The 115,343-nt window shown below is 47.3% G+C and carries 93 protein-coding genes, 2 tRNA genes and 2 riboswitches (1 of these 97 running past the window's edge); of the genes, 31 read left to right on the top strand and 64 right to left on the bottom strand.

The window, feature by feature from the left end; genetic code table 11:
• Position 1: 1 nt before the first annotated feature.
• The 5 genes from yfcE to ABD014_RS00415 all read right to left on the bottom strand — a co-directional run bounded on the left by yfcE (position 2) and on the right by ABD014_RS00415 (position 6,419).
• On the bottom strand, positions 2 to 550 hold the full coding sequence (gene yfcE, locus ABD014_RS00395; RefSeq protein WP_343855940.1) for a phosphodiesterase: 549 nt from the start codon (positions 548 to 550) through the stop codon (positions 2 to 4).
• A gap of 154 nt (positions 551 to 704) precedes the next feature.
• Positions 705 to 2,639 carry a PTS fructose transporter subunit IIABC gene (locus ABD014_RS00400; protein WP_343855944.1) on the bottom strand — a complete coding sequence of 645 codons (1,935 nt, stop codon included), beginning with the start codon at positions 2,637 to 2,639 and terminating at the stop codon, positions 705 to 707.
• Between the two features lie 45 nt (positions 2,640 to 2,684).
• On the bottom strand, positions 2,685 to 3,596 hold the full coding sequence (gene pfkB, locus ABD014_RS00405) for a 1-phosphofructokinase (protein ID WP_343855947.1): 912 nt from the start codon (positions 3,594 to 3,596) through the stop codon (positions 2,685 to 2,687).
• A complete protein-coding gene (locus ABD014_RS00410; RefSeq protein WP_343855948.1) occupies positions 3,593 to 4,348 on the bottom strand; it encodes a DeoR/GlpR family DNA-binding transcription regulator in 756 nt (251 codons plus the stop codon). The genes pfkB and ABD014_RS00410 overlap by 4 nt, the downstream gene beginning before the upstream one ends.
• A gap of 673 nt (positions 4,349 to 5,021) precedes the next feature.
• Positions 5,022 to 6,419, bottom strand: coding sequence for an MATE family efflux transporter (locus tag ABD014_RS00415; protein ID WP_343855949.1), 1,398 nt, complete (start codon positions 6,417 to 6,419; stop codon positions 5,022 to 5,024).
• A 163-nt stretch (positions 6,420 to 6,582) separates the two neighbouring features.
• Here ABD014_RS00415 and ABD014_RS00420 point away from each other — a divergent pair, with 163 nt between their 5' ends.
• Together ABD014_RS00420 and ABD014_RS00425 are read left to right on the top strand one after the other, a co-directional pair.
• Positions 6,583 to 7,488, top strand: a complete 906-nt coding sequence (locus ABD014_RS00420; protein WP_343855950.1) for an AraC family transcriptional regulator — start codon at positions 6,583 to 6,585, stop codon at positions 7,486 to 7,488.
• Positions 7,489 to 7,609: 121 nt separating this feature from the next.
• Positions 7,610 to 8,461 carry a DegV family protein gene (locus tag ABD014_RS00425; protein WP_343856323.1) on the top strand — a complete coding sequence of 284 codons (852 nt, stop codon included), beginning with the start codon at positions 7,610 to 7,612 and terminating at the stop codon, positions 8,459 to 8,461.
• 97 nt (positions 8,462 to 8,558) lie between these two features.
• On the opposite strand, the gene ABD014_RS00430 is transcribed toward ABD014_RS00425, so the two are convergent.
• Positions 8,559 to 9,743 (bottom strand): phosphodiester glycosidase family protein, encoded by a 1,185-nt coding sequence (locus ABD014_RS00430; protein ID WP_343855952.1) that lies wholly within the window; start codon positions 9,741 to 9,743, stop codon positions 8,559 to 8,561.
• A 159-nt stretch (positions 9,744 to 9,902) separates the two neighbouring features.
• Entirely contained in the window at positions 9,903 to 10,388 is a 486-nt protein-coding gene (locus ABD014_RS00435; RefSeq protein ID WP_343855953.1) for a low molecular weight protein-tyrosine-phosphatase, read from the bottom strand.
• Between the two features lie 547 nt (positions 10,389 to 10,935).
• Between ABD014_RS00435 and ABD014_RS00440 the strand changes: the two genes are divergently transcribed.
• Entirely contained in the window at positions 10,936 to 11,103 is a 168-nt protein-coding gene (locus ABD014_RS00440; RefSeq protein ID WP_343855954.1) for a hypothetical protein, read from the top strand.
• A gap of 45 nt (positions 11,104 to 11,148) precedes the next feature.
• Positions 11,149 to 16,017, top strand: a complete 4,869-nt coding sequence (locus tag ABD014_RS00445) for a DUF7948 domain-containing protein (protein ID WP_343855955.1) — start codon at positions 11,149 to 11,151, stop codon at positions 16,015 to 16,017.
• 237 nt (positions 16,018 to 16,254) lie between these two features.
• Here ABD014_RS00445 and ABD014_RS00450 read toward each other — a convergent pair whose 3' ends face one another.
• The gene (locus tag ABD014_RS00450; RefSeq protein ID WP_343855956.1) at positions 16,255 to 17,931 is read right to left on the bottom strand and encodes a DUF4091 domain-containing protein; all 1,677 of its coding nucleotides are present in this window, start codon (positions 17,929 to 17,931) and stop codon (positions 16,255 to 16,257) included.
• Positions 17,932 to 18,362: 431 nt separating this feature from the next.
• Between ABD014_RS00450 and ABD014_RS00455 the strand changes: the two genes are divergently transcribed.
• A complete protein-coding gene (locus ABD014_RS00455; protein ID WP_343855957.1) occupies positions 18,363 to 19,703 on the top strand; it encodes a sugar phosphate nucleotidyltransferase in 1,341 nt (446 codons plus the stop codon).
• 31 nt (positions 19,704 to 19,734) lie between these two features.
• Here ABD014_RS00455 and ABD014_RS00460 read toward each other — a convergent pair whose 3' ends face one another.
• Positions 19,735 to 22,419: an alpha-mannosidase gene (locus tag ABD014_RS00460; RefSeq protein ID WP_343855959.1), complete on the bottom strand. Its 2,685-nt coding sequence runs from the start codon at positions 22,417 to 22,419 to the stop codon at positions 19,735 to 19,737.
• 155 nt (positions 22,420 to 22,574) lie between these two features.
• Between ABD014_RS00460 and ABD014_RS00465 the strand changes: the two genes are divergently transcribed.
• Genes ABD014_RS00465 through ABD014_RS00475 form a run of 3 tightly spaced genes read left to right on the top strand, consistent with a single transcriptional unit; the run spans position 22,575 to position 25,610 of the window.
• Entirely contained in the window at positions 22,575 to 23,306 is a 732-nt protein-coding gene (locus tag ABD014_RS00465; RefSeq protein WP_343855961.1) for a glycosyltransferase, read from the top strand.
• 11 nt (positions 23,307 to 23,317) lie between these two features.
• Positions 23,318 to 24,487 carry a glycosyltransferase family 4 protein gene (locus ABD014_RS00470; RefSeq protein ID WP_343855964.1) on the top strand — a complete coding sequence of 390 codons (1,170 nt, stop codon included), beginning with the start codon at positions 23,318 to 23,320 and terminating at the stop codon, positions 24,485 to 24,487.
• Between the two features lie 16 nt (positions 24,488 to 24,503).
• Positions 24,504 to 25,610, top strand: coding sequence for a glycosyltransferase family 4 protein (locus tag ABD014_RS00475; RefSeq protein ID WP_343855967.1), 1,107 nt, complete (start codon positions 24,504 to 24,506; stop codon positions 25,608 to 25,610).
• On the opposite strand, the gene ABD014_RS00480 is transcribed toward ABD014_RS00475, so the two are convergent.
• Entirely contained in the window at positions 25,605 to 26,786 is a 1,182-nt protein-coding gene (locus ABD014_RS00480; RefSeq protein ID WP_343855970.1) for a glycosyltransferase, read from the bottom strand. The two genes, ABD014_RS00475 and ABD014_RS00480, sit on opposite strands and share 6 nt — an antisense overlap.
• A 123-nt stretch (positions 26,787 to 26,909) precedes the next feature.
• On the opposite strand from ABD014_RS00480, the gene ABD014_RS00485 reads away from it, so the two are divergent.
• Genes ABD014_RS00485 through ABD014_RS00500 form a run of 4 tightly spaced genes read left to right on the top strand, consistent with a single transcriptional unit; the run spans position 26,910 to position 29,871 of the window.
• Positions 26,910 to 28,652 carry an HAD-IIIC family phosphatase gene (locus tag ABD014_RS00485; RefSeq protein ID WP_343855972.1) on the top strand — a complete coding sequence of 581 codons (1,743 nt, stop codon included), beginning with the start codon at positions 26,910 to 26,912 and terminating at the stop codon, positions 28,650 to 28,652.
• Positions 28,649 to 28,879: an acyl carrier protein gene (locus ABD014_RS00490; RefSeq protein ID WP_343855974.1), complete on the top strand. Its 231-nt coding sequence runs from the start codon at positions 28,649 to 28,651 to the stop codon at positions 28,877 to 28,879. Before ABD014_RS00485 ends, ABD014_RS00490 begins: the two co-directional genes overlap by 4 nt.
• Entirely contained in the window at positions 28,879 to 29,463 is a 585-nt protein-coding gene (locus ABD014_RS00495) for a GNAT family N-acetyltransferase (protein ID WP_343855977.1), read from the top strand. The genes ABD014_RS00490 and ABD014_RS00495 overlap by 1 nt, the downstream gene beginning before the upstream one ends.
• The gene (locus tag ABD014_RS00500) at positions 29,464 to 29,871 is read left to right on the top strand and encodes a VOC family protein (RefSeq protein ID WP_343855980.1); all 408 of its coding nucleotides are present in this window, start codon (positions 29,464 to 29,466) and stop codon (positions 29,869 to 29,871) included.
• Positions 29,872 to 29,953: 82 nt separating this feature from the next.
• Here the strand turns inward: ABD014_RS00500 and ABD014_RS00505 are convergent, their stop codons facing one another.
• From ABD014_RS00505 to ABD014_RS00565, 13 genes are all read right to left on the bottom strand, one after another.
• The gene (locus ABD014_RS00505; protein WP_343855984.1) at positions 29,954 to 31,024 is read right to left on the bottom strand and encodes an aminoglycoside phosphotransferase family protein; all 1,071 of its coding nucleotides are present in this window, start codon (positions 31,022 to 31,024) and stop codon (positions 29,954 to 29,956) included.
• A 68-nt stretch (positions 31,025 to 31,092) separates the two neighbouring features.
• Positions 31,093 to 32,376, bottom strand: coding sequence for a glycosyltransferase family protein (locus tag ABD014_RS00510; protein WP_343855988.1), 1,284 nt, complete (start codon positions 32,374 to 32,376; stop codon positions 31,093 to 31,095).
• 51 nt (positions 32,377 to 32,427) lie between these two features.
• Positions 32,428 to 33,561 (bottom strand): DegT/DnrJ/EryC1/StrS family aminotransferase, encoded by a 1,134-nt coding sequence (locus ABD014_RS00515; protein ID WP_343855992.1) that lies wholly within the window; start codon positions 33,559 to 33,561, stop codon positions 32,428 to 32,430.
• A 249-nt stretch (positions 33,562 to 33,810) separates the two neighbouring features.
• Positions 33,811 to 34,968, bottom strand: a complete 1,158-nt coding sequence (locus ABD014_RS00520) for a glycosyltransferase family protein (protein WP_343855996.1) — start codon at positions 34,966 to 34,968, stop codon at positions 33,811 to 33,813.
• 571 nt (positions 34,969 to 35,539) lie between these two features.
• A complete protein-coding gene (locus ABD014_RS00525; RefSeq protein ID WP_379337113.1) occupies positions 35,540 to 35,680 on the bottom strand; it encodes a hypothetical protein in 141 nt (46 codons plus the stop codon).
• 169 nt (positions 35,681 to 35,849) lie between these two features.
• Positions 35,850 to 36,878: a DUF3829 domain-containing protein gene (locus ABD014_RS00530; protein WP_343855999.1), complete on the bottom strand. Its 1,029-nt coding sequence runs from the start codon at positions 36,876 to 36,878 to the stop codon at positions 35,850 to 35,852.
• A 4-nt stretch (positions 36,879 to 36,882) separates the two neighbouring features.
• On the bottom strand, positions 36,883 to 37,893 hold the full coding sequence (locus ABD014_RS00535; protein WP_343856006.1) for a DUF3829 domain-containing protein: 1,011 nt from the start codon (positions 37,891 to 37,893) through the stop codon (positions 36,883 to 36,885).
• A gap of 274 nt (positions 37,894 to 38,167) precedes the next feature.
• A complete protein-coding gene (locus ABD014_RS00540; RefSeq protein ID WP_343856008.1) occupies positions 38,168 to 39,385 on the bottom strand; it encodes a TraB/GumN family protein in 1,218 nt (405 codons plus the stop codon).
• Positions 39,386 to 39,446: 61 nt separating this feature from the next.
• A complete protein-coding gene (locus ABD014_RS00545) occupies positions 39,447 to 40,733 on the bottom strand; it encodes an ABC transporter permease (RefSeq protein WP_343856012.1) in 1,287 nt (428 codons plus the stop codon).
• Positions 40,726 to 41,631 (bottom strand): ABC transporter ATP-binding protein, encoded by a 906-nt coding sequence (locus ABD014_RS00550; RefSeq protein ID WP_343856017.1) that lies wholly within the window; start codon positions 41,629 to 41,631, stop codon positions 40,726 to 40,728. Before ABD014_RS00550 ends, ABD014_RS00545 begins: the two co-directional genes overlap by 8 nt.
• A 57-nt stretch (positions 41,632 to 41,688) precedes the next feature.
• A complete protein-coding gene (locus tag ABD014_RS00555; protein WP_343856022.1) occupies positions 41,689 to 42,594 on the bottom strand; it encodes an ATP-binding cassette domain-containing protein in 906 nt (301 codons plus the stop codon).
• Positions 42,591 to 43,001, bottom strand: a complete 411-nt coding sequence (locus ABD014_RS00560) for a GntR family transcriptional regulator (protein WP_343856028.1) — start codon at positions 42,999 to 43,001, stop codon at positions 42,591 to 42,593. The genes ABD014_RS00555 and ABD014_RS00560 overlap by 4 nt, the downstream gene beginning before the upstream one ends.
• A gap of 43 nt (positions 43,002 to 43,044) precedes the next feature.
• The gene (locus tag ABD014_RS00565) at positions 43,045 to 43,779 is read right to left on the bottom strand and encodes a hypothetical protein (protein WP_343856033.1); all 735 of its coding nucleotides are present in this window, start codon (positions 43,777 to 43,779) and stop codon (positions 43,045 to 43,047) included.
• 210 nt (positions 43,780 to 43,989) lie between these two features.
• Between ABD014_RS00565 and ABD014_RS00570 the strand changes: the two genes are divergently transcribed.
• Positions 43,990 to 44,313 (top strand): antibiotic biosynthesis monooxygenase family protein, encoded by a 324-nt coding sequence (locus ABD014_RS00570; RefSeq protein WP_343856037.1) that lies wholly within the window; start codon positions 43,990 to 43,992, stop codon positions 44,311 to 44,313.
• A gap of 93 nt (positions 44,314 to 44,406) precedes the next feature.
• Here ABD014_RS00570 and ABD014_RS00575 read toward each other — a convergent pair whose 3' ends face one another.
• From ABD014_RS00575 to ABD014_RS00610, 8 genes are all read right to left on the bottom strand, one after another.
• Positions 44,407 to 44,871: a DUF420 domain-containing protein gene (locus ABD014_RS00575; RefSeq protein WP_343856042.1), complete on the bottom strand. Its 465-nt coding sequence runs from the start codon at positions 44,869 to 44,871 to the stop codon at positions 44,407 to 44,409.
• Positions 44,872 to 44,888: 17 nt separating this feature from the next.
• Positions 44,889 to 45,824, bottom strand: a complete 936-nt coding sequence (gene ctaG / locus ABD014_RS00580) for a cytochrome c oxidase assembly factor CtaG (RefSeq protein WP_343856047.1) — start codon at positions 45,822 to 45,824, stop codon at positions 44,889 to 44,891.
• Between the two features lie 217 nt (positions 45,825 to 46,041).
• On the bottom strand, positions 46,042 to 46,362 hold the full coding sequence (locus ABD014_RS00585; protein ID WP_068779595.1) for a cytochrome C oxidase subunit IV family protein: 321 nt from the start codon (positions 46,360 to 46,362) through the stop codon (positions 46,042 to 46,044).
• A gap of 1 nt (position 46,363) precedes the next feature.
• Positions 46,364 to 46,990, bottom strand: a complete 627-nt coding sequence (locus ABD014_RS00590) for a cytochrome (ubi)quinol oxidase subunit III (protein ID WP_126995461.1) — start codon at positions 46,988 to 46,990, stop codon at positions 46,364 to 46,366.
• The gene (gene ctaD, locus ABD014_RS00595; protein WP_343856328.1) at positions 46,987 to 48,837 is read right to left on the bottom strand and encodes a cytochrome c oxidase subunit I; all 1,851 of its coding nucleotides are present in this window, start codon (positions 48,835 to 48,837) and stop codon (positions 46,987 to 46,989) included. Before ctaD ends, ABD014_RS00590 begins: the two co-directional genes overlap by 4 nt.
• A 103-nt stretch (positions 48,838 to 48,940) precedes the next feature.
• Entirely contained in the window at positions 48,941 to 49,996 is a 1,056-nt protein-coding gene (gene coxB, locus ABD014_RS00600; RefSeq protein WP_343856061.1) for a cytochrome c oxidase subunit II, read from the bottom strand.
• A 381-nt stretch (positions 49,997 to 50,377) separates the two neighbouring features.
• On the bottom strand, positions 50,378 to 51,127 hold the full coding sequence (gene map / locus ABD014_RS00605) for a type I methionyl aminopeptidase (protein WP_343856067.1): 750 nt from the start codon (positions 51,125 to 51,127) through the stop codon (positions 50,378 to 50,380).
• Positions 51,128 to 51,313: 186 nt separating this feature from the next.
• Positions 51,314 to 51,502, bottom strand: a complete 189-nt coding sequence (locus tag ABD014_RS00610; RefSeq protein WP_068779591.1) for a hypothetical protein — start codon at positions 51,500 to 51,502, stop codon at positions 51,314 to 51,316.
• A 554-nt stretch (positions 51,503 to 52,056) separates the two neighbouring features.
• Here ABD014_RS00610 and ABD014_RS00615 point away from each other — a divergent pair.
• On the top strand, positions 52,057 to 53,238 hold the full coding sequence (locus ABD014_RS00615) for an MGDG synthase family glycosyltransferase (protein WP_343856077.1): 1,182 nt from the start codon (positions 52,057 to 52,059) through the stop codon (positions 53,236 to 53,238).
• 147 nt (positions 53,239 to 53,385) lie between these two features.
• Positions 53,386 to 53,724, top strand: coding sequence for a DUF4870 domain-containing protein (locus ABD014_RS00620; RefSeq protein ID WP_251417162.1), 339 nt, complete (start codon positions 53,386 to 53,388; stop codon positions 53,722 to 53,724).
• Positions 53,725 to 53,774: 50 nt separating this feature from the next.
• Here the strand turns inward: ABD014_RS00620 and ABD014_RS00625 are convergent, their stop codons facing one another.
• From ABD014_RS00625 to ABD014_RS00640, 4 genes are all read right to left on the bottom strand, one after another.
• Entirely contained in the window at positions 53,775 to 55,124 is a 1,350-nt protein-coding gene (locus ABD014_RS00625) for a nucleobase:cation symporter-2 family protein (protein WP_343856089.1), read from the bottom strand.
• A gap of 137 nt (positions 55,125 to 55,261) precedes the next feature.
• Positions 55,262 to 55,831 (bottom strand): xanthine phosphoribosyltransferase, encoded by a 570-nt coding sequence (locus ABD014_RS00630; protein ID WP_309157382.1) that lies wholly within the window; start codon positions 55,829 to 55,831, stop codon positions 55,262 to 55,264.
• 187 nt (positions 55,832 to 56,018) lie between these two features.
• Positions 56,019 to 56,119: riboswitch (purine riboswitch) on the bottom strand.
• Between the two features lie 224 nt (positions 56,120 to 56,343).
• Complete coding sequence (locus ABD014_RS00635; RefSeq protein WP_343856096.1) at positions 56,344 to 56,652, bottom strand: hypothetical protein; 309 nt, start codon at positions 56,650 to 56,652, stop codon at positions 56,344 to 56,346.
• 214 nt (positions 56,653 to 56,866) lie between these two features.
• Positions 56,867 to 57,661: a zinc ribbon domain-containing protein gene (locus ABD014_RS00640; RefSeq protein ID WP_343856098.1), complete on the bottom strand. Its 795-nt coding sequence runs from the start codon at positions 57,659 to 57,661 to the stop codon at positions 56,867 to 56,869.
• A 327-nt stretch (positions 57,662 to 57,988) separates the two neighbouring features.
• Here ABD014_RS00640 and ABD014_RS00645 point away from each other — a divergent pair, with 327 nt between their 5' ends.
• Complete coding sequence (locus ABD014_RS00645) at positions 57,989 to 58,666, top strand: GTP pyrophosphokinase (RefSeq protein WP_343856100.1); 678 nt, start codon at positions 57,989 to 57,991, stop codon at positions 58,664 to 58,666.
• Between the two features lie 101 nt (positions 58,667 to 58,767).
• Here ABD014_RS00645 and ABD014_RS00650 read toward each other — a convergent pair whose 3' ends face one another.
• The 3 genes from ABD014_RS00650 to ABD014_RS00660 all read right to left on the bottom strand — a co-directional run bounded on the left by ABD014_RS00650 (position 58,768) and on the right by ABD014_RS00660 (position 63,277).
• The gene (locus ABD014_RS00650; RefSeq protein ID WP_343856102.1) at positions 58,768 to 59,556 is read right to left on the bottom strand and encodes a hypothetical protein; all 789 of its coding nucleotides are present in this window, start codon (positions 59,554 to 59,556) and stop codon (positions 58,768 to 58,770) included.
• Between the two features lie 14 nt (positions 59,557 to 59,570).
• Entirely contained in the window at positions 59,571 to 62,699 is a 3,129-nt protein-coding gene (locus ABD014_RS00655) for a DEAD/DEAH box helicase (RefSeq protein WP_343856105.1), read from the bottom strand.
• Between the two features lie 200 nt (positions 62,700 to 62,899).
• Positions 62,900 to 63,277, bottom strand: a complete 378-nt coding sequence (locus ABD014_RS00660) for a RidA family protein (RefSeq protein ID WP_343856108.1) — start codon at positions 63,275 to 63,277, stop codon at positions 62,900 to 62,902.
• 366 nt (positions 63,278 to 63,643) lie between these two features.
• Here ABD014_RS00660 and ABD014_RS00665 point away from each other — a divergent pair, with 366 nt between their 5' ends.
• Positions 63,644 to 64,333 (top strand): phosphatase PAP2 family protein, encoded by a 690-nt coding sequence (locus ABD014_RS00665; protein ID WP_343856112.1) that lies wholly within the window; start codon positions 63,644 to 63,646, stop codon positions 64,331 to 64,333.
• Positions 64,334 to 64,364: 31 nt separating this feature from the next.
• Here ABD014_RS00665 and ABD014_RS00670 read toward each other — a convergent pair whose 3' ends face one another.
• Positions 64,365 to 65,912 carry an HD-GYP domain-containing protein gene (locus ABD014_RS00670; protein WP_343856116.1) on the bottom strand — a complete coding sequence of 516 codons (1,548 nt, stop codon included), beginning with the start codon at positions 65,910 to 65,912 and terminating at the stop codon, positions 64,365 to 64,367.
• 127 nt (positions 65,913 to 66,039) lie between these two features.
• Here ABD014_RS00670 and ABD014_RS00675 point away from each other — a divergent pair, with 127 nt between their 5' ends.
• From ABD014_RS00675 to ABD014_RS00695, 5 genes are all read left to right on the top strand, one after another.
• On the top strand, positions 66,040 to 67,482 hold the full coding sequence (locus ABD014_RS00675; RefSeq protein ID WP_343856122.1) for a potassium/proton antiporter: 1,443 nt from the start codon (positions 66,040 to 66,042) through the stop codon (positions 67,480 to 67,482).
• A gap of 367 nt (positions 67,483 to 67,849) precedes the next feature.
• A complete protein-coding gene (locus ABD014_RS00680; protein WP_343856128.1) occupies positions 67,850 to 68,743 on the top strand; it encodes an FMN-binding protein in 894 nt (297 codons plus the stop codon).
• 55 nt (positions 68,744 to 68,798) lie between these two features.
• Positions 68,799 to 70,676 carry an FAD-dependent oxidoreductase gene (locus ABD014_RS00685; protein ID WP_343856133.1) on the top strand — a complete coding sequence of 626 codons (1,878 nt, stop codon included), beginning with the start codon at positions 68,799 to 68,801 and terminating at the stop codon, positions 70,674 to 70,676.
• Positions 70,677 to 71,036: 360 nt separating this feature from the next.
• Positions 71,037 to 71,486, top strand: a complete 450-nt coding sequence (locus tag ABD014_RS00690; protein ID WP_343856138.1) for a hypothetical protein — start codon at positions 71,037 to 71,039, stop codon at positions 71,484 to 71,486.
• 57 nt (positions 71,487 to 71,543) lie between these two features.
• Positions 71,544 to 72,524 carry a polyprenyl synthetase family protein gene (locus tag ABD014_RS00695; protein ID WP_343856143.1) on the top strand — a complete coding sequence of 327 codons (981 nt, stop codon included), beginning with the start codon at positions 71,544 to 71,546 and terminating at the stop codon, positions 72,522 to 72,524.
• A 114-nt stretch (positions 72,525 to 72,638) separates the two neighbouring features.
• Here the strand turns inward: ABD014_RS00695 and ABD014_RS00700 are convergent, their stop codons facing one another.
• From ABD014_RS00700 to ABD014_RS00735, 8 genes are all read right to left on the bottom strand, one after another.
• A complete protein-coding gene (locus tag ABD014_RS00700) occupies positions 72,639 to 73,511 on the bottom strand; it encodes a UbiA-like polyprenyltransferase (protein WP_343856148.1) in 873 nt (290 codons plus the stop codon).
• A gap of 75 nt (positions 73,512 to 73,586) precedes the next feature.
• Positions 73,587 to 74,876: an aspartate aminotransferase family protein gene (locus tag ABD014_RS00705; protein ID WP_343856153.1), complete on the bottom strand. Its 1,290-nt coding sequence runs from the start codon at positions 74,874 to 74,876 to the stop codon at positions 73,587 to 73,589.
• 183 nt (positions 74,877 to 75,059) lie between these two features.
• Positions 75,060 to 77,057, bottom strand: a complete 1,998-nt coding sequence (locus ABD014_RS00710) for a peptidase U32 family protein (protein WP_343856159.1) — start codon at positions 77,055 to 77,057, stop codon at positions 75,060 to 75,062.
• Positions 77,058 to 77,101: 44 nt separating this feature from the next.
• Positions 77,102 to 77,902 (bottom strand): energy-coupling factor transporter transmembrane component T family protein, encoded by an 801-nt coding sequence (locus tag ABD014_RS00715; RefSeq protein ID WP_343856163.1) that lies wholly within the window; start codon positions 77,900 to 77,902, stop codon positions 77,102 to 77,104.
• Entirely contained in the window at positions 77,892 to 78,782 is an 891-nt protein-coding gene (locus ABD014_RS00720; protein WP_343856169.1) for an energy-coupling factor transporter ATPase, read from the bottom strand. Before ABD014_RS00720 ends, ABD014_RS00715 begins: the two co-directional genes overlap by 11 nt.
• Positions 78,758 to 79,597: an energy-coupling factor transporter ATPase gene (locus tag ABD014_RS00725; protein WP_343856175.1), complete on the bottom strand. Its 840-nt coding sequence runs from the start codon at positions 79,595 to 79,597 to the stop codon at positions 78,758 to 78,760. Before ABD014_RS00725 ends, ABD014_RS00720 begins: the two co-directional genes overlap by 25 nt.
• 65 nt (positions 79,598 to 79,662) lie before the next feature.
• Complete coding sequence (locus tag ABD014_RS00730) at positions 79,663 to 80,208, bottom strand: Gx transporter family protein (RefSeq protein WP_343856181.1); 546 nt, start codon at positions 80,206 to 80,208, stop codon at positions 79,663 to 79,665.
• Positions 80,192 to 80,581, bottom strand: coding sequence for a NusG domain II-containing protein (locus tag ABD014_RS00735; protein ID WP_343856187.1), 390 nt, complete (start codon positions 80,579 to 80,581; stop codon positions 80,192 to 80,194). The genes ABD014_RS00730 and ABD014_RS00735 overlap by 17 nt, the downstream gene beginning before the upstream one ends.
• 229 nt (positions 80,582 to 80,810) lie before the next feature.
• Between ABD014_RS00735 and ABD014_RS00740 the strand changes: the two genes are divergently transcribed.
• Positions 80,811 to 81,893, top strand: coding sequence for an FAD:protein FMN transferase (locus ABD014_RS00740; RefSeq protein ID WP_343856193.1), 1,083 nt, complete (start codon positions 80,811 to 80,813; stop codon positions 81,891 to 81,893).
• A 318-nt stretch (positions 81,894 to 82,211) separates the two neighbouring features.
• Here the strand turns inward: ABD014_RS00740 and ABD014_RS00745 are convergent, their stop codons facing one another.
• The 5 genes from ABD014_RS00745 to ABD014_RS00765 form a co-directional block, all read right to left on the bottom strand.
• The gene (locus ABD014_RS00745; protein ID WP_343856197.1) at positions 82,212 to 82,835 is read right to left on the bottom strand and encodes a DJ-1/PfpI family protein; all 624 of its coding nucleotides are present in this window, start codon (positions 82,833 to 82,835) and stop codon (positions 82,212 to 82,214) included.
• Between the two features lie 198 nt (positions 82,836 to 83,033).
• A complete protein-coding gene (locus ABD014_RS00750; protein WP_343856204.1) occupies positions 83,034 to 83,594 on the bottom strand; it encodes a hypothetical protein in 561 nt (186 codons plus the stop codon).
• A 766-nt stretch (positions 83,595 to 84,360) separates the two neighbouring features.
• Positions 84,361 to 86,832 carry a WD40 repeat domain-containing protein gene (locus tag ABD014_RS00755; RefSeq protein ID WP_343856208.1) on the bottom strand — a complete coding sequence of 824 codons (2,472 nt, stop codon included), beginning with the start codon at positions 86,830 to 86,832 and terminating at the stop codon, positions 84,361 to 84,363.
• A gap of 316 nt (positions 86,833 to 87,148) precedes the next feature.
• Positions 87,149 to 87,221: transfer RNA gene (locus ABD014_RS00760), tRNA-Thr, on the bottom strand.
• Between the two features lie 79 nt (positions 87,222 to 87,300).
• A complete protein-coding gene (locus tag ABD014_RS00765; protein WP_343856333.1) occupies positions 87,301 to 87,600 on the bottom strand; it encodes an MTH1187 family thiamine-binding protein in 300 nt (99 codons plus the stop codon).
• Positions 87,601 to 88,095: 495 nt separating this feature from the next.
• A riboswitch (cobalamin riboswitch) is annotated at positions 88,096 to 88,400 on the top strand.
• Positions 88,401 to 88,586: 186 nt separating this feature from the next.
• On the opposite strand from ABD014_RS00765, the gene ABD014_RS00770 reads away from it, so the two are divergent.
• From ABD014_RS00770 to ABD014_RS00785, 4 genes are all read left to right on the top strand, one after another.
• The gene (locus ABD014_RS00770) at positions 88,587 to 90,563 is read left to right on the top strand and encodes an anaerobic ribonucleoside triphosphate reductase (RefSeq protein WP_343856210.1); all 1,977 of its coding nucleotides are present in this window, start codon (positions 88,587 to 88,589) and stop codon (positions 90,561 to 90,563) included.
• Positions 90,560 to 91,078 carry an anaerobic ribonucleoside-triphosphate reductase activating protein gene (nrdG, locus tag ABD014_RS00775; RefSeq protein WP_343856212.1) on the top strand — a complete coding sequence of 173 codons (519 nt, stop codon included), beginning with the start codon at positions 90,560 to 90,562 and terminating at the stop codon, positions 91,076 to 91,078. The genes ABD014_RS00770 and nrdG overlap by 4 nt, the downstream gene beginning before the upstream one ends.
• A gap of 200 nt (positions 91,079 to 91,278) precedes the next feature.
• Complete coding sequence (locus ABD014_RS00780; protein ID WP_343856214.1) at positions 91,279 to 93,612, top strand: ribonucleoside-diphosphate reductase subunit alpha; 2,334 nt, start codon at positions 91,279 to 91,281, stop codon at positions 93,610 to 93,612.
• Between the two features lie 63 nt (positions 93,613 to 93,675).
• Entirely contained in the window at positions 93,676 to 94,707 is a 1,032-nt protein-coding gene (locus tag ABD014_RS00785) for a ribonucleotide-diphosphate reductase subunit beta (RefSeq protein WP_343856335.1), read from the top strand.
• Positions 94,708 to 94,795: 88 nt separating this feature from the next.
• On the opposite strand, the gene ABD014_RS00790 is transcribed toward ABD014_RS00785, so the two are convergent.
• Positions 94,796 to 95,671: an SDR family oxidoreductase gene (locus tag ABD014_RS00790; RefSeq protein ID WP_343856216.1), complete on the bottom strand. Its 876-nt coding sequence runs from the start codon at positions 95,669 to 95,671 to the stop codon at positions 94,796 to 94,798.
• 113 nt (positions 95,672 to 95,784) lie between these two features.
• Between ABD014_RS00790 and ABD014_RS00795 the strand changes: the two genes are divergently transcribed.
• A tRNA-Arg gene (locus tag ABD014_RS00795) sits at positions 95,785 to 95,862 on the top strand.
• A gap of 17 nt (positions 95,863 to 95,879) precedes the next feature.
• On the opposite strand, the gene ABD014_RS00800 is transcribed toward ABD014_RS00795, so the two are convergent.
• The gene (locus tag ABD014_RS00800) at positions 95,880 to 96,602 is read right to left on the bottom strand and encodes a Dph6-related ATP pyrophosphatase (protein WP_343856218.1); all 723 of its coding nucleotides are present in this window, start codon (positions 96,600 to 96,602) and stop codon (positions 95,880 to 95,882) included.
• A gap of 439 nt (positions 96,603 to 97,041) precedes the next feature.
• Positions 97,042 to 98,082 carry a YeiH family protein gene (locus ABD014_RS00805; protein WP_343856220.1) on the bottom strand — a complete coding sequence of 347 codons (1,041 nt, stop codon included), beginning with the start codon at positions 98,080 to 98,082 and terminating at the stop codon, positions 97,042 to 97,044.
• 207 nt (positions 98,083 to 98,289) lie between these two features.
• Here ABD014_RS00805 and ABD014_RS00810 point away from each other — a divergent pair, with 207 nt between their 5' ends.
• Positions 98,290 to 99,198: a LysR family transcriptional regulator gene (locus ABD014_RS00810; protein WP_343856222.1), complete on the top strand. Its 909-nt coding sequence runs from the start codon at positions 98,290 to 98,292 to the stop codon at positions 99,196 to 99,198.
• A gap of 3 nt (positions 99,199 to 99,201) precedes the next feature.
• Here the strand turns inward: ABD014_RS00810 and ABD014_RS00815 are convergent, their stop codons facing one another.
• The 3 genes from ABD014_RS00815 to ABD014_RS00825 are packed head-to-tail and all read right to left on the bottom strand — an operon-like array spanning position 99,202 to position 103,536.
• Positions 99,202 to 99,963 carry an AAA family ATPase gene (locus ABD014_RS00815; RefSeq protein WP_343856225.1) on the bottom strand — a complete coding sequence of 254 codons (762 nt, stop codon included), beginning with the start codon at positions 99,961 to 99,963 and terminating at the stop codon, positions 99,202 to 99,204.
• An 8-nt stretch (positions 99,964 to 99,971) separates the two neighbouring features.
• Complete coding sequence (locus ABD014_RS00820) at positions 99,972 to 101,819, bottom strand: ABC transporter ATP-binding protein (RefSeq protein WP_343856229.1); 1,848 nt, start codon at positions 101,817 to 101,819, stop codon at positions 99,972 to 99,974.
• Positions 101,800 to 103,536, bottom strand: coding sequence for an ABC transporter ATP-binding protein (locus ABD014_RS00825; RefSeq protein ID WP_343856232.1), 1,737 nt, complete (start codon positions 103,534 to 103,536; stop codon positions 101,800 to 101,802). Before ABD014_RS00825 ends, ABD014_RS00820 begins: the two co-directional genes overlap by 20 nt.
• A gap of 492 nt (positions 103,537 to 104,028) precedes the next feature.
• Here ABD014_RS00825 and ABD014_RS00830 point away from each other — a divergent pair, with 492 nt between their 5' ends.
• Positions 104,029 to 105,372, top strand: a complete 1,344-nt coding sequence (locus ABD014_RS00830; RefSeq protein WP_343856235.1) for an ABC transporter substrate-binding protein — start codon at positions 104,029 to 104,031, stop codon at positions 105,370 to 105,372.
• Positions 105,373 to 105,483: 111 nt separating this feature from the next.
• Here the strand turns inward: ABD014_RS00830 and ABD014_RS00835 are convergent, their stop codons facing one another.
• From ABD014_RS00835 to ABD014_RS00845, 3 genes are all read right to left on the bottom strand, one after another.
• Positions 105,484 to 106,302, bottom strand: a complete 819-nt coding sequence (locus tag ABD014_RS00835; RefSeq protein WP_343856242.1) for a carbohydrate ABC transporter permease — start codon at positions 106,300 to 106,302, stop codon at positions 105,484 to 105,486.
• Complete coding sequence (locus ABD014_RS00840; protein WP_343856247.1) at positions 106,302 to 107,180, bottom strand: carbohydrate ABC transporter permease; 879 nt, start codon at positions 107,178 to 107,180, stop codon at positions 106,302 to 106,304. The genes ABD014_RS00835 and ABD014_RS00840 overlap by 1 nt, the downstream gene beginning before the upstream one ends.
• 74 nt (positions 107,181 to 107,254) lie before the next feature.
• Positions 107,255 to 108,553, bottom strand: a complete 1,299-nt coding sequence (locus ABD014_RS00845; RefSeq protein WP_343856253.1) for an ABC transporter substrate-binding protein — start codon at positions 108,551 to 108,553, stop codon at positions 107,255 to 107,257.
• A 229-nt stretch (positions 108,554 to 108,782) separates the two neighbouring features.
• Here ABD014_RS00845 and ABD014_RS00850 point away from each other — a divergent pair, with 229 nt between their 5' ends.
• Positions 108,783 to 110,564, top strand: coding sequence for a cache domain-containing sensor histidine kinase (locus tag ABD014_RS00850; RefSeq protein WP_343856261.1), 1,782 nt, complete (start codon positions 108,783 to 108,785; stop codon positions 110,562 to 110,564).
• On the opposite strand, the gene ABD014_RS00855 is transcribed toward ABD014_RS00850, so the two are convergent.
• The 3 genes from ABD014_RS00855 to ABD014_RS00865 all read right to left on the bottom strand — a co-directional run.
• Positions 110,488 to 111,693: a response regulator gene (locus tag ABD014_RS00855; RefSeq protein WP_343856266.1), complete on the bottom strand. Its 1,206-nt coding sequence runs from the start codon at positions 111,691 to 111,693 to the stop codon at positions 110,488 to 110,490. The two genes, ABD014_RS00850 and ABD014_RS00855, sit on opposite strands and share 77 nt — an antisense overlap.
• Before the next feature lie 336 nt (positions 111,694 to 112,029).
• On the bottom strand, positions 112,030 to 112,626 hold the full coding sequence (locus tag ABD014_RS00860; protein WP_343856270.1) for a P-loop nucleotide/nucleoside kinase family protein: 597 nt from the start codon (positions 112,624 to 112,626) through the stop codon (positions 112,030 to 112,032).
• Between the two features lie 313 nt (positions 112,627 to 112,939).
• Positions 112,940 to 115,343: the 3' portion of a GAP1-N2 domain-containing protein gene (locus ABD014_RS00865; RefSeq protein ID WP_343856272.1), read on the bottom strand. It continues 920 nt past the right edge of the window; the window shows 2,404 of its 3,324 coding nt (coding positions 921-3,324); the start codon falls outside the window, past its right edge; its stop codon occupies positions 112,940 to 112,942.

Below are 115,343 nucleotides of genomic sequence, written 5' to 3' on the forward strand. Positions count from 1 at the left end.
CTTATGATGCAAAGGTTATCGATTTGATAATGCCACCCTCGAAATCTTTGACGAGGAAGCTGCTGTTTTCAATAATACCGTAGGAGTTCGGATAGTTCTCTTTTGGGAGTGCGATCGATCCAGGATTGAGCACATATATCCCGTCCTTCTTATTGGCTACAGGTACATGAGTATGGCCCTGAATGAAAATATCGTTCTCCAATAGCGGCGGCAATTCCTCTATATTGAATCCATGTCCATGCGTCACATATATGCGACGTCCCTCATGAAGGATTACCGTATAGTCCGCCATCATCGGGAATTCGAGCAGCATTTGATCCACTTCTGCATCGCAATTCCCACGCACAGCAACAATATGCTGCTTGTACTGATTCAGCGTCTCTGCGACCTGTGCCGGGTTATAGCCTTCAGGCAGCGGATTTCTAGGCCCATGATACATGAAATCGCCAAGCATGACGATCTGGTCGGGCGCCTCCTCCTTCACCTTTTCGATTGCCTTGTCCAGCCAGTATGCAGACCCATGAATATCAGAAATAAACATCAGTTTCATAATCCATCTTCTCCTTATTAATAACGCTCTGTTAAATGTAACATAATCCTTCCACCTGGATCGACCTCATTATGCCCAAAAGCCGCCCGCGCTGGCAAATGACACTACCGCGCGAACGGCTTCTAAATAAAGTTCATGCATCTGCTAATTAAGCTTACGCTCTGTCCACCATCGGCTTCTTCCAAATACCGAGCACCAGGGCTGAGATGACCGAGCCAATTGCTACTGCAAGCAGGAACAACAGAGCATGATTGGCCAGTGCGGCGACGAATATTCCGCCGTGCGGAGCCGGGATATTAATGTTCCATAGCTGGGTAAGACCACCGGCCACCGCCGAACCGAGGATACAGGAAGTAAGGACGCGAAGCGGATCGGCCGCCGCGAACGGAATCGCTCCCTCGGTAATAAAGGATAAACCCAGCACGTAGTTGGTCAAACCGGACTTCCGCTCTTCTTCTGTGAATTTGTGCTTGAAGAAGGTGCTTGCCAACGCAATCGCCAGTGGAGGAACCATTCCTCCGGCCATGACAGCAGCCATCATCAGTCCGTTTGTGTTACCGCTCGATGTGAACACGCCGATAGCGAAAGTGTATGCGGCTTTGTTGAACGGGCCGCCCATATCTATCGCCATCATACCGCCAAGTACAAGCCCCAGCAGAACCGCGTTGGCCGTTCCCAGATTATTCAATCCTGTTACCAGCCATGTATTAATCGTGCTGAAGACTGGATCAAAGATAAAGTACATAATAGCGCCAGCGATCAGCAGCCCAAATACCGGATAAAGCAAAATTGGTTTAAGTCCTTCCAGCGATTTCGGTAACCCGGCGAATAGCTTCCGCAGCCCGATCACGATATATCCGGCCATGAAACCGGCGGCCAGACCACCTAGGAAGCCCGCGTTCGAATTCACCGCCATCAAGCCGCCAACCATCCCTGGCATGAGCGCTGGACGATCTCCAATGCTCATGGCGATGAATCCAGCCAGAATCGGAATCAGGAAGTGGAACGCTCCATCCCCACCGATAGTCATTAGCAATTTGTACAGTGGATGATCCGGTCCGCCTACCTGTTCGAACAGGAAGGAGATGGCGATCAGAATCCCGCCGCCTACGACAAAAGGCAGCATATGAGAAATACCGTTCATTAAGTCCTTATAAATTTTGCTGCCGACGCTTTTCTTCTCTTCATTCTCTGGTTCTTCAACTGTTTTGTTACCACCATGGTAAATCGGAGCATCACCTTGAAGCGCCTTTTGAATCAACTCCTGAGGTTTGCGGATACCGTCGCTAACAGGTCTTATGAGTACTGGTTTCCCGTCAAATCTGGCCATCTCGACATTTTTATCCGCAGCGACAATCACACCGCTTGCCCGGCGGATTTCATCCGGAGTTAATACGTTCTTGGCTCCTTCCGAACCGTTCGTCTCCACCCGGATAGTTACGCCCATCTCCATGGCCATCTTCTTCAAAGCATCCTCAGCCATATACGTGTGTGCGATCCCCGTAGGGCAAGCGGTTACAGCTATAACCAAAGCTTCAGATTCCGCTCCTTCGGAAGAGGCCTCCTTCGTAACCGGATGGGTCTCCCGATCGGAGCTATGCCCCTTGCCTCCGCATTGCGCCTCTTCATCACCCTCAGCCTGCTTAGCGTCGAACAATGCCGTCACTTCATCAGGTGTTCTAGTGTTCATCAATTGGTCGATGAATTCGCTATCAATTAACAGCTTAGACAACGTAGCCAGCGTGCGAAGATGCATATTGCCCGCTCCTTCCGGAACGGCAATCATAAAGAAGATTCTGGCTGGCTCTCCATCGATAGAATCGAATTCTACACCTTTGGAGCTTTTGGCAAATACGACAGTCGCTTCGTTAACCACATTTGTCTTCGCATGGGGCATGGCAATCCCCCCGCCGATCCCCGTACTTGCCTCTGCTTCACGTTTCAGAATCTTCTCCTTGAACAGCACCGGGTCCGAGATTCGACCATGATTATACAGGCTCGCAATTAATTCATCGATCGCTGCATCCTTAGTCTGCGCCTGTAAATCCATAATCATCGTCTCTTTGATCAACAAATCGGTTATTTTCATGGTTAACACCCCTTTAGTTATTCATTTACCCAGCCAGCCCGGATTCTATCGATTAGAAATAACGACCTTCGGCAGCAGTTGATTGATCTGATCTCTGGTTGCAAGATCATCCGCGAATGCAGTAGCGCTGCCTGCAGCGACCCCGGTTCGGAATGCTGCGAGGGGATCGCCAGTTTGCACCAGCGTACCTACGAAGCCTGCGATCATAGAATCACCGGCTCCCACCGAGTTCTTGACTTGTCCCGCCGGCACATTCGCATGATACACAGCGGACTCGGTTATTAACAGAGCCCCTTCAGAGGCCATAGAGACGAGGACATTCTTGGCTCCAGCCCCCAGCAGTTTACTCCCGTACATTACGACATCCTCTATGGAATTCAGCTCAGTGTCATACAACTCAGCGAGTTCATGGTGATTCGGCTTGACGAGCAACGGGCGATGCTTGAGTGCCTTGAGCAGTGCTTCGCCAGTCGTATCGATCACAAACTCAGCGCCTCTTTGCTTACTAACCCGAATCAAGCGTTCATAGAAATCTTCACCGAGCGATGGCGGAATGCTGCCCGACAAGATCACGATGTCATCCTTCTGCAATGCGGATAACTTCTGCAGCAACTGCTCCGCCTCCGCTTCACTGATGTCCGGCCCGAGGCCGTTGATCTCCGTCTCTTCGCCGTGCTTCAGCTTGATATTAATCCGCGTATCGCTTGCTATCGTTACGAAGTCGGTTGACATGCGCTCTTCCTGCAATCTATCGTTCACGTACCGTCCAGTGAACCCTCCAAGGAAGCCGAGCGCTGTGTTCTCGGCACCAAGTTGGTTTAACACGCGAGACACGTTAATCCCCTTACCTCCCGGAAGCTTCAAGTCCCGCTTCATCCGGCTAAGACCGCCGATGTTAAGCTCTTCAACCTCTACGATGTAGTCCACAGACGGGTTAAGCGTTATCGTATATATCATGATGCTGATCCCTCGATTATCTTTGTTTTATGAGCGATAGCCTTCCGCAAATGGGGAGGAACACTATCTGTAATCAGGGTCGCCTCGTTCAGATCCAGCAGCTTGGCGAAGGTAACCTCGCCGATCTTGCTCGAATCAGCCAGAACATAGGTTTGACCCGATAATTGATGAGCGCGCCGCTTAATTAGCGCTTCCTCAGGGTCTGGGGTGGTGTATCCCAGCTCCAGATCGACTCCGTTCGTCCCAAGAAAGCATCGGTCGAACCGGAAATTATCCATGTTCTGCAAGGCAATGCTACCAATGACGGCCTTGGTATGAATCTTCATCATCCCTCCAAGCAGATAACTGCGGATTCGTTGGTTAACCAGAGCTTCGACATGGGACAGTCCATTAGTCACAACAGTCACATTCTCCGCTTCAATATATGAGATCATCGCTAGAGTAGTAGTTCCCGCATCCAAATAAATGCATTCTTTATCCCGAATTTCCCGAGCGGCAAGACGAGCGATAACATCCTTTTCTTGAATGTTTTTGGATGTTTTCTCATCCATCCCCGGCTCCTGGCTCCTCTGATTCAGTAAGCTGGCACCGCCGTGGATTCGCTTCAGTAGATGGCGGCTCTCAAGATCGACCAGATCCCGCCGGATCGTCGATTCCGAAGCTCCGATAGCTTCAACAAGCTCCTGCAGCTTAACAACACCTTGGCTTTGCAAGCGCTCTAATATTAGGTTATATCGTTCTTCTGTCAACATATCCATCCCTCCATCTGTTCTTATCATATCACATGACGCTCATAAATCAATCATTTTCTATCACAAACATCCATAATCATTCAACAACTGTCACACTTACTCTTTACACCGAACTATGCCGGCCACGGTAAGTCAAAACTGCAAATATGCTTATTATTCAGATCCCCACAGTGTAACGAAACGAAACTAGATAGCGCTATCTACGCCAAAAAGGACGAATTAAAAATCTAACGAAACTGGATATCGCTATTAACATCAAAAAGGGCAAATCAAAACTTTAACGAAACTGGGTATCGCTATTGTGGGAAAACGGGGCTAAATAGTGGTTTTTTACCCGAATAGCGTTATGGTGTTTCGTTAGATTCCTATTCCCCTCATTTTTGCGTAAATAACGATATGGTGTTTCGTTAGAGTTTTGCGGGAGCTCCCCCGGAGTTTCGTAAGACTTGCTTGCCCTCTTTCAACAGTCTGATTATCGCAGGAATTTACCCGCTCAGGTCGGTATGTTGGCGAAATTCCAGCATTATTGCAGACTTTTCCCGGAGAAGTATAGGAACTATACACCATCCAAAAAAAGAAAACCCTAGTCTATAAAGACAGGGTCCCAGTAGTTACTCAATCTATATTTCACACGTATCGCACACAACCGAATTCCTTGCAGGTTCCCTGTCAACTACAGCGCCAAGCGAACCTCAGCCGCGCATTGCTCCTGTTCTTTCTGTATCTCTTCCTCTTTCTTGCGCAAATATTTACGCCCTCTCCAGCGGAAGTATGAGAGCACTCCGCGGATGTACTCATCCGCAATCATACATGAATAGATAGCGACGATCCCCCAGCCAAGCGATACCCCCAGCAAGTAGGAGCAGCCGGTCGCTACAACCCACATGAAGATCAGGGAGATCTTCATCGTATAACGCGTATCCCCTACGGCGTTAAGCGAGTTGCCGAGCGCCATATTGACCATTTTCCCCGGTTGGAGCATCAGATTCATCCATAGCAATACGACGCAAAGCGCCAATATATCGGCATCCTGTGTGAACAGACGAAGCACATGCGTACCGAAGACTACGAGAATAAATGCATTCACTGCAACCAGCGGCAGCCCAACGGCAAGCACTTTATAGGCAGCCCGGTATGCTTCTCTCGTCTTCCCGGCCCCATACAAATGAGCGATCTGGATCTGTGCAGCCAGTGCGAGAGAGAAGCCAAGCAGGAAGCAGAACGATTCCAACGTATTCATATAGGTTCTGGCCGCCAGCTCTGTGGAGCCTAGCATCGCCAGGAAGGAGAAGATCGCCAATTGCGAGAATACCCAGTTCGCCGAATTGATTCCTAGTGGCCAACCGATCTGAAGCACTTCCTTGAACAACTTGCGGTCAAAGATGCGGAAGTCACTGAACTTTATCTTGCGCTCGAACGCGCCAAGGAAGATGACGAACAGGACAACTGTAGCGATCAAGCGGCTGGTTACCGTTGAGATAGCTACTCCAGCAAGCCCCAATTGCGGGAAGCCATACGCGCCAAAAATAAAGCCGTAATTCATCACAATATGAATCACATTCATACCGACGGCAATAATCATCGGTCCCTTCGTATTCCCTGTATTGCGAATCGCCGTACCTAACACAGCAATAGCAGCGATAAGAATCATGCCCCCGCCAACGATAGGGATGTAGGTATCCGCCAAAGGCAGCAATTCATCCGGAAGCTGCAGCATTTTAGCAATCGGACGTGAAAAGGCAATTAACAATACGCTTAAGGCCAACCCGATCGCGATGGTTACTTTAAAACAGATGATCCCAACCGTTCGGGCATCCTCCTGCAGACGGGAGCCAATCTTCTGAGCGATCACAATCCCCGCCCCGCTGGCTACCGTTGCGAACAACGTCGTAAGCGCGTTAAATAGCTGATTGGAGAAACCGACAACGGCTACCGCATTATCAGATATCCGGCTCACCATCAGGGTATCGACGGAGCCGAGCAAAAATTGCAGAAACTGTTCAATAAATATAGGCCAAGCGAGCAGCCAGAGGTTAAATTTATTGCTCTCGTTGGTCTTGGATTTCTTCATTATTACAACCTCCTGAAGAACGGAGACGGCGCTACGCTCCTGCTCTTATCAAACTTATTGACATGAATCACATTATAGATGCATTATTAGAAATAATGTATCAAATAATCAACTCAATCTTTCACAATTCAAACTTATATTCAGCGTTCCTGGAGGTGGACATATGTCTCAAATTATCGAAATAACCGCTCCCCCGCTGCCGCAATATATTATTAGCGGATCAACGCATATGTCATATGGCGGCAAACACCTCAGCCGCAAAAATATCGGCGTATTTGATCTGCTTGTCGTCTCCCAAGGCTGCCTCTACGTTGGCGAAGAGAAGCGAAATTATGAAGTCTCAGCAGGCCACGCCCTCATCCTTCGTCCGGATTGCTACCATTACGGCTTCTCTGGCTGCAAGGAAGAGACGGTTCATCATTGGCTTCATTTCCAAGTTTCGGGGAACTGGCGTGTCATCGAGCAGTCGGAATACTGCAAGCAGCATTCGGCTCAGGAAGGTGAAGAGGGGGCGTATATGTCGCTTCATCCCTTCACCACAACACCCTTCGCGCTGGCTGTGCCGCAGTTCACCTATCTTCCCCAGTTACAGAAGATGATCGATACAATAGATGAATTAACAGAAATGAACCGGACATCTCATCATAGCAGTGTGCGTCTGAAGCAGCAGGCCTTGTTCCAGGATATTGTCGGTCTGCTTGCCGCATCTCTGGAGACCGCTGCTCCCTCCCCAGGTTCTGTCTGTGCTGAGAAAGCAGCTGCTTATTTGCGTGAGCATTACCGTGAACCGTTCTCCGCCAAAAGACTCGGTGAGAACATCAATTTTCACCCCGTCTATATTGCTAGGTGCATGCAGAAGGTGTTCGGATGCTCGCCAGCAGCATATATGTTGCTAATCCGAATCGAGCACTCCAAGCTGCTGCTCGTTCAGACCGATATGCCCATTGAACGGATCGCAGAGGAAGTTGGCTTCAACCATGCGGCATATTTCACCGCTTGCTTCACCAAGCAGGAGGGGTTGTCCCCGCGCAGGTTCCGCCAGCATTTTGCCTGGAACAGGGAATCCTGATTAATACAATTACCGTAGGAGTAATTACCAGCGATATCCTTTTTGCTTATGTCCTACTTCTCCTCTATAATGCAGATAACGAACCAAATACACCAACACTGGAGGAAATGCATTGACACAAGTGAAAATTTTCGCGGACAGTATCTCCGATATCCCACAATCCTGGATCGACCAATATGACATCGGGATCGTACCGCTGTATGTAGTGTTTGGCGAGACTGCCTATAAAGACAGACTTGAGATCACTACCAACGACATCTACAGCAGAGTCGAGGCGACTGGAGAATTGCCACGTACTTCTGCTCCATCTCCTGCGGATTTCATAGCGGCCTTCTCTCCATGGATCGAGCAACAGAATCAGATTGTGTTCATCAGTATGTCATCCAAGATCTCGTCAACCTATCAGAGCGCTATGATCGCCGCCGCCGAGCTGCCGGAAGGCAGTGTACATGTCGTTGATTCACTGAACGTGTCAGGAGGCATCGCTCTACTGGTTATGCGAGCTGTCATGGCAGCCAAGGCAGGCATGAATGCAGAGGAGATCGCCTCCATGCTCCATGCAGAACGGGATCAGATAGAAATTGAAGTGCTTGTCGATACGCTGGACTACCTGCACAAAGGAGGCCGTGTCTCCAATCTGCAGCATATGATCGGGAGCCTGCTCAGGATTCGTCCTATTTTGCGTATTAAAGAAGGCGTCGTCATCTCGGCGGATAAATACCGCGGCAAGACAGAGAAAGCCGTCGAGCGCATGTTGCATCGCATCACGGAGAACTTCCACAAGATCGACCGTGATCTGATCATCGTGGCACAGACGCTTGCCGACAAGACCGCGGAATATATCAAGACAGCATTGCTGGAGCGGACAGACGTCAAAGAAGTTGAAATAATTGAAGGCGGCTGCGCTATTTCCTGTCATTGCGGACCACGCACGGTAGCTATTATGTATAAGAAAAAACAGCTATCCTACTAATTCATAACTATTGCGGATTACAGCTCATCATAGAACAATAAATGGCCATTTTCCAAGCGCTGATTGCTTAGAGATGGCCATTTTGATGGTAATGTTATTATTTCTTACCCGGATCGATATCCTGCGGACGCAGACCCTCCCATATATTCGGGATATCCACTTGCTCCGGATGCTCAAATACGAGGAATGCGGTTGGTAAATAACGTTCTCCATACTCGGATGAAGGCTTGTTAACGATCTCGCCACCCTTAGTAACGAGTACGGTTGAAGAGCCGCCATCTAAGTTCGCAGCGAGCACTGCGCCGTGATCCAGCATGATCTGCTGTACATCGTAAAGACTGGCGCCTATACTGTAACCAGGCTGGCGCCCATCGATGACGACGAACAGAATTGTGCCGTCTTCACGCTGCCCCATTGCCGTACGAGGCGCGATACCCCAGCCTTCCTTCTGGCTCTTGATCTGACCTTTGCCGTTCACGATAATTCTCGGCTGGAAGGTAACGGCCTCCTGGATCCCCATATCCTTCAGTTCATCCAATGAATATTTACCGGCAACCATCTTCCCTTGTTTATCGATCCCAACAATTTGGGTAGAAGACTTCTTGGAATCCAGTCCGTTATAGTATAGCTTGCCTTGCGAGATGACGACGCCGATTGGCTTGAAGCCATTTCCTTTCCAGTTTGGGTCGGCGAAGCCTCCCCCATTAATTCCCGCGATCGCACCGGTCCGTTCAACCATACTCGATACTTTCTCGCCCTTACCCCGTTTGGCCGGAACACCAAGCCTGATCTTCGTCGGATCGTTGACCGTCACAACATAACCTCGGTATCCCGTCCCCGATACTTCCTCAATCTCAATCAACGGCTTTGGCTTCTCCGCTTCTTTATCCCCAACCTCTGCGGTTCCTGGCTGCGGCTTGATTGTATGTGTATCCTTCTCTTCTCCCATTTCATCAAATTGCCTCTGATATGCGGCTACTCTTCGATCTAGCTCCGCTTGTCCAATTAAATATTTAGCCCAGTGGCGATGCTGGGTTGTAATCAATGTATCTGCCATCAAATAGAGCATTTTGTTGCCGGATGGGGTTAAGTATAACCACACCTCGCATATCGCAACCAGCAAGATCAATACCATCAGAAATCTTCCGACCGTATGGAAGAAGCCCCTCTTTTTACGTTTCCGCTTCTTGGAAGGTTTACGAGCCGCTGTAGAATGGCCTTTCTTCCCTGCCCCTCCCTGTCTCGCCGAAGAACGGCTAGGCAATGATGATACCGGATCCATAACATTTCCCCTAACTATCCAGATTTGCATGCTATTCTAGAGGTCTTTTTGAACACTCACTTCTAGTAAACGCTTGGGAGATAGATAAAGTTTCGTTCTCATAATAATGTAAAGCGCCCCCATCCGTTTAATGAACGGATGAGGGCGAATTTGACGTCCTTAATCTAGCTGCGCTTCCTGACGAATACGGTCCAGCAAAGCTTGGCAGCCCCTGCCGACCAATCCGTATACCTCTTCAAAGTTGCCGGTATAGTACGGGTCCGGCACCTCTTTGTTCATCATATCTGGTACGAGATCAAGCAATTTGACAATCTGTGCGTGCTCGTTCTGCGATAACCGTCTCAGATCCTTCTCATTCTGGACATCCATAGCGACAATATAATCGAATTCCGAAAAATCCTCAGCCGATACTTGTCTTGCCTTCAAGCCTTCATAAGAAATTCCATACTGATCAAGTATACCTCTTGTGCCATGATGCGGCGGCTTGCCGATATGCCAATTGCCTGTGCCCGCGGAATCAATCAGAAAGTGATCTGCCAATCCCTCGGCTGCCACCATATGACGGAACACAGCCTCAGCCATTGGCGAACGACATATGTTGCCAAGACATACAAATAGAACTCCTATTCTCTGTTTTCGCTCCACCTAATCCTCACCTCAACCCGATACTACATGATTGAAGCTGCCATGACAAGCAGAATAACAAGCAGGTGAAGCATGAACGATATCTGAAAAAAAGCTGAATATAAACAGTTATTCAATGAATATTCTCCGATGTACTGGACGAAGCATACAGAGACGACACTAACGACGCTAGTTAGTAATGAATTTCTATTTTTGCCAAAAAATAGGGTCGGTGCAGGATGAAGATAGCAGGATAAATATCGATTTCAGGGTGCTTCGCATGGATTTTTTTACTTCTCTTCATTTAGGAAGGGCTATGAAGATTTTGAATTAGCCCTTCTTAGACATTCCCAATTAAATGTTGCCTCTCAGATCATGTACCAATTACTCGTCATAAAAGAAGACCTTCCCGCTGAACGGTCCCGTTTCCTGCGAATAAACAGACCGGCTGCCCCTATTTAAAGGGCTGCCGGTCTGTTTATTATTCATAAGGTTCACGGCTCAGTAGAGCCTCGGATATTTGGTCATTCGTCTATTCCAAAACGAAGGGTTAGGCGCATACATTGTAATGAATATACCTAAAAACCCAATACGACTGAAGGAGACGAAAGCCGAAATCGTCGTGCGGTCGGTGCCAGGCGCCGATACAACGCTTCAGGTGGTGAAGCTTCCTGACCGCAGCGAGGTGGCCCCGGGCGAGACCGTCCATTATACGGCTGCAAACAGATGCCCATAGGCAAATTTCTTTATGGCATGAATTATACGGATAGGAGGATCATTGATGTCATTAACTGAGGCTCCAAAGAAAGTCATTGGTCGATACGACAAGCTGCCTCTCCTGTTCGCCCCTAATATAGGTCAGTTTGGTCGGAAGGATCTATATAAGGCGAACGCTCCCGGATTCAGATGCACTCTCGGAGCAGACCGGATTACGATGACGTTCTACGCTGCGGAAACGGCAGATGTTACAAGCGATCGGGAAATGAAAGGGGTTGTGCTGGCATGGCGATTTGCAGATGCCAACCAGGCTTCGAGGCTAGAGGGCGTCACACAGTCCGAAAGCTTGTTCAACTATTTTCGCGGCAACGACCCCAAGCGGCATTACACGAACGTTCCAAGCTATAAGGAGGTGTCGTATCGTGAACTGTGGCCGGGGATTGACGTCTTCATTCAAGGCAGCAATGGGAAGCTTAAATATGACTGGGTGCTGCAGCCTGGTGCCCGGGTCGAGGACATTCGGCTCGTGTGTGAAGGAGCAGATGAGATCCGTCTGGATGAGGAAGGAAACCTGCTGATCTGCACTCCGTACGGAACCGTAGTGGACCTTAAGCCGATAGCATACCAAGTGACTGGCGATGTCCGGACAACAGTCGACTGTCGGTATGTGATCGATGCTTCATCAGGCAGGAACTGGACGGTTGGATTTGAAATGACGGAAGCCTACAATTCGGGCCTTCCCTTGATCATAGATCCGGTCATTTTCTACTCCACCTATCTGGGCGGCACTGAAGGGGGAGATACTGAAGCGATTGCGGTGGATGCGTCCGGGCACGCCTATGTAACTGGTGCCTTTGGTGTTGGTTTCCCTGTTACGCCAGGGGCCTTTCAAACTACTTTTGCCGGAGAAACAGATGTAGTTGTGTCCAAACTTGATCCGACCGGCTCATTTCTTATCTACTCCACATATATCGGAGGAAGCAATACTGATAACGGCCTCGGGATTGCAGTAGATCCATTCGGCAACGCCATTATTACGGGGATTACAACTTCCCCCAATTTTCCAACGACGGCCGGAGCTTTGCGCACCGTCATTTCGGAGCTGAGTCCTGATGCCTTTATTGCAAAGCTGAATGCTAACGGCAGCGCTCTGATCTACTCTACCTTTCTTGGTGGAGTGGCCGGTTTTAATTTTGGTTTTAGCATCGCTGCGGACGATTCCGGCAACGCCTATGTGACAGGGCAGACCGTCGCCACTGATTTTCCGACAACACCAGGTGCTTTTGACACCGTATTAACCGCTGGTTCTAAGGCTTTCATCTCAAAACTGAACTCCTCCGGAACGGCTTTCATCTACTCTACCTTGCTAGGAGGCCCCTTTGATAACACCGGATTCGCCATTGCCGTGGATGGGTCAGGCAGCGCTTATGTGACAGGGGAGACGCTATCGGCCAATTTTCCAACAACCCCCGGCGCGTTCCAAGTTGTTCTTCGAGGAGAGAGAAATGCATTCGTGACGAAGCTGAGTCCAGATGGCACCTTCCTCGTCTATTCCACGTATCTCGGTGGAGCGTTGTTTGACTCCGGTACAGGGATCGCCGTAGACGGAGGCGGTCATGCCTATGTGACAGGGCTGACGGACTCCCCCAATTTCCCAACGACCCCCGGGGTATTTCAACCGAATCTCAGGGGCCTCGATAATGCCTTTGTAACGAAACTGAGCCCTAATGGAACAACCCTGGTCTACTCCACCTATCTCGGAGGCAGCGAATCCGAGTTCCAGGCTAAGATAGCAGTTGACTCATCCGGAACGGCTTTTTTAACAGGGGCTACGAATTCGCCCGATTTCCCGACAACTCCCGACGCTATTCAGCCAAATATTCTCGGCGGTACCGCCGCATTCGTAACTTTTCTGAATTCGACCGGATCCGATTTGCTATTCTCCACTTACCTGGGTGGAAGCTTCGGTGAATCCGGCCTGGGGATCGCCATCGATCCATCCAGCAACGCTTATGTAACGGGACTAACATTCTCTGAAGATTTTCCAACGACGCCTGGGGCCTTCCAGACCGTAAAACCCAGTCCGCCCGGCTTCTCAAGCGGCTTCGTCACGAAGATCGGAACGAATGCAGTATTGTCCCTGCTGAAATTTTCGGACCGGTTCGAAGTCCGGCCGGGAGAGACAGTCACCTTCTTTATCGAAATAACAAACCCAGGCATAGTAACGCTCACGAATGTGAGGATTGAAGATCCGCTGCTCGGCTTCTTCACGGTAATCCCTGAGCTTCCTCCTTTTGCGGTGCAAATTTTCGCGGTCCTCTTCGTTGTTCCACCGGAGGCGCCTCCAGGATTTATTACGAATGTCGTTACTGTATTCTCCGATCAAATTCCTGAGCCGGAATTCGCCAAGTCGGATATCTTCGTGACGGAGACGCCATCGCTGCTGGCGACCAAGACCGTAAATCCGCCTGCTGCGGCGCCGGGAGAAACGGTCGTGTTCACGATCACGCTCCAGAACATCGGCAATGTCGACTTGATCAACATGCGGCTGACCGATCCGCTGATCGGGCTGGATGAATCGGTCGGCGACTTGCACGTCGGGGAAACCATCACCATCGACTGGCCGTTCGTCATTCCGCCTGAGGCGCTGGCTGGGGTGACGATTGCCAATACGGTGATCATTACCGCCAACAACCTGCCTGAACCAGAAGAGGTCGGAACGGTTGTCGATGTGCTCGCCGTTCCGAGACTCACTCTGACCAAGATCGCTGACCGGACCGTCGTTCCTCCGGGAGAAACGGTTACGTTCACGATTACACTATCCAACAGCGGTAATACTGCGCTAACGAACATATCCGTGATCGACGACCTGACCGGGTTCAGCACGATCATTCCACTGCTTGAAGTCGGGCAGACCGAATTGCTGCAGATTCCGTTCCTCGTCCCGCTGGAGACGCCGCCGCTGACGTTCATCAATACGGTAACGGCGGTCAGCAATCAGACGGAGCCCGTGTCCGCCAGCGCTGAGGTCACCGTGTCCGGCCGTCCGATGCTCGGGGTCAGCAAAGTCCCGTCTTCGACTACTGTTACGCCAGGGGAGACGTTCACCTATACAATCACGCTCTCGAATATCGGCAATGTACCGCTGACCGACATTCACCTTACTGACTCGCTGCTAGGGCTTAACGAGACAATCGCCTCGCTTGGGGTCGGGGAGACCCTGGAGCTTGTGGTCCCTTTTACTGTACCGCAGGGAACGCCGATCGGGTCGGATATCGTCAATCATCTTACCGTCACCTCGGCGGAGGCTGGGACTCAGCAAGTCGAATCAACTGTTACGGTCGTAGGCATAGGGCTTACGCTAAGCAAGCAGCCAGACCGGACGTTCGCCGCCCCGAGCGAGACGATCACGTATACGCTGACGGTGACGAATTTGCTGGTCACCGCCCAGACCAACGTCGTGCTGAGCGATCCGCTGCTCGGTTTCAGCGAGACGGTTCCAGTTCTACCGGCGAACGGGACAATTACCCGGTTCGTCTCCTTCACGGTGCCGGCTGGAGCGGCGAACGGCAGCGTCATTACGAACACGTTCACCGCCTCGTCTGACCAGACTCCGCTGCAGGAGACAACAGCCGAAATCGTCGTGCGGTCGGTGCCAGGCGCCGAGACGACGCTTCAGGTGGTGAAGCTTCCTGACCGCAGCGAGGTGGCCCCGGGCGAGACCGTCCATTATACAGTCCAGGTGACGAACATCGGCAGCAATCCGGCGACGGATGTGATCGTCCGCGATTCGCTCACCGGCACGGTAGAGACGATAACGGTCATCGCCCCGGGCGAGACAGCTCTGGTCGAGTTCTCGTTCACCATTCCTGCTACGACCCTGAACGGGACCGTTATCGCCAACCGCGTGTCCGTCACATGGGCGGAGCAGCCGCCGGGATCGCTTCCGGTGCAAAGCGAGGCGCGCGTTACGGTAGCCGTGCCCGTCGTCCCGCCGGAATTGGAGGTCGAGGTAACTCCGCCAACAGCGGAGCCGGGTGAGACGGTCATCAAGACGATCACGGTTACGAATGCCTCAACCGAGACGCTTACGGATGTCCATGTTTCCGATCCACTCGTCGGCTTCCGCACCGTGATCCCGTCGCTTGCACCCGGGGAGAGCCGGGAGTTTACACTGCCCTTCACGATTCCGGCCGGAACGGCTGGCGGTACGGTGCTCCGTAACATTGTCACTATCTTCTCCGACCAGACTCCGCAACAGCAGGAAACGGTCCCCATCCAGGTGCTGCCGCTGCCGGATGCCGTACTGACTGAAACGGTCGACCGGCCGGAAGGGCGGCCCGGTGAAACGGTCATTTTCACGATTCAGGTGACCAACACAGGGAATGTCGCGCTCTTGAATGCTGTACTGGACGCCCCGCTGCTGGGCATCCATCTGCATATCGCCCGGTTCGAGGTCGGTGCGACTGAAATCATTCGCGTGCCGTTCGTCCTTCCGAACGTAGAGAAAACGACAGTCATCACAAGTCCGGTCACGTTCACCTCTGACAACGGACCGACCCGGCAGGCAAGCGCATCCGTAACGGTCATCGTAGAGATCGTACCCCCACCCCAGATAGCGGATGCCCAGCTCACTGAGACGGTGGACCGGCCGGAAGGGCGGCCGGGTGAAACGGTTATTTTCACGATTCAGGTCATTAATACAGGAACAGTGGCGCTGATTAACGGGAAATTAATCGCACCGCTGCTGAACATTCAATTGCCGATCAGCAGGCTGGAGCCCGGCGCGAGCGAAACGCTGAGTGTTCCGTTCGTCCTCCCTAACGTCAAGGAGAATACCGTCATAACGAGTCCGGTCACGTTCACCTCTGACAACGGACCGACCCGACAGGCGAGCGCGTCTGTGCTTGTGCTTGTGGAGGAGGAAGAGTAAGAGGTTGGTTTAAAGTTCCTTAACGGCAATAGCCGGCATCCGTGGGGTTGGCCTCTCCTGTGATTTACAACTAAAGAGATAACTGAAGAAGTCCCTGTTGAGTAACAAACAGGGACTTCTTACTATGCAAGTGCGATAATTATTGAAGTTTATCGCTTACTGTCAGGAATATCACCAAGACAATGGTATCCATAGGGATGTCATCAAAATTCCAGGTACCTCTCACCTCTACCCGATCTACTTGATTGAAGCTGCCGTGGCAAGTCTCTCCTGAATCTCTCGATTAATCCGGTTGCGCAAATTGATAATATACTGCTCATTGCGAGGATATTCAGAGAAGGTAATTGGCTCTGCCGAAGCCTCCTCAATAATGCTCATCACGAATTCCTTAGAACTTAGGCTCTCCAGAAGCTTCATCGCCCGAAGGTCATACAGCGCTTCGCGGAATACTTTGAGCCGGATAGAAGTGACCGGAGTTCCATCTACTCCCGGATACACCAGAAAGGCATCGCCGGAAGGGAACCCACAGCCAGCATCAGTTACTGCATAGGGATTGATCGCATGAATGGAGAACTGTGTATACCAGAAGTTGTAGCCCCAATGCAAGAAACCGGCGATATCGTATTTATAGAGCTGGGTAGCGATGATCCGATTACGACGGCTCGGCATGGCCATGAAGCGATTGCTTACCTTGTTATGCTGGGCGCAGCAGTAATAGGTCCACAGATTCGGCACCTTCGCCTCGATAAACGCATCAATATGATCATTTGCCGGAATAGGAGTCTTGATCAAGCCTTTCTCGTAGAACTCGTAATCAGATAGCGCATCGATCATCTTATAACCCTGCAAATACGGTTCCATGATTTCACAAGCCTGGCGGTAGCTGTCCAGCTGCTCCAAGTTCGGTTCATCTGATATATGAAAATAACAGCGCTCCTGAATTCCCCACTTCTCTAGAACCGAGGTCAACTGTGGCAAGAAAGCATCCAGGAATTTACGGTACTCTGCCCCCCCGGCATCTGTATCCCAACCGAATATAGCCCGCTTTTCCCCGCCGATACTGGCGATAATCTTTGGAGCGGATACCGCTCCCCACTGCGTGAATAAATGGGACATCTCGAAATATTCCATACCTGTTCGTAGAGCCATATCTACGAACCTTTTTAATCTCTGAAAATCGAATGAATAATTTCCTTCTTCATCTACATGGACCTTAATGAGTTGGACGGTAGGACGCTCACCCCCGATCTTTGTATCGAGCGGTGGTGTGAACAACGGAGTCAGAATCATATTCATACCGTGCTCGGTCGCTGTCTTCATGTAGTCTTCTATCAGTGTCCAATGTGGCTCGCTTAATTCCTCTACCCCGTAATGCGTGCTTAGGCAATCATAATGGAACCAGCCTGTATGAATTAACGTCTGCTTAGGAAGCACAGCATCGATCAAGGAGATGGTATGACTGACCTCAGCCAGCTCTGTTCCGTCTTCATAGAGGAAGCGAATGATTACCGTTGCATCCTGTAGTTCGACGTCTTTTGCGAACTCCGCTTCCACCCAAATACTCCGCCATTGTCCCGGCAGCACCTTAATATTGCCATCTATTAGCTCCAGCAACGGATCAGGGAATAACCCCGGCTGCTTCGTCAAATAATCCTCATCCGTCTTCGGATAAACCGGCATCTCGGAAGGGACTACTCCTACCATACTAAGCTTCACATTTATCCCCGGATTTGCTGCCGCTTCGACACGAAGATACTGCGCCACGGCAGCCTCCTCCGGATCTATGTAATAAGCAAGCTGGTACGAATACTTCTCGCCACGCAATACAGATTCGACCAAACTACAAGCTGCGTTCGGTTCTTCATGAAGAAACACTTTTTCCAGAGAGGATAGTTTCTTGACCTTGAGGTTCATAGATTCGAACAGCCTCCAGTATGAAGTATTTTCCTATATCTATCGTTAATCCTAATGGTACTCTCCGGAAATCACAATGTAAACGTTCTATATTGACTTTTCAGGTCTATCCTGCTTCATCCTCGCGAACTACAATGAAGGACAGGCGACTCATCGACTGCCCTTATCTGTAATCTCACTATCGTCGTATTTATACTGGTATTGTAAGCATCTACCTTACGATCGAACACTGATAAAATTGCATTACGGCCTCCTGCCGCTTAGCAATGACTCTAGTTAACCAATTTTTCGCTATAGGCCGGCCCCCTTGCTTTTGTGTGTTTTTCACCCCTCCTTTACCCACTCCGTTTCATTCTTCCGACATATGATAATCCATATATATCGGGTATTTAAGATAAGCAGGGATGTTTCCTAAGGAAGGAGGTTGTAACTTGCGAATTATACTCTTGTGCGGGGGATCTGGTAAAAGGCTGTGGCCTTTATCCAATGAGATTCGCTCCAAGGTGTTCCTTAAGCTATTGAAATCCGAAGATGGGATCAGAGAATCGATGATAGAACGGATATGCCGACAATTGGATAAGGTGGGGCTGCTTCAATCCACATGTATCGTTACTCATCACAGTCAAGTAGAAATTACGCGTAACTATGTTGGCGATCACATCCCTATCCTGGCCGAACCTTATAAAAAAGGAACCTTCACAGCCATCGCTTATGCCGTATGTTATCTTCATGAGAAGCTGCAAGCAGATCCGAGTGAAACGATATGTGTAATCCCGGTAGATACTTATGCAGATACCGCGTTTTTCCGGATGCTTCTTCGCTTTCCGGATGTTCTTTTGCATTCTAGAGCAGATCTCGCTCTCCTCGGTACAAAACCTACTTATCCTTCCAATCAGTTCGGCTATATCGTTCCTGTTCTGCCCAAGGGGAATGACGAATATTTTTTTATCCACCAATTCATAGAAAAGCCTAACGAGCAAACGGCCCGTCGCTTAATCGAACATCACGCGATGTGGAACTGCGGCGTATTTGCATTCCCCTTGAAGTTCATGCTGAAGTATTTGGAAGACAAGGGGCATCCGACCCAAGTTGAGAATTGGCTGGCTAATTATGAACAACTTGCAAATGCCAGTTTCGACCGGGAAGTCGTGGAGCACACACTGCCTGCTGTTGTCATGGGATATGACGGCTATTGGAATGATCTTGGGACTTGGATGACGCTAAGCGGTCATTTCGAGGATCATGTGATCGGGTCAGGGCGAATATCTGACGACTCCTCTAATACCCATCTCATTAACGAACTTCCTTATCCCATCGAAATTATCGGCGTCTCTGATCTCATTGTTGCGGCAAGTTCTGATGGAATTTTGGTCGCGAACAAGGAAAAATCCAATCAAATCAAGGAAATACTCACACAAGTTCGGCAGATTCCAATGTATGAAGAGAAAAGATGGGGCTCTTATCAGGTACTGAAATGCTGGAAAGATGAAGCGGGAATTGAAGTCATGATCAAGAAGGTACGCTTCGCCCAAGGGAAATATACGAGCTATCACCGGCATCTCGGGCGACAAGAAATCGTGACAATTATAACAGGTAGTGCGGATATCCTAATGGAAGGTAAACAGTATAAGCTACAGGCGGGTGATGTTTTACAAATTCCGGCCGGCATCAACCATGGAATAAAGGCAGTTACTAATCTTGAGCTGATGGAAGTTCTGTTGGGAAAAGAACTTGCTCTGGAGGATATTGTTCATATTGCGATGGAGTGGTAGGGGGTTCTAGCACATCACCCCTACAGTAATGTTACTTGCTCCAGCAATAGCTGATGATCTCGGCAGGCTTGATCGTCTTAGCTACCTCAGCCGCTACCGGCTCTTCCAGCAAGTTGCAGCGATGAGGAGTGAGACCGGCGATTGAGAGGCTAACCGGCTGTTCTGTTCCCGTCATGTTGAAGCCTCTGGTCACGAGCTCATCTGAATGCTCTTTACGTTTGAATGCAGTCAGTGCGAAAGCATCTCCTTCGATCTTCATAAATTGATGCTCGGCCGGATAATGTCCCGCATGTTTGGATGATGTTTGGTAGCAGCTGAAAGGAATCTGGAAGTTCATCGCTTCATGGAAGGTCCTCAGCTTATCTGTTTCATCACCATGAAAGGATAGCGCGAATCTGACTCTGTTCTCTCCAAGACACTGTGCTTCAGGCGTCGGGAAATAACCCCAGTCGCCAAGCTCGCCTACCGAGCGAAGCAGCGTCAGCGCAATTGTCCCTTGCTGCAATACTTCATATTCATTCAGTCCGAAGTTCGCTACCGTCACACCGTGCTCATCGTTATGCACATTAATGAACGAGTGCTGATGCTGCGGATTCGTCGGATTTTTCCAAGCCCGGTCCACCTTGTTAGGACGTTGCACCACCTCATAGATGCTCTCTGCCTCATGATAAGACGTTTCGATTCCGGTAGGGAACAGCACCCGTAGACGGTGATCCTTCATCTGATTGTTAAAGTTGGTTTCAAATTGAAGCTGCCTGCTCCCCTTTAACAGCGTGATCTTGGTCGCAAGCTTCAGGATCGCCGTCTCTTTGGAACGCTGAGCCTTGCGATGACGGAATTCGATGACAGCCTTCTTTTCCTCTTCCAGGCGTTCATCCGCGGAAATCGGAATTTCCAGTTCCTGCTCAACTAACACTTCCCCGACAAAGGCGTTTGCCGTTTGGATGGAGACAGTAGCTTTTTTACATAAAGAGAGGATCGCTTTGTCGCCTTCAGGCTGTTTGAAAATATACTCATTTCCGATATCGCCTGTATCTTCAAATACCATCAGACCTTTATATCTCTTTCCGGTCTCTTTGTTCAGAACTTTCAGAGAGCCGTCTTCCTGAATGCTTACCTTAAGGAACTCGTTCTTAAGTACATACCCCTGCTTCCTGACAATCGGATTACCCGATTGCAGATCCATGGATGCACCCTCCATTAATGCGAACGACTTCCAGCCCATGGCTGGCATTTGTTCCATGAATATGCGGACCTTCACATACCGTCCCATGTAAGGCTGGCGGAATTTATCCTTAGGCAGGTCATATCCGAAAGCAACGCCTTCATCGATAATCTCGGCCGCTATCTTCTCCCCTCTGATATTCACTACCCTTAACTCCGGGAGTTTCGTCTCCTTGAGCTTATAGTACAGCCTGGACGGAACCCCTTCGGTGAAAGGCTTCCTCATCCACTCAAGCGTTATCTCGGCCACTCCCGTCTTGGCGGAGCCTGCCGTATTAAAAATAACAAAAGGCTTCGATCCTTCAGGGAACGCGCTGGTATCGATTTGGGCCAGAAGCGCCTCTGCCGCTTTATCGGCTACAAATTTCCCGAGCTCTTTCGCTTTCTTGAAGCGGGTAACCATCTCCCGATGCACCTCATCTACGCTGCAGCCGCAAATGCTGTCATGCGGATGATTCTGCATCAACGTCTTCCACGCATATCGCAGCATATCATGCGGATACTGCCCGGCAGACGGGTAAGCCATTGTTGCTAGCGGCTCCGCGATATTCTCCAGTTGACGCTGCACCTCGGTGTTCATCTGCTTCAAATAGATCCGAGCCGAAGCCGTATTAGCCAACGTATACCAGCCGCTGGTCTCCTGACTGGTTAATTCGCCAGTTACCGTGCTCAGGTTCTGCGGCAAATCCGCTCTCAGTGCGTCGATATATTCCTCGAAATTGCTATGGATAAACTCGACATCCGGATACAGCTCATTCGCAACCCGGATCGCGGCGGACAGATCCTTCTGTACCGGCTGATGATCGCAGCCGTTCATCATAAGCAGATGATCCGTAGAGGCATATCGAACAGCTTCGTCCAGCTTCCGATCCCAGAAGAGCTTGGCCTCCTTCCTGTTCACCGGAATCTCATTCCCATTGCTGTACCAGTTGGCAAACAGCAGACCGAGAATCTTTGAGCCGTCTGGCCCTTCCCACCACATCTCGGAATATTGCGATGCATATTTCTCATCGTTAATAACGACATTGTTGAAACCCGTCGGCTTTACTCCGCGTCCAAAAGCAGCAACATCCAGTCCGGCTTCCCGCATCATTTGCGGCGTCTGCCCCATATTCCCGAATGTATCCGGGAAGTAGCCCAGCTTGACTGGAGTCCCCCACTTCTTACTCTCCTCGAATCCGATCAGCATATTGCGGGTATTCGCTTCGCTGCTAATAAGGAAATCATCCTGCAAAATGTAGAACGGGCCGATTTTCAGGCGTCCTTCACGAATGTATTTCTCCAGCAGCGGTTTCTTCTCAGGGCGAACCTGAACATAATCGTCGAGAATAATCGTCTGTCCATCGAGATGGAAGCTCTTGAATTCCGGATCGTTCTCACACAGCTCCAGCAGGTCATCGACGAGCTGGATCAAACGCATATGATGCTGCTCGTATGGCAAATACCATTCACGATCCCAGTGGCTGTGTGATATGATGTATACTTTTTTCATTCTTTCTTCCCCCTATTTATCATCCGGATGTCGAAAGCCGGGATTAAATTTCATCGGCAGGACAGTTGCCGTTTCCATTTATACCGATAATTTGTATCATATCGAAACAGTAATTATAGGGTGTTTAAACCATTTCTTCTTACGGAGGTAAGCTAATGCAGAGGACAATAGCTGATGAGGGAATATCCATTATCACCTGCACCAAACGCCAGCAGTATATAGAAAATGCGTTTGGAAATTATGATGCGCAAACATGGAAAGCAAAGGAACTCATTATTATTTTAAATAATGATGGGATGAATATTGAGAAATATAGAAGAAGAGCACGGAAACGTGAAAATGTATCGGTTTATCAACTGCCGGAAAATACATCTTTAGGTGAATGTTTGAATTTTGGCGTGGATAAGTCCATGTTTAATTACGTGGCAAAGTTTGATGATGACGATTATTACGCGCCTGATTACTTGACAGATGCTATGCATGCATTTCAAAAATCCAATGCAGATATCGTCGGTAAGCGTACGCATTATGTGTATCTTGAAGCTTCTAATCTATTGGTGCTCCGCTATCCTAAAAACGAAAACAGTTTTGTTTCCTCTCTTTCCGGCGCAACGTTGGTGATCAGAAAAGCAGTCTTTGATAAAGTGCGGTTTCCGGATCGAGATTTGGGCGAGGACAGCAGGTTTTGCAGGGAATGTGACAAATTGGGTTTAAAAATGTTCTCGGATTACAAATATAATTTTGTTGCCATTCGCAGAGAGAATGCCGAAGATCATACATGGCCAATTACTGAACAAAAGCTGATATCTTTATCTAATGTTCTGATTATACCTTTTTCAAGAAAATTCCAGGAATATGTAACAAAGTCTGCAGAGATTAATGGATAGAAGGAGACAACATGAAGAAAATACTGGTTCTCAATCATTTTCCTACTGTCTATCCGCCACGGAGCGGGGGTACGTTGCGATACTACCATATTTATAATCAACTTAGCGCATATTACGATATTACTTTATTATCGCAATCGCTCAGCCATTCAGGAGATATGGTACAATTTTCGCCGACCTTTAGAGAATATAGGGTTCAGAAAGACCCTCTTTACAAACAGATTAGTACAAGGATTCAAAATAGGGAAATAAACTATGAACTTTCTTTGATCGTCAATATGAAACTTTCCCGAAGAGCGACAATATATAAACAATATTACGATGACTTATATGAAGAGAGCGACATCATCATTCATGAATCTCCTTACTTGCTTCGTTATGACCGTTATATGGGGGCAGATCATAAGCCAAGAATCTATAACAGTCATAATCACGAATATTTGTTGGCCGAGCAGATTTGGAAACACGAAACGGCAAGAATACACCTTCAAGCCGTCTATAGACGGGAGAAGAAATTAGTTCAAGAAGCGGATCTCGTATTTGCCATTTCAGAGATGGAAAGAAACAGCTTTCTTTCATTGTATAACCCCGATCCTCAAAAAATAAAATTAGCGCCGAACGGTGTAAATCCTGGGGAGTGGTACCAAAGAAAACCCGGATCCGGCACTGAGATTAAAGCTTTATTCATTGGAGCGAACTATCCCCCTAATATTGAAACCGTCCGTTATATCATCGATCATCTGGCGGATCAGTGCCCTGAAATACAGTTTATTATTGCGGGAACCTGCTGCAAAGCCTTCGGAATATCCACAAAATCTAATGTCCAATTATTAGGCAAAGTCAGACATGAGCAAAAACTGGAACTATTCGCTCATGTCGATATAGCGATCAATCCTGTGTTTGTAGGGGCGGGAGTTAATATTAAAACTATAGAATTTTTATCAGCCGGCATCCCTTTACTATCTACCCCGTTCGGAGCCAGAGGACTGAATCTTGTCGATTCAAAGCATTATTTCAGAGCGGAAAAAGAAGATTTCGCAGACAAGCTTAAATTAGTTTGCCGGGATGAACAACAGCTGCAGAAGGTCGCTGCACAAGGGCAAAAATACATTAATGATAACTATTCATGGTTCGAATCCGCAAAAAATCTAAAGAAAGAAATCGATCAGTTAAAAATATGAGGATCGGAGCAAACAAATGAAAATTGGTATAAACTTGTTGCATTTTTCGAGAGAGAGATTCGGCGGAGCGGAGCAGTACTTGAAAAATTTAATCCGGGAGCTGGCAGACCAGGACGGGTTAACGTTATTCCTCTTTCTTAAGCGGGACCGAAATATTTTCCCTGATCATCCCAGAATAGAGAAAGTTGTATTACGCGACTACCGAAATAGTTCCCTCATTTATGAAGCTATACAGCAGCGCCGGTTAGATTTATGGTTCTGCCCCCTGCACAGTTCGTATGTTCCGGACATTCCGGTTCCGACCGTCGTAACCATTCACGATGTGCTCCATACTTTCTATCCTGAATTCGTTCCCGGAGGATTGGAGGAGAATAACCGGTATTATCAAAAATTTCAGGCATCCTTCAATGCAGTAATTACCGTTTCCCAATTTTCCAGGACAGCCATTATCGAACGCCTACACATTCCACAGGAGAAGGTACATGCCATTTATCTGGATGCGCCAGAGCCGTTTCATGCCTCTCTGGACGAGAAAATGAGAGCGGAAATCAAAGCCAAATACCAATTGCCCGATCATTATGCGCTCTATCCCGCAAGCTTTAGTCAGCACAAAAATCACCTTACTCTAATGAAGGCGCTCCTCATTCTCAGGGACAGGTACCACGAACGAATCCCGCTTGTCTTATCGGGTTACTGGGAAGAGAGCAATCCTGCTTACCAGGCTGTTATCCATTTCATTAAAGATCATGCTCTGGAAGAGCAAGTAAAAATCGTAGGATATATACCAGAGAAGGAAATGCCTTATCTTTATCTCAATTGTACTTTTTTAGTATTTCCTTCCCTTCATGAAGGGTTCGGGATCCCTTTAGTAGAAGCGATGAACACCTCAACCCCGATTGTTTGCTCCTACGCTGGAAGCATTCCCGAGGTCGCAGAAGACGCGGCTCTGTTGTTTAACCCTCAGAATCCCGAAGAAATCGCACTGAAAATGCTTAAAGGATTAGACCCGAAGACGAGAATAGAATTAATCAAAAAAGGTACCGAGCGGGCGAGAGCATTCTCCTGGGAAAAGTGTGCGCAGGAAACGTTGCATGTTTTTCGGAGCGTTCTGCCTGGTTCATGATTTCCCAGTGCCCATTACCTTTTCAATAGTTTGTATTAATGCCATTCCGGCTTCATCCCAGGAAAGCGGCAGCATATTTTCCCTGCCTATTCTTCCTTTTTCCTGGCAAAGATTCGGGTTTTCGTATGCGTATCTCATGGTCTTCTTCAAATCTCGAATATCTGGTTCCGCCCATAGCTGTCCTTCTTCTTCAAACCATTCGCGGTATATCAACGCTATCGCCTGTTCACTGTTCATGCTTATCCCTGGATATTTCAGCTTATAATCGATCAGGAACGAATTTTTTTCATTCAAAAAATCCATTTGTCCGCCCCATCTGGTAGCGATCACGGGAATGCCGCTCGCTAATGCTTCCATGAATGGCATCCCCACGCCTTCTCCTCTCGTAGGAAGAACGAATGCATTACCGAGCGTATAAACACCTGTAAGATCATTGTCTTCAAGTACACCTGCGAGAACAATCAGAGGGGCTGTTTCATCACCGAAACCGAGCTTTTTCTTATATTCAGATATTTTGTGCTCTACCGATTGTCTTTTATTTCCGTCCCAATATTTTTTAGCTGTTTTGATCACCAATGCTACACGATCTTCTGACGTAAACTCTTCCCAATAAGCCCTTAATAAAGTTTCAGGATTTTTTCGGTGATTAAAATCGAATACCGAGACAAAAGTAAATTTCCCTTCCGCTTCTTTTATGGCCAGCTTCCTGTTTTCGGGTTGAAACTTATTCGTATCCGTCCCATGCGGAACGAGAAAAACCGGGGTGTGAACACCGCTATTGTTCATGATCTCCAGATTATGATGGCTTGGGACGCAAGTCGCATCAAACTGATCGATCGTTGATAACCATGAATTGGGTATTTTCGCTGCCTCCCAGACGGTATTCAGAATCAGATGATCGAACCGTTTTCTTTCTCTTCTAGGATTTATTTTCCACGGCGGGGAGTGATAAATTAGAATTTTTCGTTTATCTGTTGCATCAGGTTTTTCAAAGAGATGGTCTAATTTTTCTTTCATATGTCCGTCCATTTCTGTGAATGGAGGGCCCCATTTATAGGTTTCAATTTTCACGTCAATACCTTGCCTATCCAGTGCAAAAACGTATTCCCTGCTTGCCGCTCCATATCCAGTAGCATCGTATACCGGACCTCTCCATACAACTTGATAATCTACCAAGTCCATTCCTCCCTTATGAATTAATGACTTCTTCGACGGCCACCGGATGTTGGGCTAGCTGTCACGCACTGATTATGAAAATGAGCCGTATATATAATATATAAAATTTTTAAAAAAACGTTATTGAATATTACTATGCAGGGGGGGATTATTATCAACCGTCATTTGTCGTATTTGGATGTAATGGATACGCTGCTCGGTCCCTTGCCTACACGAAGACAAATGAACCGCATACCGCGAATTCCGGGACAGGTTAAAGTAAAGATTCGTGTAGAACGAACCATGCCGTTTGAATTTATAAGTAACGTAATATCCCCTTTTATTCGTTTATGGGATGCGGAAGAATCCTTTGAGCTGTCACCGTATGATACGTCTCTCTCATCTATTGGCGGTGATGCCGGCGCCGATGTGTTTATTCTTTGGCTGGACTGGAGATTGTATCGCAAATCCATGGCAGTTAAAGCAACCTGCGATTGGTTAAAAGAAAGAATCGTCACATTAAGGAGCAAGACGGACAAACCGATATTTGTCAACAATTGGCCTGAGCAATATGAGCCAGAAGATATGCTATTCAGTGCCAAAACCGGAAAACGCATTTGGGTTCGCCTGTTCAATGAAACGCTGAACCGTCTTTCCGAAGAAGTTCCAGATTGCTGGATCATTGATCTTTCCTACATTTCTCTAGAACACAGCGGAGCTTTCTTCGACGATAGAAATGAGAAGGTAAGCAATCATCCTTTCTCCGATCAAGCAACGATTTCGATCGCTCGTCATTTGGGAGTGCGTCTGTTACCTGCCGTACTGTTATCCAGAATCAAAGCGATCGCATTAGATTTGGACGATACGTTATATGCCGGAGTTTTGGGAGAGGACGGTATAGATGGTGTCGCTTTAAGCGATGCTCATATCAGGTTGCAGAACTTGTTATTGCGGTTGAAGCAGTCAGGTTTGATGTTAACGATATGCAGCCGAAATGAGGAGAAAGATGTACGGGAGCTTTTTCAAAAAAGAACGGATTTCCCATTAAACTGGGACGACTTCGCTGCCGTATGCGCCGACTGGAATCCGAAACCGGACAATTTGATCGCTTTATCGCATAAGCTTAATATCGATCCGTCCGCAATGCTGTTCGTTGACGACAACCCGGCAGAATTGCTGAAAATGGCCCATCATGTACCCGCTGTCCGATTGCTTCGGGCCGATCCGGCGGGAGAACAAACTTTGATTAAAATTTCCAATTACCCTGGTTGTTATCAACTGATTCAAGATGACAGCGCAGCTTTGAGAACAGTCGATATACAAGCCAACCATACCCGAACAAAGCTTAAAAACCAGGCACTTGATTATATTTCTTACCTAAAAAACTTGAAAATGGTCGTACGCATACATGTCAACGAACCCGCCCACATAAACCGGGTATTTGAATTGAGCCATAGAACAAACCAGTTTAATCTTGCGCTACGGCGGATGAGTTATGCGGAAGTTAAACGTGCAATGAATGGCAATGACTATTTGACAATGACCGTTCAATTATCCGATAAATTATCGGATAGCGGTATTATTGGCGCATTCGTATGCCGTATGGATCAGGAAAAAGCAACACTTATCGAAGTTCTATTCAGCTGCCGGGCATTGGGCAGAGATATCGAAACGATCGCCTTTGTCTGCTTGCTGAAGCGACTAACGGAGCTTGGCATCAAACAATTAAGCATAGTAGTACAGGAGGGACCGCGAAATACTCCGGCACGCGAATGGCTGCAACAGTTCGTAATTGACCCTGTTGCAGATCAGAGCGTCACGGACTTGTTGGCTCTTGCCAGCGTGTCATGTGCAAGACATCCTGTGAAAGTGGAGGAGATCACATGAAGGACGAATTACGCAGCCGTGTATGTGCAGTAATGGCTGAAGTTTTGCAGATCCACGGCTCGTGCAATGTCAATATCATTCGGGGCAATACGGAACAATGGGACTCGCTTAAGCACTTGGAATTAATCCTGGCGCTGGAAGAGGAGTTCCAGGTCAGATTTACCGCTGAACAAGCGGTAAACATTCATAGTCTTGAGGATATTGTAACTATATTGGGAGGAAGCTGATGAGCCATTCCATAACTGTCCAACATTTCGGAATTAAATTGAGGCCGGTTAGATTGGATGATGCTGATTTCATTTATAAGTTGCGACGCGATCCGAAATTAGCCGCATATATCGGCGAGTTCGATGAACAATTCTCGGCTCACATAGCATGGCTGGAAAGATACTTCGAACGGGAAGACGATTATTACTTTTGCATCGAGCCTGCCCATTCCAGTAATCCTATAGGAACCGTAGCGATTTATAATCGGAACGGAAATACGGCGGAATGGGGCAGGATTGTCATCAATCCGTTGTATCCTGCCGCTCCGGCCAGCGTATGGCTGATGTACCATGTAGCTTTTGATATTCTCGATTTAGCCAGCGTATTCTGCAGAACTGTCATCGATAACAGACACGTTGTTTCTTTTCATGATAATAGTGGCGCCCTTAGGTCGGGAATAGAACCGGGAGGTATTACCATTAAGGGCATCTCCATGGACACGGTTATCCATACAGTCACGGCCGACAGGTGGCCGCTTGTCAGAAAAAGGCTGGAACCTGCTGCCAAAATCGCTGAACGGTTCTTCATAGGGGAAGTGATCTGAATGTCGATCGAATCTAATGAATTCACTTTTCATCACATCGGTTTAGCCTGCCGTTCATTGCTCCCCGAATTCAAAATGCACGAAGCTCTTGGATATACGGTAGAAGGAGCGGTATTCCATGATCCGCTCCAAAATATTAACGGCATCTTCATGGTTCACGGTCCTATGCGCATAGAATTGATAGAACCGGCTGGAGAACGTTCTCCTGTACGCAATATTCTGGCAAGAGGGATCAAAATGTACCATCAATGTTTTGAAGTTGCCGATATCCAAAAATCGCTCTCCAATCTGGAAGCTCAGGGAGCCCGCATGATCACTACACCGGCTCCGGCCATTGCATTCGATGGACGCACCATTGCCTTTCTCATACTTCGTACGTCGCTGATCGTCGAACTTATACAGCAATAAATAGGAGAAACTTTGCTTCTCCTATTTATTGCTGTAGTTTTGGGGACAAGCCATGTGTTCAGCCTTGCTGAAAATGATAAACTTAATGCAATCTCATTTCCTTTCCCCACTCTTCAATTTTTTCTAAAAAAACCGGCAATAATGTGATTACTTTTCTGTCCAATCCCTTTTTGATATGAAAATATAAATCGTATTCCAATACTCGCTGCAAATAAGCCATTTTATATAGTTCCATCGGATCTTTCTTAAATTTCACCCCATGTTTCTGCATTTCATTAGCGTATAACTGGACACACTTCCTGAGTATACGGTCCTCGTCTTGCTTGAAATCCTGACGATACCCGAAGAAAACACCGATTAAACTGACCATATCAAACCAACACGGAATATATTGGGCAGATTCCCAATCCAAAAATTTGACGTACCATTGACTTTCGTTCAAATTGTTACATCCGACATTTCTCATTTGAAGGTCGTTATGAGTGATGCACTGTCCCGCTTCGATCACTTCAGGAAAAAATATCGGGCCCTTTTTATATATTTTTTGTAGCAGATGATAGTGTGGTTCCAATACTGCGCTTAAGTCAGCTTGTTTCATTCCTTCATCCAGATAGCGCAACGTTTCTCCCATCATATGCTCTCGTTTCTTTACCATCGTATCCGAATGGTAAAAAGGCAACCATTCTTCATATAAATCTGCATGCCATTTATTGAACGTCCGGGAATGCATCTCTGCTAATGCAGGGACAATCTTCATAAAATATTCGGGATGAAACTCTGTTTGCTCACTGATCGGCTGGGCATGTTCCGTAAGCACCCAAACGTAGTCGTCATCCGAGCGAACGCTATAAATTTGCGGCATAACGTCCTGCATTGTCTCTCTGAGTTTACTATATATGTTGATTTCAATTTCATTCCCTGCTCTTCCCTTTTTCATGATTTTGAGAATAACCGGGAATGACTGCTTCCCGACAGTCACTTGCAATTCCCAGACGCCGCTTTTGAAATGAGGATACCCCAACGTGTTTTTTAAACATTTCGTTTTATGTTTATCTAATGTTCCGTCTCCGCCGAAAAACTCCCTGAAACTTTTGTCAAATCCGTATTCTTCCCATTCTTTATAAATCACTTCTTCATTGATTTCATCGCCCAATATCGTTACTCCTTTCTTAAAGTGCGTGTTCAAAAAGGTCAGTTTTCAAAGACTTTTTGAACAACCTCTTAAATATGCAAAATTTGCTCCTTCCACTGTTCTGCACAGGCATTAATCGTAAAATGTTTTCTTGCCACCTCTGCCGCCCGCTCTTTGATTCTTGCCCGAAGTAGACGATCTTCGATCAACTGTTTCATCCCCTCATACCATCCCTCTTCCGTATGGGGTACAATGATTCCGTTCTCCCTGTGAACGACCCAATCTGTATAGGCTGGTGAAGAAGAATAAATGCCAGGAATCCCGCAAGCCGCGTATTCCCTGAACTTATTATTCGTCTTGCAATGATTGAAAGGAGTATCATCCAAAGGCGCGAGGCCGATGTCCCAATTGGATTGATATAGTTTACGAATGAACGTCCTGTAATCCGCTTCCGGATTATTGTAAGAAACGGAGGGATGCTGACTCAGAGATTCCGGCACAAAACCGTAGAACTCCAATTTTATAAATTTGCCGTACTCATTCAAGATCTTTAGCAAAGCCGGCACAACGGCAACAAAATCTTGTTCCTTATTTGCCCCTTCATATCCGATGACAATGACGCTGTCATTTTTCGGTTTTTTCTCTACTTGTTCAATCCAGGCAAAGTCCACACTTGCTGGAAAATAGATAACATTGGAGTTGTATTTTTCAACCAGTAATTTTCCGAAATAAGGCGCGTCAACTTTCACAATGTCCGCATTTTTCAAAAAATCAGCAAATGCTTTTTGCCTGTCCGGATGGGCGTAATATTTTCCTATCGAGTTGGTCTGAGGCAGTGCTTCATAGTAATCGTCTATGACATAAACGGTACGCTTCCCCAGAATGCGGGCTAGCTCGAAGTATTTGTAAACTCTGGGTTCGACGCTTCGTTGAACAATCACGATATCCGCATCGGCAACATGCTGTTCTGTGACTTCATGTTTGCTCTTTACTTCAAAGGTGCAATGCCCCTGAGATTCAAGCAGGCTTAACGGTTGACGAATCCCAATTTGATAAGACGGCAATCGTATCGCGCTAATGATCAGTACTCGGACCGTTTTCTTGGTTTCTGACAGTATGGTGCTTTTATCGATATTGCTATGTTCAGATGATTGCACTTCTCGCCCGGTTGCTCGCACGTCTCTAAGAGCCCTCTGATACCCCGCCTCTCTCCCTTCGGTAAATCCTCGGGCCTGACCTGCACGATAACCTAAATGATAAGAAATAGGATAGCGTGATTTTTGTTTCATAAGAACCCCTTTTCCGATTCTATTGTTTATGCGAAAAACCCGGAAAAGAAGGACCTTGGCAGCAACTGAAAAAGCCTCCGGCATTCAGCTCCCGAAAAGTTCCCCTCTCCCCTCTCAGCAGTTTTCACGCCAATATTAGGACTGAAAACAACGAACGCAATCGATAACCCGTTCCACATCTTCATCTGTCATGTTCGGATGAATGGGCAGCGTCAAAAGTCTCTTCCATATGTTGGAGGAAACAGGAACGCTTGCTTTCAGATGAATGTAAGCCGGTTGCAGATGACACGGATAGTAATGAACGCCCGGTGCAATATTATGATCCTGCAAATGGCCAATTAATCTGTCCCTGAGTTCTTCGTTCGCCAGTTTGATTTGAAATAAATGCCAGGAGCTATGTGCATACGGCTTCTCGTACGGAAGTTCAAGCCATGAAATGTTAGCGAGTGCTTGTTGATAACGGCTTGCAATTTCCCTACGCCGACCGTTAAGTTGTTCCAGTTTGTGAAGTTGCACAACACCGAGTGCGGCCTGGATGTCATTCATATGATACTTGTATCCGACTTTATCGACAAAATATTTCCAGGCATAAGCCCTTTCGCGTGACGATCTTGTCCAAGTATCTTTAGAAATACCGACCCATCTTTTTTCCCGTACCTTGCTCGCCAGCCACTCCTCATTGCAGGCGATTCCGCCGCCTTCTCCACAGGTCAAATTTTTGACGGCATGAAAACTAAAGCAAGTAATATCGCTGATCGAACCGATAGCGCGTCCCTTATAGAAGGCGCCACATGCATGCGCCGCATCTTCCACAACTTGAATCCCTTTGGTAAGCGCCAATTCTCGGATGGCATCCATATCACATGGGTGTCCTGCCAGATGGACAACAATGATCGCTTTCGTCTTTTCTGTAATTTTCCTTTCAATGTCGGCTACAGAAATATTCACCGTATCTTTCTCGACATCGGCAAAGACAGGCGTCGCTCCTACATAGCTGACGGCATGAACGGTAGAAATAAAAGTCATCGGCGGTACAATCACTTCATCTCCCGGTCCGATGCCGAGCACTTCTAACGCTAGGTGCAAAGCTGCTGTCCCGGAATTCAGCGCGACCATGAAGCGGCTTCCTACATAAGCAGCAAACTCCTTTTCAAATTGTTCGGTCTTCGGACCCAATCCTAGCCAGCCGGACTTCAATACATCGACTACGGCATCGATTTCTTCTTGCCCGATGCACGGCTGCAATACAGGAATATGCTTGGAATTCAACCACTATCTCCCCTTTATTTTCATTTAAGAGGTTGTTTAAAAAGCCCACCTTTATCAGTGAGTAGCATTGGGCAGCTTAGTCGACATTGAATCTTGAATTCAGCCGGATCTAAGCAGATGCTTACGAAGTCCTGTTTCCTCCAGAAACATCTCAGGTAATCACGTACCCAAAACGTACGCTCTGCTCTACAGCCCTTAGCTTCATCCAGCCTACTGGGTGCTGAAAGTCTGACTTTTTAAACACACACTTTATGATAAAATCTGACTTTCCCAGTTATCGACACAAGTTTCAATGGAGAAATGGCTCCTTGCGAAAGAACTCGCCTGTTCCTTTATTTTTTGGCGTAATGCCGGATTCTCGATCATTTGTTTCATGCCTTCGTACCATCCTTCCTCGGTATGCGGTACGAGATATCCGGTCTCACCATGATTTACCCAACTTGAATAAGTAGGCATTTGACTGTAAATTCCGGGAATCATGCAAGCCCCGTACTCACGAAATTTATTATTGGTTTTGCACTGATTGAACAAAGTATCTGCAAGCGGAGCCAGACCAATATCCCAATTTAATGTATACAATCGATGAATGAACCGACGATAATCCTGTTCATAAGGGAAATGGGTAACGCCTGGGTATCCGCGTAAAGACGCAGGAATAAAACCGAAAAACTCAATTTTGACAGCCCAGCGGTATTCCTTGAAAATTCGTTTGATTGCTGGAATAACCGGTTTGAAATCATCCTCCTTGTGTGATCCTTCATAACCAATCACAATTCGCCCGTCTCTTCGTGAAGGTTTTACTTCTTGATCCAGCCATTCATAATCAACCGTTGCCGGAAAATAGGCCACACGTGGATTAAAATGCAAGCGAATATAGTCTGCGAAAAACTCGGAATTGACATGAACGATGTGGGCATTTTTCAAAAAGTTGATGAAGGTTTCCCGGCGTGCGGGGTCCGCGTAGTAATCGTTAATTTGAGTTCCTGCACGGATTTCCAGAAAATTGTCATCAATACAATAGATGGTCCGTTTCCTCATCTCATGTGCCATTTCAAAACATCGATAAGCATGGGGTTCAACATTGCGAACAAATATAACAATATTGGCAAATTCAATATCTTCCCGGCTTACGGTGTCCTCCGTTCTTACGCGAAAATTGTATCGACCGAGTTTTTTCAAATGATTAAACGGGTGATAAATCATCATTTTTAACGACGGCAAATCCTTACTGGCCGTAATGACTAGAGCGATCGGCAGTAAAGTGTTTGGATGACCACGGGCAATCCCTTCCTGATCTCCCCCCTCGTATCCGGCATTATGGCCTCGATCGTATCCATTTTCATATGAAATATTTTCGTTTTGTCTATTGGCAATTATATTTTTTGACAGAATACCTTGCCTTTCCATAAATGCCTCCTTCTTTTAGCGCCAGATACTAGCTTATCAAGGTTCAATCTTTCTGATTTCCCTGTTCCGTTCCTTGTGCGTATCCTTTGTTGAAGCCTTCGTCATACGCCTGGTCAAACCCCTCATTATAGCCCTTATTGTATAAGTATCTGTTGATTTTTCTCCCTGTCTTCCGCTGTTTGACTGCATTTATATTGCTCTTACTCCTGTTGACAGTTCTGCCTGCAATGCGTTTCTTCGCTATGATTCGGCGTCTGGTAGAAGGTGTCTTTTTTTTTCGAGTGCGAATGATGATCACCTCCTTTCGATTCCTCATAGCGAATATATGGAATCGTTTACTATATTTCAAAAATGTTCTATCTATTATAAATAGAGGTTAATCGAAGAATCCGTTAATAATAAACTTCGATAATCAATTCCGTGGTATCAAATTTTGCGATAATTATTTTTCGGGATCAAGACGGCGTATCTGTTTCGCCGCCTCATCCATCTTGCCGTCCAACCGTTAAAATATACTATTCCTGAACATATTCAATGTACCGGGTGTATTCGTCCATTTTATTCCCGTTGGCTATACACCTTGACCCTGATCTTGAATTCCCAAATGATCGTTGATTTGCCGATACGTCCATTTTCCCTCTAATTGCAAGCGAATTGCTTCCATCTTGAGTTCCTCAGAATAAGTCTTAAACTTTTGACCTTTAACAGCCATAAATAAATACACCCCTAGAAATTCATTGGTTAAACCAAGGGGTTTTTCCAATGTCTATCTAAGGGGTGCACTTCATAACAAACAGGGACTTTTTATCGCCCGGAGGTCGTATAGTGCTCCGAAAACCAATGAATCATCGGCATTGAATAACAGGGGATTACGCTTACCCTTATTCGGATCCAATAACAAACACGTAATATTCCAGAACTGCCTCTTGCAGCTTCTTCTTATAGTCCTTCGGTGTGCCGTCTTTGTTGTAATCACTGAACGTCCGCGATTGCTCGGCCCGCTGCAGCAAATCAGTGGCGGAGGCCTTCACCAGCATGATCTTTTGTTTTAGCATGTATCCATACAAATTATTGCTGTCCAGCTCTTCCTGCTTTACCTGCTCCGGATCTTCAGCAGCTGCGATATACCCAGCTACCTCTTCAGTAAGCCGATCATACAAACCTCGGTAGGCTGCGATATCAAGGCGATCCAATGTCTCTGTTGTCACGCTCTGCCTGGTCAGTTCATCTTCAATTGCTTCCGCTGCCATAATCGATTTAAGCGCATGGTACCGGATCATCTGATTATTTGCCTTGAAATCGGCAAGATCCAACTCTCGCTGCTTCATTAACGACTGATGCAAACCAACTGTGAAGCCTTCCACAAGCGGCTCCCATTCCTCCAGCAGAACCTGCAACTGCTCATGCAGCGTTTTCCCCTTCGCCAAATCGTCATCGACATAAAATCTGAACCTGTAATAGGTATCGATTTCGCCTAGCGTCTTGACTAGACCCTCCAGCGTCGGAGCAAGCTTAGTTACGGCGTCATCGACCTCGGGTAGGGCAGGCTGTTTATCGGTCAATTCCATGTACTCTGCCAGTTTATTAGCCTCGGTAAGCTCCAGATTTACGCCCCGGTCCAGATGAGCCTCTTTCTGTAGATCTAACGTTTCCTTATGCCCAAATCGTTCTCCATACCGCTCCAGAACATCAGCTACTTGACCATGGATATAGATATCCAGAGCGATATAGCCAGCATATTTCCGCACCGTCGCTTCCGCACCGGAATTTTCCTGCGCGGAGACTGCCTGCTCTGATCCTCCCGACAGGGTTATCTTCGATTTCTCCAGCGGCAACCGGCAGGATGAGAGCAGTAGAGCCAGGAGACTTAGAGATACAATAATGTTCCATCTTACTCTCATGCTTCTCATCGAATTAATCCACAACCGTTATTCTAATACTGTTATTGTATCCATCCACGAGGAAGGAGACCTTGCGGTCAAACGACGACAGAATTGCATTACGTCCGCCTGTCGTCACTTTGCCTTCTGTGTCGCTGTTAATCTCCGGATTCTGTTCACGCAAAATTCTGAGAATGTCGGTTGCCGTAACTTTTACTCCTTCTATACTCATCTTGAATACTGGGATAGTCGCCCATTCTTCTTTCTTACGCCGATCGGCATCCTGAGAATATTCAAAATAGTGCTCAATATCCTCAGTCAGCGATTGATACAGCCCCTCATATTCCTTAACGTCGAAGTCCAGAATGTTATCATCTCCGACCCCTTTATTGTAGAACGCCTCCTGAATCTCCTGTGCCCCTAATACGATCCTCAGCGCATGGTAACGTATCAGCATATCTGCATCCTTCAGCTTCTCCGCTTCCGCATACTTGCGCTCATACGTGATCTCCGCAAATTCTTCATTGAATTGCTGTCCTACCTCTATGTACTTCTCAAACAATGAAATAAAACGCTTATGTAATTCACGGCCTTGTTCAAATTTGTCATCGACATAGGTTTTCGCTGTGTAGTAGCTTTGAATATCATTATTCGCATTCATCATATCTATGATGATTGGCATTAACTCTTTCACTTTCTCATCCGTTACACCATAAGAGGGCTCAGCCGAGGCAAAATTCAATGTTTTGCCGGCTCCCTCGATGATGCTTGGAATGAACGGTGTAGTGCTGAACCCGTCGAACTTGTCATCCATGTAAATTTCCTGCTCCAGTCCGAACTCATTCACATAAATGCTGAAAATACTATCATAAAAACCTCCGTTGATCTGGTTGCTCAGTTCGATATATGCATTATACTTGTTCGTATCCTCCGCTTCGTCTCTAGCAGAAGCCCCTTTACGATCCCCCGATGTAGGCAGGCTGCAGGCTGTCGTCGCTATCACGAGCAGCATAATACATAGAAACCAATTTACAACTTTCTTCATTACTTTCTCTCCCTTTTTGTCGTAATAGCGGAGTTCATGTCTCCGTACTATAGTTATATCGGTCGAAACAGCGAATTGGTATAATTTTCGTCTATTAAAATTCTTTCTTATGATAGATAAATACCCCGTTATCACCAATGAATTTCAATTTCTAAAAGGTTCAACATGATTTCACTCCTATCATTCGTATTCAGAGCATAACAAAACAACACCGCGCGCTACGAACTGCGCGCGGTGTTTCTATCATATTGCCGTTAGTTTGTAAAAACAGTTATCATTTCTGAACAACCGTGTATCCTTTATCCTCCAACAGTTTGATAATTCCATGCTCACCCAGGTAATGGGCTGCGCCAACCACGATGAAATACTCTTCTTTATTGCTGTTTTTTAAGTATCCGTCAATTTTATCAGCCATTTTAATGTTTCTGTCGATCAGCATCGCTTTGTTATATTCCCCGTCAGAGGCAATGCTATTTGTGAACTCCAGCAGTTGCTCCTCGCTTCCTGTTTTCCACATCTCAGCCATCTTCTCAACAGTGTCATCCAACACATCAAAATTGTCCAGGACATCGTTGAGATTTTTCTCCTGCAACCCCTTGGAGAAACCATCTAGCATACCAAGCTGAGATTCATAGGATTCCAGCTCCAGCACCGAAATTTTACGTTCAATCGCTTTCTGAATAAAATACAGGTCAATCCCCGAAGTCGCCTCGTACCCGGCCTTTACCGATTTCAAACTGTTGATCGTTGTTCCTACAACCCAAGGTTTAAATGCGTCCAAAGCATCTGGCTTCATGCCGCTTTGTTCCAGAATTTTTCCAACTTTAGCATAAGTCGCGCTGGACACATGATCCTTCAGCGTTGTTCCATCCTGATACATACTCATATCCATAATCACTTTTTGCTGCGCCTCGTCGGCTGCTTTGCTTAGGTCAATCTCTACACCCAGATAGTCGGCCTCTGCAAAAGCTTTTTCAACTTCTGGACGAAGCGGGTAGAAGCTGTCATTGGCAATATGCATGGAGCCTACCAAATATACTGTATTGCCATTGTTCTCTACTTCCCACATGAATCCGCGGCCACCAGTTTGAGTGGATGCGCCTGCTTTGGAAGCCAACAGAATCGTACGCGTCTTGGCCTCCCAGCGAACCTCATAGCCCGCTGCGTCGCCAATTACCCGAATAGGGACATATGTCTCGCCATTGATTCGTTTGAGCTTACTTTTTAGTGTAATCGTTTGGCCATTTACTACCGCGTGAATCGTGTCATCTGCCACATCCGTAAGCTTCGCATCCATGGCTTGAAGCGTCATTCTCAGTGGAACATATGTTGTCCCCTGATCGATGACCGGTGTGCCTCCGGTATAGTTGACATTTTGATCATTCACTTTGACTGCTGGCTGCTGAGGAGCAGCCATGGTAGCAGGAGCTGTTGCGATAATAAGCCCCGCCGAGATAATGATTGATAAGAACATACGCTTCCAATTTTTCACAGTTCAACTCTCCCTATATCTATTGACTAATATTACGCTGTTTTCGTTCTATAGTTACTCCCTAGATCTTGTAAGCCTTCATCGCCTTGCGAAGCTCCTTGATCGTAGGACGCTTGCCGTAGAGCAGCACGCCCGTACGGTAGATCTTCGCGGACAGCCATCCGAAGACATAGATCGCAATCAGCAATACCACAATGGAAACAATGATCTCCCAGGTCTTCGGCGTACCCATACCGATGCGAACAATCATGCTAATTGGAGAGAAGAATGGAATATAATTACATACCTTCATCAAGAGCGAATTCGGTGCACTCATGCTGAAGCTGCCAATATAGAACGCGGCTAGCGACAACATCGTAATCGGCATTACCGCTTGACCAAGCTCCTCTGTGCGGCTTACTAAAGAACCGACCGCAGCAAACAATGTCGCATACAGGAAATATCCCAGGATGAAATATACAAGTCCAAGAATAAGTACGGATGGGTTCAACTGCGAGAAATCAAGCTCATACCCTTTCAAAGATGCGCGATTATGCGGAAGCGACAGATTCGCAGCTATAACTGCAGTAAAGACGAAGATCTGCAACAACCCGATTAAGAACATACCGATAATTTTACCGAACATTTGCGCCAGCGGGGACGTGCTCGTAATTAGAATCTCCATAATTCGTGAGCTCTTCTCGGCAGTTACCTCGGCCGAAATCATATTCCCCGTCATCATGATCGTCATGAAGAAGAGAATAATGAGCGCATACATCACAGCGAAATTGGCTGGTGAGAAATCCTTATGATCCTTGCCTGAATCCCCATTCGTGGACCCCTGTGTATCTTCCAGTTTGTGTACATTGATCGATACGGGAGCATTCAATTCGGCCACCTGAGCATCGGACAGCGAACCCTTGGTAATGAACTCCGTCTTAACGCTTTGTAAGGCAGCTTGCAATTCAGTCTGCACTCCGCTGCTGATGCTGTCTTTTTTGGAGACATAATTCACTTCCGGGAAGCTCTCCTCATTCGTCTTCACGAACTGTAGATAACCGGTGATTTTACCTTCCTCCAGATCCTTGTCTAAAGCCGTGTCTGCCTGCTCATACTTAGTGAACTTGAGGCCTGACGCAGCAAGACGATCATGGTATTTCTCCAAAGAGCCCGCCAGTTCAGGGTAGTCTGAATATACGAGTCCAACTGTGACTGGGCCGCTCTCCTTGCCCGTAAATTTATCAATGAAATAAGGAATATGAATACCGATGGTCAGCAACAGGGCCAGTACCAGTGTCGTGATCAGAAATGATTTAGTTCTGACCTTATTCATAAAAGTGAAGCGAATGACTGTATTAAGCTTATTCATGAACCTCACCAACCTCTCTAATAAAGATCTGATTCAATGTTGGCTCTTTGATCTCGAAGTGTTCCACTTCGCTCTCGTCCATCGCCTTACGCAGAATGGTTCTTGCCGCGGCTACGTCAGAGATCCGGATCGAATACCCCCGCTCCTTGCGCTCAACCTTCTCGACTCCATCGATCGATTCCAGTCCGTTCACTTCACCTGTAGTATAGAGAAGGACCTCCTCGCGCGGATAACGCTTCTTAATCTCCCGCAGGTTGCCTTGAAGTACCGTATTGGAGCGGTCCAGGATTGTAATATTGCGGCACAATTCTTCCACATGCTCCATCCGGTGCGTGGAGAACAGAATGCTGGTTCCTTCATCGCGCAATTCTTTAACCGTCGCTTTGAGCAGTTCGACATTAACTGGGTCCAATCCACTAAAGGCTTCATCCAAAATGACAATCTTCGGTTTATGCACAACTGCGGCAATGAAGCCCATCTTCTGCTGATTCCCTTTGGACAATTCTTCAATCCGCTTATCGTAATATTCCGGAACGTCAAACCGTTCAAGCCAGTAACGCAGGCTCTTCTCAGCCTCCGCCTCCGACATGCCGCGCAATTTACCTAAATATTTTATCTGGTCACTGACTTTGACTTTAGGATATAGACCGCGCTCCTCGGGCAAATAGCCCATTCCACCCTGTAATTCCTTGTTGAAGGGCTTCCCGTGATACAAGATGCTGCCCTCATCAGGATAGATCAGTCCGAGTACCATTCGCATCGTCGTTGTCTTCCCCGCCCCGTTGGCGCCGAGCAGACCGTAAATTTCTCCAGCCTCCACTTGCAGTGAGATTTCATTAACCGCCGTCTTCTCGCCGAATTGCTTCACAACCTTCTCAAGCACTAAAGGTTTTACCATCTTTCGTTATCCCCCACTTCGTTTATTCAAATTTGTATATCAACTACAAAACAGGCATTATACTAACAGCTCCTCTGGTTTATGCCCTTCGATCCACAAGCGCAATATCTCCTCAAGCTCAAGTGCACGTGATTTCACGACATGTATGTCCACATCCGCCAAATACTTATTCCACTGTTCATTATCCCGAACAGTAATCCGAGTTAAGGACGGCCCGTCAGGATCGCATCGGACGACTCCTGGCATCTTGCCGAGCGCCTCCAAGTCCCCTTGTACCCATAGCTCCTTCCAGCTGCCGTACAGCGAATCCTTCTCCGCCATACCGAGGATCCGCCCTTCATCGACCAGAATGATATAGTCTGCCAACCTCTTGACCTCATCCACAATATGCGTCGATAACACGATCGTAACATCCTCGTTCTCCATGCATGCCTGCAGTTCATCGATCATATCGCCCCAGGCGAACGGATCGAGCCCCGAAGATGGCTCATCCAGCAGTAGAAGCTTCGGCCGGGCTGCCAACACAGCGGCGATCTCGAACTTACGCCTCTCCCCCTTGGACATCCTGTTCAATCGCTCATTACGCGGTACGCGGAATCGTTGCATCAATTCCTCGAGCCGCGCCCCATCCCAGCTCGGATACCAATGGGAACGGAACTCTGCCAACGCATCTGCCGTGAGATGACTTTCCTCCGCGATCGAAACTTCCGGAACATAGCCAATCTTCTGTCTTAATGTCAAAGGTAATCCGCTACTGAACGTCTCCCCATACCAGCGAATCGACCCTTGGTCCGGCCTGATTGTCTGCAGCATCATATTCATCATCGTGCTCTTACCGGATCCGTTGGAACCAACCAACGCAACAATATATCCCTGTGGAATATTCAGATTGATCGGCCCAATCGAATGTCTGCGTCTCTCTTTAACTGCCCCTCTAAATTCAATCGCCATACTCTCTGTCACTCATTATCCCTCCCGCCATCTTTATGATATTTTTGCTTCAATATCTTTAGAAACAATTGTCTCAGTTCTTCCTCTCCATACTGCACAGATATCCCTGTATCCACCGCAGTCTCGACGGCTTCCTGGACCACGGACTTCCGGTATGCATCCCGTTCCCCCGTCCCGACCTTAGCTACAAAGGTTCCCGTCCCTTGCTTCGTCCTAAGCAGGCCTTCATTCTCTAAATCCTGATATACCCGTCTGATCGTGATAACACTGCAGCTAAGACTCGCAGCCAATTCGCGAATGGATGGCAGTAACGTTCCTTCTTCAATCTGCCCGCTGACAATCAATGATTTAAGCTGCGTCTCAATTTGGTAATACAAAGGCTCTGCGCTTTGCTCATCAATTTGAATCGGAATCCACACCTTTCCTTTCACCTCCGGTCTCTATTTGTCGGCTCCCCATCTATCAGATCAAATCCCGCTTATTCAGCTTCCGCATGGTATGGAAACCCATCCAATATGCCCCTAGGGCACCGATTAGGAGAGAACCCCACATTAGAGGTGACAACAGAGCATAGCGAGCGGAAATATCTATCGTATATTTCAGCAAGTTTCCATGAAAAAGGGTAATAACAACTGAGACCACGACCTTGCTCAACATCAACACGCAACTTAACCAAAAGTAAATTCTGCCTCTATTCAATAATTCCATATGGATATACAGCCCGTTCATTAGCAGAGCATATCCGATCCAAGTCAGGGCAAAAGAAATATATTGAACGGGACTAAGACTTGTCTCTAATTCCCCTATCCAAAAAATAACAAATATCGTTCCAAAGAAAATGATGCCGTTAAAAAGAGTTGCTGCAAGTAGCTGTATGTACCGGCTCTTCATGATCGTCTTCACTGGAATCGGAAGAGTGCGGTAATACCACAGCATTTGAGTGTATGAATCCTCCTTCAAATAACTGAAGGATCTGCGCGAGAAGTAAAATCCGATCATAGGCATAAGCACCAGCATCAAGCAATCCGCCAGCGGATGAAAAGCCTCATCAGCCTTAGTGACAGAATACAGCATAGTGCTGAACATTCCACCGAAATACACCATAATCATGACATTCCAGATCAGATAAAATCGGTCTGAACATACGTCCTTTTTGAAAATGACCCAAGCATCCTTCCAGCCTTCCAACTTCATCACCCTTCCTCGTCTCTCCCTATGTATATAAACACTTCATTCACTGTGCTTACTGTTTATATCTTTATACACAGTATATACTGTTCTTATTTAGCGCGTCAACATGGAATTCCTTTTTTTCTCAATGTCCAGGTTAATTGGATTATTACCTCTTGACTTTTACGAACAAATGTTCTAAATTGGGTTATTATTGTTACTGGAAGGGGAATATAAATGAGCAAAATAGCCCACACGCCACAGCCACCTTATTATGCAGTGATCTTTACCTCTGAACGAACAGAGGGAGACCACGGTTATGCCGAAATGGCCGAGGAGATGGCTCGGCTTGCCTCCGTCCAGCCCGGATTTCTGGGAGTAGAAAGCGCTAGAGAAGGTCTGGGGATGACAGTGTCGTATTGGGAAACTCTTGAAGCTATACAAAATTGGAAACAAAATGAGAGGCATCTTATTGCACAAAGTAAAGGGAAGTCAGAATGGTATCTCAAATACAAGACGAGAATTTGCATGGTCGAACGAGATTACGAATATAGGCAATAGAACTCAAAAAGCCAACCATCATTTGGGTTGGCTTTTTGTATGCGTGGTTTCGCCGCATTTTAGCTATAGGCAGCAGTCCATTTGACTGCTAGATCAGGCGCCCAGTATTACTTCCCATACCGGCTTCGTGTGTCCGCCAGGATACATCAGATACAATAGTACGTATACAGCAACACCGGTAATCGCCGTAAAGAACCAGATCACCGACGTTGTGCGTCCCCATTTACGGTGCTTAGCGTATTTTGCCTTGAATCCGAGTACTAACGTCGTAATACCAAATACTGCCGCTACAGTTGCGAGAACAATGTGGAAGATCAAGAAGATTTGATAATATACTTTCAGATTATCCGGTCCTCCCCATGCAGTATTGCCGACAAACACCGTCCTGGACATATAAATAATGAAAAATAGCAAGGCCGCAACCGCAGCCGCGATCATCGTCTTCTTATGCGCCTCTCGCTTCCCTTTAATAATCAGCGCCCATCCGATTGCAACCAGTATTGCACTAATTACGATGAACGCTGTACTGATCGTCGGAAATAATGTATAAATGTCCATGATCATCCTCCTGCTTGTTATATTTGTTTCAGCTCGCTTGAGGGAGCGTATTCTTCTGGCACAGGCACAATCTCTTCATCATCTTCACTGCGGTTCTCCTGCCTGTACCAATGAAAGAACACGTAGGCAAGCATCGAGGCGAAGATAATCTCCTGAATGAACTTCATCAGAATTCCGCCTACCTGCTGATCGACAACGGGTTCCAGATAGCCAAAGAATTGTGGGCCGCCGAACTGGCTTAGCAGCATCGTCGTATCGCCAGGAATGCAATAGCCCATCGCCTTGGACCAGACGACCGGATCACTGTAAGTCGCATACAGAGGATCTGTCGCAAAAATAATTAATCCGCACGCCGGAGTCAGAAGTACCATATTGAGAAAAATAAAGCCGATCTTCTTGACTCCCTTCCCAGCAGCCATATCCGGCAATGGATCCACTAAGGTCCACCACATCATCACTGACGCAATGAACAACACAACATAGTACAGCCGGTGCACTCCAAAATGAAGCATCACATAATCGTGAATCACGGGGATGTGATAGAAAGAGAATAGCCCATTAAATACAATCGCTGCAACGACCGGATGGGTGAAGAATTTCAGTGTACGCAGCGGGCTCTTTCTGAGCAAAGATACGATTCCACGCCATACCCAGACAGGGATACCAAGCATTAGAAGCGGCGGAGCCAGCAAATACGAAAGTGCCATGCTAATCATATGGAAGCTGAACATGATATGGCCGAGCAATTCAACCGGGCCACCCTGAGCCATGTATAGCAAGGCCAGTCCAAGCAAGAATAGCAGCCTCCTGTTCAGAGATACCTTCTCCCCTTGGCCATATTTCTCGCTGAGCGGTCCAATCAAAACGAAGTATCCCGCCGTAATCAGCAGGACAAGCGCTAATACAATTGGACTCCACACCTGTGTAAATGTAAAATATTCTAATCCGAGCACACGAACCCCTCCTTCTTGGAGACCTCGATTCTGTCGATATGATGAACATTTGCACCCTTGTGCCTATCTGCAAAATTTCCATTAATACAAGTAAAAACGGTTCTCCCCTTGCCAGATGGGCGATATCCGTTTCCATTCACTATGTATGACATAAATCATACTCCCTCTATATTTATACATAAAAAGAGGGCTTGGAATCAAGCCCTCCTCATATCTATTACCACCACATCCAGTATAACGCGGCGATAATCGCCAAGCCAGCAACGAAGAATCCACCGGCCATAAACAGAATTGGAATCATATGCCCTTTGTCCTTCAGATGCATCCAGTAGCCCAGTTGTACGAGCACCTGAAGCACAGCCATCACGAGCAAGAGCAGAACGGTAAAGGCCGTATTGACTCCACCAGCTGCAACGGAAGCGAAAGCGATCAAGGTTAGAACGATGGAGAAAATAAACGCAATGACATGCTTCTGCGGTCCTTCCTGGCGATGTCGATGCTTAATCGTTGTGCCGCCATTCGAATCGTGATTCGTCATGCTAACCTACCACCTTTCCAAGCAGGTATACTACGGTGAAGATAAATACCCACACGACGTCGATAAAGTGCCAATACATCGCCGACACATAGACCTTCGGAGCAGTTACCACGGTCAATCCCTTCTTGTACAACTGACCGATGATGACTGAAATCCATAAAATCCCGAACAAGACGTGCGCGCCGTGGAATCCGACTAGAGTATAGAAGGCGGAACTAAACGCGCTTGTCGTCATGCTATATCCTTCATGCATGTATTCCGTAAATTCATAGATTTCCAGCACCAGAAACGCCAGGCCAAGCAATACAGTAATACCCAGCCACTTCGCCAATGAACTGCGATTGCCACGGTGAAGCGCCTGAACTGCGAATACGCTAGTCAAGCTGCTTACTAACAGGATGAAGGTCGCCGCTGCTGTAATCGGCAGACTGAACAATTCACTAGCAGACGGACCGTCTGCCACTTGATTTCTAAGTGTTAAGAAGGTTGCGAACAGCGTGCCGAACAATACAGCCTCCCCACCAAGGAAGAGCCAGAAGCCGAGCACTTTATTGCGACCTTCCAGCGTAGCTTTCTCTGGTTCATGGGGAAGGACATTCGTCGCTTGCTCTGCGTGAGGTGTCGTCATGCTTTTACCCCCTTCTCATTCAATTCAGACGGTTCGATATGCCAGCCATGATCGTCATACAGAGAGCGGACCAGCATACTTCCAAATGTAATCGCCAAGCCGATACCTGTAACGATATAGTTGCTAAAGATGAAGTTCATGAAGCTGTTGCCAAAGTCATCGCTCGTGAACATAAATCCAAGGCCAGCGATGAACAGACCCACTGACATAATGAACGGAAGAATCGTCGGCGACGGCATGTGGATCGAACCGACCGGTTCAGCCGGAGTCATCTCCTTATTGCCTGCCATCTTCTCTTTCCAAAATGCATCAAGTCCACGAACAAGCGGGATTTGCTTGAAGTTGTACTCTGGAGGTGGGGAAGGTATTGTCCATTCCAGTGTACGTCCATCTTCCCAAGGATCATTCGAGGCATTTCTTGGCTTGGCAGCAGTAATTCCGATATTGATCAGGAATACGATTACCCCAACCCCCATCAAGAATGCGCCAATCGTACTGATCAGGTTCATCAGATCAAAGCCTTGGTTCGGCAAATATGTAAATACACGACGCTGCATACCGATCAACCCAAGGAAATGCTGTACGAAGAAGGTCATATGGAAGCCGATAATGAATGTCCAGAATTCCAGCTTGCCCAGCTTCTCGCTAAGCATCCGGCCGAACATCTTAGGCCACCAATAGTGAAGACCCGCGAATAAGCCCAGTACGAGACCACCTACGATTACGTAGTGGAAGTGTGCAACGACAAAGTAAGTATCATGATATTGATAGTCCGCCGGAGCCGAAGCCAACATTACACCGGTAACTCCCCCCATAACGAAGGTCGGTATGAAGCCAACAGCGAACAGATTTGGTGTCGTAAAGCGGATTTGACCGCCCCACATCGTGAATAGCCAATTGAAGATCTTGATTCCTGTCGGAACCGCAATCAACATCGTCGCGATGGAGAACAATGCGTTGGCCACTGGGCCAAGTCCGGTCGTGAACATATGGTGAGCCCAGACCATGAAGCCAAGGAAAGCGATCAGGATCGTAGCAAACACCATCGAGCTGTAACCGAACAGACGCTTGCGCGAGAATGTGCTTACCACCTCGGATATCATACCGAAGGCCGGAAGAATTAGAATATATACTTCAGGGTGTCCGAAGATCCAGAAGATATGCTGCCAGAGTACTGGGTTGCCCCCAGCGCTGACATTGAAGAAATTCGCTCCCAGAATTCGATCGAACGTTAACAATACAAGACCAACCGTGACTGCCGGGAAGGCGAACAGAATCATTGCCGATGTGACGAACGATGTCCAGGTGAACATCGGCATCCGCATATATGACATGCCTGGCGCACGCATGGTAATGATCGTAGCCAGGAAGTTGATACCCCCGATCAATGTACCCAGACCAGCAATCTGCAGGCCGATCGTATAGAAATCGACGCCATGCGTCAAGCTGTATTCTGTCGATGACAGCGGAGTATAAGACGTCCAGCCCGCATCGGGAGCCCCTCCTATAAACCAGCTGAGATTAAGCAGCAAGCCGCCGAACAAGAACGTCCAGAAGCCAAGTGAATTCAAGAACGGGAACGCTACGTCACGCGCGCCGATCTGCAGCGGAATCACCGCGTTCATCAGTGCGAAAATGATAGGCATTACCCCGAGGAAAATCATCGTCGTACCGTGCATCGTAATCAATTCATTGAACTGCTGCGCTGTCACGAAATCATTCATCGGTTTCGCGAGCTGAACGCGAATCAACAGCGCTTCAATCCCGCCGATACCAAAGAACAGTGCACCAGCAACCAAATACAGAATAGCGATCTTCTTGTGATCGACTGTAGTCAGCCAGTCCATCAATCCCTTGTGCCGCTTAACAGTATGAGCGTGAGCCAAGGTTTGTACCCCCTTTAAGTTCCTTTGCCTTAGAATTGCCGTTCATGCCAGAGGTGGCATCGGATCAGTAAGATAATTTATAGTCAGCTAGGTACTGGGCGATCGCTTCGATCTGATCATCCGTCAGCCCTAAATCTTTAGGTGCCGGCATTTTATTGCCTGGCTTCACAGCTTGTGGATCCTCCAGCCATTCGACCAAATTATCCTTGACCGGTTTGCGGTCCCCCGGTTTACCCGAGGCCCCTTCATTCAGCAATATGCTAGCCACGCTCTCCCTGCTGCCGATACCCGTTAAGTTCGGTGCCGCCGGCCCTCCTTGATCGCCAACCGCATGACAGGTCAAGCATTGACTCTTGAACACTTCTGCAACAGCCGGATCCTCCGGTAGCACAGCAGGAGCCTTCATCGCTTCGATCCACTTCTTGAATGAATCCTCGCTAACCGCTTTCACCTTGAACTCCATAAAAGCGTGGGATGGGCCGCAGAGTTCGGCGCATTTTCCGAGATACACGCCTTCCTTTGAAGCTTCCAACCAGGCTTTGTTAACCGTTCCGTCTGTATTGGTATCCGTCTTGCCCGCCAGAGATGGGACCCAGAAGGAATGCAGCACATCAGCCGTACGCAGTTGCAAAGCAATCTTCTTGCCAGTCGGAATAATCAGATCCTGTGCCGTCGTCACGCCATAATCCGGATACGAGAATTCCCACCAGAATAGATGCGATGTCACATTGACCTTAACTGCATTCTTATCCTTAGAATAATCTTCGCCGAAGGCAAACACCTTCTGAACCGTAGGCACCGCCAGAATCAATACAAGCACCAAAGGGATAGCCGTCCACAGAACCTCTAGCTTAAAACTCCCTTCTACTTGCTTAGGTACTTCATTCTGTCCCGGCTTACGACGGAATCGAATCAGAACATAGGCGGCTATTCCGAACACGACGACCATAACCCCGATCATGATGGAAATCGCCAGCTTAATCAGCCCGAACTGTCCTTCCGCTACAGGCCCCTGCGGTCTAAGCGCAGACAAATCCTCGCGTCCGCATGCGGAGAGCAGGAGCGAAATGCCAAGGAACAGGGGGACAAGCCGTTTAAAAGCCTTTCCAGGTTTCATCATTTGATCTACCCCACTTTACGTTTTCTCCCGATATGTACGAGTACAAAGATGTTGCATTTCCAGTTGAACAAGACACGACTTTTAGCATAATAGATGCACTTTTGTCAATTATAACAATCACCTATTAAATATATGATTGAACCCATCTTTTGTCAATGAATCACAGGCAGTTCACAAAATGTTCAAAAATCCGAAAAAGTGCGTTGTATCAATGTTTGTCAACGTTTGCAAGCCGAAAAACAGGCCCTAAAAGCCTGTCCGTTTCATCCTAATTAGCGCTCCATTACAGCGTTTGACGCAATTCTGCCATTTTTGACATTTCGTTTAACATTATTTGAACATTGTATTAAAAAAGAGAGCTAAGCTCTCTTTTCGCCAAATTTATTTTGTTAAAATGACCGGTCCATCTTCCAGAACTGCCAAAGTATGCTCAAAATGCGCTCCCAGGGTTCCATCCGCTGAACGGATCGTCCAGCCGTCATTATCCCATAGTACCGCTCCGATATCTCCGAGCGTAAAGATTGGCTCGATTGTGAATACCATCCCGGTCTTAATAATCATGCCGCTATGCGCACGGCCAAAGTTCGGCACATCTGGTGCTTCATGCATCTTCCGTCCAATCCCATGACCGATCAGCGCCTTCACTATCCCCATATTCGCTTCTTCCGCACAGCGCCCAACCGCATAGCCGATATCTCCGATACGGTTCCCCGGCACGGCCTGGGCAATCCCAGCATAGAGAGCCTGCTCGGTGACTTCCATCAGCCGCTTGGCTTCGCTGCTAATCTTGCCAACCGGGTAGGTCCAAGCCGAATCGGCCAGCCATCCCTTCTTGTTCACGACGAGGTCGATCGTCACGATGTCCCCTTCGCGCAGCTTCTTGTTGTTTGGGAAGCCGTGGCATACCACTTCATTTACCGATGCACAGGTGGCAAAAGGGAATCCCCGATAGCCCTTCTGCTCCGGAGTAGCCCCCCTATCGGCCAAATATTTCTCCACAAAAGCATCAATCTCCAATGTTGTAATTCCGGGAGTAATCAATTCAGAAATTCTTTTATGACAATCAGCCAGAATCTCTCCTGCCTCCTTGATCCTTGCAATTTCCTCCTTCGATTTCAAGCTCACCTTCACGTCAAGGCACTTCCTTTCTGCCTAATAAATTGTTGAGTATTTGTATAGAAGCTCAAGGCTCTACACTTGTTACTGTATTTATATGTTTCGGAACAGAAGAAAAAAACGTCCCGGCTATTATCCGCCAGGACGATTATATTCAGGAGTTCCTGATTAAACACGTGATGCCCTTCCTGATATGTAGTATCAGGAAACCGACGAATCCAATTTATCCAACTCATTCTCAACAATAAGAGTTAGTTCTTCCTCATAGCCCCCCATTATCCGATACTTCCTGACATATTCCTTCACGAACTTCTTCGGATCCTTCGGCTTGAATATCCGGGTCATCTCCCGCAAGCTTTCCTTCACTTCATTATGACCTTTTGTAGCCATACTAATTCCCTCCCAGAACGCTTGAAATAAAATGCCCCGATCATGAGAACTCTAAAAGCACGGTTGTAAAATCATGAAGTTATAAAGATTCTTTGCTCCCACCTTTTCGTAAGACACTATAATTAGTGTGCCCCAATGAGATTCTCGTTAGATCAAGAACAGTGGAAAAAGCGTCTTGCAGTATACGTCAGCATCAACGCGGTGCAATGATTTGGAAAAAACCTCCTATCTATTCTATTGTAACATATTCAGCTTCATGTTTCAGCTTTCTTCCTAATACCTATTTTTAGTGTAAGTTCAAAAATTTCGGCTTTCAGCACGATGGCCTATGCATCTAAGACGCATCCCTTCAATACGTCCCAGTTAAATAAAGTTAGGGTAACCTCTTTTTTGTGGATCATTCATTTATTTTACAATTATAGGTTAATATAAAGTAAGTCGCTTGTTAAAATATACTCAGGCCCGGCATATTATTAGTGCGTGTTCAAAAAGGCCTGTTTTCAGTACGACGACCTCTATTAACATGCCAATCTTGGATCGGAGGAAAATAACCCATGAGCTCAAGAATGCCTAAGATCATTATTCTCTTTGCCAGCTATGGTGACGGGCATTATCGCGCCTCCCAAGCGATTGAGGCTTGCTTGCAGGCCAAGGGGATCAGCGAGGTCATCCTGCTGGATCTGATGGCCAAGTCCCACCCCTTGTTAAACGAGTTCACCAAATTCGTCTATATGCACAGCTATAAGTCATTATCCTCTGTATATGGCTGGCTGTATAACTCCACCAAGGAATTGCAGCCCGGAGACCCGCTCCATTCCTTACTTCACTCCTTGGGAATCCGCAAGCTGCACCAGATCATCGAACAATTTGAACCTGACATTGTTATCCATACCTTTCCTCAGCTTACTATGCCTAGACTGCTAAAGAAGACCGGAAAATCTATCCCGCTAATCAACATTATTACCGATTTCGATCTGCATGGCCGCTGGATTCATCCTGATGTCGATCGTTACTACGTAGCTACGGACGATCTGAAGCTGCAGATCGAATCCCGTGGCATTCCCGCTGAACATATCCAGGTGACGGGCATTCCGATCCGTTCCAGCTTCTCTGAGGAGATGCAGCATTCCTCGCTTCCGGATTTATTTGACACCGCCCATACGGAAGATACAGGTTATCTCAATTCCGGTAAAAGAACCGTTCTGCTTATGGCCGGCGCTTACGGGGTTATGCAGGATATTCTTAATATCTGCGAACGACTCCTCCGTGAAGAGAACATTCAGGTTATCGTGGTATGTGGTCGCAATACGGGTTTGTATAACGGGCTTAGGGCAGCTATGGGCAGTCATCCAGATTTATATATAAATGGCTATGTCACTCATGTCGCCACACTGATGAGGGCAAGCGACTGTATCGTGACCAAGCCTGGAGGTTTGACGCTAGCCGAAGCGTTGGAATGCCGCCTGCCAATGTTTCTGTACCGCCCGGTACCCGGTCAGGAGCTCAACAACGCCAAGTATCTTCAAGAGAAAGGGATCGCGCGCATTACGAACAGTCACAGACAACTCACTGAAGAGATTCTCTCTCTGCTGCATGATGAGGATCAACTGTCTCTTGTCCGCCGTAAAATAGATGAGCTCCGCAAGCCAAAGGCTGCAGAGCTCATCGTAGACGATATATTAAATTTCTGGCACGAGATAACCATCCGTCAGGAAGAATACTCTGTCATTTTGTAGTCGCTCGTCCGAATCAAGGTTCTGTCCCCCCAAGGCTCGTCATACATTTTATTGAGACAGGGACAGTCAGGTCGAGAATGATTCCAAAGCATTTTACGATCAGCGCCTTACTTCCCTGCAAGCTCTTGGGAAGGAAGGTGCTTTTCTATGTCCCCGTTCAAATCGTCTACTGGACTTTACGAGAACATAGCCGGGTTTCTCTGCTATTTATTCGCTTTTGTCGGCGGTGTTGTATTTCTCGTCATCGAGCGTAGAAGCAGATTCGTGCTATTCCACGCGCTGCAATCGGTTATGCTCTTCGCAGGAATCATGATTGCTCATGCCATAACCGGATTTATCCCATTTATCGGACTTGTCGTAAATATGCTTCTGACACTGCTCGGCGTCTTTCTATGGATCATCCTGATGTTCACTGCTCTGCAAGGAAAATGGCTTAAGCTCCCTTGGATCGGCGAGCTCGCAGAGCGCCAGTTGAACCGGATGTAGAACCCGCCTGTTCTCTCATAGCAATATTGAATAGGTGGTTACACCTGTAACTAGTTAGTCTCTGCTTCTGTCTCACTAGCGGCTGTCTTCGGTTTATGTCCGTTCAGCCCATTAAAGAGCAAGTTCATAATAATAGCTGTCACACTACCAGCGACGATACCGTTATCAACCAGAATACGCAGCCAAGCTGGAAGACTCTCGAAAAGGCCAGGTACTACGCTGACACCAAGGCCCATGCCTACGGAGCATGCGATGATCAGCAAGTTCTCATGCCGATTCAGATCAACTTGATCACCCAGCATACGTATACCCGAGGAGAGCACCATGCCGAACAGGGCGATCATCGCCCCACCCAGTACCGAACTCGGTACAAGCTGCGTTAGAGCCGCGATCTTAGGCACGAAGCCGAGTAGAATCAGAAGGCCTCCGGCTACCACGATGACATCACGCGTCTTAACCCGGCTCATCTGGATCAGGCCAACATTCTGCGAATAGGTGGTATACGGGAAGGAATTAAATATGCCACCAAGCATGATCGCCAAGCCTTCTGCGCGGTAGCCTCTGGTCAGATCCTCGGATTTAATGTCCTTGTCCACGATTTTACCCAAAGCCATGAATACCCCTGTTGATTCAGCAACACTGACGATGGATACTAGGATCATGGTTAGAATGGCCGAAACGTGGAAAGTAGGACGCCCAAAATAGAAAGGCTGCACCATATGGAACCAGCTTGCTTCCTTAAGCGGTGTATAATCGACCGCACCGAACAATCCAGCGATAATGGTACCGGCAATCAAGCCAACCAATACGGAGATGGAACGCAGGAAGCCTGTTGTAAATCGATTCAGCAGAATAATAAAGATAAATACTCCGAAACCGAGGGCCAGGTTAAGCGGACTGCCGAAATCCGGGCTTGCCGCATCTCCGCCGCCCAGGTCGGTAAGAGCAACCGGTATCAAGGTGACCCCGATAATGGTCACAACCGATCCGGTCACGACCGGAGGGAAGAACGCAATCAGCTTGCCGAATAAGCCGGAGAATAGAAATATGAATAAGCCGGAGGCAATAATCGCTCCATAGATAGCCGATACGCCCAAGCCATCGCTCTGCCCGATCGCGATCATCGGCGACACTGCCTGGAAAGCACAGCCGAGCATTACCGGCAATCCGATCCCAAAGAAGCGATTGCCCCATACCTGCAGCAATGTCGCTACACCACAAGCCAGCAAATCAATACAAATCAGATAAGTTAATTGTTCATGGCTAAATTCCAGGGCCCCGCCTACAATTAACGGTACGAGAACCGCTCCGGCATACATAGCCAATACATGCTGAATCCCCAAAGAAAACGTCTTGAAAGGATGTCTGTTCCTTTGAAAAATGCGTTCGTGGTGTTCCATGATCTTAACTAGTTCCTCCCCAGGCTCAACTTATAGAGATAGTTCATTTGGTGCTGAAAACCAAACCCTTTGAACGCCTCATTTGTATTTGTAGGTATATATAATTGCTGCTTCTTATCAGACAGCAAGACTTGCCCTTAGACAAAAGTTACCGTTCCGTTCTCAAGCGAAGCAATACGTACTAATGAATCAACACGGTATCCAGCTTCCTCAAGCAATCTAGCCCCTGGCTGGAATGACTTCTCAATGACAATGCCGATGCCAACTACACTAGCTCCCGCCTGTTCAACAACACGCGCCAAGCCGAAGGCAGCCTCACCGTTGGCAAGGAAATCGTCGATGATGAGTACACGGTCATCCTTGTTCAGGAATTTCTTAGATACAGTAATCTCATTCGTCTCACGTTTCGTGAAGGAATATACCTTCTCCACCAGAATATCGTCTCTAAGTGTCAGCGATTTATGCTTGCGGGCGAAGATCATTGGAACATCCAGTTCCAGCGCCGTCATAATGGCCGGAGCAATGCCTGATGATTCAATCGTAAGCACCTTCGTAATCTTCTCCCCCGCATATAAACGGGCAAATTCAGCGCCAACCTCTCTCATCAACACCGGGTCCATCTGGTGGTTCAAGAAGGAGTCTACCTTCAGCACCTGATCACTTAATACGATTCCTTCGGTCATCACTTTCTCTTTTAGCAGCTTCATACAACTTATCCCCCTTATAAGTGTTAGATAACTTGCGATGTAGAATTTCATCAGCATAGCTAGTCTGCCAACAAATTCCATATCAATAAATAAAAAGAGAGCTCACTCCCCAACAGGAAAATGAACCCACGAAGAAAACGCCCAGATACCGAAAAGAATTTTGTCTGAGCCTCGCTCTCTGACAAAATCCGGTATAGAGCCCTCCCGTAGTCCGATCATTTCCGGTGATCAGGTAGAGACATGCAGGCCGATCCCTGCACTTATACGAGAAAATCTATGAAAAAACGACATTAAACACAATGTTTGAAGTATAACGCAAACTATGCGAGGAAATAAAGAGGTATTTCGTGCCTTTCGTGAATTTTTTTCAAATTACTGCAATTTTCACGTTTCAATACTGATAGTTAAACATGCGTTCAAAAAGTACGGTTTTCAGCATCGAAGCTTATGCTTCCAATATACGTTTTTTCAAAACACTTCAGTTGAATGAAGCGGACTTTTTGAACTTCCTCTTATATGGGTCTAAAATCTTGCGGCAGCAAATTACTAAGCACACTTCTAAGCTCGCTGTCCTCTTTATAGGTCTTCTCTCCTGTATCCAACTCACGCACCCGAATCCAATCATAATCCCGGCCAGACTCGGTCGGAACAAATATCATTTTATCGCGGTCATCCATCTTAAGCTTGTACCCCATATCCTCAAACATCTGCAGCAGATCTCTCTCCGTAGGAATCTTTCTGTCTTCCTGAAGGAAAATCAATCCTCTCAGAGGCTTAATGCCATCCTTGTGATGTACGTCAAAATGAACAATGCATTCCATGAAACTCATCTCCCTAATTTACTCTTGTCTTTCAGCATTCCCTTGTCCATCGGGCGCCATTCACTCATAGAAAAAGGCACGAGGTATGGCCAGGGTTTCCCGACCATTCCGTGCCCTAAGGAAAAACCGTTGCCTTACTACTTAGTACGTGAGATTCACCTACTCGTAAGGCATTATTTATTACAACTTAGTGACATTCTTTTGTTCCCTTGATTTAAATTTGCTCTGATCCGCAATGCGGACACCACTTCGTTCCTTTGACAAGCACCGAGGAGCATATTTGACACTTTACCGTCTGCACCTCTGGATCGGACTCGGATTTCTTCGAATCGATCTCGGCGGAAGCTGATTTATCTGGAACGGATAAGTCTCTATAGCTCTTATCGGCATACGAATTATCATCCGCTTTACCAACGTTCTCCTTCCAGGTACGAATCCGGCGATCCAATTCTTCCTGACGCTCCCGTTCGCGCTCGAGCTGCTGCTTGCGGCGTTCATCGAGCTCATCGCTATCTTTATCCTGCTCAAGAACGGATTTCAAAGGCGAGTCCTCGAGCATCTGTGGCGTGTAGATCATCGTCTCATCCGAAACCGCACTCTCCTCAGCTTGAAGGTCCTTCAGTCCGCCTGTGGAACGATCCACTATCTGACTGCTCTTCTCCAGCTTGCTCCCACAATAAGGGCAGAACAGCGCATCTTGAGCGATGCTCTTGCCGCAGGAACTGCATAGCCGTTCATTCTTCAGCTCAGCGATCTTGAGACGGATTTCGTCCCGTTCTTCAATCAGCAGGTCGCAGGTCTTAGCCAGTTCCAGCATCTCTTTCTCAGCCTCCGACATATCCTTAAGACGATATCCTTCGTAGAAGACCTCACCCATTTTTTGATAATACAGTCCCATTTCACGTTCAATATTTGAAATTTGTGTATTCAAACGTCCGATCTCTACAACATTTTGTGCCCGATCGGACATCTTCCCAGCACTATCCTTTATTTTCCTGAAGAAATTCATAATTTCATTCCCTCCCTACACTACTTTCTGAAGCACTAAGCTGCCCAATAATTATGAAAACATCATAACAGATTTTTCTCCGCGGTGAAAACTGTACCTAAGTCTTGTTTTGATTTTGACAAGTTATTCAAGTTACAATAAAAGTAAGTCTGTGCTACATGTGTCATTGTTCCGGCACCCAGTCAATACTTCGATATATTAGATAAGCCTGACTTAAGAAAGAACGAGGAATAAGAAGAGAATTCAAAAATATAGGAGTAGATTACCCTGAACAAGCCTAACAGTAAAGATAATCAAAGTGTCCTGCAGAAGTTTAACCTGAAGGAATTGTATTGGGAAATCGACGAGAATGATCTGCGTAAATTCGAGGAATGGAAGAAGCTCCCTGTACTTTATCAGCTTGCACTAGATGAATTGCAGAACAAGATCAAACTTATTCAGACCGAATGGAAAATCGAGAACGGATACAGCCCGATCGAGCATATAAAAACACGAATTAAAGAACCCAAAAGCATCATAAACAAGCTGCAGCGCAAAGGATATGACATTACGGTCGATAACATCGTGAACAAAATACACGATATTGCCGGTATGCGCATCGTCTTCTCCTTCGTCCAGGATATCTATAGTCTGCTGGAACATCTCAAGCAAAGGGAAGACATCACGATACTTGAGATTAAAGATTATATTGAGCACCCTAAACCAAATGGCTATCAGAGCCTACATCTGATCGTGGCTGTACCGCTCACTCTCCTAGAGGGACAGCGCTGGATGAAGGTCGAGATTCAGATGCGAACGCTCGCAATGGATTTCTGGGCAAGCATGGAGCATATTCTCTACTACAAATATGAGAAGCAGGTTCCTTATCATGTTGTTGAAGAGCTAACCGAGGCAGCCAAAGCCGCTGACGCCCTAGACAAGAAAATGTGCGGACTTCGCAAAGAAATCATGGGCAGCTCCATCTCAGATCCGGATCATTCGAATCACCCTAAGCTTCTGACATAGAATTTAAAAACCATTTCGTTAGCTTGGCATAATCAAAAACAACTGCAGGGGCATATGTGCTCCCTGCAGCTGCTTTGCGTTCAAAGATCCTATGACATTCTTTACGACTTACTGGACCGAAGCGGCTTGGCTAGCCTCTCTGCATTCTTGCTCGCTTGTTCAATTACAAGTGATAGGCCCTCAGCGACACCCGGAGCTTCGGGAAGAAGCTGTACCCAGGGCTGTACATCGGTATCCAGCGAAGACAACTGCATAGGGGTCAAGCTAATCTCCACATCATGAAGCTCAGGTCCGGGCTGATGCAGGTGGCCGTTATGAGCCATCTCCGCCAACCATTCTGCAAGATTCGCTTCGCCTTCCTTGTTTCGATACGCTGGTGTATCCAGACGGGCTACAAAACGCTTCAGTTCCGCCTCGGCGTCCCTAACCTTCAAGCTGTTAGCCCAGCGATCCAGTACAGCATCCAACAAGGATTCTTCCGTCCATCCAAGCCAAGCTAACCTATCTGTCGCCGAAGCGGCCCTCCAGGAGCCCTCTGCAGCCTTCAATGCTTCCTGAATATGATTACAGCCCATTCGTTCACAAGAACATTCAGACCTGCTCATAATCGCGCTCAGCGGACGCTCAGGTTCTCTCTCCTCCGAATAAGGCATAAGGAGCAGATCGGAGATGATATCGGCCCCTTGTTCTCCGAGAGCAGCAAGCTGAAGCGAATCCCGCTGCAAGTGTTCAATCAGCCGGCTGCTAGCATCTTCAATTGGCTCTCGAGGCAGCTGGACTACCCATTGGTTCGATATGGGTTCTTGGACTAGAGATGTCACCCGTAAGCCTGTGGTGGTCCATTGCAATTCTATATTCTCAACTCTAAGGCTCGCTATACTCTTCTTCATTACGGGTTCCCCCATTACGACCAGCCCTGCAGGGCGATCAGATTTTGCAGCTCCTCATTCGACATTTCCGTCAACCAATGCTCGCCGGAGCCAACAACCTGCTCCGAAAGGGCTTTCTTCCGCTCAATCAGTTCATCGATTCTCTCCTCCAGCGTCCCTTGGCATATCAGCTTATGAACCTCTACATTTTTCTTCTGGCCAATACGGAATACGCGATCAGTCGCCTGATTCTCGACGGCAGGATTCCACCAGCGATCATAGTGGATGACATGATTGGCACGCGTTAGATTGAGGCCAACTCCGCCCGCCTTCAGCGATAGCACGAACAACGAGGAGCCCTGCCCTTCCTGAAATTCATGCACCATTTGATCGCGCTCCTGCTTGGCAACACCACCATGCAGGAAGAACGGCATTTCACCGTATCTCGCAAGCAACTGCTCCTGCAGCAGATTACCCATTTGTACATATTGTGTGAAAATCAGGGCGGATTCTTTATTGTCCAGAATGAGATCAAGCAGCTCGAACAGTCGATCCAGCTTCCCAGATCGTTCCCCACTGGTCGCCGCTGTCCTGATGCGGCCCCCAGCCAGATGCGGATGATCGCATATTTGCTTCAGCTGTGTCAACGATGAGAGTACAATCCCTTTCCGAGCGATCCCTTCGCTGCCGAAGATCCGCTCCATTAAGCCATCGGTGACCGCTTGATATAATCTGGCCTGTTCCGCAGTCAGACCGCAATACGATTTCAACTCAATCTTCTCCGGCAGATCCTTGCGGATATCCGGGTCGCTCTTGAGACGGCGCAGCAGGAAGGGAGCAATCAGCTTCCGAAGTTTGACCAGTTCGGCATTCTGCCGCTCTCCATTGCCTGTGAAGCGGGAGCGGAACGAGGCATTCGAGCCAAGATATCCCGGGTTTAAGAACTGAAAGATCGACCATAGCTCACTCAGACGATTCTCCACCGGAGTCCCGGTCATAGCGATCTTATGTCCTGAATCCAGCTTCATGACGCTCTGGGCCTGCTTCGTGCCGAAATTTTTAATATATTGGGCCTCATCCAGCACGATCGAGCTCCAGGATACCTCCCTCATCTCCTTGGCATCTCTGCCGGTCAACTGATATGTCGTGAGCACAATATCATGGCTCCGGCACGCTACCAAGAACTTCTCGCCATGCAGCCGATCACTTCCGTGATGCACATATAAGCGCATTTGTGGAGCGAATCTGGCAAATTCACGCTGCCAGTTGCCCAGCAATGACGTAGGGCAGACAATCAGGCTTGGACCCGCCGATTGATCTAGCCCCTCCAACAGCACGGAGATAACCTGAATTGTCTTGCCGAGTCCCATATCATCGGCAAGCAGCGCCCCGAATCCTAATTGGCGCATCGAGGCAAGCCATCGGAAGCCCCTTTCCTGATAAGGGCGAAGCGTCCCGTTCAGAGAGAACGGAACAGGCACATCGGCTGGCTTTGACATGAGTGCGCCATTGCCATTCAACAACAAGGACAGCATCCCTTCCGCTTCTATCGCATCAACCGGAATACCGTCAAGTTCATATCCGTCATCTGCAGACAAATGCATCAGCTCGCGAAAAGTCATCTCACCAGTCTCCTGACGCTTCATGAACTTAAGCACTTGTCTGATCTCCTTGACGTCGATCTCGATCCATTCCCCGCGGAACAGAACGAGCGATGACTTTGAGGATGCTAGCTCTGCCAATTCCGAATAGGTTAAAGGACTCTCATTCAATGAGGCCTCCGCTTCGAATTGGACTAATTTATCGATGCCAAGCTTTGACGCTTCAGGCTGAGCACCTTCACTGCCTTCCGACCATCCTTCAACTTTCAGTCGGACACCGACACGACGTCTGCCTTCCTTTGTCCAGCGTGTAGGCATTTGCACGGTTACCCCTTGCTTGCGCAGCAAGGACACTGATTTGCTCAGAAATGTATACAACTGCTGTGGATGAAGAATTACGGATTCGGGATGAGGACCGCCCATCGCTTCCCTGATCACAGGTTCAATATGGGCCGCTTTGCTTAACCGAATCAGCAAATTTTGTTGGACATTCCGGTATTCCCGTTCCAGAATCTCCATATCCCGCTTAGGGTAACTCCATATTAGCCCCGCGGGCAGAAGCACCCTTGGGTCCTCCACGCCTTCAGCCCAAAATGACAGCTTCCACATCTGGTTCTTGCCCCCGTCGAATGCGGGCTCTTCCTCACTGGATTCCTCAGGTTCAATTCGCAGACACAAGCGGAATGAACCCGAGCTTTTACTCCCAATATCCTGTTCCAAATCACGCGGAGGGACTCCTCCTGTATCTGTAATCTCCTTGATCATTTGTCCTATTTCCGCCACTGGACCTTGCAGATTGGAGGGGGTGCCGCTGCCCAGCAGCTCATTCCACCATAATTCCATCATAGGAGAATAGCCTCTCCTATATCTAGCACGTGCCGGATGCAAGCTCCGTCCGAGCTGTTCATTACTTCTACGTACTTCACAATCGATCATCGCTGTCAAAAAAGAATACAACATTGTCATTCGGCGATTCAGAATAGAACCTTCCTCCTTCGCCGAACCAAGTTGCACCGCAGCCAGACAAATCGGCGGCATCGCTTCGGCCAATTGGCGAAAGCGAGCCTCATCCTCCTGTGCAGTGAGAGATGGAACCCAGACCGACTGAGCAGACGCCTGGCCCGTACGCCTTCGACCGCTCACCGTTCCCGGTCTGATTCCAGGAGCTATTCTGCCACGAAGCATTAAGTCCATTGCGAACAGGGCCGCTTTACTCCAGAATTCCATTTCACCGCCAGCTTGAATCTGCTGGCCAGCCAATGATGCTCCATCCCAATTCAACAGCATCTTCCATGTATCTTGAACCGAGAGGGCCAGGCCTTCCAAGGTCCTCCCGATCAATCCTTTGCGTTCTGTAGCACCAGGTCTAGCCTGCACCGTCGAGGCCACCGGATATCTTACCTCCGCCAGCCGTAGTGCGGCATGCTGAAACGGCCGGATCCCCGGCTCCAGCGTGAGCCGTCGTACAGCGGCTGTCCAGGCATCTACTCTGGCCTCCGAGATCTCCCCGGAGAAACAGAACATAACCTCACCAAGCCATATTCCAAAAAGACGTTGATTCATGCTGATCTCCCGCCATTTCTTAGTACCAAACATTCCCCATCCTTATTATCTTATACGAAACACAGGCTAATATAAACTTGATTCAAACTTCTAAATTCCTAATTAGTACGTGTACAACCTTTATAATCAAGAAAAGCCGGGATGAAAAGGAACGGCCCAGCTTTGGCCCCCTTTACATCCCGGCTCTCATTCAAATTCTGTTATTTCATGGCGATGACTTCGATCTCAACCAGCCCATCCTTCGGTAAACGAGCTACTTCTATAGCACTTCTTGCCGGAAAAGGCTCGGAGAAGAATGAGCCATAAATTTCATTAACCTTGCCAAAGTCATTCATGTCCTTAAGGAATACGGTGGTCTTCATAACCCGGTCCAGGCTGGAGCCTGCCGCTTCCAGAATCGCGCTCACATTTCGGAGCGACTGGGTCGTCTGCGCCTCAATGCCCTCCGCTAACTGTCCTGTCTCCGGAATCAAGCCAAGCTGCCCTGAGGTAAATATGTAGTCGCCAACTTGTACAGCCTGAGAATAAGGGCCAATCGCCCCGGGTGCCGATGTTGTTGCTATCGCCTGTTTTGCCATTTCAACCCCGCCTTTTTACTAATTTTCAATTATTGTATCCACTAACTAGTATCTGTGGCAACCTTACATTTCCTTCTCGGCTTCAAAGTTGTTATTATATTGCTATCGGCATTAATTTACAGCTTAATTAAAGTTCAGAAAGGCCGGTTTTCAGCACCGAGAAGGTTGAATGAAGCTAGGGCCTGAGGAGCGGAGCGTACGTAGTAGGTACGTGAGCACCTGAAATGTTTCCGTAGGAAACATGACTTCGTAAGCATCTGCTTAGGCCCGGCTGAATTCAAGATTTGATGTCGAAAATAGCTTCATGATCTACTTCGTGATCAAAAGCGGCCTCTTTTTGAACAACCTCTATAAGGTGGTGTATTCTTGCGGCAGTTCCTATCCAAATCTTATCTGCGAGCTTTATTATTCTCGGCTTCTATTGGCCTGATGGGCTTGTTCTACGGCTTGCTCAATCATGGAGGGCGACCTATTCATGTACTCTCCTCACCAATTGATGATCGTCTGCCGTTGATACCGGCAATGGCTATCCCCTATATAGGCTGGTACCCTTATATCATCATTGGTATCATGTATCTCTGTCTGAAGGACAGATCGGCCTACTACCGCACCCTGATTGTTATGAACATCGGACTTATCGTCTGCTACCTGATCTATTTCTTCTACCAGACAACGGTAATACGTCCTGAGGTGTTCCCGGACCGCTGGGACCGGAAGCTGCTGCTCGACTTTGTGTATGGCGTAGACAACCCATATAACTGCTTCCCGAGCATACATGCTCTGCACTCCTACGTCATAATGAGGGGAGCCTTGGCCGCGAAAACGGTGCGTAAATCCATTAAAACCGCCTTCGTCATCGGAGCAATGACAATCATTGTATCAACACTGCTGGTCAAACAGCATGTCATATACGATGCACTGGGCTCCATGCTGCTTGGAGAGATTGCATTCATCCTCGTTACAAAAGCATGGAACTCTTATTCTCGTTCACGTCAGTCGATCCCACGGGCTACGCTTAACAAGCCGCCCCGTCCTGACCAAGACATGAATTTATAAACCGTATATATAACAGAACAAGTCCTTATTTCTAAGGACTTGTTCTTCGTATATCAGACGTATATTCATCAAATCCGTCTCTTCGCATTCTCTCGACGAACAGTGCGACAAAATAAGGGTCCCACTGTGTCCCCCGACCTTCCTCCAGGATGTTCAACGCCGTCTGTCTATCCAATCCAGCACGATACGGGCGATCCGAGGTCATTGCATCAAAGGCATCTGCGACCGCGATGATTCGTCCGAACAGAGGGATGTCCTCTCCCTTAAGAGCATCCGGATATCCCCTGCCATCATATCGCTCATGATGCGATCTTACACCTGGCAGAATCAGAGCCATGAAGCTTGCAGGCTCAACCTGTCTCAATATCGTCTCTCCAAGCACCGGATGATCCTTGACTTGCTCCCATTCCTCGTCGGTCAGCTTGCCTTCTTTTAATAGCACGGAATCACGGATCCCAATCTTACCGATATCATGTAATAACGCTGATTTACGTAGTTCATTGATCTCCTCTTCACTCAGTTTAGCCAGCCTGCCGATCAGCACTGCATAATCCGCTACACGCAAGGAGTGTCCCGCGGTATACGGATCCCTTGCATCCAGTGCAGCGGCTAACGTGGCGAAATAACTCTCCACCAGCTGGTTGTTCCGAGCATGCTGCACATTGATTCCGCGTAGCATATGATTAAATCCCCATACGAGACGAGAGAATTCATCCGAGAAGAGGTCGCTGGCACTCGTATGCATATAGCCGATTTGCACGTCAGACATCCGTTCATATAAATGCTGAATAGGCATGACAATCTCACGAGTAAGCAATCGAGAACCGATGAATGAGAACCCTAGTCCTACTGTCAGCACCCCGATCGCCCAATACCAAGAGGTTACTCTGCCTAAATCCCAGCCCTCTACCCCAAATTGAACGGACAGGCTGTAGAGCAGGAGCGGGAAAGCCCCCATCAGGAAGAAGCTCCATCTTAATTTACGCTTCAACGGGAAGAACACTCGGCCGCCAAGGGATAATTCCTTGCCGAACTGTGCATAAGACCGAGCGGACAGCTCTAGCAGGACCGGACGGATAAAATAATAGGTCGAGTAGAATTCGATTAACGTGTGCATGCCGACAATCAGTACCCCAGTAACGAATACCAGCACGATGTAATAATAAGGAATCGATAATCTTCCCAAATGGATGAATAGCACGGTTAAACCGACCATAGGCAGCATCAAGCCGAATAAATGTGGGCCAATGATCCGTTTGACGGCAAGCTCCGGGAAGCGATGTGTACGATAATAGACGTTCTGATAGGTTTGATAGCTCTCTACTTCTTCATAAAAGGCTACTCTAATTGGCCTTAGCTGAAGCCTGAAGACAAGCCATTCCAGGATCAACATGCTACATGTTGATATCGCCAGAATGCCTATAATGATCTGGCGCTCCTGTCGCTCAAGACTGAATGGCATAAATATCATTAACCCACCAACAGTTGCGATGGCTAACACAGTACCTATTGCATACATAAATAGAAGACGAGAGACGAATGTCTTATATATCGTCAAGGGAATATTCATTCCTTCCATGTGTACTTGCCATCTTCTTCCTTTATTTATCGGCAAATGAGGGCCAACTTTTCATAACGGTATGCAAATAAAAAAAATGGTTTGTATAATAATACGGTAAGGACTAATAAAATCATGGAGGCAGGCTATGGATCTCACAACTATGACAAATTCCATCGTAATCCTACTGGCCAGCCTGTTGCTTATCGGTGTTTTCGCAACCAAATTTTCATCCCGCTTTGGCTTGCCCGCACTCGTATTCTTTATTGCTGCAGGAATGGTTCTCAATCGATTCATCTATTTCGACAATGCTTTCTTGGCACAACTGGTCGGAACTTTCGCCTTGATTGTTATCTTGCTGGGAGGCGGAATGCAGACGAAATTCCAGACTATCAAACCCGTCATCCCTACCGCATTGTCACTAGCCACGTTCGGAGTCATTATAACCACGGTTGTTATCGGCATCTGCGCGATGTATATTCTTGATTTATCCTTGGCGGAGGCGCTGTTGTTCGGCGCTATCGTCGGTTCAACGGATGCGGCTGCGGTTTTTTCAGTGCTTAGCGGCAAAAATATTAAAGAACGCATCTCTTCGACACTTGAGGCGGAGTCCGGCAGCAATGATCCCATGGCTGTCTTTCTTACCGTAACGCTCATAGAATGGATCGATCGGCCCGATCATGCGATCCTGCCGCTAATCTTCAACTTTATCCGCGATATGGGACTGGGGCTGGTACTAGGTCTTCTCCTCGGCTGGATCGCTGTAAAAACCATCAACAATATGAACTTCAATTCCGCCGGCCTTTATCCGGTTATGGCTATTGCCTTCTCGATTCTAACCTACGGCGTTACCGCCTTACTTCATGGCAGCGGACTGCTCGCTGTATATGTCATGGCCTTGGTGCTGGGTAACAGTGACCTGACCCATCAGCAGTCGATTCTGCAATTCAACGAAGGCTTTGGCTGGATCATGCAAATTACGATGTTCACCCTGCTCGGACTGCTCGTATTCCCAAGTCAGCTGCCGACAATTATGCTTCCAGGTCTTGCTCTCTCCATGCTGCTCATGTTCGTCGCCCGCCCAATCGGGGTGTTTATCAGTACTCTCTTCACCAAGCTCCCTTTCAAAGAGAAAATACTGCTATCCTGGTCTGGGCTGCGCGGAGCCGTTCCGATCGTACTGGCTACCTATCCGCTGATGAGCGGGCTGCCTCATGGAACGTTATACTTCAATGTCGTCTTCTTCGTCGTACTTACCTCAGCGGTCATTCAAGGGGCAACGATCTCTCCCTTGGCCGAGAGGCTCGGTCTTACCGATGCAACGAAACGCCCGAATTACTCCCTGCTTGAACTCGTCGCATTAGGCAAGACGAAATCAGAGATCAACCATTTATATGTTCTACCGGAAATGAGTGTCGTCGGCAAGGAGCTGCAGGAACTTGATCTCCCGGAGGAGGCGCTTGTCACTGCAGTAATTCGTGGTGAACAGATTGTGACCCCACGTGGGAATACGACTATTCATGCCGGTGATACACTTTATGTGCTTGGACCGAAGGCGCATCGTGAGAAGATCAAAAAGATTTTCATATAAAAGTGGAATCGCCTATCAAGTAAATTAGCCTATAATTCGGAAAGCTTCTATTAAATGGAGAAAAATTTATCACTCTAAAAATATTTAAAAAATAAATTAAAAAATTATTTAAAATCAAAGTAATCGTTTCCATCCCCTGAATACCGCGGTATGTCTGATTTTGTCCGCGTACAGGGGATTGTTTTATGTCACATACTCAGTGACATTTTTCACATTGCAACGTATGTTTATATGCTAAAATTCCATCGAACAAAGCTTTTGTGATTACATTCACTAAGCCTGGGATACTACATCCCAATGCTTCATTATTAAAATGTCCAAAACATTTTAATATAAATCTTAAATACAAACTCTGGAGGTCATTATCATGAAAAAAGCTTCTATTATCTTGCTTAGCAGCGTATTGTTGCTCGGTCTCCTTGCAGGCTGCGGCTCTAGCAACAAGAACGAGGGCGGTAATGCAGCAGGTAACACAACTACAAACAACAGCAGTAACAATGCAAGTACTAATGCAGAAGCAGGCACTTATAAAGATGGTGTATACTTCGCCAAAGGTGAGGTTGACGCTAACTCCGGTTGGCAGTCCATCATGACCCTGACTGTATCCGGCGGTAAAATTACCGATGTGGAGTGGAATGGAATCAGCGAGAAAGCTCCTGTAGACAAGATCACTTATTCCAAAGATGGCAAATATGGCATGAAGGCTGGCGGCGCTTCTTCCGAATGGCATGAACAAGCTGAAGCACTCGATAAATTCCTGATTGAAAAACAAGATCCAGCGGCAATCACTTTGACTGATGAAGGCAAAACTGATGCTGTATCCGGCGTATCTATCCATGTTGGAGATTTCGTTAACTTGGCAAAAGCAGCTCTTGATGCAGGCCCAGTTGAAGTAGGTCCTTACAAAGACGGAACTTACCATGCAGAAGGCGACGCATTTGGAAAGACTGGCTGGAAAGATACCGTTGATATCGTTGTTGCAGCCGGTAAAATTGTTAAAGCAGATTTCGGTGGCGTAAATGAAGCTGGCGAAAGCAAGAAACAAGCTTCCATGGATGGCAAATACGATATCAAAGCGGCAGGCGGTCAAGCAGACTGGCATGAAGAAGCAGCAAAAGCTGAACAATACCTCGTTGAAAATCAAGATTCCGCTGCTCTGAAATTCAATGAAGAAGGCAAGACCGATGCAATCTCTGGTGTATCGATCTCTGTACAATCGTATTACGACTTGGCTAACAAAGCGCTTGAACAAGCAAAATAAGGCAATGCAACAATTCGCCTTGTGCGATTAATTACTATATAAGAAGGTGACCCTTTTGAAGAAAATTGTCGTTCTAGGCGGCGGTTACGGCGGCGTTACGACATCCAAACATCTAGCGAAACTATTCAAGAAAGATAAAGATGTTGAAATCCAACTGATCGATCGCAATCCTTACCACACTCTGCTAACTGAATTGCATGAAGTGGCAGCAAACCGTGCTCCAGAAGATTCGGTTAAGATTGAGCTGAAGAAAATCTTCCAAGGCCAAAAAGTAGATGTTGTGCTCGATTCCATCGACAGCATCGATTTCAATGCCAAACAGCTTCACTCGGCTAACAACACCTACAAATACGACTATCTCGTCATCGGTACTGGTTGTAAGCCTACATTCTTCGGTATTCCAGGCGCTGAAGAGCATTCCCTCACATTGTGGTCCTATGAGGATGCTGTTCGTCTGAAAGATCAAGTTCGCCGCATGTTCAGCGAGGCTGCTAAAGAGACGAATAATGCCAAACGGAAAAAAATGCTCTCCTTCATCGTTGTTGGTGCCGGATTTACCGGTGTGGAACTGATCGGTGAGTTGGCTGAGTTCCGCGATGAGCTCTGCAAGGAATTCTTCATTGATCCTAGCGAGGTTAAGCTTACTGTTGCCGATATGGCTCCGAAGATCCTGCCTATCCTTCCGGATAAGCTGATCGAAAAAGCAGCTAAACGTCTACAGAAGATGAACGTTGATATCGTTACAAGTGCTAAGATCACAGGTGTTAAACCATCCAGTGTTGTACTGGGCGATAAAGAGCTTGAAGCAGACACCATCGTATGGACTGCAGGTGTTGAAGGCTCTGAACTCGTCGGCAAACTTGATGTGAAGCAAGAAGGCCGTAAACGGATCGTCACGAACGACAAGCTTCAAAGTGTAGATCATGAAAATGTCTACATCGTTGGGGATAACATCTTCTATATTCCAGAAGGCGAAACTCGCCCTGTACCGCAAATGGTTGAGAACGCCGAGCAAGCAGCTCCGGTTATTGCTCACAACATTCATGCAGATGTGCATAACAAACCGAAGAAATCCTATAAGCCTGGATTCCACGGTACGATGGTATGTATCGGCAGCCGTTACGGCGTAGCGAATGTTGGTATGCCTAACAAGATGTTCATGGTTAGTGGATTCCTAGCTATGTTCTTCAAGCACATGATCAATATGTACTATTTGTTCACCGTATGCGGTTTTAACAAAGTATGGACTTATATGATGCACGAATTCTTCCATGTGAACAATCGTAGAAGCTTCGTAGGCGGACACTTCTCCAAGCGATCGCCGAACTTCTGGCTTGTGCCGCTGCGCATCTTTGTAGGCTACAAATGGCTGGAAGAAGGTCTCGACAAACTGCCTAAGATCCTGAAGGATCCGAACAACATCTTCCTGATCCCTGCTTCCGCTAAAGCTGGCGACGCAGTATCTGCCGCGAGTGAAGCAGCAGGCGCAGTAACGCAAACCGTTGATGCCCAATCGGCAGCATCCGCTGTAGAGAGTGCTTCAACTGCAGTTACGGCTTTGCCAGTACCGGATTTCATAAAATCCATCGTGAACTGGTTCATGGATATTTTCTTCTACACTTCGGATGGCGGTTATACCGCACTTGCTACCGTATTCCAGTTCTTCATGGTCTTTGCAGAGATCGGAATCGGCATTTGCCTCATCCTCGGCCTGTTCACTGCTGTATCTTCGGCAGTCACAGTCGGTCTGGGTGTTATGATCTGGTCCTCCAGCATGGCTTCGACAGAAATGCTATGGTACATGACTGCAGGCGTTGCCCTGATTGGTGGTTCCGGCAGTATGTTCGGTCTGGACTATTATGTTCTCCCATGGCTTAAGAAACAGTGGAAGAAGATCCCGCTCGTTCGTAGATGGTATCTATATACGGATTGATCTTCCTATATAAGCAATAGCAAGCAATAGTTCGTATTAGAGTAATGTGCGCCTGCCGTACATTACTCTAATTTTTAACATCGCTTATTCTATGTATTACCATAACTGATCATGGCATTTCCCTGCATAATTTACTATCTAAGTGTCTAGCTTACTGACATGATAATGATATTGCAGTTATAATTTCTCCACTACAATTACATGTTGGAATATGCCAAGTCGGTGTCAGGCTCCCTGCAATCTTACCTGCTATTCAAGTGAGTGTTCAAAGAGGCCCGTTTTCAGCACCGAGAACGCTTCCCGCTTTATTTCGTGATCAAAAGTGGACTTTTTGAACTACCTCTTTAAGGAGTGTGCCCTATGGAAACGAAGCTCGTTCAAGATGCTTGTCTTTTGTTGCAGGGTGAAATTTCGCCCGAATCTGGCATTCGCCTCGAATTACGACAAGAAGACATCCTGCCTATGGTCAGAGTTCTGAATCAGTACGAACTCACTCCTGTCCGCAAGCAGCGTCACTTGTCTATTTACATCGCAATCAAGCTCGCTCTTCAGAGCCATGCAGCCTCTGACGGCTGTACTGGCGAGATGCTAACACGCAAAGTACTGAACGGCGACTATCTATATAGTTTGTATGTCCAATTATGCCTGAAATGGGAGGAGTTCGACCTCCTCGCCCATCTGGCCCCCATTGTTAAGCGGATTCAAATCAAACACGTAGAAGGAAATCCCAAAGATGCGCTGCTGATCGAAGGCTGGGAATGGTTCCTGCAGCTTGAAGGGAATTGTGCCAGAGCGATCCAAGCGATATAATCTCTGGTTCCCTCCTTGCTACGGCAAGAAGTATTTTTCTTAGAGGAGAGGATCATCATGAAGCTTGATGAGGCATTAGATATCTCGTTGCGGGCGGTAGACCGTGAGATCCAGAACATTGTCAAATATGACAGTGACGTTCCACGCTCCTCGATGCTAGCGCAGAGCATTATCGGCCAACTCCGCTCCGGTGGCAAGCGAATTCGACCTTTAATGGTCATTGTCGGTAGCCGATTCGGCAAGCCTCAGGATAAGCGTAAGATCTGGCAGCTGGCAGCAGCGGCCGAATTCATTCATGCTGCTTCATTAATCCACGATGATATCATTGATAATTCACCGCTAAGGCGCGGTCAACCTGCACTTCATGTTAAACTTGGCGTCAATGAAGCACTGCATGTTGGCAATTATATGTCGGCGAGAGTCGTAGAGTTAATCTCTACATATTCCGCAGAACGAGAACGCTATGCTTACGATTTGTCCTCCTTAGTTACGACTCAGCTATGCATAGGTGAATATCAGCAATTGACTCATTTATATGATTATGATGTTACTATCGAAGAATACATTGAGAAGTCGAAGAATAAGACAGCCCAGCTGATGGCTGCCTGCCTTCGGATCGGTGCTCTTGCCGCCGGAGCGGATGATGTTACTGCAGATTTGCTCTACAGCTTCGGAGAGAAGCTCGGAATCTCGTTCCAGATTCGCGATGATATTCTTGACTTCACTCAATCATCTGAGAAGCTAGGCAAGCCTGCTGGAAGCGATCTACGGCATGGTCAGGTTACATTGCCGGTGTTGTTCGCTCTTCAGAACGAAGCTCTCGCACCGATGATAAGAGATGTCTCTGCGGATACTCCGCCTCACCTGATCGATCCCGTCATCACAGCCATCCAGCAGTCCGATGCGCTCGCTAAGACGGAGCAGCTAAGCAATCGTTACCTTGACGAGGCAGCTGCCTTAATCGAGCAATTAAGCGAATATCCGGCTCACAAGGATTTATGCGTACTTCTTCACTACTTCGGTGGCCGGGACCGCTAATGCCCGGTGAGTGACCCATTCATTCAGTTCAAAATTAAAAAGCGGATTTCCTTAAGTATTTACATTAAGGAAATCCGCTTTTTGGTTACTTTTTGGTTATCGTCTGCATCCTATCTACAGCAAGAAGAAATCCCCCATCGTACAGAACAGAATAACCATACTGATGACCTGATTGAGGTTATAAGACGCGATATTCATCCTCTTCCGGTTAGACGGCTTAATGATCCTATGCTCTACCATGAGCAGGGCGATCGCGATGATAATCCCGAGTATATACAGCCAACCTAAATGGCGGATCGGAATCAAGGCTATGAGCAGCAGCACCATAATGGCATGGAGACCGGCGGCAATCCGCAACCCATTCTTCAGACCGAAGAAGCTTGGAATGGACCAGAGCCCATGGCTGCGGTCAAAGTCGATATCCTGCGAGCCGTAAATAATGTCGAACCCGGCGATCCACAACATCACGACCGTACCAAGAATGAACGGTGTAAAGGCGAACTTACCGGTAACGGCAAACCAGGCTCCGATTGGCGCTGAAGCGATTGAGAAACCGAGGTACAGATGACTGAGAAAGGTAAACCGCTTCGTGTATGAATACGATGAGATCAGAAAGATAGCTACCGGTGATAAAATAAAGCAAAGTGTATTCAGCATTGCGGCAGAAAATATAAAAATAGCGTAATTGACAACCACGAAGACCAGGACTTCCTTGGCGTCAAGCAGCTTTCTTGGCAGATGGCGATGCGCCGTTCTCGGATTCTGCTCATCAAAGACACGGTCTACGACGCGATTGAAGGCATTTGCTCCGTTTCTGGCGGCTATTAATGCAATCAGTCCCCATAGCATGATACGACTGGAAGGAAGCCCTCCAGCGGCCCATATCATTGAGATCATTGCGAATGGCAGCGAGAACAGGGTATGCGAGAACATAACCAGTTCCCCATACAGTTTAATCTTCGAGCCGATTTTTCTGGCGTACTCCATAATATTCACTCCCCCTCATATTCCATACGTGCACTAACGAAAGCGCCATGATACGAAATGGAATATTTCTTGACTCTAGCTCAACACGATTCGCAGTGAAGAGCGTAATGCGTTAAGCATTTCTTCAACATCCTGCGCTGTAATAACGAGCGGCGGCTGGAAGGCCAGAACGTTGCGGTTGACACCATTCTTGCCGATAATGAAGCCGCGGTCCTTCATTTCCTCAAGCACCTCGTCAACTAGAATAGCGCCGCGCGCCGGATCGTCAGCACATAGCTCAGCCCCGATCATGAGACCGGCTCCGCGCACATCCGATAGGTCTGCATACTGCTCAGCGAGCTGCTTCAGTCCTGTCAGAAGCTGTTCTCCGAGTTTCAGCGAATGCTCTGCCATATGATTGGCTTCAATATAGTCGAGCACAGCCAGACCGGTTACAGACGATACCGGGTTGCCGCCAAATGTAGAGGCAGACGGACGAGTAAAGCTTGCAGCAATCTCATCTGTAGAAGCAAATGCTGCGATTGGAATGCCGCTGCCCAGAGCTTTGGCCATTGTGATAATGTCTGGAACAACGCCCCAGCGGCTCATCGCGAACATTTCACCCGTTCGGCCAAACCCGGTCTGAATTTCATCATCAATCATCAGCACGTCATATTGCTCCAGCAGCGCCTTTACTTCAGGGAAATACCAGTCTGGAGGCACGATGATCCCGCCATTACCTTGAATCGGTTCTACGAGCATGGCTGCGATCGTATCTCCCTTCTCAGCCAGAACAGCCTTCAAAGCGTCGATGGAACGACGGGCTGCCTCGTCGAGACTAACGCCATATTCATAAGGACGAGGAATGAAAGTTACATCCTCTGTACCTGGCTGTGCTAACTGCGGATCAGCCCGCCACATGCTCAGTCCGGTTACGCTCATCGTCAAATACGTACGACCGTGCAAGCTCTGCTCCAGTGCGATGAAGCCCTTCCGTCCGGTATGGAGACGGGCCAGCAGCATCGCGCCTTCATTCGCTTCCGAACCGCTGTTCACGAAGAAAGTTCTGCGTAGTTGGCCTGGAAGAACTTCAGACAAACGCCCCGCAAGATCGACATTCGGCTGGGTCAAATACAGCGTACAAGTGTGCTGCAGTGTCTTCAATTGCTCAGCAGTACGTTCAGCAATCTCAGGATTGCAGTGTCCGCTGGCACAGACCGATACACCGGCAAAGAAGTCGGTGTATCGCTTGCCATCATGTCCATATAGATATTGCATCTCGCCTTTGACAATCTGCGGAGGATTGCGATAGAAATAGCCCGTACAAGGATAAAAATACTGTCCGCGTTTGTCCAAAATACCCTCTGGTCCGATATATTGATGCATACTTTCATACCCCTTCCGATTTAATCTTACTTCTATAAGAGGCGTTCAAAATTTCCACGTTGGCGCCCCTCGCAAGGATTTTTGAAGAATGTTGTGAAAAATTTCTCATAAATTTCGAAGTGTATACAGTAATTTTCTTCTTCAAATTGTTAATTCGGGTCCGCTCATAACTATCTCGGATACCTATACTGACGCTGGCTCCTTCTTGACTTCCGGGCCCATGTCTTCCATTCCGCGACTCTTGCCAATATCCCCGCCATCAAATTGCAGAGCTCCCAGTGTGTAACCGGCATATACCGGATTCATCTCAGCAAAGCGTTCCTCTGCGGTATCCGGATTTGCAATGGCGGCTTTATATACACTTACGATCTGCTGTAATTGCTCCGGCTTGTATGTCGCTCCTTCGATCCGGAATACAGACAGTCCAGCTTCAATCAGCTCACGCGCAACCGGCATCAGGTTCAGCTCTTTGGCCATCATCAGGTGGCAGCGGCCGTATACATCACGATATACCGGATTCTCACCCTTATCTGTCTTCATGACGAGAATGTTGTTACTTACAAAATGATTCTCTTCTTCGCCGATTGGTTGGAACACCTCTGTGTTCTCGTACAGATCATGTTCCATATACATCATGGCCGGAGAACCGTGCACGATCGCCTCGATCGAGAGTTCTGTATGATCTAACAGTGCAGCCAGATCGTTCAGTGGCAGCTCCATCGATGCGGTCAGCCGTTCTACTCCAAGCCGATGGTAGAAATCAGCAGAGATGCGATTATAGACATTTAGATTGAAGTCACCGATCAACGGATATCCTGCGTTCGCAAACTTATGAATAGCGCCGAGATTCGTGACCATAATGCCATCGATTGGCAGCCGTTCGCCAGCAATTAATCCTTCATACATTTCGAATTGCAGCTCATCCATCATACGCGGCAAGCAGAGATAGATCTTCGCCTTGCCCTTGATCTCAGCCAATTCATTGATTTCCGCTCTAGTAAAAGCATGATCTGGTTCAAATACATCACCTGACAAGTAGATATGATCCGCACCTGCTGCCAGAGCCGCCTTCGCCTGAGCCACATTGTTAACATGAACCGATACTTCGGCAGATGCCTTAGATGGTTTACGAACCTCTGCAAGCTTACCGCGGATATCTGCTACTCGCTTCTCGCTGAGCTCTCTCTCGGCAGTTGGAGTGCTGAACACTTTGCCCGTACTGTAGAACTTGCCTGTTCCTTCATAACGCTTGTTAATATTCGATAATCCAGGTCTGCCAAAAGCATATGCCGTGGAGAAATCTCGTTTACGATTCTCAAAGAGCAGCTTGGAGTCCCGTGTCCGTTCGAACCCAATCGGATCGGCTATATAGCGATCAATCGCGTCACCGTAAGCATTGACCAGCATCAGTACGAATTCAGTATCACGCATGCGGCCTTCGATTTTGAAGGAGGTAATTCCGCCATGAATCAGTTCAGGGATGTTCTCATACATATACATGTCTTTAACAGCCAGAGGGTATTCGGCAGGATAGACGTATCCATCCTTCTTGATGCGATAATCCCAGCGGCATGGCTTCATGCATTTACCGCGGTTACTGCTCATCCCGAACACCATTGAACTGAAATAGCAGTTAGCCCCATGCACCGAGCACATATCCCCATGAACGAAGTATTCGATCTCGATCCCTGTCGCTGCTTGTAGATAACGAGTGTTCTTCAGATCCATCTCCCTAGAGGCAACTACTCGTGTCACTCCCATGTCTTGCAGTGCCCTTACCATCTCGGTATTGTGCACATTCATCATGACCGAGGAATGGACCTTCAGCGATAGATTCATCTCCTTGATTAATTCCAGAATGGCAAAATCCTGAACGATCAGGGCATCTGGACCTGCACTATCGAGGAATTGCAAATAATCGCGGGCTTCATCAAGTTCATTTTCATTCAGCAGGTTGTTAACCGTAACGTACACTTTCTTCCCTAATGAATGTGCAATCCTGGCAGCCTCTACGATCTCTTCCCGCGTGAAATTATAGCCTTTGCGCATGAGGCGCATGTTCAAGCTGGGTCCCCCGAAATACACTGCATCGCAGTTTGCTTGGATCACTTCCTTGAAAATTTCGAATGTACCAACTGGCGCGAGTAGTTCAACTTCTTTTCCATTAAAATAACGTGCCATGATGTGTCCCCTCCAGCCCAAATATGTTTATATTGAACAGCCTCTTATATGAATCGATATGTCAGTAGAATTGCAACCAGAAGTACATAGCTCAGGACGAACCAGGTATCCTTGGCCCGCCAAGTAAGCAGATGATATTCTGATCGGGGTGCCCCGACGATATAACCTCTTGATTCCATCGACAATACTAATTCCTCTGCCCGTCGGAAGGCGCTGACCGTTACCGGCACAAGCAGGGATAAGAGCAGTTTCCCTTTCTCCTTCCACGGTAGTTCTTTTATATCTGCACCGCGTGCCGCTTGTGCTTTAAGTATTTTGTGCGTCTCATCAAGAATGGTCGGTATGAAACGCAGCGAGATGCTCATCATCAGCGTTAGACGCTGAGTCTTGATGCCGATCTTCTGCAGCGGCTTCAACACACCGTCCAGTCCCTGATTGAGCAAGCCCGGCGTCGTCGTAAACGTAAGAATTGCCGTAAAGGACACCAGCAGGGCCATCCTCGCTGCAGCGATAAATCCGCTCTTCAGACCTTCGGTATAGAGCGCCCATCCGCCAATTCGCAAGACGGCCTCTCCCCCTTCAATCGTTACGCTCTGGACGATAAAGATAAAAACCATAAGTACCCACAGTGGCTTGGCGGCCTTCACAAAATACTTCAATGGAATCCGCGTTGCCAGCATGTACGCTAGCGAGAACACCGTTGTTAGCAACAGCATCCACCATGAATGAACAGCGATAATCGCGATCAGATAGAGAATCATCCCTGTAATCTTGGCCCGCGGATCAAGCTGGTGGATCGAAGATCCGGTATCGATGCAGCGTCCGAATAACAGCTTATCCCGCATCGTCAGCCCCTCCTCCCCGCGGCGGATGAGCCCCATATAATCCAGCTAATCGCTCGGCGATCGCTTCAGCGCTGAAGCACGGCTCTTCATGCTCCAGACCATACCTTGTCGCGATCTGGCTCCAGATGCGTATACACTCTGGAAGAGCGAGTCCCGCCTCTGATAGACGATGCTCCTCACGAGCCAGCTCTGACGGCGATCCCTGGAATATAGTTCGTCCGTCCTTCATAACGATCCAGGTATCCGCGTAAGGCAGCATTTCTTCAATTCGATGCGTAACGACGATGACCGTCTTCCCCTCTTCACGCTGCAGCTTAGAGAGAAGTTGTGCAAGCTCTGCCCTGCTCTGCGGGTCAAGTGTGGCCGTCGGCTCATCCAGTGCAATAATATCTGGCTCCATCGTAAGAATTGAGGCGATTGCCACCTTGCGCATCTGTCCCCCACTTAGATGGAACGGGTTACGGGGCAGGAACGAATCATTGAGTCCTAATAGAGCTAGCGCACGGCTGGCCCGTGCCTTCGCTTCCTCCAGCGGAACCCCGAAATTCAACGGTCCGAAGCAGAGATCCTTCTCGACGGTGTCCTCGAACAATTGCTGTTCGGGGAATTGAAATACAAGTCCTACGCGCCTCCGCAGTTCACGCAGCGGCCCTTTATCTCCCGGTTCGATTGTGAAATCTAGTACTTTCACTCTTCCAGCGGTAGGCTTCAAGATTCCATTAAGATGCTGGAGCAGCGTAGATTTGCCAGATCCCGTAATGCCAGCGATTCCTACGAAGCTGCCAGGCTTAATCGAGATACTGACATCCTCTAGCGCGCCATGTCTCCATAGATTGCGATCATCATAAGCATAGCTTACTTGCTCGAAATGAATTGCCATAGCTGCTCGCTCACCTCCTCGATGTCATTGCCCGGCCCCGACGCAATGCCCCGTCTGCTCAATTCCTGAAGCAGCCGAACTCGAAACGGCGCAACCAGCCGACAGGAAGTTAATAGTTCCTCATCTTCGAACAGTTCCATCGGGCTTACATCCGCCGCGACTCCCCCATCCTTCAGCACGATCGCTCTATCAGAGGCCAGTATCTCTTCCGCGTCATGTGTTATAGAGATAATTGTATAATCGCCGCTTGTACTCATCTCTCTCATGATAGACTGCAGCTCCCCACGCGCCTTCTCATCCAGCATCGAAGAGGCTTCATCAAAGATAACGATACTCGGCTCCATGGCCAATATCGCAGCAACGGCCACCCGTTGCTTCTGCCCTCCGGACAGTTCCGCGGGGTGCTTGGACAACAGATGACCGATCTCTAACTTCTCGGCGTAACGCTTTACTCGTTCCACCATTTCTTCTCGAGGCAAGCAACGGCTCTCCAATCCGAAGGCGATATCTTCCTCCACCGTCGCACCGATAAACTGATTATCCGGGTTCTGGAATACCATCCCTATTTTTGGCCTGATGTGCGCAATCGTATCCTGGTTCAACTCAGTGCCTTCCACATAAATCTTGCCAGTGTTTGCGGCCAGCAGCCCTCCAAGCAATTTCGCCAGAGTCGATTTCCCACTGCCATTGGCTCCAACCAGAGTCACCCAGCTTCCAGCTGCAATTCGCAGATCGATATCACTCAGAATCTGCTGCTGCGGATGATAGGCAAAGGACACCTGCTGCAATTCATAAGCCAGTATTGTGTCTCTCATTTCTCTCTTCTCCTTTTCAGCCTTCTCATAGCAATCAGCGCCAAGCATCTGACCAACCATAGCCGCTATGCTAGAAATCCTTCGAACAAGGACAACTTCGATAAGGAAGGAACCAGATATCTAACGGCAATACCTACTGCAATCCCTGTAAGTACCCCCATAATCAGCAGCATCGGCAAATAGTAGAATATTTTCGTCGTGTTGAAATAAATACAAGCAGCGGTTAGCTGCCCGATATTATGGGCGATCCCGCCGACGATGCTAATACCGATGAAGCTAAGCTTATCGCGCCCAATCAGCAATAAGAACCACATCGCCACAAAGCTGAACAAAGCCCCCATGATACTAAATAAGAAGCTTGAGAACGTGCCGAAGATAAAGGCGGTCAGCAAAGTCTTAAGCAACACCATCATCATGGCATCCCGAGCTCGTAAGAAATAGAGACAGGTCAACACCATAATATTTGCAAGTCCCAGCTTAGCGCCAGGTACACCCATATTGAGGGGAATCAAGGATTCAACCATGCTTAACACGACAGCCACCGCAGCGAAGATAGCGACGATCACTGTTCTTTTAAGCGCGATATTAGACTGCTCATTTAACCGTTGCATCGATACCATCCTCCTCTGATGGGCCTTCGATCTCGACCATCAGTTTATGCGGAAGACAGATAATCGTACCTCCCGTCCGATCTACAAATCCGAAGGAAAGACATACTTTATCGGGGCAATCCGCATCAATCATTTCAATACCGTAATCATGAACTTTCAAAATATTAAGCCCATGTTCATTTTCCACTTCAATGGTCTGCTCTTCTTGAGTAAGAGTTACCTCTTTAAATAATTTCCCATCCACCGTAATTTTAGCAGTCCGAAGTTCGTTGTGATTTTTTTCACTTGCATCTCGATCAAACCATCGTGGAATAATAAAGGCCAATGCAATAATTACAACTAATCCGATCAGCAGAAGATCTCCGCGTTTCATGTGCAACTCCTTATTTCCTTATTTTTTGATAATATAAATCTTAGATGAACTCATTATACATGTAACTTTCATCACAGAAGTGTGATAAATGTCTCATCCCTTGTCTTTTCACAAAATAATCATTTAAAATTGAAGATATTTTTAATTGTGAAAATTTGTACTTTTAGTACCGTTCCATTTCTGCTACAATCAAGGACGATAAATGACAGGCAGAAAAGAGGTTAATCCGATGTATATGAAGAAAGCCGCTATTTTACTGGTAACGATGTCTCTCGCCGGTTCCCTGCTGGCTGGCTGTGGAAATTCGGGAAACAGCTCAGCTCCCGGCTCCAGCAGCGAGGCACAGAATAAAACCGTTGAACCTATGAAGGAAACCTACTTTATCTTTGATACGGTAGTAAATATCAAGATTTATGATCATCGGGCTACCAAGAAAAATCTCGATGAAATCGGAGATCTGCTGAAACAGATCGATAATCAGATCAGCAGAAATAACGAGAACAGCGAAATATACAAGGTTAACGCGAATGCTGGTATTGCTCCAGTCCAAGTGTCCAAGGAAACTTTCGATCTTGTCGCCTATGCTGTCGATTATGCCAAGCGTTCGGAAGGATTGCTGGACCCAACGATCGGCAGGCTTGTCGGCCTGTGGAACATCGGCCATGAAGGCGCCCATGTCCCTTCTCCCGAAGACATCGCCGCCATGCAGAAGCTGTGCGACTATCATAAGCTGGAGCTGAATGAAGCCAAGCATGAGCTGTACCTGACGGAAAAAGGCATGGACATCGACCTTGGTTCCTATGGTAAAGGCTACGCCGCTGACCGCGTATACGACTATTTGGCGGATCAAGGCTTCAATAGTGCGATTATCGACCTTGGCGGTAACGTCTTTGCCATGGGGCAGAAGCCTGGCGGCAAAGATTGGAACATCGGCATCCAAGATCCCGATCAGGAGCGCGGTAAACCAATTGGCACCGTTCCTGTGAATGATAAGACTGTCGTTACCGCAGGGATATACGAGCGTTATTTCATCGAAGACGGCAAAATGTATCCGCATATCCTTAATCCCAAGACAGGCTACCCTGTCGATAACAACATCAGCAGCGTTACAATCATTACCGACCGCTCGACCGATGCTGACACGATGGACACTGCGCTGGTTCTCATGGGCGTAGAAAAAGGACTGAAGTTTGCCGAGAGCATTCCCAACACAGAGGTTCTGTTCATTACCAAAGACAAGAAGCTGTATGCTTCACCCGGATTTAAAAAGCTGTTGAACAAGACAAATGATAGCTACACGTACGCTAACTAAACCAAATAGCTTACTTCAGCCACTATCTGATTATACACTATCCCGGCGGTACTTCTATACTGCCGGGAATTTTATATTTGTCTGCCTTTCCGCTGAACCGTTTTGCTTATGATTTCCGTTCAAATCGCAGTGCCATACTTTGCAGTACTATATAGGTAAGGAAATTAAGAAATAGGATATACAGAGGATAGAGCAGCGCAGCTAATATGACTAGCAATCCCATCACAGGTGGCGGGGTCTCCCCTAGATCCGTAATCGGGAACAGACTCGTAATCACATATATAAACTATTACCTATGATGAAAGTTCACCATTCTTTTTAATGGGTGAATTCAATTGTCTTAGCTGTTCTTTCAGCGGCACGTCTTCCCATTAATTGCTCAACAAGATATAACGCCATATTAATTCCTGAGGAAACTCCACCGCAAGTGATCAGATTGCCATCATGTACAACTTTTCTATCTGATACGACTCGAATATCAGGGTACTTTTGTTGCATCAACTTTAACGCTAAATGATGGGTTGTTGCCTCTTTTCCATCTAACAAACCTGTTTCTCCTAAAATATATGCTCCCGTACAAACCGAACATATATATTCAATACTTTTATGCTTAATAATCCAATCGATTATCCTTTGATTTTTAGTCATAGATTGTACCGCCCGCAATGGTCCGCCGGGAATGATCAGGATATCAATGGGAGGACTATTATCCATACTGAAATCAGGTTCAACCTCTATTCCAGAATGCGTTTTTATCTTCAATCCAGATTCTGTAATCGTATGTACTTTAAAGGGCCGAGTAGGCAAAAGTTCCTTCTTGTAAAGAGTAATTGCCTGCTCCATTTTAGTATTGGCAGTTAATGAGAGTACTTCGGCTGGACCCGCAAAATCTAAAACATCTACATAATCATAAAGTAATATTCCAACTTCCCTCTTCCTCATGGCTCGCCTCCGTGATACAAATGATTTTTTATGTATTACACACCCTGCCATTCTTTGTATATAATATACCCCCCTATTGTATATAATCAACTAAATAATTTTCTTTTTCTATGATAATAAAGAAGAAGAGCCATGCTTAAACACGACTCCACGTACACTTGCCGCTTTAAAGTGCGGTAAGCTGTGCTACAAGATAATCTAATTACTTGCATCTATCTTCTTTTGCAGCTCTAATATTTCCCCCTCTGCGGCGGTGATTCCCCCCTGAAGCTCCTTTATGTAATCCTTGCTCTCCTTAAGCTCCGCTTCGAGTCGCTTGAGACGACCCGTCGAGTTTTGTTTCGATTTCTCCTCCTCAATTTCTGCAACTAAGGTAGTCATTTTTTCCTTTTTCAACGCTATGTTTACTTCGCATCTATTGATTACACCACGTAAATGATTAATCCGATTAGTCCATTCTAAAGTCTCATTGCCTAATACTTTGTCTTCCATTGGGCTCTGCGAACTGCCCGGTTCGCCTACTAGGATCGTCTTCCCCTCCACGGTTAACGGAGCCCCGACCGCAGCAGCCATCGCTCTAACTGGTGCATAGACAACCCCACCTAGCACGACACCCTCCGATACCAAGGTGCCATCTTTTTTGTGGATGTTATAAATCCCCGTTTTTACATTCATTCGAGACTTAATGGAGCTGGAGAGAACAAATGCAATTCCGAAGAGGAATACTCCAACCATAACCCCAGCTATAAACTTCTTCATTTCTAACCTCCTAGAAAAATACTCCTTATATTACTAAGCGCCTATAGAGCAGCAGCGAATTTCCATAGAGTCTATACATAAGATATAGTGAATATCTCTTGGAACCAGGAGTCAATTCATTATAAAAAGCCCCCTACGGTTTACTGTAGGAGGCTTCTTCATTTATACCATATCCCGTTTTCTGACCATTGTGGGTAGCGCTAACGCCTGCCTTACCGATTCATTTAACGTTGATATTACCTTGTTATTTAAAAGATGCTGATGAGAGGATTCGAACCACCGACCTACGCATTACAAGTGCGTTACTGTAGTGATTCATAAGTCTCAAAAGGTATTGGAAGCCTATAAAATATAGTATATCAAGCTCAAGATAATCACAAGGTTTTAAAGATATTTCCCCCCTAGAAATTTGGAACTACGATCCCGCTTAACGCTATAGCAAAAGTTATTTTATAAGAAAGATCTCATCAATCGCTTAAGTCACATTAGTCCATACAATGGAACCTCTTCAATAAAAGTCACATTAGATACGTATTCTCATGTACTTCCTAACCTACAACAGACAGTTCTAAAAGAACTCGGAAGTTCCATTACAATTGGATACTCCCCCACTTAGCTGACTGAAGTGGGGGAGTATTCAATTTGCTGTCTAGCTACAGGAAAAAGCAAACCGGTTCCCTTTTGATAATAGGCGTGTTTTAAATCGCGATTTCACTTATAGTACCTTTGTTTGAAGGCTATTTGAAGCAAAATAAGTGTATGCATATTATTGGGGTAAGCAAGCATCAATTTCGGCAGTAATTATTAGTGATGAATCATTATAAACTTTTGAACTTGCATTAGAAATATGATAATCATGTTCTTTATTATTGTAAATATCGTAAACGAGCTCGATGTGTGCTACAGCTTGAATGACTGGAGCGATGGTTGTTGCAATTTCAGTTACAAGCCAATCTAGAGCACTTGAAAGTAAACCATCTAAACGGTTGTTTAGTGAGGTATCAAGCTCCACCTTAATATCCTTTCTGTCAATAATAACTTTAGGCTCCAAAACAATACTCGTGATATCCTTTTCCGGGAAGTTAGATAACACAGATACTTTCCATGTGGTCATTACATTCTTGAACGATAGATGCAGTGAAGCACTATCTTTAATGCTCAAAAATTCGACACCCCATCTTTTCAACCTTATTCCCAATGTTATACCTCCCCCCCCTTTTACAGTAACCTCAGCCTCGAGTTGATCATTATTTAGTTCTAATCGGTTAAGCTGTGTTGTGTAATATGCTTTAACGGTATAATACATGCCCCCACCTTTGGTACGGCTTTTGCTATCCCCAGAATTTCGATGTGGACCGGCAAGTACATTTAGCGAATCCTCGCTGAAAGCTAACGAGAAGTAGCGTCTTTTATCCGATTGGGAGCTATTGTTTAGGGACAACAAAGAGATAACGTCATCTCTACATACACATTTCGGAGGTAAATTGTGAGACACCACGGAGAAAACCAAAAAAAGGTAACCAACTTCTAATTTGTCGTCAGTTGTGATGACCTCAACGGGTTTGTAAGAAAATCCTCGAAAAATAAATTCATATTCATTTACTTGATTCCATGATTGTGGCATGGGCGAATCCATTATTAGTGAGTCTAAATAATAAGCAAAGATAGGGCCTGAGCCATTAATTAATTCATTAATAGCACTCTCAATGAAATCAATTAATTTCTCCTCTGAGCCTAAAATTGGGATAGCTATCGCAGGGTAAATGATATGCGTACTGCTCTTCCCCTCCGGTTCTGCATTTTCAAATTCGAGCTGTAAACTTTGAGCAACATCCGCATCAAATGTTTTGACTGAGGGTTGAGCAAAAATCTTTAGATTTATTCTGGTTCTGCTTAACCTAAGAGGGCAATTGTCTTTTTCTGTATATAAATCTAGAAATAGGGGTAGCTTAATGCCAATTTTTTTAATCGATGCGTCAGCAAAGACCCTAGTTTCTTCCAAATGAGAAGGTGTTATACCGAAAGATAAATCGGGGAATCCAGAAATTAAGTAACGTGTACCTATTCGATTATGTAATGACAGAGCCAAACCATCCAGAAGTGTATATTCGCTAAAACCGGCAATTGCTAATGCAGGCCAAGAAAGTGACTTAATTAAATCGTTTGTTACATCAGTTAAATTAGTCGAAACGAAATTATTTACTGCTTCGGATCTACCTAAGTCCCCAAGATTCTCAACATTCTCAGGATGGAGTAAGGAGTCGGGTATTAAATCTTGAGATAAAATGACAAGCAACCGCTTATCTGTGGATATTCTATGTTGTTTTAAAGATCCCGTATTACGCTGCAGATTTACGTGCTTAAGAACTCGAACGTCTTTTTTGCCCCAGATTAAAACCTCTTTGTCATCGCGACTTACTGTTAAAACAGTATCATTGTTTGGAGTAAAGATTTTAACCCCATATTGACTAGCTATGCAGCCTTCAAATGTTTTTCCGATCTGAGATCCATCGGTAATTGAGTAACTCATTATACTACATTGCATCTCACTAATCGGAATACAACCAACGCTTTGATATTTAGTAAATGCTGAGATAAATTCAAGTCCTGATGGACTGAACGCCAAGTCAGCAACTTTGGAATCGCATTTTTGTTCCAATAAAGCCCTTCCGTCTTCTACATTTGCAATCTTTATATATTCATTTTTATTATAAATAATTTTTGAACCATCTTCTGATAATGAGGGGTACCGTATTTCATGGTAGATTGGACCTGTAACTCCAGTAAGAGGATTTAAAATTAACATGTCACCGTCGTCAGAAAGACTTCCGGATTCTACATAAAATAAGAGAATCTTTGGGTCTTTTCCTAAACTGAATTCTATCTTTTGCAGCTCCTTATTTCTTTTATCACCTTTATATACGTCCCAGTTGGTGCTGGTTGTTGAGCCTGAAGTGATATCCCATAATTGCACACCATCTATAGTTCCAATTGCGACTATATTCTGGTTTTCTGGATGAAATGCTATCGCCTCGGCCTTAACATTAATCTTACTAATTATACCTCCATTTAGATTATAAACTTGAACATAATTATCGTAGCATCCGACAATTACACCATCATTGTTCACTGCTATATCTTTTAAAAAGGTAAAATTGTCAGCTTCAAACTTAAAATTTGATGCAATCCGCCCCGTCTCAGTTTCAATTACACTTACTTCATGTATAGAATTGAACACGCTCGATACCTCCACTTTTTGTATTATTACAGTGTTTGTGTTTGTTTTGAAAATATACAGTTTACATCATGAAATTTAATGTGAACGATCGATCGCACTATTTGATAATACTGTGTCCTTCTTAGAAACGGTTCTAAAAGAACTCGGAAGTTCCATTGTAGGGAGTAAACAAACAAGAAAATGAAGGTAAAAAATATAATGAAGCGAAGCTTTAAAGGGGACAAGGTTAGAAAAATGTTAGAAGGTTCGCCTTTTACACAAAAAGGCACGGCCCCGGATAACTTCGGGAGCCGCGCCACGCTTGAATAAATAAGGATGCTGATGAGAGGATTCGAACCACCGACCTACGCATTACGAGTGCGTTGCTCTACCTACTGAGCTACATCAGCATAATTTCTTTTAAATCAGAAACAAAAAATATTATACCGCTTTTTCGCGAAAATGCAACCGCCAAAGTCTGGTAATTGGTCAAAGCTTCTCGCGAACGGAGCGCAGCTTCTGCTCTGAGGAGCTCTCTTTATCACGGCGGTCATCGATTTTGATCGAGGTCGATACACGCATCGCTCCAGATTGGAATGGAGCTTCATGAATGGCCCGGATCGCAGCAAAGATATCTTCAAGCCGCCCCTCAATAATCGTGCTCATGGAGGTCAGTGTATATTGAATGCCAGTTTGCTTCTCCAAGACGCGCTGCAGCTCGGCTACATATGAACTGAGACTGGTGCTTCCTGTTCCTACCGGAATAACCGTTACTTCAGCTATTGCCATCATAATTCCTCCCTATCCCTTCGATTGTTACTTCTATTGTAACCACAACACCAGGTGAAGTTCAAACTCTGAATCACTTGAGTTCCTCAGTTAATTCTAACGAAACTACAGAACGTTATTACTATGAAATCAAGAGCAAATTGAATCTAACGAAACTGCATATCGTTATTTGCTCTGAAACTAGGCTGAAGTGCTTTATTTTAGTTGAATAGCGATACCCTTCGTTAGAATTCTCGGAAGCTCTTTTTCATCCAAATAACGATATCACGTTTCGTTAGAGATGGTTTACTAGTCGTCAGCCGAATCTCCCCTTACTCTCCGATCGCTAACCGATTTAAGCATCTGTGTGGTCCATAAAAGTTCACATTTTTTTTCGGCCCCGACTCGCCGCATTACGTCTGCTTTCTACTGTTTTTCAGTTAATTTTCACTCGTCAATCCCCCTTATGACCTGTTTACAAACACAATATATTGGGCTATGATCAATTCCAGACAACCAAATATAGTATGAACAGGTGGTTCGGAGCATTTTATACTACCGGATCTTAAAAGGGAAGCGCGGTGTAAATCCGCTGCGGTCCCGCCACTGTGACCGGAAGCTTGAGAGGCTTAACAACCTCTATAAGTGAGTGTTCAAAAAAGGTCGGTTTTCAGGATTGACTTCAAGATCAAAAGCGGACTTTTTGAACAATCTCTATAGCGATTCGTCGGCATCATGCCACTGCAGGGTAAGCGATCCTGTGGGAAGGCGCCGCTGAATGACCCGGAAGCCAGGAGACCTGCCTGTTTCAATGACACCGCTAATGACCTGCGAGGAATCAGGCAGGTGTCCGCTTGCAGCTTTTACATACTATTTCAGTACACACTATCCGAACACAGGAGTACTGTGTTTGATTGAGCGCAATCGGGCATTTTCGACCTTTTGGCAGGTTGGAAATGCTTTTTATATGTCTAGAATGTCTAGTAATTAGAGGGGAGCACTTAGTTATGGCTTTATTAAATCGATTTTATACGGATCAGGAGCAAATGCTGGATGAGGTGATTCATTTAGGGGAAGAAATCGTTGCCAGCTCCAACCTTGATGTACTGCGCGAGAATGCAAACCTGAACGGCGAGAGCTTCTCCGGCAAAATGAGCAAATTCGGCAGTGAGTATGCCAAATGGTATGCGAATCACTTTGTGATGCCTAACCATCTGGTACAAGCTATTCAAGATAATATCGTCTATGTACATGACCTGGATCAATATGCCATCGGTACGACGAACTGCATCTTCATTCCATTTGATAAACTGCTCGCCGGTGGCTTCAACACCGGCAATGGCAGCGTCCGTCCTCCTAATTCGATCATGACGGCCATGGCGCTGGTGGCGATCATTTTTCAATCCCAGCAAAATGCCCAGTACGGCGGCGTCTCCGCCAATAAGCTGGATTACGATCTGGCCCCTTATGTAAGCAAATCGTTCGTGAAGTACTTCCGTAAAGGGCTTGGCTACTTCGAAGAAGGAGACGATGCGGCGGACTTGGGTGAGATCTCCATGGGACGTAGCGACCTTCAGGAGCAATATCCAAGAACTTTTAAATATGCCTCCAAGGAGACCGAATCAGAAACTTTACAGGCTGCTGAGAGCCTGATTCATAACTTGAATACGATGTCGAGCCGGGCCGGCGGGCAAATCCCGTTCACCAGCATCAACTATGGCACTTGCACATCTCCAGAGGGACAATTGGTCATCCAATCCCTGCTAAAGGCAACGATGCGCGGTCTGGGCAGCGGTGAGACACCCGTCTTCCCGATTCAAATCTTCAAATGCAAGCAAGGCGTCAACCAGGAGAAGAATGATCCGAACTACCATCTATTCCTGATGGCTGCAGAGTGCTCAGTCAAACGGTTGTATCCAAACTTCGCTAACCTGGATGCGCCTTTGAACCTGCAATACTATGATCCGGCTAATCCGGATACGGAATTCGCAACCATGGGATGTCGTACTCGCGTATTAAGCGATCGCTTTGGACGCAATCATCTGTCCGGTAAAGGCAATCTGTCCTTTAATACGATTAACCTCGTCAAGCTCGGACTAGAGCACGGTATCGCGCTAGGACGGCGCAAAGAAGCCGATGAGCGTGGCTTCTACCGCGAACTGAAACATTATATGGACATTGCAACTGACGGCTTACTGCACCGCTTCGAGATTCAGTCCCGTCAGAAGGCTAAAGCTTCCGACTTCATGATGCGTGAAGGCGTCTGGGAAGGCGGCGAACAGCTTGCCCCTGACGATCAGGTTGGAGACCTGCTCAAGCATGGCAGCCTGTCTATCGGATTCATCGGGTTGGCGGAATGCATGAAAGCACTGTACGGCAAACACCATGGAGAAGATGGGGAAGTATATCGCAAGGCTTATGACCTGATCTCTTATATGCGTAAATATTGCGACGAGCAGAGTGAGCGCCACAATCTGAATATTACTCTGTTCGCAACGCCTGCCGAAGGGCTGTCCGGCAAATTCACCAAGCGTGACCGTGCTGTATACGGCAAAGTGTCTGAAATCGTAGACCGCGAATACTATACCAATTCATTCCATATTCCGGTGTACTATACCATAAGTGCAGCGAAGAAGATTGAGTTAGAAGCACCGTTCCATGATCTTTGCAACGCAGGCGCAATATCTTATATCGAGCTAGATGGAAATGCCCGCAACAATCCGGCTGCATTCATCAACATTGTAAAATTTGCGCTGTCCAAGCAAGTCAGCTATTTCAGCATTAACCATCCGATCGACCGCTGTACGTCCTGCGGCTATGAAGGGATTATCGGAGCTACCTGCCCTTCCTGCGGCCAGCATGAGAATGATGTGCATATCCGTCGCCTGCGCCGGGTTACAGGCTACTTAACCGGAGACTATCAGACACGCTTCAACGCCGCTAAGCAGGCAGAGGTCCGCGATCGAGTGAAGCACGGGATATGAACATTTGCGGTTACTACCCGGAATCTATAAATGAAGGCGAAGGCCTGCGCGCCTCCATCTTCATCAGCGGATGCCGCCATCGTTGTCCGGGCTGCTTCAGCCCGGCAACGTGGAACTTCAAATATGGAGAGCTATTTACAAAAGAACGGCAGGCAGAGATTATCTCGGATATTAAGAATAACCCCCTATTAAGCGGGGTCTCTATTCTTGGCGGCGATCCATTTTTCTCTGCTGAAGAGGTCAACGATTTCATTGATCGACTCCGCCAGGAAGCTGGCCCGGTTCCGATCTGGATCTATACTGGATATACATTTGAAGAACTGTTGGCCATACCGGGAACACCGAAATTTGGCCTGCTGAAACGCTGCGATGTTCTTGTCGATGGGAGATTTATAAAAAATTTAAGAGACCCCTCCCTACTCTATCGAGGCAGCTCTAACCAGCGAATTATAAGGATTCCAGAGAGCTTGGCAGCCCAAAAAGTTATAGATTGGGAACCCTTGTACTCTTTCTAGCCTACCTCGTTTCTTGTATAATTGATAATCTGTGATGTTCCTCACAGTGATTATTGGCGAAATATATACTTACCGGCGCGACACACTTCATCTGCGCCCCTTTTTTTCGCTACTTATTTACAATTTTAAATAACAAGTTTTGTAGCTTCGCACAGCTCCGGCTGCTGCTTGATCTTATATCACGAAAGCGAGGATATTCCATGCCATCATTCGTAACCAAACCTAATAACCGCCAGTTGGCGTTCGACAGCGAGCGCCTGGGCATCTACGCCGACCGTATTCTGGAGGATTTGAACAAAATCGATAAGGAGCGCCTGCTTCGCGGTGTGCAATCCAAATTAAGACGCGATGTCGTTACCGGAGAAGAGATTAGCAGTGCGTTCACGATGTCTGCGCTTGAGCTCGTGACCAAGGAAGAGCCGGAGTGGAAATTCGCCGCTGCCCGCGCCCTGCTGACATCCTTGTATAAGAAGGCCGCCGTGAACCGCCGCTATAAATCTTATCCGGATCAGCCTTACGGCTCGTTCTATCATCTGATCTCCGACCTATGCAAGAGCGGTATCTATCGTGAGGAATTGCTAGAGTATTATACGAAGGAACAAATTGATGAGCTTGGAGAGGCGATTGACCCATCCTGCGACCTACTGTTCGACTATATCGGGCTGCTTACGCTATCTGAGCGTTATCTGGCAAATGACTTTGAAGGCCGGACCATGGAGCTGCCACAAGAGCGCTACATGGTAATTGCCATGTACTTAATGCATAAAGAACCGGCAGAGAGACGGATGGAACTCGTAAAAGAAGCCTACTGGGCGATGAGCAATATTTATATGACCGCGGCAACGCCAACGATGTCCAATGCCGGCAAGAAGGTAGCCGGACAGCTCTCCAGCTGCTTCATCGATACGGTTGACGATTCCCTCGAAGGGATCTTCGACTCCAATACCGATGTAGCTCGCCTCAGCAAAATGGGTGGTGGAATCGGCGTCTACCTCGGCAAAGTCCGGGCCCGTGGATCAGATATCCGTGGACATAAGAATACAAGCTCTGGCGTCATCCCTTGGATTCGTCAGCTTAACAACACCGCGGTCAGCGTAGATCAGCTTGGTACACGCAAAGGAGCAATTGCCGTCTACCTTGACGTATTCCATAAAGATATCCTCTCCTTCCTCGACCTGAAGCTCAACAACGGGGATGAGCGGATGCGTGCGCATGATATTTTCCATGGCATATGTCTGCCTGACTTGTTCATGGAGGCCGTCGAAACACGTGGTGAGTGGAACCTGTTCTGCCCACATGAAGTGAAGAAGACGATGGGTTGGAAGGACGCAAACGGCCGTCCGCTTGGCTTGGAAGATTTCTATGATGAGGAAGTTGGCAGGGGTCAATTCCGCGAGAAATATCAGGAAGCAGTGGATCACCCTACCCTGTCCCGGATCACAATGCCGGCCATCGACATTATGAAGCGGGTTATGAAGTCGCAGCTTGAGACAGGAACGCCTTACATGTTCTATCGCGATACCGTCAACCGTGCGAATCCGAACCGTAACCACGGTATGGTCTATTCCTCCAACCTATGTACGGAAATTATGCAGAACCAATCGCCAACCGTGGTTGAGCAGGAGGAGCTCGTGACCAAAGATGGACAGACCCGGATCGTCATCTCCAAAATCCCTGGCGATTTCGTCGTCTGCAACCTGAACTCGATCCACCTGGCACGTGCTGTACCTGCCGGAGTCCTGGATCGTCTCGTACCGATTCAGACACGGATGCTGGACAACGTCATTGACATTAACAATATTGAGGTGCTTCAAGCACAATATACCAATAGCCAATACCGCGCTATCGGGCTTGGTACCTTCGGGCTGCATCATCTGCTCGCACTTGAGGGCATTCGCTGGGAATCCGAGGAGGCTGTACAGTATAACGACGCTCTATACGAGAAGATCAACTACCTGCTGATCAGATCAAGTATGGAACTCGCTATTGAAAAAGGCCGCTATCCGAAGTTCACAGGCTCGGACTGGGATACCGGACATTACTTCACTTCCCGTGGCTATGTCGACGGTTCGCGTGAAGGCAAATTCGTAACAACAGAGCAATGGAAAGAGCTGATGGGACAAGTCCATGAGAACGGCGTACGCAACGCCTGGATGTTCGCCATTGCGCCGAACGGATCGACCTCGATCATCGCCGGCTCTACCGCCAGCATCGATCCGCTCTATGAACTTCTCTCCTATGAAGAGAAGACAACTTATAAAGTCGCGAACCCTGCTCCGGACCTGTCCGAGAAGACGATCTGGTACTACAAGACAGCGTTCATGATCGATCAGCACTGGTCCATCAATATGGCCAGCGCCCGTCAACGCCATATCGACCAGGCGCAAAGCTTCAACCTGTATGTACGCCCAGACATCAAAGCAACCGAATTCCTGGATCTGCATCTGCATGCCTGGAAGGCTGGCATCAAGACAACTTATTATGTCCGCAGCCGTGCATTAACGATTGAAGAGTGCGAATCCTGCGCATCATAATCCTATTTTTAACACTGATCGATTAGTAAGATAATTAATATTAGGAGATGGACTCAAATGACACTGCAATTACAGGAGATCTTTAACACTAAGGCTCCCAATAAATCAACCCGTATCATTAATGGCGAATGCTCCGGCATTGTGAACTGGGACGATATCCGTATGCCGCACATGTATAAGCTGTACAAAGTGCTGCTGCTCAACTACTGGATTGCCGATGAAATCCCGATGAGCAAGGATGCCCAGCAGTTCCCGCTGCTTGAGCCTGAGGAACAGCGCACCTTCAAGATCAACATCGGCCTCTTAGCCGTGCTTGATTCAATGCAGACGATGTTCGTTGGCGATGTGAAGCGCTATTTAACCGATTCCTCTCTGGAAGCGATCGCTGCGGTCATCGCCCAGCAGGAGGTTGTGCATAACCAATCCTATTCCTATGTATTGTCCTCTCTCGTATCCGATCAGGAGCAGAAGGAGATCTTTGAATATTGGAAACATGATCCGGTACTGCTGGACCGCAATACGTTCATCTCCGAGATCTACCAGAACTTCCGTAACGAACAGACACCTCAGACATTCTTTGAGGCGCTGGTAGCCGACTTGATTCTGGAAGGCATTTTCTTCTACAGTACCTTTGCCTTCTTCTATAACCTGGCTCGCGATCAAAAGATGATGGGGACCAGTCAGATGATCTCCTATATCCAACGTGATGAGAATCAGCACTGCTACTTCTTTGCCGAAGTGTTCAAGCAGTTGCTCATCGATTATCCAGAACTGAATACGCCGGAAAATATGGACTACGTCTATCGTACGATCAACCGTGCGGTTGAGCTGGAGACAAACTGGGCGCATTATACGCTCAAGCAGGTTCAAGGCATCGATCTGAACGAATTGTCCGATTACATCAAATACATCGCCAACAAACGCCTAAAGTTGATGGGACTGGACAAAGCGTACGACGGCGTTGACGTCAACTGCATGCCTTGGATCAAGCCGTTCTCCGACGAAGCGCTCAATGCAACAAAGACGGACTTCTTCGAAGCCAAATCCCGCAACTACGGCAAAGTCGGCGACGACAACGGATTTGATGATCTGTAAGATTTGAACAATAAAAAAGGCACCGAGGTACCGGGAATCCCGATTACTTCAGTGCCTTTGCTATTTACAGTTATATTTCTCCAAGTCCCTATTTCCCCAAAAACTGCTCCAATCCAGCCTTCACCGATGTGAACCGATTCCCGATCAGCTTGACCAAATCCTCGGATGCGAAACTGAATTGCCCCGCGGCAATAGCCGGATAAATAGCCTGGGTCATAAAAGCCGCTGCTGCTCCCGGCGTCCCGGTTGCCACCAGGCGTTCATAGGCCTGTTCAGAGCTTAGATCCGCATGCTTGACTGGTGTGCCAGATACCTCGGACAAAATTTGCACGAACTCATCATACGTAAAAGGATGCGGATGCGCGAGTTCATAGGTTTGGCATTCATGTCCTGCACCGGTCAATACGATGGCCGCGGCCAAGGCTAGATCATTACGGGTCACATAGTTCACTTTGGCTCCTGCTGAAGCAGATACGAACTCGCCCGATTCGATCACTCCATGCAGGCCAGGATTTACGAGAATATCCATATAAAATCCGTTGCGCAGAAAAGTATAAGGAATCCCTGTCGTTCGAATCGCATATTCTGTCGCAAGATGAAGATTCTCCAGTCCCAGCGCAGACTTCTCTGGAAATGCAAGGCTGGTATAAGCGATATGGCCAACCTTTGCATCTCTCGCCGCTTCAACGATCCGAGCATGCTGGGCAATGCGGTGCGTGTTATCCAGGGATGGGCTGGAGATAAAGAGCAGCTTATCCACATTTTCAAAGGCCGCAAGCAAGGAGGCTTCATCTTCATAATCTCCATAGCGAACCTGTAAGCCCAGATCAGCCAGCGGTTTGGCTTTCTCCGGGTTGCGAACCACGGCAATCATATCTCCAGCAGACACGTTAAGCTCCAACAAATGGCGGATCGTCATTTCTCCGAGCTGTCCTGCAGCACCGGTAATTGCGATTTTACTCATAACACCGTCTCCTTTGCAGCTTAATTGTATTTTCGGATTCCCTTTTTACGATTATTATTTTATAATATCTTTATGTCGATTTTTCATGACATCGTAAATGTACAAATTCATAGGCGCCCGTAGCTCAGCAGGATAGAGCGACAGTTTCCTAAACTGTGCGTCGCGGGTTCGAATCCCGCCGTGGCGCGCCACTATCATTGAAACCTTGTTATCGCAAGGTTTTTTTGTTGTTATCTTGAGGCTCTTGTTCAAGCTCCAATGGCAAAAAGGCATACTTGCCGTCCCTCAAGATCTCGCATCTCCGAATGGGGAGTGGATGCTTGAAGAGCGGACCGTCTATAACTGTGGTGTGAAACTCGCCGCCTTCGCCGCAGGGGTCAATGCCCCTGGCCACCAATTCGTCCACATACTCCAGTGTCAGAATACGCCCCAGGTCATCTTGGCTCATGCCTAGCTCCAAGTTCACAGTAACCAGCATCGTAACAAAGCCCAGATTGATGAATTCTTCCACGGCCTCACGGTGATCCTTCTCCCATAACGGCATGCCGAGCCCCAATCCGGCATTTCTCGTCACCCGATCATGCCAGCAATCTTGAACAGGCACATCCAGATCTCCGGTTACCAACACCTCGGCTCCTTGAAGCTTGGCTTCCGCCAATAGCTGCATGAAATTATGCTCGTAGTCTTCCCAGCTTGTAGCTGCAGTAAATACCGGCAATCCTATAGATTCAGCTTGAGCTTGGATCACTTCTGGAGGCATGCCATGGGACCTGGAGCGTTTCCCTTCTTCCTCTAGCATCATAATAAGTCCGATCGCTTGTCCTGTCTGCATTGCTTTATATAAAGCCAAGGTGCTGTCCTTGCCGCCGCTATAGGATGCTACAAATTTACGTCCTACAGCTCCACGCTTCCAGTTGATTGCCTCACTCATCTGCTATCTCCTCTCCTAACCGGCATCTCCATCTCTCAAGCCGCTAGTCTCTCCAAGCGTGCACCGATAATATAAAACTCTCATCTTTATATTATACAGGTTTTCATATCGAAAATGGCCAAGCTGCTGGGAGTTTCCTCAAACTCAGTGTTGCTCCTCATTGATTTGATTTCCATAAATACAGCAAAAAGCCTGCACATTTGCAGGCTATCAGGAAACATATGTTTTTTAAGCGGTCTCTAACGAAACTGGATATCGCTATTGAGCTAAAATTGCCGCTTACTTCCTATCTTTCTCTTCAGTAACGATCCGTAGTTTCGTTGGATTTTATTTGCCGCTGTTTTCGTGGAAATAACGTTCTGTAGTTTCGTTAGAGTTTCCAAAGGGACGCCAACTGAATTTCAATTGGGTTTACTGGACTCAACTGAGTCCATCCTACTTACGCCAATCCGAACCAATGCACCAGACCGAAACCGAGGCCCGACAGAAGAACTGAGCCGATAAATCCGGCGGCAAAAGATTTGAGCCCCATTCTACGGAAGGTGGCGATATCGACGTTCAAGCCTAGTGCCGCCATCGCCATCGCAATCAGCAAGTAAGCTGCGACGATCAACTGGTCCGTCACTACCGCAGGTATGATGCCCAGCGTATTGACGCCGCTCATCAGCAGGAAGCCGAGAATGAACCAAGGAATCGGAATGTCGCGCCAGCTAGTCTTTGCTGCATTTGGGTTGTTTCTGCTCTCGGCTCTGCCCGCCCAAATGCCAATAACAATCGCGACCGGTACAAGCAAGGCCACACGTGTCAGCTTAACGATAACGGCCAGATCAACCGCTTCTTTGCCGCCTGGCGCTGCCGCAGCGATAACATGGGCGATTTCATGGAGCGTAGCTCCCGAGAAAATACCGTATCCAGCCGCCGTCAAACCTAGCACAGGATATAATAGCGTATAAGCCAAGGTGAACACAGTACCTAGAATAGCGATCGTAGCAGCACCAACCGCTGTCTCATCATCACTCGCTTTGATCTGCGGGGCAATAGCCACTACAGCAGCCGCTCCGCAAATAGCGGTGCCGCAAGCGGTCAGAATACCAAGTCGTTGATCAACCTTGAATAACTTGGTCAGCCCATACACAACAAATATAGCAAATACAATATTAATCACTGCAATCGCCAGTACCTTCGGTCCGGCATGAATAATATCAAGAAGATTAAGCCTCATGCCAAGCAGAATAATGCCGAAGCGCAGCAGCTTCTTGCTTGAGAAGTTAATCCCTGGCGCCGCTTCTGACGGCACACCAAATATAGCCCGCCATGCGATACCTAGCAATATAGCGATTACGAGCTGACCCATGATGCTTAAGAACGGAAAACACGCTATAAATTTAGCGAGAATGGCCAGTATTAACGTAATGATGATCCCTTCGGCAAAGCCGAATTTTTTATTTTGCCTCCATAAATGAATATAATTCTGCCCCATCTTTCTCACTTCCCCACTGTTGTAAAAAAATCTGTGTGTAGTTACGGTTACAACTATACGGCGGTCTGCGACAAAGCGGAAATAAAGATCTGCTATCTTGATCATGAGAAATACTTATGATTGGTCCGCTCTAAAATGGAAAACAGGTTGTTGAGCGATTCAGGAGCAGGGTACAATGAGAGTAGCTAGCAAAGGAGAGACTAACGAATGATAGTTGAGAATCTGAAAGTTTTCGTGACTGTGTCTGAACAGAAAAATTTCTCGCGCGCCGCTGAGCTCTTGAATTTGTCCCAACCCGGCGTTAGTCTGCATATCCGCAATCTGGAGAACGAGCTTGGCGCCAAGCTGATGCATCGTTCCCCGAAGCAGGTGAAGCTGACTGAGGCTGGATATATTTTATACGAGAAGGCCAAAAGAATTCTGGACCTATACGATGAAGCAAGGCGGGATATTCAACTACTGCAGGATACGGTAACCGGGGCGATCCATGTCGGTGCCAGCTTCACGATCGGCGAGTATCTTCTTCCACGTCTCCTTGCGGAATTCGTCGCCCAATACCCGCAGGTTGAGCTGCAGGTGACGATCGGAAACACTTGGGAGATTGTTCAGAAGGTTCGTAAGAAAGAGATTAATCTGGGATTGGTCGAGGGGAATGTAACCGGAGAGGATCTGGTGATCACACCCTATATGAAGGATGAGATGCTGCTTGTTGCCGCGCCTGATCATCCGCTTTGCGCCATACGGCAGGCCGATGTCGGTAAGCTCCAGCATATGAATTGGATTTTGCGTGAGAGCGGGTCCGGTACAAGGGCATTCAGCGATCTTTTTCTGCAAGAGCATAAGCTCGAGGTTCAGCGTACATATGTATTCAACAGTAGTCAGGGCGTTAAGGAGGCCGTCGCTGCTGGACTAGGTATCGCGATTCTGTCGCGATGGGTCGTCCGCAAGGAGCTTGAATCGGAAGCATTGCGAAGCATCCCCTTGAAAGGGATCAAGTTCGCACGGGATTTCTCCGTCATCCAGACGAAGGATCATGCCCCCTCGATGGCTATCGAGCGATTTGTACAGCAGCTTATGGAGGATGCCAAGCGATTGAAAGCAAATGGTCTGGGCTAGTCCCTACTCTGGACTGAACAACTCACCCAGCATCCGTTCACGGTTGTTCAAGAACTCCTTCATGATGACATAATGGTCGGTCTCTTCAAGCGCAACTTCCTGCATGCCTTCAGATGTTAATTGATAAATCTTGCTGTCCGGATAAGCCATCAGAATGGGAGAATGCGTGGAAATAATGAACTGGGAATGCTGTTTCACCAGCTCATGAATCCGCGACAGCATCGCCATCTGTCGGTATGGGGACAGCGCCGCCTCCGGCTCGTCCAAAATATAAAGTCCCCTGCCGCCAAACCGGTTCATAAATGTGGCAAAGAAGGATTCGCCATGCGACATCATATGCAGCGATTTTCCTCCATAGGAATTGATAATCGGAGGAGTGAAGCCTGGCTCACGATCAAGCGCATCGATCTGCGTAGCCAGATTGTAATAGCTCTCTGCCCGAAAGAAGAATCCGTCCCTGGCCCGCTGTGCACCGCGCACCGGGCGTAAGTATCGGTACAGCTCTGAATGCGTCTCTGCCGTCGAGAAGTTGAAATTAAGCGTACCTCCCTCGGCATTGAAGCCAAGCGCAACCGCCACCCCCTCCAGCAGTGTCGATTTTCCCATCCCGTTCTCGCCAATGATGTAAGTCACCTTTGGATGGAAATCTATCCGATCCATAGCAGCCACCACAGGCAAGTGAAAAGGGTACCGCCCAAAGGACGGCACCTCTTCCCGGAGCAGTGTCATACTCCGTAAATAGGCCCCTCTATCGTAGATGCTCATTTGCCCCGCTAACCTCCGTTCTCTTCATCCTGCTCTTGAAAATGACCATAGTACAGCTCGCTGTAGAAACCGCCTTGTTCCAGCAAAGCCGTATGATTCCCCTGCTCAATCAGCCGTCCTTCCTTCAGGACGAGAATCTTATCCGCCTGACGAATCGTATTCAGGCGATGGGCGATCACAAAGCTTGTTCTCCCCTTCATTAACCGCTGCAGACCTTCCTGGATCTTCAACTCCGTTACGGTGTCAATGCTGCTGGTCGCTTCATCCAACACGAGAATCGCCGGATTAGCCAGCATCGCCCGGGCGATGGCAAGCAGTTGCTTCTGACCCTGGCTGATTCCGTCCCCGCCGAGACCAAGTATCTGATCATATCCATGCGGCAGACGCATAATAAATGAATGGGCATTGGCCAGTCTGGCGGCTTCTTCAATCTCCGCATCGCTGGCATCAAGACGTCCGAATGCGATATTATCGCGGATCGTGCCCTGGAACAGGAACGAGTCCTGCAGGACGAACGCCATATAGGAGCGTAAGCTGTCACGCCGAATGGCTGTAATATCCCGGTCATCAATGGCAATCGTTCCCCGATCATGCTCGTAGAAGCGTGACAGAAGCTGGATCAATGTCGTCTTCCCGGCCCCAGTCGGCCCGACAAGAGCGATCATCTCCCCGGGTTCTGCTGTGAAGCTGATATCCTCCAAGGTATCTCCATTATTCTCATATGAGAAATAGACATGCGAGAAGGAGACCTTGCCGGTGACCTGATCAATCGGCTGTACACCACTCTCATCCGCGGCTTCCTCATCTTCGTCCATCACTTCAAACACCCGCTCCGCCCCGGCGATTGCCGACAGCAGCGTGTTCCACTGGTTGGCCAGATCGTTAAGCGGACGTGTAAATTGTCTGGCATACTCCACAAAGACGATAATAACCCCAACCGTTACCTGTCCGTAAATGGCCAATACACCACCAGCTCCAGCGACCAGAGCGAAGCTGAAGTTATTAAGAAAGTTCATCAACTTCGGAATGAAGCCGGAGATCGTCTGAGCCCAGAAGCCGGATCTGCGGATCGCAGCATTGCGCTCCCGGAATTCCCGCAGCACCCTCTCCTCTTGGGAGAATGCCTTGATCATTCGCTGCCCGGACAATGTCTCCTCAATATATCCGTTCAGATTACCCAGGTCCTTCTGACGTTGCTTGTAGAGCGGTCCCGTCCGTCGGGTGATCCACCTCATACCGAACAACATCAGAGGAACGACAATAAAAGTTAGCAAAGTCAGGATCGGACTTAGATACAGCATAACCACTACTGTTCCGGTCAACGTCAGAACGCTAGAGAAGATTTGAATCGCTGAACTGTTCAAAGTAGAGCTGACATTTTCGATATCATTCGTCACGCGGCTCATGATTTCACCCTGCTGTCTTTTGCTGTAGAAAGAAATTGGTAGTGCATGCAGCTTAGTGAATAAATCCGACCTCATTCGATATACGGTCTCCTGCGCTACCTCGATCATCCAGATGTTCTGCAGCCAGGAGGTTAAGGAAGAGCCGGCATACACGAGACCGAGACCCAGCAGGAACAAGGCCCATGGCTTGCCTCCGCTTCCCTGCAGATAGTTATCGACCGCGCTACCAAGTAGATAAGGCCCCAATAAGGCGAGCGCCGAGCTGAATACGACCATCACCAGCACCAAGGTCAGCTTCGCTTTTCTCTGTGCCAGATAGCTCCAGAGTCGGCCGAGTGTACCGGACCAATCCTTAGCCTTGGCTCTCTTCTTGCGGCCGGAGTCGCCCTGCTGCTGGATTACCGATTTGGGATACGGATGCCGAAAAGGCTCAACGAGTTCTCTGAACATGCACCTCTTCCCCCTCTCTATGCTGGGATTCCACAATCCTTCGATAAAGCGACGACTCGGTGATCAGTTGATCATGCGTTCCACTGGCGATCAGCCTGCCTTCATCCAGCAGCAGAATCAAGTCAGCAGATACGGTCGAGCTGATCTTTTGTGTAATTAAAAATGTCGTGCAGGAGAAGCTGTTTAACGCCTGCATCAAAGCGGCTTCCGTCCGCATATCCAAAGCGCTGGTGCTATCATCAAGAATAAGGATCGACGGTCTGCGTACAAGAGCCCGGGCAATCGATAATCGCTGCTTCTGTCCACCGGACAGATTAACCCCGCGCTGACCGATCATGGTTTCATACCCCTGAGCCAAGGACACGATCGTATCGTGAATTTGCGCTTGCTTCGCCGCTTCCTCAATCTCCTCCAATGAGGCGTCCTCCCGCCCCCAGGCGATGTTCTCCCTCACCGATCCAGAGAACAGCATGATCTCCTGTGGGACATAGCCAATAGAGCCACGCAAGCGTGAGCTGTCGATGTCAGCAATATCGATCCCATCAATCTTGATTATCCCGTCCGAAGGTTCATATAGGCGCGGAATCAACTGTACGAGCGATGATTTTCCTGAACCTGTCGCCCCCATGATAGCAACCCGCTGACCAGGTTCTATCTGGAACGAAATGTTCTCCAGTGCGTTCATCTCGCTATCCGGGTAGCGGAAGCTGACAACGCTAAATTCAACCCTTCCTTCCAAATTAGGCTTATTCGTCTGACCCGTATGCGTCTCCTCTGAATCATCCTCTGTCAACAGTACTTCATTTACCCGTTGTGCCGACGCTGCCGCCCTCGAGTAAGAGGTCATGATCCATGACAACGCAGAGAGTGCACCGATAGTCCGTAAGGAATAATTGACTACGGCCACTACCTGTCCTACAGAAGCGCTGCCAGCGGCAATATCTGTTCTGCCGAACCACAGTACGGCAAGAATCCCCAGATTCATAACGAACAGAACGAACGGCATTGTCGTCTCGGCCAATCGGAGTGCACGAACCGTTCCGTCCATCAACTCTTTGCTGCGCTGGTCAAATCGGTTAATCTCATGATGGCGGCGTACAAATACACGAATCAAGCGCATCCCCAGCAGGTTCTCTTGAATGACCCCATTCAATCCATCCAACCGCTGTTGTACCGCTCGGAATTGGACCGAGATTCGCTTAATCATCCAGTACACGAACACGATTAGAACCGGGATCAGAACCGTCAGGAAGAGACCTAACTGAGCATGAACAACGAGCGCCATCACCATGCTGCCAAATACGACGAGCGGCACCCGGCTGGCAAATCGCAGGCTCATGAACAGCATATCCTGCAGTTGTGTAATATCGCCGGTCAACCGCGTAATCAGCGAAGATGTCGCGAAGCGGTTGAATACAGAGTAGGAGAATCCTTCTACCTTCTCATACAGTTTATCCCGGAGGTCATAGCCGAAGCCCTGACTGGCATGTGATGCAAAGAAGGAGCTTGCAATCCCACCTGCAAAAGCCATAAAAGCGCTACCCACAAGAACAGCGCCCCACGTCCAGGCCACTGATAGCTGCCGCTGTGCAATGCCATCATCGATAATCTTGGAGATGATGAGCGGCTGCACCAGCTCTACCGAGAGCTCAAGCAGCATCATACAGAAGGCCGCTGTCGCAGCTATCCAATACTTTTTCATAAAAGAAAAGACCATTATGCTGAGCCTCCCGCCACTGGGCCCGGGACAACCCGCCTTTCATTGATATTTGTATCATTGTGCTAGGGAAAAGTTCGGTTGCTTCTGATTTTCGGGCCCTTGTTTAGAATCGGACAACTCCCCAACTGTCCTTCAAACGGATGAACCATGCTTTTTTATTATAGAACACATAAAAGTGAAGTGTAAGCCCTTTAACGTGGCAAAGCAGACAATCTAATTCAACGGCATCCCTAGAAGACGAAATGAACTCCATTCTGCTTCCCAAAACGCTCGTTCTCCTATATTCGTTGGAGGATGATTGCAAAGTATCGCAAATCGTTGATAACCATAAGAAATATCTGTTGAGACCAAAGAAAACAATAAGTAAACTTTTATCTAGTGCAGGAATTGCGTACATAAAAATATCTAAAAATACAACACCGATTGTACAAGCGTACATCACCGAAAAAACATGCCTGCCATTCCAGTGAATAACCGGAGGTGTTACAAGTGCAGACAAGGTATTTACAGAAATGCATCACAGTATTGTTTATAATCGTGCTTCTCTCTGGCTGCAGCGGCGAGAAATCCATTCTACCCGCCATGCCAAAGGATGGTAAGGGCAAGATCAAGGTCATGGCCTATCATGAACAAACTTTCCAACAGAAATTCGGCGATCTTTTTGCCGCGAAGTATCCGGAAGTCGACATCGAAGTAGTCGGCATGGATTTGCTGAGGGACCGGTCACCGGAGGACAATCCGGGCGATAAGTTGATCAGCTTCATTGAGAAAGAGAATCCCGATCTGATTCTCCTTGATGCAGAGCAGATTGCTCCCCTGGTAGACAAGGGGAAGTTGCTGCAGTTAGATGCGGTGATGAAGCAAGAGCAATTCGATACTACAGGCATACCGGCTCTGACCATGGATTTCTTCAGACAATTAGGTGATGGTCAAATTTACGCGTTATCCCCTACTTACAATGTCAGTGCGATTTACTATAACGAGGATCTGTTCCGAGAGCACGGCATAGAACCGCCTCGTAATCAAATGACATGGGAGGAACTGTTCCTACTAGCTTCCCGGTTCGGACAGCTTAGTACAGAGCAAAACCCGCTGTTCGGAATATCGACCCTCTTCTCAAATCCGATGGATATTCTGATGAATGTAGCACAGACGAAAGAGCTGCGTATTATTGACAACGGTGGGGAGAAGCTGCTGTTCGATTCCGATGCCTGGAAGGAAGCTTATAGCATAGTGACCGATACGATCAAAGCTAAAGGTTTTTATATGGTAGACGGAACTGTTGAAAGTATAAGCGTAAATGACACGCTGTTCGCGAAGCGGCAATCAGCCATGACTATCTCCCATGCAACTTCAGCCAAGACACTGCAAGGCGACTCCAACTTCAAGGTTGGCCTTGTCACGATGCCGATCAATCCTGCCAACCCAGAAGTATCCCCATTTATGAGTTTTGATAATATGTATGGTATCAACGCGGATTCCCCCAATAAGCGAATCGCTTGGGAACTACTATCGCATATGTGCAGCCCTGAAATGGCCAAAACTTTCATATCCGGTTATGGTCTCAGCCTGCCGATCCGGAATGAAGGGATCACCGAGATCGGCGGTATGCCGGCTGAACCTTTCACCATGCTAAAGCCGTATGCCAGCGGCGACTCCGGCTGGGGCATCCTCGATAAAATCAAGGTCTCCCCAGAATTTCAAGGCCAAGTCTATGATTCCATGAACCAGGCGCTCGTCACCATTGTTAAGGAGGATGTACCGGTGGATGAGGCGCTTAAGGCGATGCAGAAGGAGCTGCAGGAGCGGTTGGATCTGGAAAAGAGGAAGTAATAGGATTCAATAGAAATCGCAGCTTGATATTACCGAATCAAAAGAAATCAAAAGAAATTAAAAGGCTCTAAACCGGCATTTCGCCGCTTTAGAGCCTAATTTGTCATTCTATTAGCCTTTGATAGCTCCGTCAGCCATGCCTTTAATAAAATATTTCTGCAGACAGAGATAGACTATGGCCATCGGCATCATCCCGATCAGGCATCCCGCCGCTACCCAGTTCAACTGATTAGAGAATTGAGAGATGAACTGCGATAGTGCAACAGGGATCGTCTGTACCTGAACCTTTTGCAGGAAGAAAATCGAGAATTGATAGTCATTCCATATTTGAACCCCCATTATAATGATAACGGTGGCTGTAATCGGCTTTAATAGCGGCAGAATAATGCGAAAGAAGATGCCCATCCGGCTGCTTCCATCGATTAAGCCCGCTTCATCCAGTTCTCGGGGAACGGTATTTATAAAACCTGTATATAAGAATATCGTCATAGGCAGAGCGAACGTTACCTGCGTTAAGATTGCCGCCCAATAAGTATTGATCCCACCAAGATCCACAATAAACTTATAGAGTGGAACAAGAATCGTCAATGCCGGCACGATCAGGCAGGATACGCTCACCGTATAGATAAACATATTGAATCTGGTCTGATGACGTGCCAACGGATAAGAGGCTAATGCGCCGACAATGACAACCAAAGCCACCGCACATACTGTAATGAAGATATTGTTAAATATGGCCCGCAGCAAGTCCGCCTCCTGCCAGGCGTTCACGAAATTATCCCAGGATGCATCTGCCGGGAATCTCCATTTGGAAGTGGTCTCGGTAGGCAGCTTGAAAGACATATTTACTAGGACATAGAAAGGGATAATATGAAAGACGGCAATGAGGAGCAGGACAGCATACTTAGGCCATTGGAGCAGATTCTTCACTACATTTTCACCTCTTTCCTCTTCAAGTAGAACAGAGCCAGAAGACTGATGATGGCAATCAGCAGGAACATCGTATTGCCGAGCGCTGCGGCATAGCCTGCATCCTGTCTTGCGAAGTACAGATTATACATCATCGTCGAGATCGAGGAGGAAGCATATCCAGGGCCGCCGTTCGTCATCGCCACAATGACGTCGAACAGCTTCAGTCCCCCAATAATGTTAATCAGGATATTGATTGTAATAGAAGGCATCAGCAGAGGAAGCGTTACATGCTTGAATTTCTTAAGTCCGCTCGCTCCGTCAATGGCCGCCGCCTCATAATAATCCTTCGGAATTGATTGCAGACCCGCAAGATAGATGATCATGGCGGTCCCCATATATTGATAGGTATTGACCAAAGTGATCAGCCATACGGCCGTAGGTCCCTTCGACAACCAATCCACCGCTTCAATACCGAACAAGCTGATCGCATCATTCACAGCACCGCCATCGTATTGAAAGAAGAAGTACCAGATATAGCCCATAATCAGTGGACTGATAATAACAGGCAGATAGACGATCGTGCGAACCAGGCCTTTACCGCGGATCTTTGAATCCAGGAACAGCGCGTAAGCCAGGCCTAATATATTTTGAAAGAAAGTGCTGCCGAATCCGTAAATCAGCGTATTTTTGACCGTTATCCATACATTTCTGTCATGGAGCATCGTGTTATACTTATCGAATCCGACCCAATTATAGGTCTGCGAATACCCGTTCCAATCCGTAAATGATACACGAATCCCTTGAATGAACGGATAGAAAATGAATAATGCGAACAATACAATTGCAGGAACGTACATCAAGTTAATTAATCCTTTGGACTGCATCAGTCTGTTCATCTCATCACCCCGTCGAAAGAAGAAGAGGGCAGCGGCCTGTATGGCTGATTCGATCTGCCCGCCGCAACCCACTCTTAATTTGCTGCTCTTAACCTTTCATATTCCTGCTTCATATTCGCTGTATAACCCTTGGCGTCGATCCCGTCGGCCAATAGATCCTGACCATTCTTGCACATCACATCCCACATGCCATTCGGAATGTATTCACGATCAAAGAATGGAAGTACGCGAATATCTTTGTATTGCTCGTAATATTCAGTCAACTGCCCAGCATCCATCTCTGCGCCATCCAGGCCTGGAGGCAATTGATTGGACTTCGCTACAAGGGCTACATTCTCAGGTTTGGCGAAATACTCGACGTATTTCTTCGCGGCTTCGATATTTTTGGAGTCCTTCCAAATCCCCCAGGTCGTCTTCTCCCCGCCTGCAAATGTAGGCGTATCCCCTTCAACCACCGAAGGTATCGGCATGAGTCCGGCCTTCAATTCTGGGTTAATCTTCTGTGCTTCTTCGATAAAGGACGGGCTATAGATCCCAAATGCAGCCTTTCCCTCGGCAAAAGCTTTTGCGGAATCGCTGTACTTTGCAGTCAATACATCCTTATTCAGAAATCCCTTCGTCTGGAGATCCTTGAACATTTGCGGCAATGTCTCAAAACTCGTCCAGTCAAAGGAGCCGTCCAGAAGCTGATCTCCGTAACTTTGGGAAGAGGAGCTGATCAGAAGCGGTGTAGCAAAGAAATCAAAATATTGCCCAATCGGCCAGGAATCCGCACCTCCCATATGGATGGGCACAACTTCGCCGTCGCTCTTCGCTTTGATCGTCTCGCATGCAGCTAGGAATTCTTCATAGGTTGCCGGCACTTCGACGCCATATTTCTCAAGTACTGCGACATTAAATACCGGGCCGGCTTTGTCCTGATCCATCGGCAGCACATATAATTTACCGGTTTCATCGCTGACAAGCGGCTTGATCGCCGCATTCACGTTCGATGCCCAGCTCTCACCCGACAGGTCCAGCAGGAACTCACCATAACGGGCTTTGGCCCAGCCATGGGTCGCAAATACATCCGGCATATCATTAGAGGCCATTTTGACTTTCATCGTGTTCTCATATTCTTTGCCTGGAGCACTGAAGTCAACTTTGATTAAAGGATTATCCTTCATGAAATTGTCCGTGATTTGCTCCAGCACCTTGGCTTGCTCCCCAATCACATTGGTGGATACCGTAATCCGTACTTCCTTGCCTGAGGAAGCTTCGGGCGAAGTGGTTGGCTCATTCGTACTGCCTTTCCCCTCATTCGCTCCCCCGCCACATGCAGATAATAATACCAGCATAGCCACGCATAACATCAGCCATTTCGATCGATTCATATTGACCCTCCCATGGTTTCAGTTGTTCTTTACAAATTCAATATAGCATCGCTGAAGACGCTTCCAAATGACACAGAACTACGATCCTCAGCGCCAATTTCTACACACTGCTGCAAATCTACGGATTGAAGCGTCCATTTCTACACTTTTTTGCTTACATATTGCCAACGAAGGGATGAGCAGTGACAATGTGAGCTAGAGAGATTAGCGGCAAAAGGGGCTGAAAAGATTGAAATATTTCTATACATCTATCCGGACTAAGCTAACACTGTTATTGCTGATCACGATTGTAATTCCCGTCCTGATCCTAGGAATTTTATATCCCGTTTACTTTCAAAGTGTGATGGAGAAAGACAAAAAAGCCCTTATGGAGGGGACCTTAACCGCGATTACGCGCAGTATCGAGACCTATATGGACGAACTGGAACGTTTGACGATTACGCCGTTTCTCCAAAATGATGTCTTGACCTCCTTAAAACTGAAAGCCTTGTCCGACCAAAGAAATGTCAGCGTTTACAATAAACTGGTAGCCGACCGCACTTTGCATGAGATGCAGATGACTATGTTCCAGAACACACGCAAAGATATTCTCGGAACCATTCTGATTACCGCTGATAACACCGTGTATGCAACAGATCATCATGAAGTAGCTGAGCCTATTCCCGATTACCGTTATAGCTCTCAGGATTGGTATAAGCAAACCGTGCTCAAGAACGGAAAAGCTGCCATGATCAGCCCGCATAGACGAGATTATTTGCGGAATTCTCCGGATAAGCTGGTATTCTCGGTAGCCAGGCTGCTGAAAGATCCCGATACGCAGAAGCCCTTGGCGGTCATTATGGCCGATGCGGATACGGATATCTTTGACAGCATCGTCAGCGATGTATCCTTCGATGTCAGTTCCATCGTAACGATCTTCGATGGCCACAGCCATTTAATCTATTCTAGCGCTCCTCTGACTGCTGAAGCCCAGGAACAGATTATATCAGGAAACGAACGGATTGAGAGTCATGGCAGTCAATATACGACCATTTCAAAGAAGATCCCCTCTTCGGAATGGAGAGTCAACGTTTTATTGTCACAACGCGAGATTACGTCTAAAATGAGAAATCTGCGGTTAATCTCCATTATCATGACCTGCGCCGGCCTGGTATTAACAGCTCTGTTCTATATCTATTTGTCGATCAAAATCGTCAAGCCTATCTTGCAAATGGGTTCAGTGATGCGTAAGGTCCAGCGCGGCTCCATGAACGAGGGTGTGAATATAAAAGGACAGGATGAGATCGCCTACCTCGGCAGCCGTCTGAATAAAATGATATCGCAGCTGAATGATACGATCATTCGTGAGTACAAGACGGGACTGGCCAAGCGCAACGCAGAGTACAGGGCCCTTCAGTCCCAGATTCAGCCCCACTTCCTCTACAACACTCTGAACGGCTTCATCGCGCTGAACCGGGCCGGAGAGAGCAAGACATTGGAGAAGTCGATATTGTCCCTAAGCGGCATGATGCGCTATACCTTAAGCAAGAATGACTTCGATACGCTGGGGAACGAATTTCTGTTCCTTCAGCGTTACATCGAAATTCAGCAGCTGCGCTTCGAAGAACGGCTTGTCTCCGATCTGTATCTTGACGATAGAATCTCAGATTTCCGAATACCAAAATTGCTGCTGCAGCCGCTAGTCGAGAACTGCATTATTCATGGCGTGGAGGGAGCAAATCGGGCATGCCGTATTGAGGTCAGAGCCGAGTTCATTCAGGAGAATATATGGATTCGGATTACGGACACGGGGGCCGGCTTTGATCTGGACCAGCTCCGGCAGAATGAGCAAATAGGCATTGCGAATGTCAGGGAACGGCTGGAGATGGCCTATCCCCAGTCCGACATGACCGTTAACAGCATACTTGATATTGGTACTGAAGTGACTATCCATATTAAGACTTCGTCTGTTGGGACTGGTCCCTCAGCTCCGAGGGGTAACACTGAAAGTACTCGACAAATAGACGAGTGAAATGTCGGGTACTATAATAACCTACTTCCTGCGCCACTTGACTAATGCGAATTTGCGGTTCATTCTGCAGAATTTCCTTGGCTTTTTTCATCCGGGTTGACGTTAAATATTTCATAAACGTGACTCCTTGCTTCCGGTGAAACAGCGAGCTGAGATAATTGGGGGTCACCCCCAGCTCGTTGGCAATCTGACCGATGCCAATATCCTCCGTGTACCGTTGATGGATATACTGTACTGTCCGTTGGATTAGATCAGGCGGGCCTTGGTCTTCTGCAGACAGCACGGCGCCAAGCTGCTCTTCTGCCTTGTCCTGGGCGATACGGAGTCTCTGGACTAATTCCTTGAAGGATATTGAATGTGCCAGCCGTTCGATTTGTACCGAGAAGCCCGGTCTGCGGTGATGCTCAGCGACGCGCTCCATCTCTAGCGTATATTTCCGGACAAGTTCATAAAGCATTTGAGTATTAACCTCTTGCAACGCGAAGAGAATGACCGCTTCGCCCGAGGGCATAATTAAAATCGCTCTCCGCACATTCATGGACAGCTCCCAATCGCCCTCAAGCTTATCGATCTCATTCATCATCGCCTGAAAGTACTGATGACTCTTATTGGGAGGTAGATGATCATCTACTTTCAGCATACAAGCGGCGTAATTCACATGAATGCCCTGCGGAGCACCGGCCAGCTCATCCTCTGAACGCGAGAGATAGAGGACAGACATGATCTGCCGCTCAAGCTCCCGGTTTAATATAGCCATTTTCTTGCGCTGCTTCTCCAGTAAGCTGTTCAGGCATTTTCCCAGGGATTCCGGATCAATCGGCTTCAGCAAATAGTCCGCTACTTGCAATTTAATCGCTTGCTGAGCATAGGAGAAGTCAGAATACCCGGAAATAACCACCCATTGAATATGTTCATAGCACACTGCATTCTGAATTACCTTGAATCCGTCCATCACTGGCATCCTAATATCTACGAAAACAATGTCAGGCTGATCCAATGCAATGAGCTCAACAAGCTCTGCCCCGTCCTTCGCTTCTCCTACAATCTGCAGAGGAAGCTCCAACTCTTCGAGCATGCTTCTTACGTTAGCTCTGGCTAGTCGCTCATCATCCGCAATAATAATCTTCATAGCAGATCCTCCTGTTCTCCATTGATCCCGTGTACTTCAGCGTCCTGGCTAGACTTAATAATTCTAGTAGGTTCGTTGTTATGCAACCGCTGTCATTTTTAGTTTCTATAACGGGTTTCAACCCCTATTACAGCTATATTCTATAGAACGAACAACAGCTTCGAAAGGTATCAATTCTACTCTGGAAGGACTCATTTCTACATTTCGGGCCGGAATCATTCGGATCAGCTTAGTGCTGTACGTCTTTACTATCTATGTAGATACTGCTGCAAAAAGAAAGAAGGGCAATTCCTTACCCTTCTCCGCCCTGTCTATCTATTTTTATCCGCTTCGTGCTCATGATTCATTCATCACAAACTGATACACGCTCTCGACCTTCTCGTTAGTGAGGTCTCCGCTGTTATCGAAGACGAGGACCGATGAAGCAGGGATGTCCCAGTTTACTTCAGGAACAAATTGAACACGCTGTTTGAAATCGTCCCAATGCTCCAGCTTCCAGTTATCACGCTCGGTTTGCCGCTGTTCGATGCGTTTTCTTTGTGTCTCCATGTCGCCCAAGGTAACGGCGATCACTTTGACGTCTACCTCCTGCTTGTTTAATCCGGCTGCGGCAAGAACCTCTTCAATCCAGGCTTTATTTTTCAATTCTGCTGTAAAAGGGGAGATCATAAATACGTTCTGCCCTGCGGCGAGATTCTCAATGCAAATATCTTTCGTCGTGTCATATTCCAAGTCGCGAAGATGCTTCTTATAGAATTCAGAGTCGCGGTCGTTCACGTCCAGACCGTTCATCTCAAGCATTTTCTCTACAAAACGTCCGCCGACCGTGTCACGATCCAGAAAAGCAGCCTGAATATGCTTCGCCAATTTTCTAGCAACTGTCGTCTTGCCGGTCCCGGCGACCCCTACAAAAAACACCAATTTCTGCTTCAACCTAAATCCCCCTATCTGTAAGTTAGAATCAGTGTATCATTGCTCAAGGATCGAATACAATCCTGTACTGGGGATAGGCGCCTATTTTCCGGGTTAAACAGAAGAAATCTCTAACGAAACGTGGTATCGTTATTCAGACCAAAATGGGGCACTAAAAAATGTAACGAAACTGGGTAACGTTATTTAAGCCATTTTAGGGCTTTAGGACAGAATTTCCCCCGAATAACGATATGGTGTTTCGTTAGATTTTATTTACTGCTGTTTTCGAGCAAATAACGATCTGTAGTTTCGTTAGAGCTCGATGGCGCCATCCCTAAGGGTTGACTGAATTGCTACTCGATTCTGCCTCTTCGCGGGTCATCACCGTATATTGTTGTTCCCCTATCTTAATCAGGCTCCCTGCTGGAACATCCAGCTTCATGCCCAAAGAGACTACAATCCGGAATGTATATGCGGCTGAATCCTTCGTCCCGCCGTCATCCGTACCGGCAGTCTCACCGGGCTTTGGAGTATCGTCAAGTCCGTTAGGATTAGAAGTATCCGTTGGATCAGTGACATTAGACTTGCCCGTATCCGGCGAGTTGGTTCCATTGGTTTCGTTAGTTGCATTAGTTCCGGTTGTTCCCTTTCCATTAGTTCCCTTGGTTGCTTTGGTTCCGTTAGTTGAGTTATTTACGCCATCTGGATTGGTACCGCTGTTACCGTTAGTTCCATCGGTTCCACTGATATCATTAGTTCCGCTATCTCCACCAGTTCCATTTGTAGAGTTAGTAGAGTTAGCAGAGTTGGCAGCACCAGCCCCATCGGCTCCACCCGTTTTCGTATTTGGGGAACCGGATTGCAGATTGTCTTCTTTCCCCGTTTCCTTCCCACTTGCTGCCCTATTTTCTCCAGTTTTGGCGCCCGTACCATTGCCCTTTGCCTCATCAATTCCTTCTGTATCCTTTGTTCCATCTGTTCCATCAACTTCGCCGCTTGGATCGGTCGCCCCCGAATCTACCGTTCCAGCATTCTCAACCACACAATTTGAGTCGTATTTCAAATTCTTGAACTGCTGAGCAGGCTGACCCTGTGACTCTATCATCAGATTTGAGGGATCAAAAACCTTACACTGCTCCTCCCCCTTGAACAGAAATACGAGCGAAGTCGTCTCGTTCCCGTCGTCACCTTTGACCTTGTCGGCATACACAAGCACCCCAGAATCCTGTGCAGGTGGCGTAGTCGCTTCAACAGGCGCCTTTGTACCAAGCATTCCTTGCTGCTGCAGGATGAATAGAACGCCAACTGCCACAACAAGACCCAAAGTCACAATAAGAGTGGTCATTCTTACCTTTTTCCCATTCTGAACAAGAAATCGCTTGAGTGGCGAAGACAACGTAAGACGCGCTTCAGCGAATACTTTCGCAAGTGGCGCTCCCGCTTTATCGAAGTAAAGGGTCCGATAGTCTCTGCTCTTAAACGCATCCTTATCATGCTTTTTAAAGTATGCTAAGATTGCCGCAGAATAGCCGGGAGCAAGCCCCCGAGCATGAACAAAGTAAGGATTGCCTTGCGACCAGAGCATAAATTCGTAAATTTTCTCCTTGTCCTTGGCATGCCGCTGTAAATAATCCATGACTTGATTGTAATCAATAATCCCGACTGCCGAGTCTTGGCAGAATGCCAGTACGATCTTTCCAAACTGCTCTACTTCAATATTGGATTGAAGCCATTTACGCCCCAGCTTCTGGATCCGATCCAGTTCCTCTGAAGACAATAGGCGGAAAACATCCTCTGTTGGCTCACGCAGCGCAAACCATTCGTATAACGTTCGCAACATCTCCGCATGACTTCGCTGTTTACTATCAAGCTGCAGGCCTGAAAAGGCATCCGCTTCACCTAGAAACGCTGCGGTTGTCACCTGATCCTGGGTCAGCTTGTCCAGTTTCAGTTCATCAAGCAGCAGACGCTTGGCAGAAAGCGAGAGAAGCTCAGCCAGCTCTGAATCCGCCACAGTCGTTCCGCTATCTGGAAGAGGCGTTCTTCCCCATTTACGGATACTATCTACCGTCATATGAACCGAAGATAGCAATCGCTGTTCCTTACGTAGCTTGTCCGTTAGACCTGCGACAGCTATTTCCTTGAAGGAAGCATTCTGCAGCAAGCCAGGATGAGCGATCGCCCAGCTATGCACTACATTCAGAACTTCCTTTGAACCTTGCGTCTCCGCAAGCTTGTTCTGAATGTAGGGATTGAACAACCGGTTAGACAGTTCGCCATGCTTCAAGACCGTACCAAAAAAGGCTTTACTTAGCTCTGACTGACTCTCTACCAAAGCGTACAAAGAATAGGCGAGCTCGGTCCTGCCTTCAGTCAGTGAATTATTAATTGCATGAATCAAATAATTAACGAGCTTAGGGCCATAACTTCGGCTTTCCAGCCGATAATAATCCCTGAAGCATTCCACTATCGCCAGTTCTACAATACTTCCTTGCTTGATGCTATCAAATTCCCGGTCAAAAGCAGCTAGAAATATATCATTTAGCCGAATTCTGGAATCCAAGGCACCGTGGGGTTCCAAATAACTTAGCAGACCCCGCAGTACGGTTATTTTATGTTTTTCATACAAATCCCAACGTTCCGATTCAATCTGATAGAACACGCACAGCTCATGATAGCTAGATAATAAAGCCCGGCGCTGCGGATCCATCTCTGACAGCATCTCATCCGCAAAGCGA

Source organism: Paenibacillus motobuensis (assembly GCF_039521865.1).
GTDB classification, from domain to species: domain Bacteria; phylum Bacillota; class Bacilli; order Paenibacillales; family Paenibacillaceae; genus Fontibacillus; species Fontibacillus motobuensis.

Excerpts from the sequence above, each read along its gene's own strand:
- ABD014_RS00805 (WP_343856220.1), bottom strand. The coding sequence starts at position 98,082 with ATGGGGCAGAATTATATTCATTTATGGAGGCAAAATAAAAAATTCGGC.
- ABD014_RS00715 (WP_343856163.1), bottom strand. The coding sequence starts at position 77,902 with ATGCGGGATAAGCTGTTATTCGGACGCTGCATCGATACCGGATCTTCG.
- ABD014_RS00465 (WP_343855961.1), top strand. The coding sequence starts at position 22,575 with ATGCAGAGGACAATAGCTGATGAGGGAATATCCATTATCACCTGCACC.
- ABD014_RS00825 (WP_343856232.1), bottom strand. The coding sequence starts at position 103,536 with ATGGTCTTTTCTTTTATGAAAAAGTATTGGATAGCTGCGACAGCGGCC.
- ABD014_RS00415 (WP_343855949.1), bottom strand. The coding sequence starts at position 6,419 with ATGAAGAAATCCAAGACCAACGAGAGCAATAAATTTAACCTCTGGCTG.
- ABD014_RS00790 (WP_343856216.1), bottom strand. The coding sequence starts at position 95,671 with ATGAGTAAAATCGCAATTACCGGTGCTGCAGGACAGCTCGGAGAAATG.
- ABD014_RS00695 (WP_343856143.1), top strand. The coding sequence starts at position 71,544 with ATGAAGCTTGATGAGGCATTAGATATCTCGTTGCGGGCGGTAGACCGT.
- ABD014_RS00750 (WP_343856204.1), bottom strand. The coding sequence starts at position 83,594 with ATGAAGAAGTTTATAGCTGGGGTTATGGTTGGAGTATTCCTCTTCGGA.
- ABD014_RS00510 (WP_343855988.1), bottom strand. The coding sequence starts at position 32,376 with ATGCCGGAGGCTTTTTCAGTTGCTGCCAAGGTCCTTCTTTTCCGGGTT.
- ctaD (WP_343856328.1), bottom strand. The coding sequence starts at position 48,837 with ATGGACTGGCTGACTACAGTCGATCACAAGAAGATCGCTATTCTGTAT.
- ABD014_RS00855 (WP_343856266.1), bottom strand. The coding sequence starts at position 111,693 with ATGAAGATTATTATTGCGGATGATGAGCGACTAGCCAGAGCTAACGTA.
- ABD014_RS00500 (WP_343855980.1), top strand. The coding sequence starts at position 29,464 with ATGTCGATCGAATCTAATGAATTCACTTTTCATCACATCGGTTTAGCC.
- ABD014_RS00470 (WP_343855964.1), top strand. The coding sequence starts at position 23,318 with ATGAAGAAAATACTGGTTCTCAATCATTTTCCTACTGTCTATCCGCCA.
- ABD014_RS00520 (WP_343855996.1), bottom strand. The coding sequence starts at position 34,968 with ATGGAAAGGCAAGGTATTCTGTCAAAAAATATAATTGCCAATAGACAA.
- ABD014_RS00740 (WP_343856193.1), top strand. The coding sequence starts at position 80,811 with ATGTATATGAAGAAAGCCGCTATTTTACTGGTAACGATGTCTCTCGCC.
- ABD014_RS00630 (WP_309157382.1), bottom strand. The coding sequence starts at position 55,831 with ATGAAGCTGCTAAAAGAGAAAGTGATGACCGAAGGAATCGTATTAAGT.
- ABD014_RS00545 (WP_343856012.1), bottom strand. The coding sequence starts at position 40,733 with ATGAATAAGCTTAATACAGTCATTCGCTTCACTTTTATGAATAAGGTC.
- ABD014_RS00800 (WP_343856218.1), bottom strand. The coding sequence starts at position 96,602 with ATGAGTGAGGCAATCAACTGGAAGCGTGGAGCTGTAGGACGTAAATTT.
- ABD014_RS00820 (WP_343856229.1), bottom strand. The coding sequence starts at position 101,819 with ATGTTCAGAGAACTCGTTGAGCCTTTTCGGCATCCGTATCCCAAATCG.
- ABD014_RS00445 (WP_343855955.1), top strand. The coding sequence starts at position 11,149 with ATGTCATTAACTGAGGCTCCAAAGAAAGTCATTGGTCGATACGACAAG.
- ABD014_RS00625 (WP_343856089.1), bottom strand. The coding sequence starts at position 55,124 with ATGGAACACCACGAACGCATTTTTCAAAGGAACAGACATCCTTTCAAG.
- ABD014_RS00700 (WP_343856148.1), bottom strand. The coding sequence starts at position 73,511 with ATGGAGTACGCCAGAAAAATCGGCTCGAAGATTAAACTGTATGGGGAA.
- ABD014_RS00650 (WP_343856102.1), bottom strand. The coding sequence starts at position 59,556 with ATGAAGAAGAGTATAGCGAGCCTTAGAGTTGAGAATATAGAATTGCAA.
- ABD014_RS00585 (WP_068779595.1), bottom strand. The coding sequence starts at position 46,362 with ATGACGAATCACGATTCGAATGGCGGCACAACGATTAAGCATCGACAT.
- nrdG (WP_343856212.1), top strand. The coding sequence starts at position 90,560 with ATGAACATTTGCGGTTACTACCCGGAATCTATAAATGAAGGCGAAGGC.
- ABD014_RS00530 (WP_343855999.1), bottom strand. The coding sequence starts at position 36,878 with ATGAGAAGCATGAGAGTAAGATGGAACATTATTGTATCTCTAAGTCTC.
- coxB (WP_343856061.1), bottom strand. The coding sequence starts at position 49,996 with ATGATGAAACCTGGAAAGGCTTTTAAACGGCTTGTCCCCCTGTTCCTT.
- ABD014_RS00430 (WP_343855952.1), bottom strand. The coding sequence starts at position 9,743 with ATGGATCCGGTATCATCATTGCCTAGCCGTTCTTCGGCGAGACAGGGA.
- ABD014_RS00640 (WP_343856098.1), bottom strand. The coding sequence starts at position 57,661 with ATGAATTTCTTCAGGAAAATAAAGGATAGTGCTGGGAAGATGTCCGAT.
- ABD014_RS00615 (WP_343856077.1), top strand. The coding sequence starts at position 52,057 with ATGAGCTCAAGAATGCCTAAGATCATTATTCTCTTTGCCAGCTATGGT.
- ABD014_RS00725 (WP_343856175.1), bottom strand. The coding sequence starts at position 79,597 with ATGAGAGACACAATACTGGCTTATGAATTGCAGCAGGTGTCCTTTGCC.
- pfkB (WP_343855947.1), bottom strand. The coding sequence starts at position 3,596 with ATGATATATACGATAACGCTTAACCCGTCTGTGGACTACATCGTAGAG.
- ABD014_RS00845 (WP_343856253.1), bottom strand. The coding sequence starts at position 108,553 with ATGAATCGATCGAAATGGCTGATGTTATGCGTGGCTATGCTGGTATTA.
- ABD014_RS00730 (WP_343856181.1), bottom strand. The coding sequence starts at position 80,208 with ATGCAACGGTTAAATGAGCAGTCTAATATCGCGCTTAAAAGAACAGTG.
- ABD014_RS00670 (WP_343856116.1), bottom strand. The coding sequence starts at position 65,912 with ATGGAAGGAATGAATATTCCCTTGACGATATATAAGACATTCGTCTCT.
- ABD014_RS00610 (WP_068779591.1), bottom strand. The coding sequence starts at position 51,502 with ATGGCTACAAAAGGTCATAATGAAGTGAAGGAAAGCTTGCGGGAGATG.
- ABD014_RS00710 (WP_343856159.1), bottom strand. The coding sequence starts at position 77,057 with ATGGCACGTTATTTTAATGGAAAAGAAGTTGAACTACTCGCGCCAGTT.
- ABD014_RS00735 (WP_343856187.1), bottom strand. The coding sequence starts at position 80,581 with ATGAAACGCGGAGATCTTCTGCTGATCGGATTAGTTGTAATTATTGCA.
- ABD014_RS00680 (WP_343856128.1), top strand. The coding sequence starts at position 67,850 with ATGAAAAAAGCTTCTATTATCTTGCTTAGCAGCGTATTGTTGCTCGGT.
- ABD014_RS00525 (WP_379337113.1), bottom strand. The coding sequence starts at position 35,680 with ATGGCTGTTAAAGGTCAAAAGTTTAAGACTTATTCTGAGGAACTCAAG.
- ABD014_RS00575 (WP_343856042.1), bottom strand. The coding sequence starts at position 44,871 with ATGGACATTTATACATTATTTCCGACGATCAGTACAGCGTTCATCGTA.
- ABD014_RS00635 (WP_343856096.1), bottom strand. The coding sequence starts at position 56,652 with ATGGAATGCATTGTTCATTTTGACGTACATCACAAGGATGGCATTAAG.
- ABD014_RS00550 (WP_343856017.1), bottom strand. The coding sequence starts at position 41,631 with ATGGTAAAACCTTTAGTGCTTGAGAAGGTTGTGAAGCAATTCGGCGAG.
- ABD014_RS00815 (WP_343856225.1), bottom strand. The coding sequence starts at position 99,963 with ATGAGCATCTACGATAGAGGGGCCTATTTACGGAGTATGACACTGCTC.
- ABD014_RS00475 (WP_343855967.1), top strand. The coding sequence starts at position 24,504 with ATGAAAATTGGTATAAACTTGTTGCATTTTTCGAGAGAGAGATTCGGC.
- ABD014_RS00655 (WP_343856105.1), bottom strand. The coding sequence starts at position 62,699 with ATGAATCAACGTCTTTTTGGAATATGGCTTGGTGAGGTTATGTTCTGT.
- ABD014_RS00420 (WP_343855950.1), top strand. The coding sequence starts at position 6,583 with ATGTCTCAAATTATCGAAATAACCGCTCCCCCGCTGCCGCAATATATT.
- ABD014_RS00720 (WP_343856169.1), bottom strand. The coding sequence starts at position 78,782 with ATGGCAATTCATTTCGAGCAAGTAAGCTATGCTTATGATGATCGCAAT.
- ABD014_RS00675 (WP_343856122.1), top strand. The coding sequence starts at position 66,040 with ATGGATCTCACAACTATGACAAATTCCATCGTAATCCTACTGGCCAGC.
- ABD014_RS00810 (WP_343856222.1), top strand. The coding sequence starts at position 98,290 with ATGATAGTTGAGAATCTGAAAGTTTTCGTGACTGTGTCTGAACAGAAA.
- ABD014_RS00440 (WP_343855954.1), top strand. The coding sequence starts at position 10,936 with ATGAATATACCTAAAAACCCAATACGACTGAAGGAGACGAAAGCCGAA.
- ABD014_RS00690 (WP_343856138.1), top strand. The coding sequence starts at position 71,037 with ATGGAAACGAAGCTCGTTCAAGATGCTTGTCTTTTGTTGCAGGGTGAA.
- ABD014_RS00620 (WP_251417162.1), top strand. The coding sequence starts at position 53,386 with ATGTCCCCGTTCAAATCGTCTACTGGACTTTACGAGAACATAGCCGGG.
- ABD014_RS00460 (WP_343855959.1), bottom strand. The coding sequence starts at position 22,419 with ATGAAAAAAGTATACATCATATCACACAGCCACTGGGATCGTGAATGG.
- ABD014_RS00535 (WP_343856006.1), bottom strand. The coding sequence starts at position 37,893 with ATGAAGAAAGTTGTAAATTGGTTTCTATGTATTATGCTGCTCGTGATA.
- ABD014_RS00745 (WP_343856197.1), bottom strand. The coding sequence starts at position 82,835 with ATGAGGAAGAGGGAAGTTGGAATATTACTTTATGATTATGTAGATGTT.
- ABD014_RS00400 (WP_343855944.1), bottom strand. The coding sequence starts at position 2,639 with ATGAAAATAACCGATTTGTTGATCAAAGAGACGATGATTATGGATTTA.
- ABD014_RS00780 (WP_343856214.1), top strand. The coding sequence starts at position 91,279 with ATGCCATCATTCGTAACCAAACCTAATAACCGCCAGTTGGCGTTCGAC.
- yfcE (WP_343855940.1), bottom strand. The coding sequence starts at position 550 with ATGAAACTGATGTTTATTTCTGATATTCATGGGTCTGCATACTGGCTG.
- ABD014_RS00490 (WP_343855974.1), top strand. The coding sequence starts at position 28,649 with ATGAAGGACGAATTACGCAGCCGTGTATGTGCAGTAATGGCTGAAGTT.
- ABD014_RS00450 (WP_343855956.1), bottom strand. The coding sequence starts at position 17,931 with ATGAACCTCAAGGTCAAGAAACTATCCTCTCTGGAAAAAGTGTTTCTT.
- ABD014_RS00840 (WP_343856247.1), bottom strand. The coding sequence starts at position 107,180 with ATGAACAGACTGATGCAGTCCAAAGGATTAATTAACTTGATGTACGTT.
- ABD014_RS00705 (WP_343856153.1), bottom strand. The coding sequence starts at position 74,876 with ATGCATCAATATATCGGACCAGAGGGTATTTTGGACAAACGCGGACAG.
- ABD014_RS00770 (WP_343856210.1), top strand. The coding sequence starts at position 88,587 with ATGGCTTTATTAAATCGATTTTATACGGATCAGGAGCAAATGCTGGAT.
- ABD014_RS00660 (WP_343856108.1), bottom strand. The coding sequence starts at position 63,277 with ATGGCAAAACAGGCGATAGCAACAACATCGGCACCCGGGGCGATTGGC.
- ABD014_RS00590 (WP_126995461.1), bottom strand. The coding sequence starts at position 46,990 with ATGACGACACCTCACGCAGAGCAAGCGACGAATGTCCTTCCCCATGAA.
- ABD014_RS00495 (WP_343855977.1), top strand. The coding sequence starts at position 28,879 with ATGAGCCATTCCATAACTGTCCAACATTTCGGAATTAAATTGAGGCCG.
- ABD014_RS00570 (WP_343856037.1), top strand. The coding sequence starts at position 43,990 with ATGAGCAAAATAGCCCACACGCCACAGCCACCTTATTATGCAGTGATC.
- ABD014_RS00410 (WP_343855948.1), bottom strand. The coding sequence starts at position 4,348 with ATGTTGACAGAAGAACGATATAACCTAATATTAGAGCGCTTGCAAAGC.
- ABD014_RS00765 (WP_343856333.1), bottom strand. The coding sequence starts at position 87,600 with ATGGCAATAGCTGAAGTAACGGTTATTCCGGTAGGAACAGGAAGCACC.